We start from the raw sequence: 110,765 nt of genomic DNA on the forward strand, positions 1-110,765 counted from the left end.
CTCGCACCCGCTGTCCTGGCGGGCCATCCGGGCGAATTCTTCGGAACCGTCCAGGCCGACCGCGACATGGCCCATGCCGGTGAACGTACGCAAATCCCGCCCCGGACCGCAGCCGAAGTCGAGGATATGAAACGGCGCCTGGCCCTGGATGTGGCGCAGCAACGCATCGATGTTCTGGCTGACATCATGATCGCGGGTGCCTTCGCGAAAATTCTCGGCCACGGCGTTGTAATGACCCAGGGTCGTGGCGGTGATGACGTGCAGGTCTTCGGCAGTGTGTTTCATGATCGCGGGCTTTGCTGGGGAGTGTTTGACGACTATACCGCAAGCCCGCCGGCCGCCAATCGCGAGCTGGCTCGCTCCCACAATGAGTCGCGCTTCAGCGTTTGTTCAGGCCGCGCGCCAGACGATCGCCCCCCAACTGGATCACCGCGACCAGCGCCACCAGCAGCACGATAACCGTGAGCATGATCTGGCTGTCGAACCGCTGGTAGCCGTAACGGTAGGCGATGTCACCCAGGCCACCGGCGCCGATCGCCCCGGCCATGGCCGAGGAATTGATCATGGTCACCAAAGTGATGGTAAAACCGCCGACGATGCCTGGCAGCGCCTCCGGCAGCAATACGTGCCAGACGATATGCCAGCGCCGGCAACCCATGGCCTGGGCCGCTTCGATCAGGCCGTGGTCGACTTCCCGCAGGCTGACTTCGGCGATGCGGGCAAAAAACGGCGTCGCGGCGATGGTCAGCGGCACCACCGCAGCCCACACGCCGTAGGTCGTGCCGACAATCAGCCGAGTGAACGGAATCAGCGCCACCATCAGGATCAGGAACGGGATCGAGCGAAACAGGTTCACGAACGCGCCCAAGGCACGGTTAAGCGCCGGTGCCTCGTAAATGCCGCCCTTGCCGCTGGTGACCAGGATAACCGCCAGCGGAATGCCCGCCAGCAACGCGATCAATGACGACACACCGACCATGAGGAACGTGTCGATGAAGCCCTGCAATAAGCGATCAAGCCACATAACCCAGCACCTCCACCCGTTGCGCCCATGCACCTGCCCGCTGACGCAACTCCTCGGCGCCCAGTGAGGAGCCGCTCACGGCCAGCAGTAATTGTCCCAGCCCATGTCCCTGGATCCGTTCGATGCCGCCGTGCAACAGTCGCACCCGGCCACCGAGGGCGCCGAACAGGGCTGCGAGGTCCGGTTCATCACGGGCGGTACCGGTGAATTGCAGGCGCAGCACCGTGGCTGCGTCCGTCGAGGCCGGTTGCGGCTGCAAACGGTTCTGCAGTTCTTCAGGCAGCGCGTGCTGCAACGGCGCCAGCAGCGTCCGGCTGACCTCATGTTGCGGGTTGCCGAAGACTTCCCAGACCGGCCCCTGCTCAACGATCCGCCCTTGCTCCAGCACCACTACCCGGTCGCAGACTTCGCGGATCACCGCCATCTCGTGGGTAATCAGCACGATCGTCAGGCCCAGCCGGTGGTTGATCTCCCGCAGCAGGCGGAGGATCGACTGAGTGGTCTCCGGATCCAGCGCCGAAGTCGCCTCGTCACACAGCAGGATCTGCGGATCGTGGACCAGCGCCCGGGCGATGCCGACCCGCTGCTTCTGCCCGCCTGAGAGTTGTGCCGGATAGGCCTTGTGCTTGCCATCCAGACCCACCAGTTCGAGCAGCTCGCGGACCTTGCGCTGGCGTTGCTCCTTGGGCACCCCGGCGACTTTCAGCGGCAGCTCGACGTTCTGCCAGACGGTCTTGGCCGACATCAGGTTGAAATGCTGGAAGATCATGCCGATGCGCCGGCGCAGCTCGACCAGGCGATCCTCATCGAACTCGCCGATATCCACCTGATCGATCAGCACCCGACCGCTGGTGGGTTGCTCGAGGCGGTTGATGGTACGGATCAGCGATGACTTGCCGGCGCCGCTGCGGCCGATGATGCCGAACACCTCGCCGCGCTGGATCGCCAGGTCGATGCCGTGCAGCGCGTTCACCGGTCCTTGGGCGCCCAGGTAGGTTTTGCCCAGTCCGACAAAACGCACGTGGGCCCGGTTGAGCTGTGGGTGCAGCTCGGTGCTTTCGGCGCTTCGGCGCGTGGGCGTTTGCTGTTCAAGCAAAGCGTTGACGGCATTCATATCAGCTTTCCCAGCCGGCTTGATAAAGCTTCCCATGAGCCTTGTCCAAGGCTGCGCGCACGGCCGGGGAGTGCTGATAGATATCGACGAACTTGATCAGCCGCGGGTCGCTTTTGCTCTTGGGCTGGATCACGAACTGGATGACGTATTCCTTGTGATCGAGGCCGTCGAACAGCAACGCGGACGTCGCGTCGAAGGTGTTCGCCAGGCGGATATAGGCCGGGTAGCCCTGCACCAGATCGGCGTCTTCATAGGCGCGCACCAGTTGCACGGCTTCGACCTGCAGGATCTTGATCTTCTTCGGATTGGCGACAATGTCGTCTTCGGTGGCCTTGTAGCCGACGCCCGGCTTGAGCTGGATCAGCCCGGCCTTGGCCAGCAGTTGCAAGCCGCGACCGCTGTTGATCGGGTCGTTGGCTATGGCGACGCTCGCGCCTTCGGGCAGCTCGTCGAAGCTTTTGTATTTTTTCGAGTAGAGGCCGACATTGTTGATGATTCCCGGCGCGAACGGCACCAGGTCGAACCCAGCGGCTGCCTTGGCGTTTTCCAGGAAGGGAATGTGCTGGAAATAATTCACGTCAATGTCACCCGAAGCGAGGCTGACGTTAGGCGCGATCCAGTCACTGAATTCCACCAGCTCAACCTTCAGGCCTTGTTTGCCGGCCTCTTCGACAGCGGCCTCCAGAGGAATGGCGAAGGCGGCGGTGGTGCCGATTTTCAACGGCGCGTCGGCGGCGAACAGCGCTGAGCTGAACAGGCCGAGGGCCAGGGCCAGTGCTTTGACTGGCAGGGTCAGGAGTTGCTTGGTCATGTCGGTTGTTCCAGTCATTAATGAGTCATGTGCTTTCGTGGCGAGGGAGCTTGCTCCCGCTGGGCTACGAAGTAGCCCGAGCTTTTTTGGGCGGGCTTCGCCCACCAGCGGGAGCAAGCTCCCTCGCCACGGTCATCGCCGGTAGTTCGAGCCAGTGTGTTGGCCGGGTAGTCGCGCTTGCGCGTGAAACAGCTTTTCCCGCAACGTCCCCCCGTCGTATTCGGTCTTGTACGACCCGCGGCGCTGCAGCTCGGGAATCACCAGGTCGATGAAATCCACGTAGCTTTGTGGCGTGACGATGCGGGTCAGGTTGAAGCCGTCGAGGCCGGTCTCGGCGATCCACGATTCCAGCTCGTCGGCGACCTGTTCGGGCGAGCCGACAACGGTGATGTAGCGACCGCCCAAGGCGTGTTGCTCCAGAAGCTTGCGTCGGGTCCAGTCGTTGTTCTGCAAGGTCTTGGTCGCGGACTGGATGGCGTTGCTCTTCACGTACTGGATCGGTTCGTCCAGTTCGTACTCGGAAAAATCGATGCCCGTCGACGCGGAGAAATGCGCCACGCCGGCCTCGGCGCTGGCATACCCCAGGTACTCGGCATGCTTGGCCCAGGCCGCTGCTTCGGTCTCGCCGACAATCACGTTCAAGCCCATGAACACCTTGATGTCCTCGGCATTGCGTCCGGCCGCGACGGCGCTGGCGCGGACCTTGTCCACCTGGGCCCTGGTCGCCGGCTTGTTCTGGCCGCTGATGAACACGCACTCGGCATGGCGCCCGGCGAACAGCAGCCCGCGCTCGGAGCTGCCAGCCTGGAACAGCACCGGTGTGCGTTGGGGCGATGGCTCGCAGAGGTGATAACCCTCGACCTGATAAAACTCGCCCTGGTGCCTGACCTTGTGCACTTTTTCTGGCTGGGCGTAGATCCGTTGCTGGCGATCGTTGAGCACCGCATCGTCTTCCCAGCTGCCCTCCCAGAGTTTGTAGAGCACCTCCAGGTACTCGTCGGCCTGGTCATAACGGCGGTCGTGCTCGACCTGCGCGCCAAGGCCCATGGCTTTCGCGGCGCTGTCCAGGTAGCCGGTGACAATGTTCCAGCCAACCCGGCCGCGGCTCAGGTGATCCAGCGTGCTCATGCGTCGGGCGAACAGGTACGGCGGCTCATAGGTGAGGTTGGCGGTGAGGCCGAAGCCGAGGTTGCGGGTGACGGCAGCCATTGCCGAGACCAGCAGCAATGGGTCGTTGACCGGCAGCTGGATCGACTCTTTCAGCGTGACCTCCACCGATTGCTGGTAAACGTCATAGACCCCGACGATATCGGCAATGAACAACCCGTCGAACAGGCCGCGCTCCAGTAGCTGGGCCAGACCGGTCCAGTATTCGAGCGTGTTGTACTGGGTCGAGGTGTCCTGCGGATGCGTCCACAAGCCGTGGTTGATATGACCGATGCAGTTCATGTTGAACGCGTTGAGGAGGATTTTTTTCTTGTCGAGGGCCATCAGATGGTCCCTCGTAATGGTGGTTTTTCGTCGTTGAGGTAGAAATTGCCGACCGCGTGATATTTCCAGCGCACCGGGTCATGCAGCGTATGCACCCGGGCGTTGCGCCAGTGACGATCCAGGCCATGTTCGGCCAGGGTCGCCTGGCTGCCGGCCAGTTCGAACAGCGTGCTGCCGGCGGCCAGGGAGATTTCGGTGCTGATGGCCCGGGCTTCGGCCACGGCAATCGAGGCCGCCGCCACCGTTTCGGCGTTGCTGTCCGCCTGGGCGCGGTCGAGGAATTCGCCTGCGCGTTCCAGCAGGGCTTCGGCGGCGTGCAGGCGAATGTTCAAATGGCCGAAGCTCTTGAGCGTATGCGGATCCTGGGTGGCGACATCGCTGGTGGCGTCGATCCACGGCCGGGTTTTGCTGCGGACAAAATGCAACGCATCTTCATAGGCGGCGCGGGCAATGCCGGTGTCGATGGCGGCATGGAGAATCTGCGCCAACGGGCCCACCGGAGTAGGGCGCTCGAAGGCGCTCTGGAACGGCACGATGTCTTCGGCAGCGACATGCACGGCTTCGAACACCACCGAGCCGCTGCCCGTGGTGCGCTGGCCGAAACCGCTCCAGTCGTCGATAACCGTCAGGCCCTGGCTGTTGCGCGGAACGAACGCCAACTGCTGCACGCCGTTCTCGTCCACCACCGAAGTAGGGATGCGCTGGGCATAGATCGCCCCGGTGGCGTAAAACTTGCGGCCGTTGATGCGGTACCCGTCGCCATCGCGAAGCAGTTGGGTGGTGCGCTCGTGAGCAGTCCTGGTTCCCAGCTCCGCCAGGGCATTGCCGAACCGCTGACCGGCCAGCACTTCGGCATACAGCCGTTGCTTCTGCGCTTCGCTACCGTTTACCCGCAGCACTTCCAGGGCGTAGTAGTGGTTCTGGGGGATTTGCCCGAGCGAGCCATCGGCCTGGGCGATCAGCGCCACGACCTTCGCCAGCGTGACGTTGGAAACGCCGGCGCCGCCGTAGGCCTTGGGCACGCTGATGCCCCACAGGCCGGAGCGGGTGAAGGCTTCCAGCTCCGGGTGCGGCAGGCGCCGTTCGCGATCGCGCAGGGCGCTGTCGCGCTTGAAGTCATCGGCCAGGTCGCTGGCGACAATCAGGGCTTGTTCATCGCTGGTGATCACCGCGACGTGTTGGGAAAGCGTCATGTGCTGCTCCAGTGGTCGGGTCGTCAGATCCAGGAATGTCGGGCGGGCAAGGTCCCGTTCAGGTGGTAGTCGCCGATTGCGTGGTATTTCCAGCGCACCGGGTCGTGCAGGGTGTGGACCCGCGCGTTGCGCCAGTGGCGGTCGAGGTTGAACTCGGCAAGGGTGGCGCGGCTGCCGGCCAGCTCGAAGAGTTTTTCGCTGGCTTGCAGGGCGATTTCGGTGGTCAGCACCTTGGCTTCGGCGACGGCTATCGAAGCGCGGGCGGCGGACTGTGCAGTGATCGGCGCGGCGTTAACCTGGTCCAGTACGTGCCCCGCCTTGCGCAACAAAGCCTCGGCGGCATGCAGTTCGATTTTCAGCTTGCCGACGTCGGCGATTACGTACAGATCGTCGCTGGCCCGCTCGACCTTGGCATCGATCCAGGGCCGGGCGCGTTCGCGAACGAAGGCGATCGCGTCATCGATAGCGCCGCGGGCGATTCCCAGGTCAATCGCCGCCTGGATCAGCTGCGAGAAGGCGCCTTGCACGTTTGGCGTTTCGTTGATGCGCCAGTTGTCCAGGACCAGTTCGGCGTCGACCCGCACATTGTTCAGCAGCACGGTGCCGCTGGCCGTGGTGCGCTGGCCGAAGCCCGACCAGTCGTCGACGATGCGCAGGCCCGGGGTGCCGCGCCGGACGAACGCCAGCACCTGGCGACCTTCGTCGTTCAATGCCTTCACGGCAACCCAATGGGCGAACAGGGCGCCGGTGGAGTAGAACTTCTGTCCATTGATGACGAAGCCATCGCCATCGGCGGTGATCCGCGCCTTGAGGTCCAGGGTGTTGCGGGTGCCGCGCTCCGGCCCGGCGTTGCCGATGCGCCAGCCTTCGAGCACGCTCTGGAGGAGAATTTTCTTTTGCCGTTCGGTGCCCGTGGCGAGAATCAGCTGGAGCACGCCGAACTGGTTCTGCGGGATCTGCCCGAGGGCCGGATCGGCTGCGGAAATGATCGCGAACACTTCGGCGATGGTAACTGAAGAGACTTGCGGGCCGCCGTACTCACGAGGAACGGCAATGCTGCCAAGCCCGCTGCGGGTGAATTGCTCGATTTCCGCCCAGGGCAGCTTGCGCTGCTGATCGCGGCGCGCGGCCTGCTGGCGAGCAACCTGTGCGAGTTCATGCGCGGCCTTGATTGCCTCGGCATCGGTGCGCAGCACCTGTGCCGGCAATAACAATGGAGCCACATCCAGGTCGCTATGGACCTTTGCTTGCGCCAGATCGGACATTACAGCCACTCCGTGGCTGCGTGCAGTGCCTTGGCGCCCTGCACTGGGGCGTTTGTGTTCCGTACCATACCCACCTCACATCTCAAGAAAACACCGCGATGAATGCGGTGGCGAAAATCAAGAATGTCCGGTGGTCCGGTCGATATACCCTAAACGCGTATAAAATGTTTTTGAACTATCTTTTAGGAATATCGATAGGCTGGATTTAAATTCAAGGAGCCCGCATGGGCGAAACGGCTCTTGTGGTGAGGGAGCAGATCCCTGTCACAAAAACCGATTATTTTTGCCAAGGCATTTCAACGACCATCAACAACGCTTTTGGCGGGGCTCTTCAGATTCGCATTCGCGCAACCGATCTTCAATGTCCGCGGCGGTGCCCAATGGGAGGTGTTGCCTACACGATCAAGGATGCAATAGGTCACTTCCAGGCGCAGGTCTTCGCCGGCTTCGGTGATTATTTCCGGTGGCACCCAGACATGGATCGGCTGGCCCACCTCGCAAGGTTTGATCCGAGGCAAGTCCATCCGTACATCGCCCCAGCGCACGGTGATCGCATCGTCGGCGGCCATGTTCAGGTAGGGCTCGATGGTCAGCGGTACGCCACGCTTGATCTGATTCGGATTGACGCCCTGGCGACGGATGGCCTGGGGGATACGCACCGGTGCCAGGCTCTGGTTTTCATCGCCGATCAAGGTCGAAGGCCGACCTCCGGGGCAGTCGAGTTTGACTTGCACCTGTTGCGGAGCCGACAGCGCCGGCCCCCGCCCGACCCGCATGACGCGGTAATGGATGCATGAAGTCCCGTTGACGACGAAGCTTTCGGGTATCCGCAGCGTGATGCCGCCATGGGTATCCGCCTCGGCTACCTGGCGGGAGCCGACGTAGCAGTTATCCCAGAACAGTTCGATCAGATCGCCCGCGTCCATGCCGGAATAAGGTGTGATGAGCACTTCCAGCCGAGCGGCGCTGGTGATGTTGATACCGGTATGCAGGGCATTGGCCAGCGCGGGCGCGGCCAGTTCGAGGATCGGTGACGTACATGTCATGGTGTTCTCCTTGGTGTCCATATCGAACTGTTTCATAAAGGTCAAAGGCACGGATAAACGCGGCATTGTTTATTGCTTTGCAATAAACTCATGAACTTTCAGTGCAAGACTGAGGGGAATTAAAAATAAGGCGCGTCGCTTGTTGGCTTCTAGATAAGGGTTGGGCAGTTACAGTGTCAATAGAAGGGCGGGATTAATGCTTGATTGGCCAACTCTTCAGAAGTTTCCTACGCGATGCAGTTAGTAATACTTGCTGTCAGACGCCACTTTCCTTGCCCCGGCGTCTGTCGTATTGCTTACGGTAGCTGAAGGCGCGAGACAACGGGCGAGGGGGGCGACATAAGTGTTACGCAAGGTATACGCATGTCGTGCTGAAAAGTTTCTCAACTGAGGTCGGGGCTGTAAGTTGTTTCGTAGCGGTCAAGAGTATGACATTCAAGTTATCCACTTCCTTCCATGGAAGTGTGCCGGATAACTTATTGCGCGGCGTGTGCGGAGAGGAACTTACTGAGGAATTGTCGAGTACGCTCTTCTTTAGGGGCCGCGAACAAAGCCTTGGCTTCCCCTTGCTCGACGATCACACCTTTATCGAAGAACACCACGCGATTGGCCACGTCCCGGGCGAAGCCCATTTCGTGGGTGACGATCACCATGGTGCGTTTTTCTTCGGCCAGGCCGCGAATGGTCGCCAGTACCTCGCCCACCAGTTCGGGGTCGAGGGCCGAGGTCGGCTCGTCGAACAGGATCACCGCCGGCTCCATCGCCAGCGCCCGGGCAATTGCCACGCGCTGCTGCTGGCCGCCGGACAGGCGCCGTGGGTAGGCGTCTTCCTTGCCGGCCAGCCCGACCTTGGCCAGGAGCTTGCGCCCCAGGGCTTCGGCTTCGGCACGGGGAATTTTTTTCACCACCTGGGGACCTTCGGTGACATTTTCCAATGCGGTGCGATGGGGAAATAGGTTGAAGTTCTGGAATACGAACCCTACCTGCTGACGCAAACGCCTGACCAGGCCCTGTTGCTGGTTCAGCGGGCGGCTGCCATCGATCTCGATGTCGCCGACCTTGATCCGGCCACTGCTGGGCTCTTCGAGAAAGTTCAGGCAGCGCAGGAAGGTGGTCTTGCCCGAGCCGCTGGGGCCGATGATCGCTACCACTTCGCCTTCTTCGATCTTCAGGTCGATGCCGTTGAGCACTACCTGACCCTTGAACTGCTTTGTCAGTTTTTCCACGACAATCATCGGTCAGGACTCCTGGTCATGCCGATTGACCCGGGCTTCCAAGACGTTCTGCAAGTGCGAAAGCACGGTGGCAAGAACCCAATAGATCAGCGCGGCGGCAAGGTACATGGTGAAGATTTCGAAGGTTCTGGCGGTGATCAGCTGCGCCTGGCGGAACAGCTCCGGTACCTGGATGGTCGCCGCCAATGCAGTGTCCTTGACCAGGGATATGAAGCTGTTGCCCAACGGTGGCAGGGCTGTGCGTGCGGCTTGCGGCAGGATGGCCCGACGCAGGGTCTGCGCGCGGGTCATGCCGATACTGGCCGCCGCTTCCCACTGGCCGCGTTCGATGGAGCTGATCGCGGCCCGCAGGATTTCGCAGGCGTAGGCCGCCATGTTCAGCGAAAAACCGATCAGTGCCGCCGGCAGTGGGTCCAGCTCGATGCCCAGTTGCGGCAAGCCGTAATAGATCACGAACAACTGCACCAGCAACGGCGTGCCGCGAAAGAACGACACGTAGATGCGGGCAATCCAGTTCACCGGTTTGAAGCGCGACAAACGCATCAGCGCCAGGCCAAACCCGAGCAGCAAGCCGAAGAACATGCCGCCCAGGCTGAGTATGACCGTGTAATACGCGCCCTTGAGCAAAAAGGGCGCGGAGTCCAGCGCGAGTTGAAGAGCTGCTTCCATTATTGAGTGACGTCAGCGCTGAAGTATTTTTCCGAGAGCTTTTTCAGCGTGCCGTCGGCGCGCAGTTTTTCAATGGCCTTGTTCACGGCTGCCAGCAGCTCGGGCTCGCCTTTGCGCAGGGCAATGCCAGACTCCTGGCGAGAAAAGGCTTCGCTGGTGACGGTGGTGTCCTTGGCTTTCTTGGCGTATTCCAGCGCGGCCAGGCGGTCAATCAGAATGGTATCGATGCGGCCGACACGCAGGTCCTGGAACTTGGTTGGATCATCGTCGTAGGTCTTGACCTGGGCGCCCGGTACTTCTGCCTTGACCCACTGCTCATAGTTGGTGCCCAGGCCCACGCCGACTTTTTTGCCGTCCAGGTCAGCGGCCTTCTTGATGTTCAGTTCGTCGGCTTTTTTGGTCAGTACCAGCGCCTGGATCCCGGAAACAGTGTACGGCTCGGAGAAGTCGTACTTTTTCTTGCGCTCTTCGGAGATGGTCACCTGGTTCACCACGGCGTCAAGACGCTTGGATTCCAGGGCGGCGAGGATACCGGCCCATGGGGTCGTCTGCAGCTTGACCTTGACCCCCAGTTCCTTGGCCAGGGCTTCGGAAAATTCCACTTCGAAGCCAGTCAGTTTGCCGCTGTCATCAACAAAACTGAATGGTGGATAAGTGCCTTCCAGGCCGATCTTGATCTCACCAGCGTCCTTGATTTTTTGCAGCTGCTCACCGGCAACCGCTTGTCCCATCAGCCCGGCGCTCAATGCCAGGCCCAGCGAACCCACCAGCAGGTTGCGACGTAATGCGGAAAAATTCATGACAAGCCCCTGTATTTTTATGATGACGTTTATCTGGAAGAGAAAGGCGTAGCCGCGATCCGAAAGAATTGCCACATCCTGCCCTAAAAGCAGGCTTTGCGTCTCGTGGCAAATACGCCTGCGGCGCGACTATAGGTTGGGTCGTATAGATTGGAAAATAATATTAAATCACGACCATATTCCAATATGTAATCAACATCTTGTAGGAGCGAGCCTGCTCGCTCCACAACGACATTTACCGAGCCTGGAACACCGAGTCATAGGCAAACAGCGCCGGTGCACCGCCGGTATGCAGGAAGATGATCGGGCCGTTTTCAAAGCGGTCGCGACCGATGCCGTCGAGCAGCCCGGCCATGGCCTTGCCGGTATAGACCGGATCGAGCAGCAGGCCTTCCTGGCTCGCCAGCAACTTGACCGCCGCCAGCGTACCGGCGTTGGGCTCGCCGTAGCGGGGGGCGAAGTACTCGTCCCACAGGTTCACCTTGAAGGCCGGCGGCAGGGCCATTTCCAGCAACTGCGCCGTACGTTCGGCGAGCCCCTGGACTTTCGGAAACTGGTCCTCCTCGCTGCGTGAAACCGTCACCCCGATCACGGGAAGGTCCGGCAGGGTTTCGCTCAATGCCAGCGCCAGGCCGCCATGCGTGCCGGCACTGCCAGAGGCCAGCACCACGGCGGCGAATTCAAGTCCGGTGTCCTTGATCTGCTCGGCCAACTCCAGGCCTGCGCGCACATAACCCAAGGCACCCAGGGCATTCGAACCGCCAATCGGCACCAGGTAAGGTTTTTTCCCGTTGCTACGCAGGCGGCCGGCAAGGGCCTGCAACTGTTCGTCGGCGTTGTCCAGGTTTTCAACAAGTTCGACCTTGGCGTCGAACAGCTCCAGCAACAGCCGATTACCGTTGCCCAGGTAATTGCTTTCCTCGGTACCGATGGGGTTTTCCAGCAACGCCACACAACCCAGGCCCAGCTTCGCGGCCAGGGCAGCGGTCTGACGGACATGGTTGGACTGGATCGCGCCGGCAGTGACGAGCGTGTCGGCGCCTTGGGCCAGGGCGTCGGCGGCAAGGTATTCAAGCTTGCGCAACTTATTGCCGCCCAGTGCCAGAGGCGTCAGGTCGTCGCGCTTGACGTAGATGTCGCGGCCGAGCCAGGCGGAGAGACGGTCGAGTTTTTCCAGAGGCGTCGGATGGCTGAGCAGGTCGAGACGATGGAAGCGAGACAACTGTTCTTTGATCATGAGTCCGTACTGGCTGTAGGCGATATCCGGACTATAGGCAGCTGAGTATTCACGGGCAACCGGCATGTGGGCGTTGAGGATGACACTTAATAAGGCAATCAACGGACCCGTGGCGAGGGAGCTTGCTCCCGCTGGGCCGCGCAGCGGCCCCAAAACCTGCCAGATGCGGAGCGTCAGACCCACCGCACTCGCCGGGTTACGACTGCTTCGCAGCCGAGCGGGAGCAAGCTCCCTCGCCACAGGCGCATCATTCTCTCAACTGAACCGCTCCCACAGGATTTGCGTCACCACTGAACGAATGATCTGCGAACTGCGTCATACCCACCCATGGGCTAGTGTAGGAAACGTGCCATTGAGCCCTGCGATTAGTCCTTGGCAGCCTATTCATGTTTAACTTGAACGTTCATTCAAGTTAAACCATTGGTTTGCTGCCCGCTCACAACAGGAGGCTTGCCTTTGCCGAGTCCGTTTGCGCACGTCATGATTTCGCTTTGCGAGGTGCTCCATCGATGAGTACTTCGTCCCTCCCATCCAGCGGCCTGGTCCGCATGAATCCGCCGGTGTTTTATTTCGCCGCGACCTTCATCCTGCTGTTCGGCCTGGTCGTCATTGCCGTGCCGGAGCAGGCCGGCGCCTGGTTGCTGGCCGCGCAGAACTGGGCGGCCAATACGGTCGGCTGGTATTACATGCTGGCGATGACCCTGTACCTGGTCTTCGTGGTGGTCACCGCCTTGTCCGGCTACGGCAAGATCAAGCTCGGTGCCGACCACGACGAGCCCGAATTCAGCTACCTGTCCTGGGCCGGCATGTTGTTTGCCGCCGGGATCAGCATCACCTTGTTTTTCTTCTGCGTTTCCGAGCCCCTGACCCATCTGGTCCAGCCGCCCCAGGGCGAAGCCGGCACCGCCGATGCGGCGCGCCAGGCGATGCAGATCCTGTTCCTGCACTGGGGTTTGCACGGCTGGGGTGTGTTCGCTTTTGTTGGCATGGCCCTGGCGTACTTCGCCTACCGGCATAACCTGCCGCTGGCCTTGCGGTCGGCGTTGTACCCGCTGATCGGCAAGCGCATCAACGGGCCGATCGGTTATGCGGTGGACGGTTTCGGCATCATCGCGACCGTGTTCGGCCTTGGCGCGGATATGGGCTTTGGCGTGCTGCACCTCAATTCCGGTCTGGATTACCTCTTCGGCATTGCTCACACCCAGTGGATCCAGGTCGGGCTGATCGTGCTGATGATGGGCGCGGCAATCATTGTCGCCGTGGCTGGCGTCGACAAGGGCGTGCGCGTCATGTCCGATATCAACATGCTGCTGGCGTGCGCGCTGTTGCTGTTTGTGCTGTTCGCCGGACCGACCCAGCATCTGCTCAATACGCTTATCCAGAATCTCGGCGATTACCTCGGCGCCCTGCCGATGAAGAGTTTCGACCTGTATGCCTACAACGAGCCCAGCGACTGGCTGGGCGGTTGGACAGTGTTCTATTGGGCATGGTGGATCGCGTGGTCACCGTTCGTGGGGCTGTTTATCGCACGGATATCCCGTGGCCGGACGATCCGTGAATTCGTGTTCGGCGTGCTGCTGATCCCCTTGGGTTTCACCCTGGCGTGGATGTCGATTTTCGGTAACAGCGCCATCGATCAGGTCCTGAACCATGGCATGAGCGCCCTGGGCATGTCGGCCCTGGACAACCCGTCGATGAGCCTTTACCTGCTGCTGGAAACCTACCCGTGGAGCAAGACGGTAATTGCGGTCACGGTGTTCATCAGCTTCGTGTTTTTTGTCACGTCCGCTGACTCCGGCACCGTGGTGCTGTCGACATTGTCGGCCAAGGGCGGCAGCCCCGATGAGGACGGGCCGAAATGGCTGCGGGTGTTCTGGGGCGCGATGACTGCCCTGGTGACCAGTGCCTTGCTGTTCTCCGGCAGCATCGATGCCTTGAAGTCGGCCGTGGTGCTGACGTCCTTGCCGTTCTCGCTGATTCTGCTGCTGATGATGTGGGGCCTGCACAAGGCGTTCTACCTGGAGTCGCAGAAGCAGATCGCGCAGTTGCATTCCCTCGCGCCGGTGTCGGGCTCCCGGCGGGGCACTGGCGGTTGGCGTCAGCGCTTGAGCCAGGCGGTGCATTTTCCTTCCCGCGACGAGGTGTATCGCTTCCTCGATACCACGGTGCGCCCGGCCATCGAGGAGGTGAAGGCGGTATTCGCCGAAAAGGGCCTGACAGTGGTGACCCAGCCAGACCCGGCCAACGACAGCGTCAGCCTGGAAATCGGCCACGGCGAACAGCATCCGTTCATCTACCAGGTGCAGATGCGGGGTTACTTCACGCCGTCCTTCGCCCGGGGTGGCATGGGCTCCAAACAGATCAACAATCGTCGCTACTACCGCGCCGAAGTACACCTGAGCGAGGGCAGCCAGGACTACGACCTGGTGGGGTATTCCAAGGAGCAGGTCATCAACGACATCCTCGACCAGTACGAGCGGCACATGCAGTTTCTGCATCTGGTGCGCTGAAAAAATAATTGGCATCGCACCGACGCCATCGCGAGCAAGCTCGCTCCCACAGGGTAATGGGATAACCTTTGTGGGAGCGAGCTTGCTCGCGATGGCGGTTTCAGTGGCTGCGCAAAGCCAAGCCTCAGACCAGCCCTCCGTTAGCCCGCAGGATCTGGCCGTTCACCCAACCAGCGGCCGGGCTTACCAGGAATGACACGATGCTGGCGATGTCTTCCGGCTGGCCGAGGCGTTCCAGGGGCGGCATCCTGGCATAGTGCTGGACCTGCTCTTCGCTTTTGCCTTGCATGAACAGCTCGGTGGCGACCGGCCCCGGGGCCACGGCGTTGACGGTGATCTGGCGACCGCGCAGTTCCTTGGCAAATACTTGGGTCAGGGATTCCACCGCGGCCTTGCTGGCGATGTACACCGAGTAGCCCGGCAGGTTCATGCCCACGGTACTGCTGGAAAAATTCACGATGCGGCCGCCATCGTTCAGCCGGGTCGCGGCCTCGCGCAAGGTGTTGAAGGTGCCACGGGTGTTGATGGCGAACGTGCGGTCGAACAGCTCGTCGCTGTGCTGCGCCAACGGCATGACCTGGAGGATGCCGGCGTTGTTGATCAACACATCGACCCTGCCCAGTTGCGCTTCGACTTCATCGAACATCCGGCTGACGTCGGCGGCAACCGACACGTCGGCCTTCACCGCTATGGCCGGGTGCCCGGCCTGACGCAACTGCACCGCCAGCTGCGAGGCCTCGGTGGCGCTGCTGGCGAAGTTGATGGCGACGGCAAACCCGTCGCTCGCCAATTGCCTGGCTATCTGCGCGCCGATCCCACGGGAGGCACCGGTGACGATGGCGACTTTGGCGTTTTGAGCAGTCATGGCAAGGATCTCCTTGAGATTTGTGATGGGTTGAAGCCAGATTCACATGTTTACGTGCAGCGATAAATGCAGGAGAGTTGCCTTGACTGTTCAACATTTCTCAACAATCAGGGCTTCAGATGGACCAGGTCAAGGCGATGAAGGTGTTTGTCCGTATCTACGAGCGCAGCAGCTTCACCCTGGCTGCCGAAGACCTGAACATGCCCCGGGCCACGCTGACCCACACGCTCAATCAATTCGAAGCCTGGCTGGGTGTCCGTCTGCTGGAGCGCAGCACGCGCAGGGTGCGTCCGACCCTCGATGGCGAGGCCTACTACCCGCGTTGCGTGCAATTGCTGGCGGAACTCGAAGAAGCCGAGCTGGCGTTTCGCGGGGTCGCGCCCAAAGGCAAGTTGAGAGTGGACCTGCATGGAACCCAGGCGCGGTATTTCGTGATCCCCGCGTTGCCCCAATTCATGGCCCGTTACCCGGATATTGAATTGTTCATCAGTGAAGCGGACCGCTTCGTCGACCTGATCGCCGAGGGCGTCGATTGCGTCGTGCGCTCCGGTACGTTGGCGGATTCGTCGTTGATCGGCCGGCGTGTCGCCAATCTTCGCCAGATCACCTGTGCCAGCCCCGCTTACCTGCGCCAATACGGTGAACCGAAAAGCCTGGAGGATCTCAAGCAGCACAAAGCGGTGAACTACGTCTCGCGCACCACCGCCAAGCTTTATCCATTCGAATTCATGGTCGACGGCGAGCTCAGGGAGGTTTCGATCGGGGGCACGTTGTCGGTGTCCGGGGCAGAAATCTATGCGGCGTCGGCGATCGCCGGCATGGGCCTGATCCAATGCCCGTATTACCGAATGGAGGAGCCGATCCGCCAAGGCCTGATCCGCGAAGTGCTCGCCGCGACACCTCCGCCGTCCATGCCGGTGTCGGTGGTTTATCCACACAACCGACACATGTCACCGCGGGTACGGGTGTTTGTGGATTGGGTGGCGGAGGTGTTTGCGCAGGCGCGCTAGCTGACCCTTATATTATTAGCGTTTCCCTTGTGGGAGCGAGCCTGCTCGCGAAGGCGGCAATACATCCAATATCGCTGCCTACTGACCCACCGCTTTCGCGAGCAAGCCCACAGGGTTTTGCGAACTTTCGACCTGACTGGTGCGTCTGTGAAATGTTAGCTTCTGCCACCAGCCGTCCGAACAGAGAGCTTTTTCGATGACCTACACCGCTGCGCAAAACCGCTACGAATCCATCCCTTACCGCCGCGTCGGGCGCAGCGGGCTGGTACTGCCGGCCTTGTCACTCGGCTTGTGGCACAACTTCGGCGACAGCACGCCGATCGACACTCAGCGGGCCTTGTTGCGCACGGCGTTCGACCTGGGTATCAACCACTTCGACCTGGCCAACAACTACGGCCCGCCCTACGGCAGCGCCGAAATCAATTTCGGCCGGTTGCTGCGGGAAGATTTCAAGCAATACCGTGATGAACTGATCATCTCCAGCAAGGCCGGCTGGGACATGTGGCCAGGCCCTTATGGCCAGGGCGGCGGTTCGCGCAAATACGTGCTGGCCAGCCTTGACCAGAGCCTTCAGCGCCTCGGTCTGGATTACGTGGACATCTTCTACTCCCACCGTTTCGATCCCGACACGCCATTGGAAGAAACCGCCAGCGCCCTGGCCACCGCCGTGCAGCAGGGCAAGGCCCTGTACATTGGCATTTCTTCCTATTCGGGGGTGAAGACCCGAGAAATGGCGGCGCTGCTTCAGGAATGGAAGGTGCCGCTGTTGATCCATCAGCCGGCCTACAACCTGCTCAACCGTTGGGTCGAGAAGGACTTGCTGGACGCCACCGAGGAACTGGGCACCGGCGTGATCGCCTTCACGCCGCTGGCGCAGGGCCTGCTGACCGACAAATACCTCAAGGGCATTCCCGCCGATGCGCGGGTCAATCGCCCGGGCGGCGGTTCGTTGCAGGCCTCGCATCTGTCAGATGAAAACATCGCCCACGTACGCGCCCTCAACGAGATCGCCCAGCGTCGCGGCCAGAGCCTGGCGCAAATGGCCCTGGCCTGGACATTGCGCGATCCGCGGGTCACCTCGGCCCTGATCGGCGCCAGCCGACCGGAGCAGATCGTCGAGAACGTCGGGGCGCTGCAAAATCTCGAGTTCAGCGCCGAAGAACTGGCCGAGATCGACCGGTTTGCCCAAGAGGGCGGGATCAACCTGTGGGAGAAACCTTCTACAGCTGAGTAATTCCAGCCGGTTTATCAGGTTGAACGCAGGACCCGTGGCGAGGGAGCTTGCTCCCGCTGGGTCGCGAAGCGGCCCCCAGTTCATGTTGCTTGCGCATGATGAACTGATCCGAGATTTTGGGACTGCTACGCAGCCCAGCGGGAGCAAGCTCCCTCGCCACGGGGATATGGGTCGTTTGGAAGATTCAGGCAGGGCTCACCTGAAAAACGGCACATCCCCCAGCACCGTCGCCCGGTGCATCACCCGCCGGTTGGGACGGTAGTCGTCCACGGCGAAATGCTGGGTCACGCGGTTGTCCCAGAACGCCACGTCGTTGGCCTGCCAGCGCCAGCGCACGGTGAACTCCGGACGCGTCGCGTGGGCAAACAGCAATTTCAGGATCGCCTCGCTTTCGGTTTCCGACAGCTCGTTGATGCGCGTAGTGAAGCCTTCGTTGACGAACAGTGCGCGGCGGCCGCTCACCGGATGAGTGCGAATCACCGGATGCGACAGCGGTGGATTCTTGCGCCGTGCTTCTTCCCAACGTAGCCGATCTTCCGCCGTGTTGCCAAAGCGTTCCAGCGGGAACGAACGGGTAAAGTCGTGGGTCGCCGTCAGGCCCTCCAACAGGCTTTTCAATGGTGCCGACAAGGCTTCGTAGGCCGCGATGCCGCTGGCCCACAACGTATCGCCGCCGAATGCCGGCAGCAGCTTGGCGCTGAGTACCGCGCCCATGGCCGGGGTCGGCAGGAAGGTCACGTCGGTGTGCCACACCGCGTTGTCGCGCACATCGGTGATGGCGGTGTCGAGCACCAGCACTTCGGGCTGCTCCGGCACGTTGGGGTAGATCGGGTGAATGTGCAGGTCGCCAAAGTACGCGGCGAAACGGGCCTGTTGTGCGGGTTCGATCGGCTGGTCGCGGAAGAACAGCACCTGATATTCGAGCAGTGCCTGCTCGATGGTGTCACGGTCTTCCGGGGCCAGTGGCTGGCTGATATCGATCCCGCTGATCTGCGCGCCGAGGGCAACGCTCAGAGGGGTAACGGTCGGACGGCTCATCGTCGTTCTCTCGGATCGGCGCCGAATGGTCGGCGTGGTCAATAAAGGTTCAGTGGGCCTGGCCGTGCCACGGCACCAGTTTGCGTTGCAGGGCGCGCAGGCCCATTTCCATGGCAAAGGCGATCAGCGCAATCACCAGGATCCCCAGCACCACGACATCGGTGACCAGGAACTGCGCTGCCGACTGCACCATGAACCCCAGGCCGCTGGTGGCCGCGATCAGTTCGGCGGCGACCAGCGTCGACCAGCCCACGCCCAGGCCGATGCGGATACCGGTGAGGATGTCGGGCAGGGCGCTGGGTACGATCACATGGCGAATCAGTTGCGCCCGCGTGGCCCCCAGCGATTGGGCCGCGCGCAGTTTGGCCGGGTCGACGGTGCGCACGCCGGTTGCAGTGGCGATGGCGATCGGGGCGAAAATCGCCAGGTAGATCAGCAGGACTTTCGACAGCTCACCGATGCCGCACCAGATCACGATCAGCGGCAGGTAAGCCAGGGGTGGAATCGGCCGGTAGAACTCGATCAGCGGATCGAGTACGCCGCGGGCAATACGGTTGGCGCCGATGGCGATACCCACCGGCACCGCCGTCAACACCGCGAACAGCAGGCCCAGGCCAATCCGCCCGAGGCTTGCGCCGAGGTGCTGCCAGAGCGTGGAGTCCATGTAGCCGCTGGTAGCCAGCAGCCAGCCTTTTTGCAGCACGGCGGAGGGCGGCGGCAGGAAGAGCGGTTCGATCACGCCGCTGGCGGTTACGGCCCACCAGAGCAACAGCAGCGCCACCAGCGTCAGGCCGCTGATCCATCGCGTGCTCAGGGTACGGCGCGCGAGGACTGGCGGGCGGGCGGCCACGGCGTCGCTGGCCACGGCTGGAACTTCATAGCTGCTCATGCGCGCTCCTGTTGCCGAGTGGCGCTGCGTTGGGAGAACACTTTCGCCAGCACATGCTCGCGGGTTTCGATGAAGCGCGGGTCGGACTTGATCGACCGCGCCGCTTCCCCCGCGCCGTAGCGGCGCCCGAAATCCAGGCTGAGGCGCTCGACGATTTGCCCCGGATCGGGGGCCAGCAGGATCAGGTCGGTGGCAAGGAATACCGCTTCTTCAATGTCATGGGTAATCAGGAACACCGGCTTGGCGGTACGTTGCCAGACTTGCAGCAGCAGTTCCTGCATCTGTTCACGGGTGAACGCGTCCAGGGCGCCGAAAGGTTCGTCCATCAGCAACACCCGTGGATCGGCCGCCAGCGCGCGGGCCAGCCCGACGCGTTGCTTCTGACCGCCCGACAGCTGCCAGGCACGGCGCTTTTCGAAACCGGCCAGGTCCACCAGGGCGAGCATTTCCCGAGCGCGAGCCTCGCGCTTCTCCCTGGCAACTCCCGCCAGTTCCAGGCCGAATCCGACGTTCGCCAACACGTCTTGCCAGGGCAACAGCGCATCGTCCTGGAACACTACGCCGCGCTCGGCACCCGGGCCCCTGACGGGAATGCCGTCCAGGGTGATCTGTCCGGCGCTGGGTTCCACAAACCCGGCAATCAGGTTGAGCAGCGAAGTCTTGCCACTGCCGGAGGGGCCGAGGGCAACCAGCAACTGCTGCGGGCCCAAGGTCAACGAAATATCCGCCAGTACCGGTTTCGTTGCGCCGGGGTACTGTGCGCTGATGCGCTCCAGCTGTAGCAAGGCCATCTCGACGTCTCCTGTCTTGATCAGCGGGTGATGTATTTGGCGCTGACGTATGGCGCGTAGTCCGGCAGCACGGCTTCGACCTTGCCTTGCTCCTTGAGGAACGCGGCGGTGTTGGTGATGGCCTGGGTGGTTGGGGCACCGAGGCTGACCACCTGGTCGGCGGCCAACGGGAATACGTTGCCTTGCAACAGCAATGGAATGTCGCTGGCCTTGGCGCCGGAGAGTTTCACCAGCTTGTCGATGTTCGATGCGTCGGCCAGCCAGGCTTGCGGGTCCTTGCGGTACTGGGCGTAGGCGTCCAGGGTGACCTTGGCAAAAGCCGTGACGATCTCCGGATGCTTCTGGGCAAAATCCTTGCGCACGATCCAGGCGTCGAAGGTTGGCGCGCCGAACTGGGCCAGTTCAGCGGAGGTGATCAGCACCTTGCCGTTTTCCTTGGCCACGCCCAGGGCCGGGTCCCAGACGTAGGTGGCGTCGATATCGCCGCGCTTCCAGGCGGCGATGATGGCCGGTGGCGCGAGGTTGAGCACGGTGACTTTCGACGGGTCGATGTTCCAGTGTTTCAGCGCGGCGAGCAGGCTGTAATGGCCGGTGGAAACAAACGGCACGGCGATTTTCTTGCCAATCAGGTCCTGCGGGGTCTTGATGCCGGAGCCATCACGGGCGACCAAGGCTTCGGCGGCGCCGATCTGGGTGGCGATGAGGAAGGTTTCCACCGGAACCTTGCGGGTGATGGCGGCGGTCAGCGGGCTGGAACCCAGGTAGCCGATCTGCACGTCGCCCGAGGCGATGGCGGCGATGATGTCGGCGCCATTGTCGAATTTTCGCCAGTTGATCCTGGCCTGGGTGGCTTTCTCATAAGCGCCATCGGCCTGGGCGACTTTGGCCGGGTCGACGGTGGTCTGATAGGCCACGGTCAGGTCGGCCGCCTGGGCGAAAAGACTCGCCGCGGCCAGGGAAGCGGCCGCGAGAAGGCGAAGGGAGAAACGCAAAGACATGGGGAAGCTCCTCAACAGGCCGCCGGAGAGTCGGCGTTGGAGGAGACTAAATGATCTAAGAATGAGTAAATAAATAACTTTTTCGAATGAGCTTATCTGCGAAAAAGTCTATCAGGAAGGTACGAAACCCCTGTGGCGAGGGAGCTTGCTCCCGCTGGACTGCGCAGCAGGCCCATCTTTACGGCTGCTGCGCAGCCGAGCGGGAGCAAGCTCCCTCGCCACAAAAGTATTCTTGCCAGCGGCGATTCAGTTACTGATCGCCAGAATGCTCGCCTGATACGAACCCACGAACACGTCGAAATCCCCCACCTCGTTCTGCTCCAGCTCGGTTTGCTGGACCAAGGACTGGCGAGCGGTTTCCTCGAACGCGACTTGCTCTTCGGTCGACAACGGTTCGGCGCGGAAGAACTCGGCGTGGGCCTTGCTCTGGCGCAGGGAGAACTGGGCGAAGCTTTCCTGGTGCTCGGCCATGGCGGCCAAGACCTTGGCGGATGGCGTCAACGACGGGTCGCGGACTTTTGCCTGTTGCGCGTCGAGAGCCTGGCGATGGGCATCACCGCCTTGGCTCTGGTCAAGCAGGGCGGCCAGCGGAGCAATCTTTTCCAGCAACTCCATGGCCCAGGTTTGCATGTCCACCGATTGACCCTGGCGCTGCAATTGCAGGCCAGGCTTGCGGCCTTCCTTGACCACGGTCAGGAAGTTGCTCGTGGCGTTGCTGCACTCATTGTTTTCCAGTTGCGGGCTGTCGTTGAGGCCGCAGTACAGCAGGAACGCATCGAGGAAGCGCGACTCGGTCAGGTCGATGCCCATCGGCAGGAACGGGTTGATGTCCAGGCAGCGCACTTCGACGTACTGGATCCCTCGGGCCATCAGCGCCTGGATCGGCCGCTCGCCGGTGTAGGTCACGCGCTTGGGGCGGATGTTGGAGTAGTACTCGTTTTCGATCTGCAGGATGTTGGTGTTGAGCTGCACCCATTCGCCGTTCTGGTGAGTACCGACGTCGACATAAGGCGCATAGGGCGTTGCCACGGCTTTGCGCAGGCTGTCGGTGTAGCTCGCCAGGTCGTTATAGCAAGGTGTCAGGCCGGCTTGGGCGTTGCTCTGGTAACCCAGGTCGCTCATGCGCAGACTGGTGGCGTAGGGCAGGTACAAGGTGTCCGGGTCCAGTTGCTCCAACTGGTGCGGACGACCACGCAGGAAACCTGCGTCCAGGGCCGGCGAGGCGCCGAACAGGTACATCAGCAACCAGCTGTAGCGGCGGAAATTACGGATCAGCGCGATGTAGGCCGAGGACTGGAAGTCGCGGTCGCTCACGTCGCTGGCTTCGTCCTGGCGCAGCAGGGGCCAGAGCTTTTCCGGGAGAGAGAAATTGTAGTGGATCCCGGCGATGCATTGCATGGTCTTGCCGTAGCGCAGGGCCAGGCCCTGGCGGTAGACATACTTGAGTCGACCGATATTCGAGGTGCCGTAGTAGGCGATCGGAATGTCTTCCTCGGCCGGCAGCGGACACGGCATCGAAGGGCTCCACAGGTACTCGTCGCCGAGCTTGCTGTAGACAAACCGGTGGATCCTGTCGAGGCTGTGCAGGGTGTCGGCCGGGTTGGCCAGGGCCGGGGTGATGAACTCAAGCAGCGACTCGGAATAGTCAGTAGTGATCTGTTCGTTGGTCAGCGCCGAGCCCAGGGATTCGGGATGCGGGGTCTGCGCCAGGCGCCCGTCGCCCGTGACGCGCAGGCATTCACGTTCGATACCGTGCAGGCACTGCTCGAGCAGGGAGAGGTTGGCGCGCTCGCCGAGCAGGGCCAGGCGGCGGTTTAAAAGGTCGCTCAAGTTGAATTCCTTCACGCGTCAGTCGCCCCAATATGGGGGTGGGCAAGACGGTCTACAAGGGTGAAGTTGAAACTGGCGTTTTCGCCTGGTTTTTGTGCTGCCAAAGACAGATCGTCGCAGCCCCTGTGGGAGCGAGCCTGCTCGCGATGGCGGTATGTCCGTCAATTTTATATTGACTGGTCCATCGCTATCGCGAGCAGGCTCGCTCCCACAATAGAGGTCGGCACGGCATTCATGGCGTCGAAATTACCCTAAATCGATGACAGCGAGCTATAGGACAGCGAACGTGCCTTGCGCTTTTGCGACCAGCTTGTCGCCCTGCATCACCTCGGCCTCGACCACCAGCGTGCGCCGGCCCGGGTGGATGACCCGGGCGGTGCACAGCACTTCGCCGTCGGACACGGCGCGAATGTAGTTGATCTTGCACTCGATGGTTGCGCTCTGCTGATCGAAGCCATGGACGCTGGAGCAGGCCAGCCCCATGGCAATGTCCACCAGGCTGAACAGCGCGCCGCCGTGCAGCTTGCCCCCGCGGTTGCGCAATGGCGGCTCAAGGCTCAGGGCGACTTGCGCCACCCCGTCCCCGAGGCTCTGCAGACGGCAGCCGAGCAGCTTGAAAAACGCGCTCTCCACCAACCCGGCCGGCGCCTCCATCAGCGTTTCTTCAGCTGCTTGGCGTTGGCGAACAGCGAGGCCATGGCGTTATTCGCCGGGGCCGCGGTGGCAGTTTCCTTACGCGGCGCGGTGTTCTGCGACTGGCGTGGCGCGGCGCCTGGACGGGCACCGCGGGCGCCGTCGATTTTCTCGCCCGGCGTGTCGCTCATGCGCATCGACAGGCCCACGCGTTTACGCGGGATGTCGACTTCCATGACCTTCACTTTCACCACGTCACCGGCCTTCACGGCTTCGCGCGGGTCCTTGATGAATTTCTCCGACAAGGCGGAAATATGCACCAGGCCGTCCTGGTGCACGCCGATGTCGACGAACGCGCCGAAGTTGGTGACGTTGGTCACCACGCCTTCGAGGATCATGCCCGGTTGCAGGTCCTTGAGGTCTTCGACGCCTTCCTGGAATTCAGCGGTCTTGAACTCTGGACGTGGGTCGCGGCCCGGTTTCTCCAGCTCTTGGAGGATGTCGGTCACGGTGGGCAGGCCGAAGGTTTCGTCAGTGAATTTCTTCGGGTCCAGGCGCTTGAGAAACGCCGCGTCGCCGATCAGCGAGCGAATGTCGCGGTCGGTCTGGGCGGCGATGCGTTGCACCAGTGGATAGGCTTCCGGGTGAACTGCCGAGGAGTCGAGCGGGTTGTCACCATTCATGACGCGCAGGAAGCCGGCGGCCTGTTCGAAGGTTTTTTCGCCCAGGCGCGGGACTTTTTTCAATGCGGCGCGGGTCTTGAACGCGCCGTGTTCGTCGCGGTGGGTGACGATGTTCTGCGCCAGCGTGGCGTTCAGGCCGGAGATGCGCGCCAGCAATGCTACCGAAGCGGTGTTCACGTCCACGCCCACGGCGTTCACGCAGTCCTCCACCACGGCGTCCAGGCCACGGGCCAGCTTCAATTGCGATACGTCATGCTGGTACTGGCCGACACCGATGGATTTCGGGTCGATCTTCACCAGTTCCGCCAGTGGGTCCTGCAGGCGACGGGCGATGGACACCGCGCCACGGATCGACACGTCCAGGTCCGGGAATTCCTTCGAGGCCAGTTCCGACGCCGAATAAACCGAAGCGCCGGCCTCGGAGACCATGACCTTGGTCATTTTCATGGCCGGGTATTTCTTGATCAGCTCGGCGGCCAACTTGTCGGTCTCACGGCTGGCGGTGCCGTTGCCGATGGCGATCAGGTCCACCGAGTGCTTGGCGCACAGGGCGGCAAGGATAGCGATGGTCTGGTCCCACTTGTTATGCGGCACATGCGGGTAGACCGTGGCGTGGTCCAGCAGCTTGCCGGTGGAATCGACCACGGCCACCTTGCAGCCAGTGCGCAGGCCCGGGTCCAGGCCCAGCGTGGCACGCGGCCCGGCCGGTGCGGCCAGCAGCAGGTCGTGCAGGTTGTGGGCGAACACGTTGATCGCCTCGGTCTCGGCGTTGTCGCGCAGTTCGCCCAGCAGGTCGGTTTCCAGGTGGGTGTAGAGCTTGACCTTCCAGGTCCAGCGCACCACTTCGGCCAGCCACTTGTCGGCGGCGCGGTTCTGGTTCTGGATGCCGAACTGCTGGCCGATCATGCCTTCGCACGGGTGCATGGTGCCGGGCAATTCTTCGCCGACTTTCAGCGATGAGCTGAGGATGCCTTCGTTGCGACCGCGAAAAATTGCCAGGGCCCGGTGCGACGGTACGCTCTTGAGGGGCTCGTCGTGTTCGAAGTAATCGCGGAACTTGGCGCCTTCCTCTTCTTTGCCGGCGATGACGCGAGCACTCAGGATCGCCTCCTGCTTGAGGTAGTTGCGCAGTTTTTCCAGCAGGTTCGCGTCTTCGGCGAAGCGCTCCATGAGGATGTACTTGGCGCCTTCCAGCGCAGCCTTGATGTCCGCCACGCCTTTTTCGGCATCGACGAAACGTGCGGCTTCGGCTTCCGGCGCCAAGGTGGGGTCGTTGAACAAGCCGTCGGCCAGTTCGCCGAGGCCGGCTTCCAGGGCAATCTGGCCCTTGGTGCGGCGTTTCTGCTTGTAGGGCAGGTACAAGTCTTCCAGGCGGGTCTTTGTATCGGCCAGCTTGATGTCGCGTTCCAGTTGCGGGGTCAGCTTGCCCTGCTCCTGGATGCTCGCCAGGATGCTGATGCGCCGTTCGTCGAGTTCTCGCAGGTAGCGCAGGCGCTCTTCCAGATGACGCAGCTGGGTGTCATCGAGGCTGCCGGTCACTTCTTTCCGGTAACGGGCGATGAAAGGCACCGTGGAACCTTCATCGAGTAGCGCGACGGCCGCTTCGACCTGTTGCGGGCGTACGCCGAGTTCCTCGGCGATGCGGCTGTTGATGCTGTCCATAAAACCACCTGACAAATTGTGAAATCAGGCCCGCCGCCACAGTAACAGGGCGCGGCGAGGCTGGTTGAGCGGCCTGGCTTGCGTCGCTGCCGGGGCAGGGGACGGCCAGTGACCCGCTGAATTCAAAAAGTGCTGCCTGGCCAGGGAGAACGGTGCGCCGGTATAACGATCCGGCATCCCCTGGCGCAAAAGGCCGCGCATTATAACCAGCGTTCCGCTGTTCGGGGGGTGTCGTGACCTGCGGGATGGATGGGTGAGCTACTGAAGATAGAGGAAAAATCTGCTAACAATGCACTCGGTGCGTATAACGGCAGCTAAGCCATAATGCGCGCCAAGATCAAAGGAGCTTCCTATGAGCAGCACCGCACAAACTGCTGAAGGCGAAAAAATTCTGATTGTTGACGACGATCCGGGGCTGAGCAGCCTGCTGGAGCGCTTTTTCGTCAGCAAGGGCTATCGCGCCCGCACCGTACCGAACACCGAGCAAATGGACCGGCTGCTGGCCCGTGAGGTTTTCAATCTGGTGGTCCTCGACCTGATGTTGCCTGGCGAGGACGGCTTGACCGCTTGCCGTCGTCTGCGGGGCGCGAACAACCAGATCCCGATCATCATGCTCACTGCCAAGGGCGACGAGCTGAGCCGTATCAAGGGGCTGGAACTGGGCGCCGACGATTACCTGGCCAAGCCGTTCAACCCGGACGAGCTGATGGCCCGGGTCAAGGCTGTCCTGCGTCGCCAGTCGGCGCCGGTGCCGGGTGCACCGGGCAGCGAAGACGAGAGCGTGACCTTCGGCGACTATGAACTGTCGCTGGCCACTCGCGAGCTCAAGCGCGGCGATGAGATCCACATGCTCACCACTGGCGAGTTCGCCGTGCTCAAGGCCCTGGTGATGAACGCCCGCCAGCCGCTGACCCGGGACAAGCTGATGAACCTGGCCCGTGGCCGCGAATGGGATGCGCTGGAGCGCTCCATCGACGTGCAGATTTCCCGTTTGCGCCGGATGATCGAACCCGATCCTTCCAAGCCGCGTTATATCCAGACGGTCTGGGGCGTTGGCTACGTGTTCGTGCCGGATGGCGCTGCCGGCAAGTGATCGGCGATTTGTAGGAGCGCGCGGCCTGGCGGGTGGAAATCTTTCCAGGCGACTCGCGGTCCGTCATTGTGCGAGCATCGCTCGCTCCTGCAAGTATGTAGCGGTTACTCATGAAGACCCCCGTCTGGTTCCCCCAGAGCTTTTTCTCCCGCACCCTCTGGCTGGTGCTGATCGTCGTGCTGTTTTCCAAGGCGCTGACGCTGGTTTACCTGCTGATGAACGAAGACGTGCTGGTGGACCGCCAATACAGTCACGGCGTTGCCTTGACCCTGCGCGCCTATTGGGCAGCGGACGAAACCAATCGAGTCAAAATCGCCGAGGCGGCGACTTTGATCCGGGTGGTCGGCGCCGGTGTGCCTGAAGGTGAGCAGCATTGGCCATACAGCGAGATCTACCAGCGGCAGATGCAGGCCGAACTGGGCGCCGATACCGAAGTGCGGCTGCGCATGCATTCGCCGCCGGCCTTGTGGGTGCGCGCCCCGAGCCTTGGCGATGGGTGGCTGAAGGTTCCGCTGTACCCCCATCCGCTGCGCGGCCAGAAAATCTGGAACGTGCTGGGCTGGTTCCTGGCGATCGGCCTGTTGTCGACGGCTTCGGCGTGGATTTTCGTCAGCCAGCTCAACCAGCCACTCAAGCGCCTGGTCTATGCAGCCCGGCAACTGGGCCAGGGCCGCAGCGTGCGGTTGCCCGTCAGCGATACGCCCAGCGAGATGACCGAGGTGTACCGCGCCTTCAACCAGATGGCCGAGGATGTCGAGCAGGCCGGACGCGAACGTGAGCTGATGCTCGCCGGCGTCTCCCATGACCTGCGCACGCCGCTGACGCGGTTGCGGCTGTCGCTGGAATTGATGGGCGAGCACACCGACCTGACCGACGAAATGGTCCGCGATATCGAAGACATGGACGCGATTCTCGATCAGTTCCTGGCGTTCATTCGCGACGGTCGTGACGAATCGGTAGAGGAGGTGGACCTCAGCGAGCTGGTACGGGAGGTGGCTGCGCCCTACAACCAGAACGAAGAGAAGGTCCACTTGCGCCTGGAGCCCATCCAGCCGTTTCCGCTACGCCGCGTGTCGATGAAGCGCCTGTTGAACAACCTGATCGGTAACGCCCTCAACCATGCCGGCACGGGCGTTGAAGTCGCCGCCTATGTTTCCGGCGACACCAGCGCGCCTTATGTCGTCCTGAGCGTCATGGACCGCGGCGCCGGCATCGACCCAGCGGAGCTGGAAGCCATTTTCAACCCGTTCACCCGCGGTGATCGGGCTCGGGGAGGGAAGGGTACCGGGCTGGGCCTGGCCATCGTCAAGCGCATCGCCTCGATGCATGGCGGCAACGTCGAACTGCGCAATCGAGCTGGCGGCGGATTGGAGGCCCGGGTGCGGCTGCCGTTGGGCTTGATGCTGCCGCGGGATGCGGTATAGAAGCAGCTACGAGTTATAAGCTACAAGCTGCAAGCTGAAGCAGTTCGGCTTGCAGCTTGCGGCTCGCAGCTGCTTTTTTAGCCTTTGCCCTTGGTCCGGGTCATGTTCGGCCCGCCATTTTTTTCCAGGTGTTCGATGATGATCCCCGCCACGTTCTTGCTGGTGGTGGTCTCGATTCCTTCCAGGCCTGGCGAAGAATTGACTTCCATCACCAGCGGTCCGTGATTGGAGCGCAGGATATCCACGCCGGCCACCGCCAATCCCATGACCTTGGCCGCGCGCAGGGCTGTCATGCGTTCTTCCGGGGTGATCTTGATCAAGCTCGCGCTGCCGCCGCGATGCAGGTTGGAGCGAAACTCACCGGGTTTGGCCTGGCGTTTCATCGAGGCGATCACTTTATCGCCGACCACGAAGCAACGAATGTCCGCGCCACCGGCCTCCTTGATGTATTCCTGGACCATGATGTTCTGCTTGAGGCCCATGAACGCCTCGATCACCGATTCCGCCGCGGTTGCGGTCTCGCACAACACGACACCGATCCCCTGGGTGCCCTCAAGCACCTTGATCACCAGCGGCGCGCCGTTGACCATCGCGATCAGGTCGGGAATGTCATCGGGAGAGTGGGCGAACCCGGTTACCGGCAAGCCGATGCCGCGTCGGGAGAGCAATTGCAATGAGCGCAGCTTGTCTCGGGAGCGAGCGATAGCGACAGACTCATTGAGCGGGAACACCCCCATCATCTCGAACTGGCGCAGCACTGCGCAGCCATAAAAAGTCACCGATGCGCCGATACGCGGGATCACCGCATCAAACCCTTCCAGCGGTTTGCCGCGGTAGTGGATCTGCGGCTTGTGGCTGGCGATGTTCATGTAGGCGCGCAGGGTATCGATCACCACCATTTCATGGCCACGTTCCGTCCCTGCTTCAACCAGGCGACGAGTGGAATACAGGCGCGGATTGCGCGACAGCACAGCGATCTTCATGCAACACCTGTGGCAGAGGTAGTGGACACCGGAAATACCGGTTTGTCTTGAACGTATTTGATGCCTGGATTGACGACCAGCTGGCCGTCGATCAAGGCTTTGGAACCCAACAACAGGCGATACCGCATGGATTTACGACAGGCCAGGGTGAACTCCACCCGCCAGAACCGATCACCCAGCGCCAGCGTGGTGCTGATCACGTAGCGGACCTGGGCGTGGCCGTTGGAGCTCTTGATGGTTTTGCGCGCCACCAGCGGGGCTTCGCAGCGGCGGTGGCGCAGTTGCACCACCGTCCCCAGGTGTGCGGTGAAACGCACCCACTTCTCGCCGTCGCGCTCGAATGGCTCGATATCGGTGGCGTGCAGGCTGGAGGTGCTGGCGCCGGTGTCGATTTTTGCCCGCAGGCCTGCGACTCCCAGATCCGGGAGCGCCACCCATTCGCGCAGACCGACGACGGTCAGATGGTCAAAAGTCTTCAATAAAAACAACCTGAAATTGGCGCATCGGATAGCGGGCTCCGCAATCGCGGTATTCACGCAGAATAATCACAAAATGGCGACAGTTATCTACGTACTTGTTTACAGGTGTAACCGATACCGGCGCATGCCAATGCAAGCGAGCGGTTCGGCGGGCATTCTATCCGTCGGAGCGGATTCGTGCGCCCGACAAAAACGGTAGTACAGTTCTGGCTATTGGTTGAAAAGAGGAATTGCAGTGACACAAAAAAGCGAAGAGGACGACAAGGTCCGTCTCGATAAATGGTTGTGGGCAGCGCGATTTTATAAGACCCGTGCCCTGGCCAAGGCCGCCATCGAAAGCGGCAAGGTTCACCATCGCGGTGAACGTTGCAAGCCTGGCAAAGAGCCACGTATCGGCGACGAATACGTCATTCGCGCCGGGTTCGATGAAAAAACCGTGGTGGTCGAAGCCCTGTCGATTGTGCGGCGCGGCGCGCCAGAAGCGCAGACACTCTATCGCGAGACCGACGCCAGCATCGCCAAGCGCGAAGCTGCGGCCGCACAACGCAAGGCCGGGGCCCTGGGCGTCAGCACCGATGGCAAGCCGAGCAAGAAGCAGCGTCGCGACCTGTTCAGGTTTCATGGCAGCAATAGCGAATAAAACATCGGCACATCTAGCCCGTGGCGAGGGAGCTTGCTCCCGCTGGGCTGCCCAGCGGCCCCAAAATCTTGCGGTCGCTACGCAACCGAGCGGGAGCAAGCTCCCTCGCCACAACAGCGCTGCACGTGCAGATAGATGCTCAGTCTTCCCACCAGGCAAAGTCATGCCTTGCTTGGAACCCACCCTGAATGCCCATAAAATGCCTGTCATCATTTGTCATCACCGCAGATACCAGACCCTATGACTGATTTACCGGATACCGACTACACCCAGCGTTTCATCTTCGATGACAACGACGCCCGTGGCGAGATGGTGGCGTTGGAGCGTAGCTATGCCGAAGTCCTTGCCAAGCACCCCTATCCGGAGCCGGTCGCGCAACTGCTAGGCGAACTGATGGCGGCGGCGGCATTGCTAGTGGGCACCTTGAAGTTCGATGGCTTGCTGATTCTCCAGGCGCGCTCCGACGGTCCGGTCCCCTTGCTGATGATCGAATGCTCCAGCGAGCGTGAGATTCGTGGCCTGGCCCGGTACCACGCCGAGCAGATCGGCGCCGACGCGACGCTGGCCGACATGATGCCCAACGGCGTGCTGGCCCTGACGGTCGATCCAAGTCATGGCAAGCGTTATCAGGGCATTGTCGATCTCGACGGCGCGACGCTGGCCGAATGCTTCACCAATTACTTCGTCATGTCCCAGCAGACCAACACCCGCTTCTGGCTGTACGCCGACGGGCGGCGCGCCCGTGGCCTGCTGTTGCAACAATTGCCCGCCGATCGCATTCGCGATTCGGAAGAGCGTGACGCCAGCTGGCAGCACGTCACCGCTCTGGCCAGCACCTTGAGCGCCGACGAGTTGCTGGGCCTGGACAACGAAACCATCCTGCATCGCCTCTACCACGAAGAGCAGGTGCGCCTGTTCGAGGGTCAGCCGTTGCGCTTCCAATGCAGTTGCTCCCGTGAACGATCCGGCAATGCGCTGGTCAGTCTGGGTCTGGAAGATGCGCAGCAACTGGTGATCGAGCATGGCGGCGCCATCGAGATCGATTGCCAGTTTTGCAATGAGCGTTACCTGTTCGACGCGGCGGACATCGCACAATTGTTCGCCGGTGCGGGTGTCGACACACCGTCAGATACTCGTCACTAAAACGGTTCAGCGCAGGTAAATCTCCTGGCAAACGCCGGATTTACGCCGTACTGACGGGAGGGCCCTACTCTTTTTGGGCTTTTCTGGCATAATCCGGCCCACTTTTTTCGGGTAGTAGTGCGCGACTTCCTACTACAAAACGTTTGGAGCACTCGGCCACGGGCCGACGGGGAATCTCATGACGCAAGCCAATAACGCCGTGTATACCGATCTGAGTGTCGATGATCTGGTCAAAGAAGCCCTGAATCGCGGTGAAGGCGAGCTTGCCGATACTGGCGCGCTGGTTGTTCGTACCGGTCATCGTACCGGTCGCTCGCCAGTCGACCGTTTCATCGTGGAAGAGCCGACTACCCAGGACGCCATCGCCTGGGGGCCGATCAACCGCAAGTTCCCGGCCGACAAGTTCGATGCCCTGTGGAACCGCGTCGAGGCCTACCTGGGTGAGCGCGAGCGTTTTGTTTCCCACGTGCATGTAGGTTCCGATCCTGCGCACTACCTGCCGGTCAAGATGACCACCGAGACGGCCTGGCACAACCTGTTCGGTCGTTGCCTGTTCATCAATCCCGAGCAGTACAACGCCGGCGGCAAGGACGAGTGGCAGATCCTCAATGCGCCGAACTTCGTCTGCGAGCCTGAGCGCGACGGCACCAATTCCGACGGCACCGTAATCATCAACTTTGCTGCCAAGAAAGTGCTGATCGCTGGCATGCGCTACGCCGGCGAAATGAAAAAAGCCCTGTTCTCCGTGCAGAACTTCCTGCTCCCAGCGGTCGACGTGCTGCCGATGCACTGCGCCGCCAACATGGGCGAAGAAGGCGACGTGACCTTGTTCTTCGGTCTGTCGGGCACTGGCAAGACCACCCTGTCCGCCGACGAAAGCCGTTACCTGATCGGTGACGACGAGCACGGCTGGGGCGTGGGTGTGGTCTTCAACATCGAAGGCGGCTGCTACGCCAAGTGCATCGACCTGTCCGAGAAGAACGAGCCGGTCATCTGGAAAGCCATCCAGCACGGCGCCGTCCTGGAAAACGTGGTCCTGGACCCGGTCACCAAGAAAGCCGACTACGCCGACGACAGCCTGACCCAGAACAGCCGAGCCGCCTATCCGCGCGAGCTGATCGAAAAACGCGCGCCGAAAAACCTCGGTGGCGAGCCAAACGCCGTGATCTTCCTGACCTGCGACCTGACCGGCGTGCTGCCACCGGTGTCGATCCTCAGCGAAGAACAAGCCGCCTACCACTTCCTGTCCGGCTACACCGCACTGGTGGGTTCGACCGAAATGGGCTCGGGCAGCGGCATCAAGTCGACCTTCTCCACCTGCTTCGGCGCGCCGTTCTTCCCGCGCCCGGCCGGTGAATATGCAGAGCTGCTGATCAAGCGTATCCGTGGTTTCGGCTCCAAGGTCTACCTGGTCAACACCGGCTGGACTGGCGGCGGCTACGGCGTCGGCAAACGCTTCAACATCCCGACCACCCGTGCGGTGATCGCGGCGATCCAGAGCGGCGCGCTGATCGGTGCTGAAACCGAACACCTGGATATCATCAACCTGGACGTGCCGCTGGCTGTCCCAGGCGTTGAAACCGGCCTGCTGAACCCGCGCAACACCTGGGCCGACAAGGCTGCCTACGACGAAGCCGCCAAGGCACTGGCCGGTCTGTTCATTGAGAACTTCAAGAAGTTCGACGTGAGCGACGCGATCAAGGCGGCGGGTCCGCAGCTGTAAGGCTTGGTGATTGAATGAAAAAGCCGCCCTTTGAAGGCGGCTTTTTTGTGGGCGACTATTTTTTCTCCACTTCTTGCGTATCCCATCGTTGCGCCTTGATCGCTTTGTAAAGCATGCCGATGGTCAGCGGCAGCTTGTCTCCCCGGCCCTTGGCCCTGCGTTTTTGAAACACATCAAAGCCTTCCGGTTGGAAGTAACGATAGGCGTCGTAGTCGACAAGGTCGATGACGAACCGCTCCTCCAGCGCTTCCATCAGGTGCCGGGCATCCGCGCCATCGCAGCCCAGATCGAAATTGACCGCAGTGTCCAGGCGAATGGTCTTGCGTTCCGGCAGGCCGAGTTCTTCGTGGAGTAATTCCATGAGCTGACGCATGGCGAGGTCGTCAGGAAAGTCTGGGGCGAGGTGCATGTTAGAGAGTCCGAAGGACAGGTGAAGAGGGCGTGTCTGACCCAGGAAGTTTAGTGCATTAAAAAAGAGAAAGATCTCACGGCGGTTTCGGAAACGTCCTGTACGCGCTGCTTTTTGCTGCCGGGTAAGGTTCGTCGCGCCCTGTCAGTGAGGCAGCGGCGAGCGAACAAGGACGAAGCATGACGAAAGGAAAAGCCGGTGTCCCGCAGGTCTGGGAGCTCCGCGGTGGCGACAGAGGCTACAGGGTCCTGCGGGACATGACCTCTGCCGAAATGGCGAAAAGAGACGCCGACCTCAAGGCTTACAAAGACATGCTCGCCCGGCAGGAAGCGTATATGGAGCCAACGCCAGGCCCAGGTACGTGAAAGGAAAGTACCGGACATCAAGGGCTGCGTGTTTGCCAAGTCCTGCGAACTGACCGATGCGATCATCGACTACCACAATCCAACCGGCTATATCCCGACGGAACTGCTGAGTGCTTATGGCGCATTCACGCTGCTGGGCGGTCGTGAGGTTAACGAGTCAGGCTGCGTACCGCTGGAAAAAATCAGCGGCACGCTACCGGCGAGCATTGGCACGTTGGCACTGGGGGGGACGGCGCTGGCTTCGTTGAGTGCCGGCGCGGCGGTCACTGCGCCGTTGGCGGCGGGTGCGCTGGCAGGGTTGGTGGGGCTGCTGATGCCTTCGAACCTGGCAGACGGTTCTTTGTATACCGAAGAGCAGCTGCGCTCCCTTGAGCAGGCGCGTACCCGGGTTCGGTTGCATGTCGAAACCCAGGCCGACGGGACGCTCAAAAGAAACAACGGGTTGAAGTCCTCCAACCACATTTTCGACATGCCTTGGATCTGTCGAAGCATGACTATCAGATATCTTTTGATTATCAGAACGCTTGATGGCGTCTGAGCAAAAAGGTGGGATAAAAGCGAGGGAGGCAGAATCATGAGTTTTGCTGTGTTGGGGTTTTATCCGGACAAGGACGAATTGGTAATTGAGCAGAGCATCAGCTTGTCGGTAGAGGACTTGGCTCCCGTGATGGAATGGAAGAGCAACATCGATCATATCGGCGCGAATTTTAGGCTTTCAGCGAAACAAATTCTTGAAATCCAGCGCTTGGCGTCGCTGGCCTTACGTGAAGATCTTGATCTGTACCTGACATCAGACGAATAACCCGCACACCTGTGAGCTGCATCCATCCGCTGAATGCCCGGCATCACACGAATAAATTTCAAAAATATCCGCCGGCTGACTAAGGTGAACGCTGTCTTTGGATCACCAACAAGAGAGCAAACATGAGCCAGACATCCTTTGATATCCAGCGCGCCGCGGTGGTCGGGGCGGGCACCATGGGGCGAGGCATCGTGATGTGCCTGGCCAATGCCGGCGTTACGGTGCAGTGGGTCGACAATAATCCGCAAATGCTTGAGCAGGCGCTGGCGGCGGTGGCCGACACCTATGCCCATAACGTGCGCCAGGGACGTATCGACCAAGGCGAAGCCGATGCGCGCATCGCCCGAATAGCTCGGGCGGACGACTACGCGGCAATCCGCAACGTGGATCTGGTCATCGAAGCGGTCTACGAGAACCTTGAACTCAAGCAGAAGATCTTTCGCGAGCTGGACGGCATGCTCAAGCCCGAGGCAATCCTGGCAAGCAACACCTCGGCGCTGGACATCGATGCGATTGCCGCCGCCACGCGCCGGCCGGCTCAAGTGCTGGGCCTGCATTTCTTCAGTCCGGCGCACATCATGAAATTGCTCGAAATCGTTCGTGGCGCGCAAACCTCCAGGGCGGCGCTGGATGCCGCCCTGGCGCTGGGCAAACGCATGGGCAAGGTGAGCGTGGTGTCGGGCAATTGCCACGGGTTTATCGGCAACCGGATGCTTCATCCCTATGTGCTGGAGGCGCGCAAGATGCTGCTGGAGGGAGCGTTTCCCCATCAGGTCGATGCCGCGCTGCAAGGTTTCGGCTTTGCCATGGGGCCGTTCCGCATGTACGACGTGGTTGGGATCGACCTGGAATGGCGCGCGCGCGAGCTGGCGGGTAAAGGTCAGGATGCGCCCGAAGTGCAAGTGGACAACCGCCTGTGCGAGATGGGGCGGTTCGGCCAAAAGAGTGGTAACGGGTACTACCACTATGAGCCGGGCAGCCGCCAGGCTGAGCAGGATATGGAGGTCGATGCGCTGGTGCTGCGGGTCAGTGAGGAGCTAGGGTTTCAGCGCCGCGAAATAGCTGCCGAGGAGATTCTGGAGCGCTGCTTGCTGGCATTGGTCAACGAAGGTGCGAAGATCCTCCAGGAGGGCATTGCCGAGTCTTCCCGCGACATCGACCTGGTTTATCTCAATGGCTATGGCTTCCCGGCGGACAAGGGCGGTCCGATGGCCTGGGCGGATCAGCAGGGCCTCGAAGACATCCACGCACGGTTGCTGGAGCTCGAGACGAAGCAAGGGGACCAATGGAAGCCTGCCCGTCTGATCGGCGAGCTGGCTGCGCAAGGCAAGAGCTTCTCGCAGCGGTAGTATCTGCACCCTGCACAACGCCTCAAATAGCCTGACCAAGGACAAGTGATGCCCCAACGCGCCGAGTATCTGCATTTCCAGCCAGTGACCACACGCTGGCATGACAACGATGTGTACGGTCACGTCAATAACGTCACCTACTACAGCTTTTTCGATACAGCGGTGAATACCTATCTGATCGAGACCGGCGGCCTGGATATCCATGATGGGGAGGTGGTGGGCTTCGTCGTGAGTTCAGCCTGCGATTATTTTGCCTCGATCGCTTTCCCGGACCGGGTCGAAATCGGCCTGCGAGTCGGGAAGCTGGGCAACAGTTCGGTGCAATATGAGCTGGCGGTGTTCAAGGCGGGCGAGGACGAGGCCTGTGCGGCGGGGCGTTTCGTGCATGTGTTCGTAGATCGGACGTCGAATCGGCCAGTGGCGATTCCGGATCAGCTACGCGGGGCGTTGGAGCGGTTGGTGGCCTGAAAACGAAAATCGCAGCCTTTGGTCAGTCTCTGCGAGAAGGGCCGAAGGCTGCGATCATTCAACGGTCTGGATCAAGCCAGCCGTCAATCGTCGTGATAGCGATGTTTGTGCTTATGCTTGCGATGGCCGTAGGCATGGCCGCGACCCGGGTGGCCGTCACGGTAGTAGCGGCGATCACCACGGCGACCTTCATAACGGTCGTCATCGTCGTCCTTGCCCATGTAGTTACCCAGTGCGCCACCGGCGCCACCGCCCGCTGCGGCACCGATCAGGCTACCCGTGCTGCCGCCCACGCTGCGGCCAACCACGTTGCCGCCGGCTGCGCCCAGCGCGCCGCCGATAGCCGCTTCGCCGCGGCTGCGTTTATCGGCACCGACCGCACTGCCACCTGCGCCGCCCAGGGCCGCGCCGATAGTGGAGCCGGTGTTGCCGCCCAGGGACTGGCCGACGACCGAACCCAAAACCCCGCCCAATGCGCCGCCTACACCTGCTTCGGCGGTACCGCCGGCAGATGCGACGCCACTGATCAGGCCAAGGGACAACAAGAGAATGGAGGAGAACTTCATAGAGGAGCCTCAAAGGGATGACGGCGCGATCCTGAGGCTGGCTTCGCTTGGTTACAATCGAAATCCGACGAGTAACACGACTTGTGCACAATTCTCTAAGTTACTGTTTTTTGGGCGGAACTTAACGTTATTTCGCCGGTCTTTAGCTACTTCGGACAGGCCGTTTTTTTGAAAAACGGCCTTTTTTGTGCCCGTTGGAAAAGTGCCCGAGGGGCCAGAAGCGCCCCTCGGAATTGCTTCAGGCCGACTTGGCCATGATCAACCCGTTCTCGCTTGCGGCTTCCAGACGGATAGCCACGAACTTCGAGGTCGGGGTGTGGCTGCCGTCGCCGGTGCTTTCCAGCGGCACCAGCGGGTTCACTTCAGGGTAATAGGCGGCAGCCTGTCCGGCCGGGATATCAAAGGCCAACAGGGTAAAGCCCTTGACCCGGCGCTCGCGGCCGTCATCCCAGAGCGAGACGATGTCTGCCTTCTGCCCTGGCTTGAAGCCCAGGCGGATGATGTCCGCTTCGTTGACGAACAACACGTCACGTTGGCCCTTCACGCCACGATAGCGATCATCGAGGCCATAAATCGTGGTGTTGTACTGGTCATGCGAGCGCATGGATTGCAGGATCAGGTCCGGCAACTGGCCTGTAGCCCGGGTGCGTTCGTGGATCAGGTCGGTCGGCAACAGGTTGGGCTTGAAGTTGGCGCGGCCCGAAGGCGTGTTCCAGCGACGTGCCCCCGCGCTGTTACCCAGGTAGAAGCCGCCGGGGTTCTTGAGTTTTTCGTTGAAATCCTTGAAGCCAGGGATGGTCTCGGCGATCAGGTCGCGGATGCGGCTGTAATCGGCCACCAGCCAGTTCCAATCCACCGGGCGGCTGCCCAGGGTGGCGGCGGCGATGCCGGCAATGATCCACGGCTCGGAGCGCATCTGGTCCGACAGTGGCTGCAATTGGCCGTTCGAGGCGTGGACCATGCTGAAGGAGTCCTCCACGGTCACCGCCTGCGGGCCATCGGCTTGCAGGTCGATGTCAGTCCGGCCCAGGCACGGCAGGATCAACGCTTCCTTGCCATGGGCCAGGTGGCTGCGGTTGAGCTTGGTACTGATCTGGACCGTCAGGTCGCAATTGCCCAGGGCTTCGAAGGTCCGGTGGCTGTCTGGCGTAGCCTGGGCGAAGTTGCCGCCCAGAGCGATGAACACCTTGGCCCGGCCTTCGGCCATGGCGTGGATCGCCTCGACCACGTTGTGGCCGTTTTCACGCGGTACCTTGAACTGGAAGCGCCGTTCCAGAGCGTCGAGGAATGCAACGGGCGGGCGCTCGTTGATTCCCATGGTCCGGTCGCCCTGCACGTTGCTGTGGCCACGCACCGGGCACAGGCCGGCGCCTGGCTTGCCAATGTTGCCACGCAGCATCATCAGGTTGGCGATTTCCTGGATCGTCGCCACCGAATGGCGGTGCTGGGTGATACCCATCGCCCAGCACATGATCACGTTCTTGGCCTTGGCGTACATGCGCGCCGCTTGTTCGATTTCGGCGAGCGTCAACCCGGATTGCTCGGCGATCTGCTCCCAGGGGGTGTCGTCGACCACCGCCAGGTAATCCAGGACGTTGGCGCTGTGCTCGTTGAGGAACGCATGATCGAATACCGCAGGGGCGCCGCTGTTCTGCGCGTCACGTTCCCATTGCAGCAGGAACTTCGCCATGCCCCGCAGCACGGCCATGTCGCCGCCCAGAGCTGGGCGGAAATACGCGGTGTTGGTGGGTTTGTCGCCGTTGGTAAGCATTTCCAGCGGGTGTTGCGGATGTTGGAAACGCTCCAGGCCACGCTCTTTCAGCGGGTTGATACACACCACCTGGGCGCCGCGCTTCACGGCTTCGCGCAGCGGTTCGAGCATCCGCGGGTGGTTGGTGCCGGGGTTCTGGCCCCAGACGAAAATCGCATCGGCATGCTCGAAGTCGTCAAAGGTTACCGTGCCCTTTCCCACCCCGACACTTTGAGACAGGGCCACGCCGCTGGCCTCATGGCACATGTTCGAGCAGTCGGGGAAATTGTTGGTGCCGTAGGCGCGCACGAATAGCTGGTATAGATATGCCGCTTCATTGCTCGCGCGGCCCGAGGTATAGAATTCGGCCTGGCTCGGGCTGGACAGCCCTTGCAAGTGTTTGCCGATCATAGCGAACGCGGCTTCCCAGCTGATGGGCTTGTAGCGGTCGGTTTGCGCGTCGTAGCTCATCGGCTCCGTCAGGCGGCCCTGGTATTCAAGCCAGTAGTCGCTCTGCTCCAGCAACGAGGTCACGCTGTGCTTGGCGAAAAAAGCCGCGTCGACACGACGCTTGGTCGCTTCCCAGTTCACCGCCTTGGCGCCGTTCTCGCAGAACTTGACCATGCCGCTTTCCGGCGAGTCACCCCAGGCGCAGCCAGGGCAGTCGAAACCGCCGTTCTGGTTGGTCTTGAGCATCATGCGAATGTTTTTCAGCGCGTTATCGCTGGTCAGCCAGGCCTGGGCGACGCTGATCAGCGCGCCCCAACCGCCGGCCGGGCCCTTGTAAGGCTTGTAGCGCGGTGCGGGTTTCTGGTTGGCTTGTTGATGATTGCTCACGCTTGATTCTCCATCGCAGGGCTGTAGACCCGCGGCGCACTTTTTTGCGGCAGGTGGATGAGGTTGAGGTTGTGTTGGCGAGCCCACTGCACGGCGAGGCCCGTGGGCGACGACAGGCTGACCAGCGTCTGGATGCCCGCACGCAATACTTTTTGAATCAATTCGAGGCTGCAGCGGCTGGTGACGATCGCGAGACCCCCGGCTATCGGGATCTGCTGTCGGATCAGCGCACCGATCAATTTGTCGAGGGCGTTGTGGCGACCGATGTCTTCGCGGCCCAGCAGCAGTTCACCCTGGTCATTCATGAACAGCGCCGCGTGTACCGCGCCGCAGTGCTGGCCCAGGGGTTGGAACTGGCCGATGCGCTGGCGCAGGCCGTCAAGCCATTGCGCCGGTGGCAGCGGTGCGCCCGGCAGCGTCTTGAGGTTGGGCAGCGCCTGCTCCACCGCCTCCACCCCGCACAGCCCGCAACCGCTGGTGCCGGCCAGTTGCCGGCGTTGTTGCTTGAGGTTCCAGAAGGCGCGGTTGGCAATGGTGACCTGGGCATATTGCGCGGAACCGGCTCCGCTCAGTTGCAGGTCGTAGATATCCGCCGGGTCTTCGATGATGCCGCTGCCGAGGCTGAAGCCGACGATAAAATCTTCCAGGTCAGTGGGCGTGACCAACATTACCGCTTGGCTGATGCCGTTATAGGCAATCGCCAACGCCACTTCCTCGGCCAGCGCGGCGCTGTCCGATTGCGAGTGGTCCAGGTTGCAGTAGCGATAGCTCTGGCTGGCGGCTGGCTTGGAGGCTTCCAAGGCAGGCGCAGGACAGACCGGAGGCTTGTCGTTCATGGGCATCACTGAGAGTAGGAATAGTCCTAAGACTAAATGCGGCAATCTGCCACGTCTAATCGCTATTACTGATCTTTCAATAGATGACGTCGATCAAGGAATGGTTACTGATTGCTGATAAAGGGCGAAACAGGCCTCCGCCAATGCCGAGCGTGGGGCACCGCGCCGCATGATCAGCCCCAGCGGGACCAGCGTCTGGGCGCTGTCGATGGGCTGGATTCGCAGGTCTTCGGTGAGCTTCAGCCCGCTTTCCAGCGGTACCACGGCGCAACACAGTCCGCCGTGCACAGCTTGTAACAATTGGTGCACCGCGTCGGTTTGCAGCAGCGGTTGGGGTGTCAGCCCCCGGCTGTGGAAGTGATGGTCGATGGATTGGCGAAAATGCATGCCGCTGGTGAGCATACCCAAGGGCAACTCCACCAGCGCTTCCCAGCTCAGCGGTTCTTCGCCAAAAAAGAAAAACCGTTGATCGTATAGCAGGCCCATGCGGGTATGGGCGAAGGGCAGGGCTTCAAAACGCTCGTTGTCCAGACGTTCCAGGTAGGAAATGCCCAGGTCGATCCGGTTGTTCGCCAATTGTTCGAGAATGCGTTCGGAGCTCAGGGACGACAATTCGAAACGCAGGCTGGGGTGGTCGGTGTGCAGGCGCTGCATCATCGCCAGCGGGTCGAAATCCGACAGCGGAACCACGCCCAGGCGCAGCGTGCCCACCAGGTTGCCGCGACAGGCCGCCGCTTCGGCCTGTAGTCCGTCGTAAGCCGCCAACACCGTGCGCGCCCAGGCCAGCACCCGCTCACCCGGTGCGGTAAAACCCTCGAAGCGCTGGCCGCGATTGACCAGTGGCAAACCCAGCTCCTCCTCCAGGCTGCGCAGGCGCATCGACAAGGTGGGCTGGGTAATGTGACAGCGGGCGGCAGCCTGGCCGAAGTGGCGGGTTTCTTCGAGCGCGATAAGAAATTTCAGCTGCTTGATGTCCATCTTCGCTCCTGGGCGCGGGAAGATTCGGATTCTAGCGCCTTGACGGTGGCGAGGTCATTGGTCGGTTGGGAAACGGGGTCGGTTGGCTTGGTCTAGTCTTTTGCGTCTGGATACCTGAACCCATGGAGTGAATACGATGAGTCTTTTCAGTTTCTTGAAAGATGCCGGTGAAAAAATCCTCGATGCGCTGACGCCCGACAAGGCAGAAGCCAACAGCGAAGCGTTGACCAAGCATGTACAGGAGGCCCTGACAGGGATCGATACTTCAAAGATTCAGGTCAAGGTCGAAGGTGAGAAAGTCATCGCCACGGGTGAAGCCGCAACTCAGGAAGAAAAGGAAAAGATTCTCCTGGCGCTGGGCAACGTGGCCGGTATCAGCGGTGTCGATGACCAGATCACCGTGACCGGCCCGGTCGCGACGCAGGCCAAATTCGTCACCGTGGAAAAAGGCGACACCTTGAGCGCCATTTCCAAGCGGGTTTACGGCGACCCGAACAAGTACAACAAGATTTTCGAAGCCAACAAACCGATGCTCAAGCACCCGGACAAGATCTACCCAGGGCAGTCACTGCGTATTCCTGAATAGGATTTGAGCCCGGCGGTGTCCTTATCGCGAGCAGGCTCGCTCCCACAGAGATTACTGGTTCGCCGCGAGCCAAGGTGGGAGCGAGCCTGCACGCGATGAGGACGGTGCGGTTCAAAGCCCGGCAATCAAATCCCGATAATCTCTGACGGCATCGAACTCCCCCGTATCCTTCGGCCCCTTGCGACTGTCCGGCTCGCTGACCGCCAGCAAATGTGCGATGCCAAAATCCCGGGCGCTGCGCAATACCGGCAGGGTATCGTCGATGAACAGGCTGCGGGCCGGGTCGAAGTCAAGGTCGGCTTGCAGGGCGTCCCAGAACTGCGGGCTTTCCTTGGGAAAACCGTAGTCGTGGGAGCTGATCAAACGCTCGAAATACCGAGCCAGTTCGATGCGTTCCAGCTTCAGGGACAACGAGTCGCGATGGGCGTTGGTGATCATCACGACCCGTTTGCCGGCCTGTTGGATGGCTGCCAGAAATGTATCGGCGTCCGGGCGCAGGGCGATCAGGTGGGCGGTTTCCAGCTTCAGTTCGCGCACCGGCAGCTTCAGCTCGGCACTCCAGAAATCCAGGCAGTACCACTGCAACTGGCCGGCGTTGCGCTCGAACAGCGGCTGCAGTTCCATCTCTGCCATGGCCCGGCTGACGCCATGCAGTTCGGCATAGCGCTGGGGCAGGTGCTCCAGCCAGAAGTGATTATCGTAATGCAGGTCCAGCAGGGTGCCGTCCATGTCCAGCAGAACCGTATCGATCTCGTGCCAGGGCAACAACGCCATAAAAAACTTCTCCAGCGGTAATCAGATATCCGACGCAAACAATCAGGATAGGCCGGGTATAGTAGCCTGCTATCGCCCAGGGAGCCGTTTATGCGCCAGACACCCACCATACTCGACCGACGGATCGTCGCCACCAGCCGCCTGTTTTGCGTGGAAGAACTGAAACTGCGTTTTTCCAACGGTGTGGAACGCACCTACGAACGCCTGGCGGGCAAGGGCGCAGGTTACGGTGCGGTGATGATCGTGGCGATGCTCGACGCCGACCATGCGGTGCTGGTGGAAGAGTATTGCGGCGGTACCGAGGCCTACGAATGGTCCCTGCCCAAGGGCCTGATCGAGCCAGGTGAAGATGTGCTGGCGGCGGCCGAGCGCGAGCTCAAGGAGGAAGCCGGTTTTGGCGCCCGTCAACTGGAACACCTGACTGAGTTGTCATTGTCTCCCGGCTACATGAGCCAGAAGATCCAGGTGGTGCTGGCGACCGATCTATACGAGGAGCGTCTGGAAGGCGACGAGCCCGAGCCAATGCGTGTGGACAAGGTTAACCTGGGCGAGCTGTCGGCCCTGGCGCAGAACCCTCAATTCACCGAGGGCCGGGCGTTGGCGGCGTTGTACCTGGCCCGCGATCTGCTGACTCAGCGCGGAGCCTACCTGCCATGAATTTTCCGCATCCCCTGATGGCCCCGGTTATCGAGCTGGCGCTCACGGCTGGCGACGCGATCCTGCCCTTCTGGCGGGCCGATGTGGAGGTCGTGCGCAAGGCCGACGAATCGCCGGTGACCGCCGCCGACATGGCAGCTCATCATGTGATCGTGGCCGGGCTCAAAGCCCTGGCGCCGGATATCCCGATCCTTTCCGAAGAGGATGCCGATATTGCGCAAAGCGTCCGCGCCGGCTGGCAACGCTGGTGGCTGGTGGATCCGCTGGACGGCACCAAGGAGTTCATTTCCGGCAGCGAGGAATTTACCGTCAATATCGCCCTGATCGAGGGCGGGCGAGTGGTGTTCGGTGTAGTGTCGATGCCCACCAACGGTCGTTATTATGCCGGCGGTGCAGGCCTGGGTGCCTGGCGCGGCGACAGGAATGCCGAGCCTGCGGCCATTGTGGTGCGTAACGTGCTGGCGCGCGGTGAAACCTTTACGGTGGTCGCGAGCCGCCGTCATACCAGCCCGGAGCAGGAACGCCTGTTGGGCGGTTTGAGCGAAAGCCTGGGGGCGCTGCAATTGACCAATATCGGCAGTTCGCTGAAGTTCTGCCTTTTGGCTGAAGGTGCGGCGGATTGCTACCCGCGTCTGGCGCCGACGTCGCAGTGGGACACCGCCGCTGCCCAGGGCGTGCTGGAGGGCGCGGGTGGCGAGGTACTCGACCTGCAGGGCCAGCCGTTCTGCTATCCGGCACGCGAGTCGTTATTGAATACGTCTTTCCTGGCGCTTCCGGCGAAAGCGCCGTGGCGTGGGAAGTTGCTGGAGCTGGCTCGTTCTTAAAATCTGATCTTTTAGCCCAGAAGCTTTTGTGGCGAGGGAGCTTGCTCCCGCTGGGCCGGTCCGACGCTTCGGACGAAGCGGCCCCAAAGCGTCTGCTGCGCAGCCGAGCGGGAGCAAGCTCCCTCGCCACGGGTCTATGCGCCAATCAGCGATGCAGCACGTACTGCCCTTCAAACTGCACCGCCAGGTCCTCGCTATCCACATTTACCACCTGCGTCTGCAAGGTCAGCCTTGCCCGTCCGTAGCGACGATAAGTGGCCAGGAAACGCGTCCAGGTCTTTTCATCGGGCGCCTCACAGATGACGGTCGCGTCGCGGGTAACCGGTAGCGGATAACTGATCTGCCCTTCCTGGATCACAATGTGCCCGTCTTCGATGCCTTCCTCGCGCAGCGCCAGGTGCAGCCAGCCCCAGCCACCGAGCACGGCGCCGCAATACAGGCTGCCGCCGAACATGGTGCTCTTGTGATTGACGTTGGCCGCGATCGGCAGGAACAAGCGTAGCTGCCGGGCTTGCCAGCCGAGCACCTTCAGTCCCATGTCCTGCGTCAGCGGGATGTCCCGGTGCAGGATCGTTTCCAGGTAGTGGCTGTCGCGGTTCATACAGGCCCTCTTGGCTGAAAGTGAAAGGGTGGAGCTCAATCCGACTCTTCGGTCGGGCCATGGCTGCTGTCGCCGAAGTTCAGCCCGTGTTTACGCAACTTGTCGTGCAGCGTCTTGCGCGGAATGCCCAAGGCTTCGGCGAGGCTGCGTACGGAGCTGTGGGAACGGGCCAGTTCGGCAGCGATCAGGGTTTTTTCAAAGTTCTCCACCTGCTCGCTCAGGCCGCCGCTGATCACATCCACCGCAGCGGGGCTGCTGTCCGGCGCGCTGTTGTCCAGTGCCAGTTCCAGGCCCAGGGCAAAACGTTCGGCGGCGTTCTGCAATTCGCGCACGTTACCCGGCCAGCTGTGGCGTAACAGCAGCGCCCGGTGGGGCGGCTGCAGTTCGTGCGGCGGCAGGCCATGGCGGGTGCTGGCTTCGTTGGCAAAGTGCTGGAACAGCATCAGCACATCTTCGCCGCGTTCGCGCAACGGCGGAATACGCAGCGGCGCGACGTTCAGACGGTAATACAGGTCGGCGCGAAAACGGCCCTGGTCGGCGGCCTGGCGCAGGTCTTCCTTGGTGGCGGCGATGACGCGGATATCCAGCGGGATCTGCTGGTTGCCCCCCAGCCGTTCCACTACGCGCTCTTGCAGCAGGCGCAGCAGTTTGACCTGTACGTCCATACTCATGCTTTCGATTTCATCGAGGAATAATGTGCCGCCATTGGCGAATTCGAACTTGCCGATACGGCGTTTTTGCGCGCCGGTGAAGGCGCCGGGCTCGTGGCCGAACAGTTCGCTTTCCACCACTGACTCAGCCAGGGCGCCGGCGTTGATCGCCACGAAGGGCCCGTTGCGCCGGCTTGAGAGGTCGTGCAGTGCGCGCGCGACCACTTCCTTGCCGGCCCCGGTTTCACCGAGGATCAACACGTCGGCGCGGGTCGCCGCCAAGGCGCCGATCTGCTCGCGCAGGCGCAGCATGGGCGCCGATTGGCCAACCAGGCGGGCGCTGAGTTCATGCCGGTCACTAAGGGCCAGGCGCAGGCTGCGGTTGTCCAGGACCAGGCGACGCAAGGCCAGGGCTCGGCGAACGCTGTCGAGCAGATGATCGCTGGCGAAGGGCTTCTCCAGGAAGTCATAGGCCCCGGCGCGCATTGCCTGGACCGCCAGCGGTACATCGCCGTGGCCGGTAATCAACAGGACCGGCAGCTCCGGATCCTGTGCGTGCAGCTGGTTCAGCAGTTCAAGGCCGTCCATGCCGGGCATGCGAATGTCGCTGACAACCACGCCGGGCCAGTCTCGCGGCAATTGCCCGGCCAAGCCATTGGCCTCGCCCAGGGGCAGGATCTTCAGGCCGGCCAGGTCGAGGGTCTGGCTCAAGGCCTGACGCAGGTGGGGATCGTCGTCGATCAGCACCACCTCAATCTGGTTATCGATGGTCATACACTACGGTCCTCGGACGGTTGCAGGCTCACCCCGGGCGCGCCCGCGCGCAGCTTCAGGGTAATCAGGGCGCCGCCTTCCTTGTGATTGGCAAACAACAGCTCGCCGCCGAAGGCGCGCATCAGGGTGTCGCAGATCGCCAGCCCCAGGCCAAGACCCTGGGTGCGGGTCTTGGTGGTATAGAAAGGCTCGCCGGCCCGGCCCAGGGCTTCCATGCAGAACCCCGGGCCGTTATCGCGTATGTACAGGTTGACGCCGGTTTCCGTTGCCTGGGCACTGAGCCAGAGTCTGCGCGGCGGGCCCTTTTCGGTCAGGGCATCAAGGGCGTTTGCCAGCAGGTTGCCCAGCACCTGGCGCAAGCGTGTCTCGCCGGCCTCGACCCACAAGGTGGCGGCCGGCAGGTCACGGATCAGTTCCACTTCCATGCTGCGCCGACGTTTGGCGAGCAGCGCCAAGGCATCGTCCAACGCCGGTTGCAGGGCGACGCTTTCCGGCGCGTGGCGGTCGCGGCGGGCAAAAGCGCGCAAATGGGCGATGATCGAGGCCATGCGCCCGGTCAGTTCGCTGATCAGCTTGAGATTGCCCCGGGCGTCGTCGGTGCGCTGGTGATCGAGCAGGATCCCGGCGTTTTCCGCGTAGCTTCGAATGGCCGCCAGCGGCTGGTTGAGTTCATGGCTGATGCTCGCCGACATGGTGCCAAGGGCCGACAGCTTGCCGGCCTGCACCAGGTCGTCCTGGGCGCGGACCAGCTCCTGCTGGGCCTGCTCGCGCTCCAGAACTTCCTGGCGCAGGCGCCGGTTGAGGCCTTCCAGGTCACTGGTGCGTTCCGCCACCCGACCTTCCAGCTCATGCCGGGCCTTGGCTTCGAAGGCGATCCGTTCCAGGTAATGGCGCCGGCGCTGCATCATCAACCCGAGCAGCAACATCAAGACCAGCAACGCCGAGCCACCAATGACCACCACCGTGCGCACCGGACGATCGATCAGCGTTCGCGGGGCCAGGATGCTCACGTTCCAGCCTGTCTCTTCGATGACCTGGGTCTGGGTCAGCCAGGCATTGGCGTCCAGATGAAGCGGCTTCGGATCGCGGGTCGGGTAGGGTTGGACCGCGCTGATCGCCTTGCTCTCTTCGATGCTCAAAGGGCGGGTTGCGCGAAACCGCCACTCCTGGCGTGAAGTCAGGATTACCACGCCATTATGGTCGGTCACCAGCAATTGCTCAGGGGTCTTGCCCCACAGGCTTTCGGTGTGGTCCAGGTCGACCTTGACGACCAGTACGCCAATGACTTTTTCGCGATCACGTACGGCGGCGGCAAAGAAGTAACCGCGCTTGCCCGACGTGGTGCCCAGGCCGAAGAAGCGTCCAAGACGCCCGGCCATGGCTTCGATGTAGTACGGGCGGAAAGCAAAATTGCGCCCGACGAAACTGTCGTGCTTGTCCCAGTTCGATGCCGCCAGGGTCTTGCCAGTGGCGTCCATCAAGTACATGACTTCAGCGCCAGTCTGGGCGCTGATGTTCTTCAGCAATCGATTGGCATTGCCCTGGGTAACGCCATCATCCGGCGCAGACAGGACTGCGCGCAGGGGCGGCAGCTCGCCAAGAATCTGCGGCAGCACTTCATAGCGGTGCAGGGTTCCCAACAGGTTGGCGACGTAGAGATCGAGCGTCTGGCGATTCTGCCCGGCCAGCTCGCTGCGGTAGTAACGCTCCGCCAGGTGCTCCAGCGGCCACAGCAACGGCGCCAGGCACAGGGCCAGCAGTGCCAGGCTGCGCCAACGGGGTCTGCGGGGGAGAGTGGAATTCATGAGCATGATGCGCCTGTGGGGACAGGCGCATTATGCCTAGGACGCACGCCAGCGTCTTCGATCAGGCGAAGACGTCCGCATGCTCCAGGGTCGAAGCCGCCAGGTCCTTGCCGGACAGTTGCGGCTGGATATCTCCCAATTGCCAGTCGATGTTCAGTGTGGGGTCGTTCCACAACAGGCTGCGTTCGGATGTCGGGTCGTAGTAGTTGGTGGTCTTGTAGAGGAATTCCGCGAATTCACTCAAGACCACAAAGCCGTGGGCGAACCCTGGTGGCACCCAGAGTTGACGGTGATTGTCGGCGCTGAGGCGTACCGCAACCCATTTGCCGAAATTCGGCGAGCTGCGGCGGATGTCCACGGCCACATCAAGCACTTCACCGGCGGTGACACGCACGAGTTTGCCCTGGGTGTTCTGCAATTGGTAATGCAGGCCGCGCAGCACGCCTTTCAGCGAGCGAGAATGGTTGTCCTGCACGAATTGAGTGTCGATGCCGGTCGCGTCCTTGAATGCCTTGGCGTTGAAGCTTTCATAAAAAAAACCGCGCTCGTCACCAAATACCTTGGGTTCGATGATCAGGACACCGGGCAGGTCGGTGGCGATTACATTCATTGGGTGTCTCCATGGGAATGGCAGCAACAAAGATGTCCATTCTTGCCCAAAGCAGTGGTCGGCGCGAGCCCCGAGTCAAAGAGGGGGTTGCTTATCCAACGACTCGATGGCGAGATAGGCATCCAGACAAAACCACCCCAGGGGTCGTTGTATGCCACTCGCCACGTTGGTTCACCGTGCCAGTTTGCCAAGCCCACAGATCAGCGCCGAACAGGCACTGGTACTGCTGCGCTCGAATTACGGACTCAGCGGTGACCTGCGACCCCTTGGCAGTCATCAGGACCTCAACTACCGCGTCGACAGCGAACGCGGGCGGTTCGTGCTGAAAATCTGCCATGGCGACTACGCCGTCCAGGAGCTCCAGGCCCAACATGCCGCGCTCAAGCAGTTGGCCGGGCACGGCGCGGTGAAGGTGCCGCGGGTGATCGAGGCTGCCAATGGCCAGGACCTGCTGACGCTAGAAGTCGACGGGCAAGCGATACACATGCGCCTGCTCGAGTACATCGACGGCCAGTCCCTCACCCAACTCAAGCACCTCACGCCTGACCTGGTGACTGGGCTGGGCCGCCTGTGCGCCGACATGGACCTGGCCTTGGCCACGTTCGACCACCCGGGCCTGGAGCGAACCCTGCAATGGGACGCGCGCCACGCGCCAGCCTTGATCGATCACCTGTTGCCTGTCATCGACGATGACCAGCGGCGCCAGTTGATCGCCGACGTCGCACAGCAGGCCGAACGGCGCTTGCAGCCGCTCAAGGCCAGCCTGCCGATGCAGGCGATCCACATGGACATCACCGATGACAACGTGGTCTGGCAACGCGATGCACAGCGCCAATGGCAACTGCAGGGCGTCATCGATTTCGGCGACCTGATCCGTACCTGGCGTGTCACCGATCTGTCGGTCACCTGCGCGGCGCTGTTACATCATGCCGATGCAGATCCGTTTTTCATCCTGCCGGCGATCAAGGCCTACCACGCGGTCAATCCATTGCAGCGTGAAGAGCTCCAGGCGCTTTGGCCGTTGATCGTGGCCCGCGCCGCTGTGCTGGTACTTAGCGGAGAGCAACAGGTCGCTGTCGATCCGGATAACCAATATGCTCGCGACAATCTCAGGCATGAATGGGAAATCTTCAACGTCGCCCATTCCGTGCCGCTTGAGTTGATGGAAGCGGCGATCCTTGCCGCCGTGGGCCATAGCCTGCCGCCCCTCGCCAACGAGGGTTTCGCACCGCTGTTGCCGACTTTGGTGGGGCGTGATTTCGCCCTGATCGACCTGGGTGTGCTCAGCCCGCATTTCGAGGCGGGCAATTGGGAGCAGCCGGGGATCGATCAGCGCCTGCTGAGCGAAGCGGCCGCCGTGCATGGATTGGCGGCCAGCCGTTACGGGCAGTATCGGTTGTCCCGCACCCGGCCGGACAGTGCCGAAGAGCCCGATACTTATCCGCTCCATGTGGAACTGCACATTCCTCACGGTAGGCCGCTGGAATCGCCCTTCGCCGGGGTGTTGCACAGGGACGCTGACGGCTTGCTGCGGCTCGATGGCCCGCAACTGAGCGTGCGTTTGTGGGGCGTTTCCTCGTCGCTGCAACCCGGGGCCGCGCTGGCAAAGGGTCAGGTAGTGGGCGAGGTGGCTGGCCCATTGCTGGTCCAGCTGTGCCGGGGCGCGCATCTGGCCCCGCCGTTGTTCTGCACACCGTCCCGGGCGCAGGCCTGGCAAGCGCTCTGCCCATCACCCGCGGTGCTGTTGGGGCTGGCTTGCGATGCCGAGCCGGAAATCGATCCGCAGGCGCTGCTGGCCCGTCGCGATGCCAGTTTTGCCCGTTCGCAGAAGCACTACTACGTCGACCCGCCGCGCATCGAGCGTGGCTGGCGCAACCACCTGATCGACATGCAGGGCCGCTCGTACCTCGACATGCTCAACAATGTCGCGGTGCTGGGCCATGGCCATCCGCGCATGGCGGCGGTCGCGGCCAGGCAGTGGTCGCTGCTTAACACCAACTCGCGTTTCCACTACGCGGCGATCGCCGAGTTTTCCGAACGCCTGCTGGCGCTGGCGCCGTCGAACATGGACCGGGTGTTCCTGGTCAACAGCGGCACCGAAGCCAACGACCTGGCGATCCGCCTGGCCTGGGCCTACAGCGGCGGACGCGACATGCTCAGCGTGCTGGAGGCCTATCACGGCTGGTCGGTGGCGGCCGATGCGGTCTCGACGTCCATCGCCGACAATCCCCAGGCCCTCAGCAGCCGTCCGGACTGGGTGCACCCGGTGACGGCGCCGAACACCTATCGTGGTGAATTCCGCGGTGTCGACAGTGCGCCGGACTACGTGCTCAGCGTCGAGCACAACCTGGCAAAAATCGCCGAACAGAAACGTCAGCTCGCCGGCTTCATCTGCGAGCCGGTATATGGCAATGCCGGCGGCATCGCGCTGCCACCGGGGTACCTGAAACAGGTCTACGCCTTGGTGCGCGAGCGCGGTGGTGTCTGTATCGCCGACGAGGTGCAAGTCGGCTACGGGCGCATGGGCGAGTTTTTCTGGGGCTTCGAGGAGCAAGGCGTGGTGCCGGACATCATCACCATGGCCAAGGGCATGGGCAACGGCCAGCCGCTGGGAGCCGTCATCACCCGCCGGGAAATCGCCGAGGCGCTGGAAGCCGAGGGATATTTTTTCTCTTCCGCCGGCGGCAGCCCGGTCAGTTGCCAGATCGGCATGGCCGTGCTGGACGTCATGGAGGAAGAAAACCTGTGGGAAAACGCCCGGATCGTTGGCGGACATTTCAAGGCCCGCCTGGAAGCGCTGATCGACCAGTATCCATTGGTCGGAGCGGTGCATGGCTCCGGGTTCTACCTGGGCGTGGAGCTGATCCGCAATCGCGACACCCTCGAACCGGCCACCGAGGAAACCACCGCGCTGTGCAATCGCCTGCGGGAGTTGGGCATCTTCATGCAGCCGACTGGTGATTACCTGAACATCCTCAAGATCAAGCCACCGATGGTCACCAATCGCCAGAGCGTGGACTTCTTCGTCGACATGCTGGCGAAAGCCCTGGAGGAGGGGTTGTAGTTTATCCGGCACATCACGCTGTTTTTCCTGTGGGAGCGAGCCTGCTCGCGAAAGCGGTGGATCAGTCAACGTCAATGTTGAATGTTCCCCCCTCTTCGCGAGCAGGCTCGCTCCCACAGGTTTATTGGGTGTAAATTCGATTTTTGTCGGTGTTTTGATGGAAAATTACCAGATTTATGGTTCTTCATGCTTCAAATACCGATTTTTATCGGCTATAAAGGCGCTACTGTCCATCGCCTGGGAGATGATTCATGAGTCGTATCGTTACCGTAGCCGCCACGCAAATGGCCTGTTCCTGGGATCTCGAAGCCAACATAGAGACCGCTGAAAAGCTGGTCCGCCAGGCCGCTGCACAAGGCGCGCAGGTCATCCTTATCCAGGAATTGTTCGAGACGCCGTACTTCTGCCAGAAGCCGAACCCGGATTATTTGCAGTTGGCGACTCCGGTTGACGAGAACGTCGCCATCAAGCACTTCCAGAAAATCGCCGAAGAACTGCAGGTCGTGCTGCCGATCAGTTTTTTTGAACGGGCCGGGCGTGCGCGTTTCAACAGCATTGCGATCATCGACGCCGACGGTCGCAACCTGGGCATCTACCGCAAGAGCCACATCCCGGACGGTCCTGGCTACCATGAGAAGTATTATTTCAACCCTGGCGATACCGGCTTCAAGGTGTGGAATACCCGCTATGCGAAAATCGGCGTAGGCATCTGCTGGGACCAATGGTTTCCGGAGTGCGCCCGCAGCATGGCGTTGCAAGGTGCGGAAATTCTGTTTTACCCGACCGCCATCGGCAGCGAACCGCACGACAAGACCATTTCATCGCGCGATCATTGGCAGCATGTACAACAGGGCCATGCCGGCGCCAACCTGATGCCGCTGGTCGCCAGCAATCGCATCGGCAACGAAGAGCAGGATGGCTATGACATCACGTTCTACGGCTCCTCGTTCATCGCCAATCAGTTCGGTGAAAAAGTCCAGGAATTGAACGAGACCGAAGAAGGCGTGCTGGTACACAGCTTCGACCTCGACGAACTGGAACACATTCGCAGTGCCTGGGGCACTTTCCGTGATCGGCGCCCGAACCTGTACGGCGCGATCAAAACCCTCGACGGCTCACTGGAGTCCTGAATCATGACAACTTTGCACAGCACTCCGCGCGCGGACGGTTTTTACATGCCTGCCGAGTGGGCGCCCCAGACCCAGGTCTGGATGATCTGGCCCGAGCGCCCGGATAACTGGCGCCTGGGCGGCAAGCCCGCGCAGGCCGCCCATGTGGTGGTTGCCAAGGCCATCGCCCGTTTCGAGCCGGTCACCGTGGCGGTATCCGCCGCCCAATACGAAAACGCTCGGGCGCGGCTCGATGTGCCGAATATCCGCCTGGTGGAAATGTCCAGCGACGACGCCTGGGTCCGGGACACAGGCCCGACGTTGGTGATCAACAACAACGGCGAAGTGCGCGGTGTCGATTGGGACTTCAATTCCTGGGGCGGCTTCGAGGGTGGCTTGTATTCCCCATGGAACCGGGACTCGCTGGTGGCCGGCAAGATTCTCGAAATCGAGCGCAGCCCGCGCTACCGCACCGAGGGCTTCGTCCTCGAAGGTGGTTCGATCCATGTCGATGGCGAAGGCACTTTGATCACCACCGAGGAATGCCTGCTCAACCACAATCGCAACCCGCACCTGAACCGCCAGGAAATCGAGGCGGTGCTCAGTGCCCAATTGGCGGTGGACAAGATCATCTGGCTGCCCGATGGCCTGTTCAATGACGAAACCGACGGCCATGTGGATAACTTCTGCTGCTACGTACGCCCTGGTGAAGTGCTGCTGGCCTGGACCGACGACCCGCAGGACCCGAACTATGCCCGCTGCCACGCGGCGATGGATGTGCTGCAAAACAGCACCGACGCCAAGGGCCGCTCGTTCACGGTGCATAAAATGCCGATTCCCGGGCCGCTGTATGCCACCGAAGAAGAATGCGCCGGTGTGGACGTGGTGCACGGCTCACAGGAGCGAAAACCTGGCGAGCGTCTGGCCGGCTCTTATGTAAACTTCCTGATCGTCAATGGCGGCATCATCGCCCCGAGTTTCGACGATCCACTGGACAGCACGGCCAGGCAAATCCTGCAGGACCTGTTTCCCCAGCACGAAGTCATCATGGTGCCTGGGCGAGAGCTGTTACTGGGGGGCGGAAATATCCATTGTCTTACCCAACAGCAACCTGCCGCGCACACAAAATGAGTGGGGATGTAACAGCTCGGTGACGGGAGTCGCAGCAGCTCTATACCGGTGCTTTTGGATCCATCCTGGCAAGCCCGCGCTCCCATTGGGGCGCGGGCTTTTTTGTGCGCGGTTCGTCGGCGAGCCGTTTACCTTGGCATAGCTCTTGTATCGACATCCGTGCAGTTCTGGGGAGTGGAGCTGCGTTGTATTGTCACAAACCTTGGATAAATTGGCCGCTCATCAACCAGGAGAGGGCGCTGGAATGAATATGATAAGCGAGCGCACATGCCATCCCTTGGCCGTAAATGGTGAGTCGCTTCAAGCGTTGGCGCAATGGTTGAAGTCCAATGGCACGCGTCAGATCAGAGAACCTGATCCGCGCCGGATGATCATCGAGCGCTACCCCGTTGGCCTGTTCAGCGAGGCGGAGCTGGAAGCGTTGTGGGATGTCATGCAGGGATAGAATTCGAAGGATTGATAAAAAGCGCTGGCCGAAAGGCTGGCGCTTTTTTTATGGGCGTGCTTTTCGCCTGATTACCGAAGATTCACGAAATTGACACGGACTTCAGGGCGCGACTAGGATTCGCCCCACGCCTGTGGCCAACAGCCATGACTCTTAAATAATAAAAAGGCCCGACACGCTCAATCCGTGGCCGGGCCTTTTCATTATTTCCAGGAGCAAGAGTCCGAAAAAGAGCGCAAAGCGCCATTTCGGTTGCCGGTTACGGTGCGTATCAACCCGTACAAGGAAAATAATCATGTTGAACAAACGCTTTACTTTGCTAGCACTGGGGATTTTGAGCACAACACACGCCATGGCCAGCGATCAATCCGAGTCCAAGGGGTTCGTCGAAGACAGCAGCCTGAAAGTCCTGTTGCGCAACGCCTACATCAACCGCGACTACAAGGACGGCAACAAGGACAAGGCCGAATGGGGCCAGGCCGCCATCGGTACATTCTCGTCCGGCTTCACCCAAGGCACCGTGGGCGTAGGCGTGGATGCGTTCGGCTTGTATGCGCTGCGTCTGGACGGCGGCAAGGGGCGCACCGGTGCACAAGGCATCGATTTCTTCAAGAAAGGCGACAGCGGCAACGCGGCCGATGATCTCTCCAAATTCGGCGCCGCGGTGAAATTCCGTGTCTCCAACACGGTGCTGGCCTACGGCGACCAGATGCCGACTCTGCCGGTGTTGAACTACGACAATTCGCGCCTGCTGCCAGAAAGCTACACCGGCACGCTGATCACCTCCAAGGAGATCAAAGGGCTCGAACTGAACGCCGGCCGTTTCACCGCCGAGTCCCGTAAAAGCGCTGAAGGCCGTGACAGTGGTGGCTTGAAATCGATCAACGTATTGGGCGGTAGCTACCAGTTCACCGAGCAATTCAAGGCTTCGCTCTACGCATCCGATGTCGAAGACGTATTGAAGAAGCAATACGTGAACGCCAATTACGTGTTCCCGTTGGCCAAGGACCAATCCCTGACCCTGGACTTCAACGGCTATCGCACCAAGCTGGACGACAGCTATGTTCGCGAAAACGGCGTCACTGGTGACGACAACAAAATCTGGAGCCTGGCGGCAACTTTCGCCACCGGCCCGCACAGCTTCACGCTCGCCCACCAGCGCAGCACCGGCGACAGCAACCTGGGCTACGCCTACGGCGGCTATCAACGTGATCAGAATCGTGTCGGCGACGGTGGTAACACCATCTATCTGGCTAACTCCTACTGGTCCGACTTCAACGCCGAAGACGAACGCAGTTGGCAGCTGGGCTACGGCCTGGACTTCACCACCTTCGGTGTACCGGGGCTGACCTACAACGTGGCCTATGTGCGTGGCGACAACATCACCACTTCCACCAGCGAAGGCGGCACCGAACGCGAGATCTTCAACCAGTTCAAATACGTGGTCCAGAGCGGCCCGGCCAAGGACCTGAGCGTACGCTTGCGCAGCTCGGTCCTGCGCGTGTCGCAGAAATCCAGTGAATACAACGTCAGCGGTAATGAGCTGCGGGTGTTTGTGGATTATCCGATTAATGTTTTTTGATGGTTGATCGGGTTTAGGAAAACTTTATGAGATCCTCGGCCTGACTATCAGGCCGGGGACTTTTTAGATCTTTTAGATTTTGGGGACTGGTGGTAGTGGAACGATGTGGCTTTCTTCGGGCCTTCGTCTTTGCGCAGAGTGAGGAGGCGGAAGGCTCCCAGGTCTGTTTTTTGATGTTTGATCGGGCTGCCACAGTTTAATACGCCCGATCTTCGGATTGAGGACAGGTCGACGCATTTTCTCAAGAGCTTTTTTATGGAACTCTCGGCATGACCTCATTCAATTACGTTTCTATAGGCTGAGGGTCCACATAGCAGCAAGTGTTTGGTTTCTAGTTCTATAAGCGAGGTTTCGTTAGATGCTCGAATTAGAAGGCTCTCTTTTTGTTGTGTTATCTGAACAGTTAGTTTGTTGTTTGTTGGTATGTTGATGATTTTTAGGTTTTTTGGTGTTCCGCAATTTAGACCTATTCGGCATATGTTAAATCCTGATTGCTTCCATTTCTGCGGGGGGGCATCGGGGTATTCTGCAATGTCGAATTCAAAAATGAGTGTCGGAATATCGTTGTCTATAATTAATGACGCCAAGTCGATTTTGCCGATAGGTACCGGGGATGAAAAAATCTTATTAAAAAAAATACTTCCTTCAAGATCATTCCAGAAAATCATGGCTTACTCCGTGAAATAATAATGTTCTTTTGCGATTTTTCCTGTTCTTCTTTGTTCTAAGGGGCGCAAATTAAAATGTGCTTTCTGGTCGCCTCTATTGTCTGGTTGATTAAATTGATGCCCCGCAGAGTGGTCTTGGATTATCACTTTAGAACCGTCGTGTCGTGTAAATTGATATTCTCTAGCCGAAATTGGTTTTCCTTTGCTGTTCAGTACACTCTCGCCGGATCTCTCCGTCATTCTTGCATAGCTGTATTGCTGTGTTTTCCCCGTGGTGGCGTCGTAAACAAGGTCCGGTTGCTGGGTCTTTGGTATGCCAGCGTCTGTTTTTGCATGCCTAAATGCGCCGTGGCGAGAAGGTTGGGGTAGTTGAGGCTCGCTTTTTTGCTGGCCTTCAGCTGGTTTATCTTTGTTCCCCGGACAATCCACCAACCCCAACGGATCCACCCACCCCGTCGGGTTCAGGGTGTACCGATACCCATTGAGCCCACCCGCCAGCTTGCTCGGATCCGCTGTCAGGTACCGCCCCGTGTCCGGATTGTAGTAGCGATGCCGGTTGTAGTGCAGGCCGCTTTCCAGGTCGTGGTATTGGCCTTGGAAACGCAGCGGTTGGGTCAGTCGCTTGCCGGCGCCGTGGGCCAGTTTGGTGAGTTTGCCGTAGCCGGTGTAGCGCGCCGCCCAGACGATTTCGCCTTGGTGACTGGTCAGTTCCTGGGGTGTGCCCAGGTGGTCGTTGTGGTAGTAGAAGGGCGTGGCGTTTTTTGGGCCTTGGCCTTCGAGCAGGGCGAGGGGGCGGAAAGTGCCGGGCTCGTAGACGTAGCTTTGATAATGGTGGTCGCTGCTTTCGGCGATGAGCTGGTCGCCTTGCCAGATGAATTCGGTGGTCTGGCCGTCCACGGTCTTTTCGATGCGTCGGCCGAAGGCGTCGTAGCGGTAGGAGGTTTCGTTGCCGTCCGGGCTGGTGAGGCCGATGAGGCGGTGCTGGCTGTCGTAGCGGTATTCGGTGATCAAGCACTGGGCTTTGCCGCGGCGTTCGGTGACCAGGTTGCCGTAGGCGTCGTAGTCGTAGTGGCGATCGCCCTCCATCAGCAGGCGGTTGCCCTTGAGGGTGGTCGGGCCGGGGCGGTCGTGCAGCAGCAGGTTGCCGGCCGGATCGTGGGAAAACTGCTCGGGGGGCTGGCTGTGGGCGTAGTCGATTCGCAGCAGGCGATCTTGCGGGTCGTAGTGGTAGGCGCGTCGGTTTCGGGTGTCGGAAAGCGTGGCGAGGTTGCCGTTGGCGCTGTAGGAATAGTCGCGCCAGAACAATTGCTTCTGCTGGGTCTGCCATACGGTCTGGGCCTTGAGGCGGCCCTGTTCGTCGTAGCTGTAGTCGCTGAGCAGCAGGCCTTGCTGGCGCTGGCGTTCGCGGGTGCCGGTGAAACGGTGTTCGGTCAGGCACTGGCCGTTGAGGTCGATGGCCAGCAGCGCGCCGCCGTAGAGGTGGCGGTAGTTGAGGGTGCTGCGGTCGGGCAGGCGGCAGTAGGTCAGCCGGCCGGCCTCGTCGTAGCGATAGTGCAGGGTGGCCCAGCCCTGGTGTTCGGCGACGAGGCGGTCCTGGTTGTCGTATTCGTAGGCCAGCGGCCAGTGGCCGTCGTCGACGCTGACCAGCCGGCCGAGGGCGTCGTAGCGGTACTCGACCGGTTTGCCGTCGGGCAAGGTCTTGCGCAACAGGCGGCCAGCGCTGTCGCGCTGGTAAGCGGTGAGCCGCTGGCTGCCATCGGAACCGAACTCGGTCTTTTCCAGCAGGTGGCCGTTGAGGTCGTAGGCGTAGCCGGTGCGCTGGCCGTCGAAGCCGGTTTCCTGTCGGATCAATCCGTTGGGCGTGTAGGCCAGCTGATATTTTTCGCCGGATTCGTTCTCGACTTCGGTGAGCAACAGCCGCGCCGAGTCGTAGCGATACTTCAGTTCGCTGCCATCGGGATTGAGCCGCCGGCTGATCAGGTGCAGGTCGTCGGCGTATTCGTAGCGGGTGATGCGCCCCAGTTCGTCGCGTTCGGCGGTGACCTTGCCGTAGGCGTTGTAGCTCCAGGCGCGGGTGGCGCCGGTGGGCAGGGTGGTTTGCAGCAGTCGGCCGACGGCGTCCCATTGGTAATGGGTGACGGCGCCATGTTCGTCTTGGCGGCTGATCTGCCGGCCCAGCGCATCGTAGGTATATCGAAGCACGCTATCGTCGGGCAGGCATTCTTCCACCAATTGGCCGAGAGTGTTCCAGGCCAATGAATGGGAGCTACGGTCGGGGTGGGTAATGTGTGTCAGGCGACCTTGGTCGCTGTAGTGGTAGTGCGTGATGTTTCCGTCTGGATCGGTCTGCCGGGTAATGTCGCCTTGCCGATTGCGGCGGTATTTCCAACTGGCTTTACCGCGATGGACATCGCTGACGAACCCGTTGATGTGTTCGTAAACCACCGGTTCTTCTTCCGGCGGGATGATGGCAGTCAGCAAACCATCTTCGTCGTAGCGGTATTCGGTCACGGCTCCCAGTAGGTCTTTCTCTGCGACCAGCCGGCCTTTTTTGTCATAGGCCTTGTGATGTTGCGCGCCGTCCGGATCGGTCTTGCTGATGAGCCGGGCCTTGTCGTCGTGGGTATAGACCTCCTCGCTACCGTCGACATTGGTTACGGTGACGCTGCCGTTATCGTCCCAGGCATATCGTGCCTGCATTTGCGAGAAACTGGCCCAATGCCGGATACAGCGGGCCAGCTTGCCTTCGTTCTCCCACTCCCAGAAAAAACTGGTGCCACCGGCCAGCTGTCGCTCGACGATGACATGCTGTTCGTCATAGCGATAACGCTCGGTTTCTCCAGCGGCATTTGTCACCTCGACCAGTCGATGCAGGGCGTCATAGTGGTAAGTGACCAGCGTTTGGGCAGTCGTCCAGCATTGCTCATACGTTTGCGCCACTTGAAATCGCTGATAGTCGACCGCGATGATGTGACTGTCGCGGTAACGCAAGAACAGCCCACGTCCCGCGCCGTTGTCCAGGCGTTGGATTTTTCCGACGACGTCGCGAGTAATGCGCAACCGATTGCCATAACTGTCGCTGATGGCAATCAAAGTCGCGTCATCGTTTTGAAGGTGAAAGTGATAGAACGAAGGACGCTGACCCGCTTGAGCCACGATCAGCTCGTTGGGCGCGTCACCCAGGTAGATAGCCGCACGGGACAGGCTGTTGGTAATCGTCGGACGCTGCTTGCTCGGACGCGGGAAGGGGATCGACCGATTTTCATGATCGGTCCAGACGACTTCATTGCCGATGATTTCGAGCCGATGGGCCAGCGCATGGCTCCAGCCGTAGCCCAGGCCGCAGTCGATTTCCACTGCGCTGGTCCGGTACAGGCGTGTCCACTCGAATCGCAACAGTCCGTCGAGTTGGCCATCGTTCAGCGTCAACAACTCTTCGCCGGTCACCATCGATACCGGGCATTTATCGGTGCAGGTACGGGCGGCGGGTTCGGCACTCTTGCCGGTGGGCGTGGTCGCCTGCCTGGACGCATCGTCGCCTGTCTTGCCAGCGACCAGCCTGGCGTTTCTCCTGCCGTCAATGCGTAGCTCGACCGCACCTTTTTTCATCGGCGCAGCCAGGCCCCGCACCGCTACGGGAATGTACTTGGCGACATACCCCATGAAGCCATTGATGATGGCGAATATGGACTCTACGAAACCGGTCACCGCCTTGAGGATGATTTCTCCGTATTTTTTCAACCGTGCCGCTAGATAGATGATCCCGGTACCCTCGGCAACGACCGTAAGGACAATCGCCAGCACGATGTCGATTACGATTCCCATGACCGCGGCGGTGGTCATCCTTGCGGTATCGCCGGCCGTTTGCATCGGCGGCAGGCTTGCCAGCCAGATCAGTGCGCAACGCATCATCAGGAAGAGTGCGGCCTCGTCGCTGGCCAGCAGCATGGCTTTCTTCATGATATCGGGGGTTTTCCTGGCGACTTCGATGAGCCGATCGGCTCCTTCACCCAGCTCTTCTACGAACTTCGCCGGGTTTTGCAGCATCTCAAGTGCCAGGCGGATTCCATCCCACACCCCCCTTATGGCTTCCCAGCCGCCTTCGAGAACGCCGCTGCCCACTGCCAGGGCGGTGCCGGAGACAGACAGGCTCGACCATTGGTGCCGGTAACCCGCTGGGCTCTCCCATTTATTGCGCAGGAATTTTTCCAGCTCGCCTGTCAGCCCTTCATAGGCATTGAACAGCTCATTGATCTGAGTCGGTGTGACCTCGCTGTGCACGCGTATCTGGTAGTACTTGCCGGGAACACCTTTGGTCCAGCGGGCCTTCCCCTGCGCATCCAGCCTTACGGTGCTGACCGACCCGGTGTCCACATCGACGATTTCAACGTCGATATCGCCGATCGGGATGTCGTAGACCGACTCGAACTTGCTCTCGATCAGCAAAGGCCCTTTGCGTGGGCACCTGGCCACATTCGAGTTAAAATCGCTGTCAGTCATTCCCACCGTTTTTTGATTGTCACCGACCTTGATGACGCGTTCCATGCCCGTCAGCGAAGGCAGGTCCCTGAGCCGGCTCACATCGTCGGCACGTTGTGCATACCAGGCTTGGGTCTGCTCCTGATAACGCTTCAAACCGTCTTTGAATGTCGCCAGTTCCTCATCGACGAACGCGATGTGATTATTCGCGGACATCAACCTTGCTCCAGCATCAGATCGTCCAGCAGCGTTTTCCGAAGATTGTCCCGAGATCTCGCGTGGCGTACGTAGTGGCTGACTTTCAGTTTCAGAATGCTTTCTGGCCAAGCGGTATAAACGTCAAGGCGCTCTTCTTCGAGCCAATGCATCAGGCTGTCTACTGATGCCGATGGGCTCTCCAGCGCGTCCAACAGCTTTTCTGACATTTCCCACCACGGCCAGTCTTTCGCCGCAGGCACTTTCGTAGAGACTGTTTCCAGGGACTTGCCATTGATCAGGTATCGCTCGAAGACCGGTAAAAGAGTGCCGGCGTTGCCACCCAGTTCTTCCAGGATCAGATAAATGAACCGCCCATCCCAGAACCGGAAAAACACCGGGTTCCCGTCCGGCATCCGCACTTGCGTCAAGCTGCGCAGATGCGTCAGTACCTCGCCGGGTTCGCAGTGGGACACGGCCAGCCAGCCCCAATCGAGGGCATCGTTCCCAGCGATCCACGTCAGGAACGCCGAGTCGGGCTCAAGCTTGGTGACATAGGGCATCACCGCTTGCCAGGCAGCGTAGGGGGTGTCGCTCCAGATGGGCAGCAATGGATGAGCGAGAACTGAAGTGCGAAGGGCTTGCAACGCACCGGCTTCGCTCGCTGCGCTGATGATCAGGTACAGGTGTTCGTTTTCCTGCAACGGCTGTTGCGCCAGCCATGTCCTGGGATCGAGGGGCGTGAACGCCGATGGCGCCATGAGGCTCTCCTTGCCGAAAGGTGGTGTCGGAACCGGGATTTGTCCCGGGGCCCCACGTCTATCAAGGAATGAGCCAGGTAATTGGGAACGCCCGCGAGCCGGCGGGTCCAGGGTTTTTCAGGAATGCTTCAGGCGGGCTGGGCCGGTTCTTTCACAGAAAAATGCCTAACAGGTGGCGTGGTGCTGCGTCGGTTTTTGCGCATTCAGGGCAGCGGCAATGTTTTCACCAGCGCTTGCTTTAAAAAGGACCTCTTGAGCGTGATCTCCATGGCAAAAAGTCGCACTGACGAAGTTTTTTGCACCGTTTCAAGCGCGGCTTGAAATGCCTCAAATACTTTCTCATGGACGGAAATCCTGCACCTAATAGATTAGTCCGCTCATTGCAGTGGAGACCTGAGAAAAATGATCGTACTGAACAGGGAAGTGGGCGAAGCGCTAAGGCGTGACAAATACGTCAACGTCCGCGGTGGTGACTTCAATCTCTACGGTCATTTCGGCGACTTTGTCCGGCTGACCAAAAGCTGGGAAAACATGGAGCCCGACAGCTATTACGGTCAGGCCGAGTCCGGCATGCGTTTCCGTCGCTATAGCGATTTCGAATACAACCCCGCAACCCGTGAGCTCAAGCAACTCGAGCACCGGGCCTATGTCCAGTCCAAGGCCAACAACAGCTATGTCGGCGGGCTGGAGCGGCACTTCCAGGATTTCTCCAACGAAGTGATCAATTCGCCGGTCATGCGCAGCCTGATCGACACGGACTTCGAGGTGTACAAGAACGTCCTCCCGCAGGAATTGCACGATGAGATCTGGCAGTGCCAGATCCACCAGATCCGCATCGAGATCAAGCCGGGCAAGCAATTGGAAATCACCCCCGAGGGCATCCATTGCGATGGGTATCCGTTCAGCGGCGTGCACTTCTGGGGCCGCAACAATGTGGCGGGCGCTGAAAGCCGCCTCTACAGCCCCCAGGAAGAGCAACTGGCGGCGACCACCTACGAGGACATCCTCGACACGACGTTCTTCCTTGATCGCGACATGCGCCATTACGTGACCCCTGCCCGCAACACCCATAGCCATGAAATGGCCTTCAGGCAGATTCTGGCGATTTCCTTTTCGCGGCCCGGGACCGCTTTCGACATTGTTCGCTGAACAGCTCGAACCCATGGATGAGTCGGCGCAGCAGGTCCTGCTGCGCCGGGCCATGGTCAGGGACGCCGAACGACTGGAGCAGTTTTTTCGCGGTTTTGCCGAAGTGTCATTTTGCGAATGGCAGGATGCCCGCTTCCTGCGTGGGGTGTTGCTGCAGGAAACCACCACTGCCTACCTGGCCTTCGATGCGACGGGTGACGTCGTCGGCGCGGTCATCGGCGGTATGCTTGGCACTCGCGGCACCATCAATCACCTGGCCGTCAGCCCAAGGCATCGCACTCAAGGCCTGGGCCAGCGGCTGGTGGAGGCGGCATCGGCCGACATGAAGCAGGTTGGCGTGCTGCGCATGTTTCTGTTCGTCGACGAAGCCAATCTGGCCGGCAAGCGTTTCTGGGCGGCCCAAGGGTTTTGCGAACCCCGGGGTGAAATCACTTTCGAGAGGGATTTATGAACAAGACTTCCAGCCAGCCGCTGGCGGTCGAACCACAAGCCTCGCGAACCTTTGCTGAAGCCAGTCCGGTGGTAGCGGGTTATTTCACGGTTTCGTTTGTGTTCGGTCTGATGGCGGTCAACGCCGGCTTGCCTTTGTGGCTGCCAGTTGCGATGTGCCTGTTCGTGTACGCGGGAGCCTCACAATTCGCCGCGCTGGCGTTGATTTCCAGCGGGGCCTCCTTGACCACCATCGTTCTGACGACATTCCTGATCAATGCCCGTCACATGCTGATGTCTGTGTATATGGCCAAGGCTTTGCGAGCACTGGGGCTTAGCCGCTTCGAGCGCTGGTGCTACGCGTCGGGGCTCACCGACGAGTCGTTCGCTTTCCACAGCGTCAAGCTCGGCAGCGGGGCGCCGGTAAGCGTGCGCTACCTGATCGGTTTCAACCTCTTCTGCCACACATCCTGGGTGCTGGGTGGTTTGCTGGGTGCGGTCTGTGCGCAATACGCCGCGCACCTGATCAAGTATCAGCTCGATTACGCCCTGACCGCGATGATGCTCTATGTGCTGGTTTCGCTGTGCAACACCCGTAACAAACTGATCGCGGCGCTGGCGGCCGTGGCCTGCATGGGCGCGCTGAGCCTGCTGGGCAGCTCGCCGTTCAACGTATTCATTGCCACGTTTTTTGGCTGCGGGGTGGGCGTATGCCTGACCAAACGTTCCTGATCCTGGTTGTGGTCCTGATGATGGCCGTGACGTTCCTGCCCCGGGCCTTGCCGCTGCAGGTCAACACCGAAAACTGGCCGCCCTTCGTTGCCCGTGCACTGGAATACCTGCCGGTGGCGATCGTCGCTGCGATCACCCTGACGCCGTTGTTGATCAAGGACCAGCAGATACAGCTCGACCGTCCAGAGTTCTACGCCGCGATTCCGACCCTGCTATGTGCGTATTTCAGCCGCAACCTGTTTCTCAGTGTGGCGGTGGGCACGGCGGCGTATATCGCGCTCGGTTCTTTCCTGTAGCGTCAGGTCCACCACATCATGCAGCGCCTGGTCGGAAAGCTCAGGGTTGTTTACCGCCAGGCGTACCTCCAGGAAGTCCTCGAAATCCGGGAAGATAGCCAAGCCGTTGCGCCGCGCCGCGTCCCGGGAGACAAGGCCCAAACCGTCGAGCTGGGTAATCAACGACAGCGTCAGGGTTTCGCTGCAGGAATAGACCATTCGCTGGCTCGGCCCGTATTCACCGAGACCGGCATCGAGGAAGCGCAGGAAACTGCGCGAATAAGGACATTCCTCGGCCGGACGCACCTGGAACCGGTCAACCAGCAGGCCAAGGGAATCATCTTCTTCGCCACAATGAGCGCCGACCACGCGTACCTGGACATCCGGCATCGGAATGCTGGTAAATCCGCTCGGCTGTCCGACCAGGATCGCCAGGTCAAAATGCTCGTTCTTGAGCTTGCTCAGGTTCTCCATCGATTCGGCGTAGCTGAACTCCAACTGATACTGGGGGAAAACGGCGATCAGGCGTTCGATCATCCGTCGATTGAATTCCACCGGCAGCGTCGTGTTGAGCGCTACCTTAAGGGTACGTCGCCTGGGCGCCTTGAGCGCCGCGACTTTTTCCTCCAGCTGCCGGGTGGCCGCGAGGACCTGGTCCATGAAGGGCGTCAGTTCCGAGCCCTGGCTGGTCAATGCGAGGCCTTTGTTCGAGCGGCGGAACAACCGAAACCCGAATTGTTCCTCGACCTTGTTCAATTGTGCCGCCAATGCCTGCACCGTCAGGCACGACTGCTCCGCCGCAGCCGACAACGAGCCGGTCTGCACGATGCGCATGAGGTTGCGTAAGGTTCTGCTATCCATGGGGTAATGCCCTCTGCTTAAGTGGGCTCGCTGTTATTTGGCACCTGGCCAGGGTCTGGCGGTGCGATGCTGGCTATCATCAAGCACCTTGCCACGGTTGTCGCGGTTTTGTGGCGAAAAGCTCCGGCAGGCGATGATTGGAGCTTATGCGCGATTCTGATTTTTTGCTGGTGCTGTGTATAGGCCGAAACATCTGCGGGTAAATCCAGACTTCCTGGTCCTTAATCTATTCGCTTGCGAATTAAAACTTAATTTTTATCCGTCTATGTATTAGTCTTTACGCAACAGTCCGTAATACAGGAGCCCAAACCTCATGGCGACTTCCTCCATCACGCTCAACGCACAGCAACAATTGGATTCCCCGGACGCGGGTCGAATCGCGTTGAAGTTCTTCTTCAACCTCATGGAGTTGTGGGGCTGCAGCGTCGAGCAGCAGCGCACGCTGTTGGGCAAGGTAGGGAACACGACTTTCTACAAGTACAAACAATTACCCGACAACGTAAGGCTGCCGCGCGATACCCTCGAGCGAATCTCTTACCTAATGGGTATTCATAAAGCCCTGAGCATCATCTTCAGCAACAGCCGGGACCGCGTGTATCAATGGGTCAGCAGTCCCAATAACGCGGCGCCATTTAACGGCCAGTCGGCGCTTTCCTACATGCTGACCGGGCGAGTGGTGGACATCGCCGATGTGCGGCGATACCTCGACGGAGTGCGCGGCTGATGACGCCACCACTGGCGGACCCGCAATGGAAACGGGCCTATCGGATCGTCAACAGCAGCTTTCCGCCGATCACGCTGTTCGAAGACGTGCTTGATCCCGAAGACCTGCCCACCGCCTACGCCCTCGAAGCGCTGACCAATGACCGGCTCATGGAAGAGGCCGGCGTGCTGTCCCGGGTACGCCCCGAAGACCGGGTTTCCGGCCCGGGCTCGTCGCCGGTGATGGCGGCATTCACCCACATCGGCAAGCGCAGCCGCTTCAGCGACGGCACATTCGGCGTCTACTACGCTGCCAGCAGCCAGGAGGCCGCGATTGCCGAGACCTGCTACCACCAGGCACGCTTCCTTGGCGCGACCAACGAGCCGGACCTGGAGTTGACCATGCGCACCTACGTCAACAAGATCGTCAAACCCCTGCACGACATCCGCCACGATTATCCCCATCTGCATAACCCGGACCCTGACGCGTACGGCCCGTCCCAGGTATTTGCCCGGGAGCTGCGTGAAACCTTGTCGTGGGGGTTGCTGTACAACAGCGTCCGCTTGCCCGGCCACGAATGCGTGGCCGCCTTTCGCCCGCCGGCGGTGTCGATTCCGGTGCAGGGCAAGCATATTCGTTACGTGTGGAGTGCCCAGAAACGGGAGATTTCGTTCGTGTTTGAGGTCAGCCAAGTGTGAAGGAGCTGCCGTGCGGCCAGCGGGCAAGCTCCTTTACCCCACGTACAGGCGGGCGTGGTTGATCAAATCTTGAACTGCTGCACCGAAGCCTGCATCGAGCCCGCGGCGTCGTTCAGATGGTCAGCCGTTTTTGTCAGATCGTGAATCGAGCGGGTGTTTTCCCGAGACTGCTCGGCTATTGCTTCTACCCGCTGGGCCATTTCGTCGCTGGCTTTTGATTGCTCGGCAATGGTCTGGGAGATTTCCTCCACCACTTCGGCAGCATGTCGTGCGCCCGTGCGGATTTCGCTGATCGACACGCCGGCCTGCTGGGCCAGGTTGACGCCTTCGTCCACGCGGCTGACGCAGGCCTGCATGTTCGCCACCGCATCCCGGGCGCTGGACTGGATGCGCTCGATCATCGCGGTGATCTCCTGGGTGGACTGAGTGGTGCGCGCCGCCAGATTGCGCACCTCATCGGCCACCACCGCAAAACCGCGGCCCGCCTCGCCGGCTCGAGCAGCTTCGATAGCGGCGTTGAGGGCCAGCAGATTGGTCTGTTCGGCGATGCTCTTGATCACCTGGATGATCGAATGGATATCCTCGGACGACGCATCCAGAGCGGTGATCTTGCTGGAAGACTGGTTGACCACCTCGGCAATCCGGTTCATGCCTTCCACCACCCCCAGAATCACTTGCCCACCGCTACTCGCCAGTTGTTCGGACTGCGCCGAAATCGTCCGCGCGCTGTCGGCGTGCTGATGGATCTGGCTGATGTTCGCCATCATCTGCTCCATGCTCGCCGCCATGCTGGTAGCGCTCTGGGCTTGCTGGTCGGCGCTGGACACAATCTGCCGCGCCGTATCGCCCAGATTGCGGGACGTGCCATGCAACTCGTCGCTCTGGCTACGGATCGTCGCGATCATCTGCCGCAAGTTTGCCTGCATCTGTTCGATCACCGCCTGTAACTGGCCCAGCTCATCATCGCCATGGGGGCCCATCGAGCGCAGCAAATCGCCTTGAGAAATCGCCTGAGTATTGAGAATGATCTTGTTCAGCGGCGTGAGCACTGCCTTGAGCAGGCTCCACGACAGCAATGCAAGCGCCACGCAGGTGGCCAGCAACGTGATGATCAACCAGCGTTCCGAGGTATGAATGCTGTGGTCCTGATGTTCGCGAGAAACCTGCGCCTGGCTCTCGATCAATTCACTGACCGCTTCGTTACGCTCTTCCAGCGCCGAAAACGCTTTATCGAACTCGGTACGCAACGCCCGGCCATCCTGAGCCCCGCTCAACGCCTTGCCAATCACTTGCTTCGCCGAGGCGATATACGCCTCGGCCTGAGGCTTCAGCTCGGCAATGGTCTGTGAAATCGTACCCGGCAACCGAGCCTCGGCGTTCTCCGCGATAACCTTGCGCATCCGCTGCGAATGCTCGTCGAACGCCTCGGTGACTTCCTTCGCGCCCTCGGCATCTCCCGGTGCAACCAGCAAGGCAGCCAACACATCGCCACGAATGGCGTCGTGCATCATGTCCGCCTCCATGTGCTTGCGCATCGCCGAGATACTGGTCTCGTTCTGCGCCAGGGCCTCGGTCATGGCGTGGTAGCCCCACAGCCCGATACCGCCCAGCAACAGCGCAAAAAACAGGCTGACCAACCCCGAACCTACAACCTTGGTGCGGATTTTCATCGCTTGTTGCTCCTGGAGCGGGGGATATCGGGCAAGTGTAGATGAGCGCTCGCCGAGCCTTGGAAAGGCATGCTCTTGATTGAGGCTATCGGCGGGGAAAATAAATAGATGAATGCTCCACTAATCTCGTGGCGAGGGAGCTTGCTCCCGCTGGGCTGCGAAGCGGCCCCTCTTTGCTACAGACGAAACCCAATGCTGCCCCCGCACAAGGAGCAGCATCGCATCACTACCCCTTAAGCAGGATTACTCCCCGGCGCCTCCAGTACCTTCACCACGTCGTCGATGACGGCTTTGCTCATCTCCTGCAAATAACACGACGCCCAAGCATAACGATCCGTACCCCGAACCATCGCCGCATCATCGGCCAGACGCATGGCGATGTGGAGAAGATCGGATGCATGGGAGAGGGCTACGCCGATGGGGATGCCGCTGTTGACGCGGAACAGGGGGCGGTCGGAATGGTAGGAGAAGGGGGTTAGGCCTGGGGTTTTGAGGTCTCGCGGGTTTGGCATGGTCTGGCTCCTTGACTATGAGAGCTGCCACCGACCTTCTCACGGGTTGGGGTGGCAGCCGTGCGCGGGGTGAGAATCCGGCAATCAAGGCAACCGGTAGACCCGAAGGTCTCCCACGCACAGCCGCCATAAAACGACAACGCAGACGAAAAAAAAACGCCACGATGGATTATGGGCGCTTTTGCGCCTTGATTGCTTCGGGTTCTCACGCCCGGTCGCTGAATTGGCAGCGACGGTTGGAGAGTAGCGGGCGATTGGGTAGGGTGCAATCGTGGCGCGATGCTGGCGGGTGAGGTTCAGGTAATTTTATGGTGCAGTCGGAAAGATACTCATCGTAGGTAATCGTAAAAGCAGTGCTTGCTCATTCGTCGCTCTGCAATCAAGCGCAGAAAGCGTGCCGGCCCGAAACTTCATCATTGAGGTAGTCATGACCGAAATAACTCTAAACCTGCCGGAACATCCTTCGAGCTCTCCTGCTGACCTGCCTAGGATGGACGGAGTTAACGATCACATCCTTCGCGACTGTGCCGAAGATGACAAGGCTTTGGCTGCGCAGATTGAAATGGCGGTAGACGAGGCCGATCGAGGGAGATTCGCCTCCACTGATCTGGTTGCTGCGATGCGCGCCCGACGCTGGGGATGAATGGCTAGAGCGAGTGGTTTGGGAGGAAGTGCGTCGGGCTCAGGCGCAGTCTCTTCTACCGCTAGAAACAACAAAGCCCTCGCGTTTCTGCAAGGGCTTCGTTTTGTATGGTGCGGCAACAGGAGTCGGACCTCATTACTATTAGATTAAAAATCAATGGCTTAAGGGGGTAGCCTTTGAGGCGCTACCTCTATTTATACCCTGATCGTGGATCAAATAATGGAGGGTGTTCGTTATTTATACGAGCAACTATTCGTGATCTGAAAGAGGAATGAGCTAAAAATCCTTAAATTTCGCGTATGGCATATTGACAGCCTCAATGCCGTTTGGGATATTCGCCCCGTTCTTTACGCGTACAAGCGCGGTCTTGGTACCGATGCTTAGTCGGGCGATTAGCCAGACTCTAGAAAATTGCTTGGATTTATTCCGCAGAGAATATCTGCGGCCCTCCAATCGCGGGCTCATTACGGTCCACAGATATTCTCTGCGGCTGTTTCTTGGTAAAGAACCTCTTCTAAATGACAGATCCTCGACTTGCTGCTCTATCATCGATAAAAATAGAGTCATCAAGAGTCGAGTACTGTAAGTCTCACATCGTTCTTCTGTGTGGTGGCCGGTCGCCTGAAAAGGGGCATCCGGACGATCCCACCCCTTCGGTACAGTCGCTACGTCACGCGCTTGAGACAGACCTCAATAATAGAATTGAGTTCTTCAAGCCTGAGGATGTAACTAATTGGCAAGTTGACGCTATCTTTAGAAATCTGATTGATCTCGAGGTGGAGTTGGCTGCAATGTGCTCTCTGGTGGTTATCATACTAGAGAGTCCCGGAGCAATAGCGGAGCTTGGTGCGTTTTCTCAGTTGAAGGAGTTCAACGACAAAATTGTTGCTGTTTGCTCGGAAGGTCACTTTCAGAATGACTCATTCATAAAATTAGGAATTTTTCGACATATCTCAAACGATAAGCGAACTGCAGTAAAAAGCTATCCATTTGAAGTAGGATATCCACTTACTATAACTGCTGAGATCATAGAGGATGTCGTAGTTGATGTTCAATATGAGTTGGACGAACTGCCGAAATCGCAAATTCTTAAAGTATCCAACAGCTCCCATGTTTTTGTTCTCTTGTATGAGCTTATAAAGCTTTTTGTTGCCGTTAAAGAGAGCGAGCTATTGGATTATCTCTCCAAGCTAGGAGTTGACGCTGGCAGGGATCAACTAAGGGGTAAGCTTTTTCTGCTTCAGCGATTCAGGCTCATTAGTCTTGAGGTTTACAGTGATTCCCAATTTTACGTCGCAAGGAACTCTGAGTTCCACAGGGTTAATTTTTCTGCGAACTCTTCTGTACCGATAGATAAGCTACGTATTTCTACAGAGTGTAAAGAGTTCTATAATACTTCGGGAAAAAACAATCACCGGCTTAGAGTTATTCGTCGGCTTTTTGGGGGTGGGAAGTGATCGCCCATAAAACGCTTGAGAAAATATTGGCTGATTTGTCATTGTCAAGCGAACAGTTAGTACGTGTGGTTTCGAGGGCTCCTTATTCTTATAAAACTTATAGTATTCCAAAAAAGAATGGCGGGGTACGGATAATCTCTCAACCTGCCAGGGAAACAAAGTATGTTCAACATTGGTTGATCCATAACGTTTTTCATCTGTTGCCAATTCATGGGGCGGCATCGGCATATGTAAAAGGTGCAAGCATTAAAAAGAATGCCGAGGCGCACAGAACAAATGAATACATGGTTAAACTGGATTTTAAAGACTTCTTTCCGTCTATTAAAATTGATGACCTGATAGCGCATTTTCAGAAAAGTTTACCGTTTCTTGATTTGCTAGAAACTAGATATATTGCAAGACTGTCATGTATTAATAGAGGGAATGGTGGTGCTCTGAGTATCGGTTCTCCAGCTTCACCAATATTATCGAATTCCATCATGTATGAGTTTGATAGCCTAGTAGCTGACTGGGCATCTCAAAACAAAATTGTTTATACTCGCTATGCTGACGATTTAACATTTTCCACGGCGTTACCTTACGCTACTGAAACAGTCGTGCCTGTAATAGAAAGTCTGTTGTCTAGTTTGAAATACCCACGCTTAAGCTTGAATGTTGATAAGACGATACATTTGTCTAAGCGAGGAAGTCGCAGGATTACCGGATTAGTAATCACAAACGATGATAAAGTTTCGCTTGGTCGTGATAGAAAACGAGAAATTAGCGCTCTTGTCCATAAGTATGGTCTGGGACTGCTTGAACAAAAAGACGTGTTTAGGCTTCAGGGATTGCTCGGTTTCGCTGCTGATGTAGAACCGTTGTTTTTATCGCGTTTAGGTAAAAAATATGGGATGAAAACTATATTGAATCTTCTGAGAAAGCGCCAGTGAGAATCGCGGGCATTATCAGTCAATCCCCGTGAAAGCGATTCACGGTCTTTCTATTTTGGCGGCGGCTGATATTTTTACTGAGTAACCTCGCTGAGAGAGACTATCATATGCCCTAACAAGGTTCACTTTACTGAAGAAGGGCAGATTGCTTTTCACGTTTGCGACAGAGTCGCCCAATATTAGAAAAATCACTTCATATTCTGCGCTTCGAAAGTTGTCGAGTGGAATGATTTCGCGTGCAGCGTTACTGAAAGTACCCAATACCTTTCTGGCTGACTTTCTAAATTCTCGGTCTCCGAGCAATATCTCTGCGGCGACGCTCCCTTGTGCGAAAAGATGGCTTAGTCCAGCAGATCCCCCTTTGCGATGTTTGACGTGTATGAATTGCTTCTCAGTTGAAAGAAGATCGCACAGTTCAACTGAACTAGTCGATTTGTTGCTTTTGATCAGCCTCTTGTCTAATAGGTGATATCCGTGCATCTGAGAGGCCCTAATATTGTAATCACCTTCAGCCTCTATTTTTGCCTTCTCACCTTCTTGCCACACGTAGACCCCTGGAAATTGAAGATCAGAAACACCTATATTTGCTAAGCTAGAATTGATTCTCCCTATGAATGAGTTGTCAATTTCATACCAGGTTCCTCCAAATATTATGTTGGTTTTGTTCGCGTTTATTATTTCATAATAAATGCATTTGTATATTGAGTGATCAAATTCGTTTTCATGTATATCGAAAACATACAAATGATCTCTTTTAACCGACTCGATAGATATCTTTGCATCGTCAATCGTAGATAGATATTTTTCCGACGATACAGTCGGTGATCGATCACCTTTGGCTCGGGTAAAGCTGAAGCCGGTTATCGAGTCCCATTTTTCTATTTCTGGTAGTGTTATAACTATACCCGGATCACGGTCTTTGATTGCTTCAAGCAGAACCCGGTCTAACTGCTCTATATGTGATTTTTCCTTGATTCTTCTGACATTGTCTACCCATAGAAAGTCTGTTTTATAGTCATCTTTTAGGTAATGGGTTTTCAAATTTTTAGTTATGGTTGGTAAATCGCTGATCTTCATTTCAATACCAAATGAAAACATTGCGTCACCGCCAGAGATATTTTTGAAGTCTATACCTGGTTTAGGTGTTCCAGTCACAGCTCTCAATATATCTCTAGATATGTCAATGCCAAACACACTTATTTCTGAATCGCGCGCGGCCTGTGATCTTTTTTGAACCGGCTGGTCTTCTAATGTGTGAATATCTACGCTTCTTAAACTTTCGTGATTGAGAGTATTTAAGGCGGTTTTTAGCCCGAAGTCTTGAGCGAAGTTGGCAAGATTTACTAAGTGTCGGCCATAACCAAAAGTTATTGCGAATATGTCGGTATTTGTTTTTATGAATAATACCGCAGAGCTTGATTTGTTTCCGATCTGTATTACGTTGGTTCCGGTAATTGTGTCAACCAATTCGCTCCAACTCGGCTTTTTTTCAACTGTGCGCTTTACATATAAAACTCCTTCTAAGTCAAAATTCGCATCGAGTTCATATGGGACTACGTCCTTATCCAAAACTAGCAGATCCGAGAAACTGTTGATAACAGTATCTGGTTTCATCATGAATACATTTAAGTGACGATATTTCATTCCTGGTATCCTCCCTTCCCTAGATGATCTCTCGTGCATGGCATAACGCTACTCCACCTCTCTGGAAATTGCTATAGTTGAAAAGAGCTTAGCAATTGTTTTGGGAGGCTGAGTTTTCAGGTGTGGAGAAGGTCCATGGTCGTTGAGAGCTGGCTCATTAATGATAGGTGTTCGCGTCTGATGGCGCGGGATTTTTCGATCGGTCACGCCGCTGTGTTCGGCATTACGTATTAAGGAAAAAGATGAATAAGCCAGATGTTGCACTAATCTACGAAGAGGGCCTGCCAGGTGAGTTGTATGTTGATTTCGAGAAGGCGTTGCACAATCCAAATATCCGAATAGCGATCGAGTCTAGGCCCCCTAGTGGACCTCAGGCATGTCTTGAGTGGTTTATTTTTCCGATTGTCGCGGCTTACATAGCAAAACCTTACTTTAAGGCACTTTTTGGGGAGATGGGTAAGGACCATTACTTGCTTCTGAAGGAAACGCTTTCCGAAACAGCAGGCAAGGTGATGTCTCAGCCTAAAATAGAGCCAGTCCTCCTAGGATCAGCAGGTAAGCTGAGCACGGAAAATCCGTACTCCCTCGCTTTCTCCATATATGCGGAGGCAAATGATGGCAAACGATTTAAACTACTTCTCCCAAAGAAATCGTCGGTAGAAAATGACTACAACGAAATAGTTAATGTTTTCTTGGATTTCCTATCTGAGTATCATGCAGGAATAAAACAGCTTGACGAAATTGGTTTTGCCTCTAACTCCAATCCGCCGAGTGGGCTTATATTTGTGCGCGTTGATCCAATAACTAAGAGCATCGAATGGCTAGATCACAGGCGCAATGGATAATGTAGGGAGGGCGAGCCCGCAAAAAAGATCGGCCATCGTCAAAAATGCCTTCGAGCCTCCGACAGGCGAGTTTATTTTTGCGATTGCTATGACAAAGATTAGACCTTTTAAAGGTTTGGCAACCAGCTATCGAATTGAATTTTAAAGACTTATTCGTACAAAATTTTTATTCTTTATCGGAGTAGCTCGATATGTTTGAGATATTTAACTCTTTAATCGGTCAAGTTGGTGGTGCGGCAATCGTCATTACCGGACTTTCGGCTTGGCTGGGGAGTATCTGGAAGGATCGCATCAGCTTGAGAGAGAAGGCGACTTTTGAAGTTCTTATAGAAAAACTCAAATCAGAGCACTCTCGCCAGACACAGAATCTGGAAAGTGCATTGCAAACCGAGCGTCACCTGGTTCAATTGGGGCATGCAAATCTGATCGAAAAAAGAGCTGTATTTATCGACGAAAGCTACAAGCTTCTCGTTGATCTGCACGAAGCGATATATGAAACTATTCGACCCGATTATTTTGGGAGACAACGACCTTCAATCGCGCAGGCATATGAATCGGCATTACCAAAATTCGACGCCTTCGTTGAGGCTTATGAGAAAAATAAAATTTATTTTTCTAAGGCAACGTCAGAAAGAATTTCAGACTTCTATGTTTCGGCTGCTCAGACATTGGATCAGGCTAGAGTAGCCATGCGGTCAGGGGAGGCGCTGGGGCACGGTGAGACGCCTCACCTTCAAAAATTGTTCGAGAAAGTGAATTACGAAATGTATGAGACTCGGACGGCCGTCGAACAGGAATTTAGACAACTAATGCACGTGCAATGAGTAATATCTATTTTTATAGAGCTGTTTAATGTTGGGCTTGGATTTATGTCAGTCTTTTACAACTCTACGGATTGAAAACTTCCAGCCAGAAATGTCAGGATGTGACCGTTGGTCAGTCGGCGACTTTTGGCCGATTCTGTTGAAAGAGTCGGCTTCGATTTCCACGGTAGAAAAGTACGCGTCTGAGATTGAAATCCGTGTGTTTAGCAGAAGGTTCAGGGCTCAGATTTCACAAAGCAACATGCAAAAACGGCGTTGTCACCGGTCAATGTTTGGCTGGCCAAGCCGGATCGACTTTTTCAACACAATCGGTCGATTGCTGACCTTCGCCTAACGCTTGAACTGCCAGGATTTCCCTAAACGAAGAGTGAGCAAATGGATGGTCAGGAGATAGTAATAGCGCGTCGATTCTGCGTGCCGATTCAGGTGGTAATTTAGAAACCAGTCGAGATGCTTTTGCTGCCAGGTCCATGGATTGTCACGGTGCCAGCGATTAGACATCGCCGCTTGAATGGCCTTTGCTTGGCGTAGGTGACGCTCGCGTGTGGCATGCGACCCGGTCAGTACGCTTGCCAGGAACAGCTCCATATCGAATGGCTTGCTCATGCTCGTCCCCCGATATACGCAGATTACTACGTCGATACGACCGTGCCCGAGTTCATCGCTGATTTGGTCTCGGACCGTTTGATCGAGGCGTCGGTCGAGCTGGTAGCAACTGCCACCGTTGATGGGCGCAGGATGCTGGGTGATTTGCTCATAGCGTTCGCACGCATAGGCTGCCCGCAGTTCGTGGAAGCCTTTTAGGTTGTGCGCATGAAGGATGTCCCGGGCTGGACGGACGATTCGCTTTTGGAAATCGAGGTAGCTTCCGTTAGGTGCAAGCAGGTTGCGGCTGCCGCTGGGCGAGACCTGATCGGCAAACTTCAGCGCGTCACGAATATGATCATCTACCGTAATCCAACGAGGAGCTGATGCGCCCGAGCGGCCACCTTTGGTGCCGTCCTGAATGTTGATCTTACCGAATTGCTTGGCTTCACGATTTAGACGGGGTAGGTCCGCCAAAATGGCCTCACGTAAGCGCATGCCGGTGGCTCGCGCCAACTGGGCGATGGCCGCCGCGCGCGGCATTTGGGGTTCGCAGAGCACGTTGACGATCCGCTTCACGTGTTCGCGGTCTTGGCCTTGCGGCACCGAGCGACGTACACTGTTCCGCCGCATTCCCAGCGTCTTGCTCGGACTCGGCACTTTCACATACTGATCACCGCGAAGTGCGGCCATGGTGCGGTTTACGCTGGACAACCGGTTTTGCGCGGTGGCGATGCTGATAGCGCCTTGTTCAACTTGGTGACGCAGATGACCGGCGTAGTCCAGCAAGGTCCGCCAATCAATTTGCCTCGCATCGTTAAACCCGGGCCCATCCTCAGACCGACACCATCGTACAAATGCCAGCCAACGATCACTGTGCGCTTTGACCGTCCCGTAATGCCCATCGCCAAACAGATCTTTCAGCGCTTGCGGCCCCGCATAACTCAGTTGCCGTCCATAGCCAAAATTGCGCCCATCCCGTCTACCGACCAATGCCATGATCGAACTCCTCTCGAAGCCAAAACTTTTAAAACCTTCCCCACGTCATCCCGCCAAGAATGTTGAGTGTTATCAGGGATCAAGGCCCCTGCGACCTGTGAGGGTTGTCCACTAACGCGGGACTGACGGCTCTTTACGACCGGGAGCTTGGGCATCTCATGATCTGGCCTCCTGAACACTTCCGCAGAAGTGGGCGGGTGGAGGGCTACACTGGCTGACGAGACCCGTGCCGCGAGATCCTGAGTTGGGTGAAGGCAGTGATGCGATGACCCGGGCGTGCCTGACTGTCAGTCAGGTGCAGTCCATTCCGTAGGCTGCGGCACCATCATCTGCATCGCTGTTGCTGGTGACGTCGGTGTTTGTCACGCCGATTGTCACGAGGGGGAATGCCGCAAAGCCTTGTACGAGTTGGGCTGCAGCAGCGGTAGGAGCGCCCGTCTCTTTCCAGAAGAAAGAGACGGGCGCAGGTTGGCGCAAGGAAATGGCCAAGCGGATAGGTTGCTGCAAGGCAGCTACGAAGGAGTGTGAATTGCCGCAGTGGGCACTCTGGTAGAAGTAGGCATCCATCACATCGCTGTGACCGTGCGAGCCGCCGGACGCTAATCGCACTTTGGGAGAACCACCACGGTGTGGCGTAGCCTTAAAGGTTCGGGCTACCTGGGTTGCTGTCAATGACAGCGCTTTGCCCGATCTTTTCTACGCCTGTGGATAATATGGGTTAAGGCTCTAATTTTCGGGAGTTCTCCGGCTGTGGATGAAATTATCCAAGTGGAAATCTGTGGTTTTCCCTAGACAATTGCGAGAGCTTTAGATTTTTTAAGTGAGTTCCACCCAAGCAGTGCGGCTTTGCAGCCCTGTTTGGATTGACCCGCGTGGCAGAGCAGATTGCGAGAGTCTTACGGATGTACGCTCGCTTTACTGCGGCTCTTTAAAAGCCAAAGCAGTGTTAGCACCGTCGGCCAAAACAATGTGTTGAGAACGTCGTGAGCGCTTGCCTGCCAGCGCCAGTATTCGAAGCTTCCAATATCGTCTCGCCGGTCTACCCACTCGCCAGCACACGCAATGATGAGAACAACCAGCCAGCCAAGGTATGGCCTGAATCGTCGGGTGCCGACGATCAACGTTAGATAGATCGCCATGCCCGAATAGATATGCAACGCGTCTTTTGACAGGCCAGTTGCCGACGCGATGGCGAGCTTGATGCTTTGTGCGGTTGAGATATCCATATCAATTCTCCTCTCTGCGCCAACGCCAGACTTACGCTAGGCGCCATTGCTGTTGATCTTTCCAATGATCTGGAAATCCCATGAGTCTCAAATGATCCACTTCCTGCTGATCCATGACTTCGGCCAGGCGGAGCTTCCACTGGCTGTCTGGGCTGATCAAGTCGGTTAGGTAGGCCAGCATCGTCAATACAACGTATAGCCGCTGCTTGGGCTGAGGCCGGTCGGCGGAAGCCGTTGGGATGACCCATTCTTTGGGTAAGGATGGTCGAATCGAGAGCTCCCGGTTCCATAGCCGCGAGTGGTGGGCACAGCAGTTTCGAATGAAGGTCAGCGTGTGTAGCCAGGAGGCCAATACTTCGAAGGGCAGGCTGAATCGGGTGGCGATAGCTTTTTTATCTGCGCTTCTGCCTATGGCATTGAAGAGGGTAGACACCGTACCAAGGCTGAGTTCTTCCAGGACCGCCCAGGCGGGCGGCAGCTCGGGGTGGGCATAGGTTGCGCCGTAATATCGGAAATAATTGTCGCGCATGCGGTTTTCGATCCGCTGTTGCTGGAGCCCATCGGCCTGTCGGCCCTTTTTTATGCGGTCGATATCACGTCTGAGTTTGCTGTTCCTTGTTCAATTGCTCCCGCAACGGACGCAACAGATCAGGGTGTGAGTATGACGAGGAGAAGATTGATGCGTCGGCTATCCAGTCAGGTCCGTACTTAGGGCACATATGGTTGCTGATAGTCGCTCGTATGGCGACCTCGACACGTTCGATGGCATCCATGGTGATGCGCCGCAAAGAACCATCGAAGCGGTAGATGTCGACGATTGCCTTCAGTGTGCTACCGGGCTTGAAAGTATGTTCAGGGTCTGGCTCCTGAAAGGGGCGCATGTAGGGACTCAGGCGAAACAGCGTGACTACTTCGAGAAAACGCATGGCCCGATCATCATTGGCGATGTGTAAGCCTCGTCGCTTTAGCAGTTCCAATTGCTGTTCTACGCTGAGGGCCGGTTTGTCGAAGGGCCTCATGTAGTTTTCTCCAGGCAAAAAAAACCCGCACGATTTGAGCTTGCTGACTGGGTCAACCTAGGCTTGGCGGGTGTGTTGGAGTGCATTATAGGTAGGTGTAAGAGACCGTCAACGTTGGTTTGACGTGAAATTGTAACGAGTAGGGGTTTGAGCAAAGCGTGGTCTGCTGATGCCGATAAGGTCGTGCTGGCCCCTTCGGTTTAAACCTTCCAGAAACAACAAAGCCCTCGCATTTCTGCGAGGGCTTCGTTTTGTATGGTGCCGGCACCAGGAGTCGAACCCGGGACCTACTGATTACAAGTCAGTTGCTCTACCAACTGAGCTATACCGGCGTGTGGGCGACGATTATAGCGATTGGACGGGTTCTGTAAACCCCTGAATTCTGACTATTTTTATGCAGGCCTTGGCTCGGTGGCGCGGCGGCGGTGGTGTGCGGGTATGAATCGATGCACAGCCAGCAAAAATCTGCTCCTACTGCCTTAAAAAACCACCGTTATGTCGGTTTGTTTTAGCGCTTATGCACAATGGGAAGGAAGCGCCAAACGGAATCTTTCCTTTTTGTGACACTTTTCTCGTTTGCCCGCAAATCCCTGTTTTCATGGTTTTTTATCCATATGAACAAAAAATGAACAGCTTGGAGGCGCTCAGAAAATCACGACTTACTTGGATCCACGCTTATTTCATCAACAGAGTTATCCACAGGCTGTCGCGTGTGGCTGACGCTCTGCCAGCAGTAATAGATTTCTTGGCGTAAGAGGTGCTTCGCAGAAGATACCAAGGCGCACTTCGTAACCCTTTTGGCTGAGGAAAAGTGCCCGGTCCAGCACCAGCCAAAGCTCCAACGGCCGTCGGAAAAGGCCTCGCACCAGTTCCAGGTTGCGCACCTCGGCCAGGCGCTGATAACCCGCAGCCTCCAGTTGATCCCAATCGGGGGAACCGACTATGGATAATTTCTTCAGGGCCGCCAGGTCGGTGCAGTATTGGGCGAACGGTTTTTCCAGCCAGGCGCTGGGTAATGACGGCGTGGGCAGGTAGTCGTCGCTGCGGCGGATTTGCCTTTGCAGCAGGTCGAAGGCCAGGCGTCGGGCCATGGATTTGTCCCGTTGCCGTCGGACGCGCGCGCCGGCGGTGACGGTTTCGCTCAGTGGCAGGCCGAGGTCGTCCAACGACAGTTGCAGGCTGGATTGGCTGGCCGCATCGGACAGCGGCTGATACTGCGCCGTGCTGATGCGGTTGTAGCAGCACGGCGCGATAGCCATTTGTGCGCAGCCGGCGGCACTCGCCAGGTGCATGAGCCGCACATGCAAGTCGCCGCAGGCGTGGAGGGCTACCGGGGTGTGTCCCGGTTGGATCGTCTGGGCCGCGTCCGTCGCCATTACATCTTGCTGCAAGTGAAGGGCGGGCAGGTTGTGGTGCTTGCTCAGTTGCTGGCCGGCGGCGACCAGCATGGGGTCGTATTCCAGGCAGGTCAGTTGCTGATCGTCGTGCAGTAGCCGTCGACCCAGGTGGCCTTTGCCGGCGCACCAGTCGAGCCAGCGGGTCGGTTTGGTGGTGAAGTTCAGGCGGCTGGCGAAGGCTTCGATCTGCTGCCATTTGCGCCCGGGTACGTCGACGTTGAGGCGATGAGTTGACGCTTTCAGCAGGCTGGCGGGCAGCTCGGCGACAGCGCTCAATGCGCGGGCGGTAGCGGCCCATTGCGCAAACGGCGCGGGCGCGTCTTCAATCAACCACGGCTGGTGATGGTCGTTTTCCGCCGCTTGCAGCGAACGCGGGCGTAGCCATTGGGCCAGTTCGGGGTGGGAAGTTTCCCAAGGTAGCTGCAGAAGAGTGAAAGGGCGGGGCTTCCATAGCGCCTGGTGCTCTGTGAGAAAGGCATCCAGAGCCATGAAACGGGCGAGCAATGTTTCGCCCGTCAGCACCTCGCTCTCAGCGCCCTTGGCAGGCATCGACGCGCAACCAGCGTTCCAGTTGCTTGAAGCCTTGTACCAGGACGAAGGACATCAGCAGGTAGAACATGCCGGCCGCGAAGAAGATCTCTACCGGCAGGTAGGTCCGGGCGATGATCGTACGGGCCATGCCGGTAAGTTCCAGCAGGGTCACGGTGCTCGCGAGGGCACTGGCCTTGAGCATCAGGATCACTTCGTTGCTGTAGGCCGGCAGGCCGATGCGCGCGGCGCGGGGCAGCATGATGTACAGCAGCGCCTTGGGGCGAGACATGCCCAGGGCCCGCGCGGCTTCAATTTCGCCACGGGGAATGGCCTGGATCGCGCCGCGCAGGATCTCGGCGATGTAGGCGGCGGTGTGCAGGGTCATGGTGGCGGTGGCGCACCAGAACGGGTCCCGCAGATAAGGCCACAAGGCGCTGCTGCGCACGGCGTCGAACTGCGCCAGGCCGTAATACACCAGGAACAGCTGAACCAGCAGCGGAGTGCCGCGGAAAAAGAAGATGTAGGCGTAGGGCAACGCCCGCACGTACCACAGGCGCGATGAACGGGCGATGCCCAGCGGAATCGCCAGCAACAGGCCGGCGATCACGGCGATGGCCACCAGCTCCAGGGTCAGTGTCGCGCCCTGGGCCAGTTTCGGCAGCCACTTGATGATGACTTCCCAGTTCATTGGGTGCTCCTGGTGAAACCACGGGCCGCGCGTTGTTCAAGCAGGTGCATGCCGATCATGGCGAGTACTGTCAGCCCCAAGTACATGAGCGCGGCGACCAGATAGAAGGTGAACGGCTGTTTGGAAATGGTTACGCCGATTTGCGCGTGTCGCATGATTTCTTCCAGGCCGATCACCGAGACCAGCGCGGTGTCCTTCATCAGGATCATGAACAGGTTGCCCAGGCCGGGCAGGGCGATGCGCCACATTTGCGGCATGATCAATCGGGTAAAGATCCGCCATTTCGACAGGCCCAAAGCGACGCCGGCTTCACGGTGGCCCTTGGGGATCGCCAGGATTGCGCCGCGAAACACTTCAGTAGCGTAGGCGCCAAAGCACAGGCCGAGTGCGATGACGCCGGCGGCGAAGGCGTTGAGAGCAAGGTCGGGATTGCCGAAGTACTCACCCAAGGCGCGCATCAGGTTAACGGTGCCGAAATAGATCAACAGCACCCAGAGCAGTTCCGGGATGCCGCGAACCAGCGTTGAATAAGTGCCACCAAGCCATTGCAACGGCTTGTATGACGAGGTCTTGGCCAGGGCACCGAGCAGGCCGAGTACCAGCCCCAGGCATAAGGCAGAAAGGGCCAACTGGACGGTCATCAGCGCGCCGGCGGCTAGCGCCGGGCCGAATCCGTAGAGGTCAATCATCATGGGTATGTGTTCATATCGCGGCAGGCTTTGCTAAGGACCGGCGCCGTACAACAGCGGCGCCGGTCAGGCACGTCAGGATCAATAGATGCTGAACGGGAAGTACTTGTCGTTGATCTTTTTATAGGTGCCGTCGGCAACGATCTCTTTTAATGCGGCGTTCAGCTTGTTGCGCAATTCATTGTCACCCTTGCGCACGGCGATGGCGATTTTGTCGCCGTCTACCACCGCGTCACCTTTGAATTCGTAAGCCCGGCCAGCGTCGGTTTTCAGCCAGTCGTAGTTCGCGTATTTGTCTGCCAGGATCCCGTCGAGACGACCGGAGGTCAGGTCCAGGTAGGCGTTTTCCTGGGTGTCGTAGAGTTTCAGTTCGACACCTTCCATGTTTTCTTCCATCCAGGTGCCGGCGAGCGTGGAGCGCTGTGTCCCGATGACCTTACCCTGAAGAGACTCTTTATCGATTTTGAAATCGACGTTTTTCGGCGCGATGAATTGCAGTTTGTTGGTGTAGTACGGGTCGGTGAAATCCACCGCTTGCTTGCGCTCTTCATTGATCGAAAGCGAAGAGATCAGGAAATCGAACTTCTTCGCCATCAAGGCCGGAATGATCCCGTCCCAGTCGGAAGTGACCACTTCGCACTCGACTTTCATCTTGGCGCACAGGGCGTCGCCGATGTCTTTGTCGAAACCCACGACCTGGCCGCTGGCGTCCTTGTTATTGAACGGAGGGTAGGCTGCTTCGATGCCCATTTTCAGTTTGCCGTCCGCCATGGCGTTGGCCGAAAGGACCAGGCTGGCCGCAGCGGCCAAGAGGATTTTCCTGTAGGTCTGCATAGGTACTGCTCCGTTAGCGGTTGCTGGACATGAATTGTTTGCAGCGCGCCGAAAGCGGGCTTTCGAAAACCTGCTGTGGCGTTCCTTGTTCTTCGACCAGGCCCTGATGAAGAAATACCACTTCGCTGGAAACCTGGCGGGCAAAGCCCATTTCGTGGGTAACCAGCAGCATGGTGCGGCCTTCCTCGGCCAGGGCGCGGATCACACTAAGTACTTCCTGGACCATTTCCGGGTCAAGGGCAGAGGTGGGTTCGTCGAACAGAATCACCTTGGGCTGCATCGCCAGCGTACGGGCAATGGCGGCGCGTTGCTGCTGGCCGCCGGACAGTTCGGCCGGGTAGGCGTGGCGCTTGTCGGCGATACCGACCTTGGCCAGCAAGGCTTCGGCGACTTCGACGGCTTCGGCCTTGCTCTGGCCGAGCACCCGGCGCGGAGCCTCGATGATGTTGTCGAGCACGCTCATGTGCGGCCAGAGGTTGAAGTTCTGGAAGACAAAACCGATCTCGCTGCGTATGCGGTTGATCTGTTTGCCGTCGGCGGCTACCAGTTCGCCGTTTTTCGCCGCCTTGAGCTTTAGCTCTTCGCCAGCCACCAGGATCTGCCCCTGGTTGGGGTTCTCCAGCAGGTTGATACAACGCAGGAACGTGGACTTGCCGGATCCGGAAGAGCCGAGGATCGAGATCACGTCGCCGTCGCGAGCGGTCAGCGAGACGCCCTTGAGCACCTCCAGCTGGCCGTAGCGTTTGTGCAGGTTGCGGATTTCAAGCGCGGGCGTGGCCTGGGCCATGTGCGTTCCTCATGATATGTGCTCCCTTGCTGTCGGCAGCCTTCCTGGCGAGGCGGCCAAGCTAGCATGCGTCCGGATGGCCGCCAACAGCGCTACGACCGGTAAACCGGCGACTTGCGGCAGCTTGTCGCATCGGCGCAGCAGACTGTCGCGCCGTCAACAACCGAACGGCTGTTTGAACCTGCCTGTCAGCGAATTGCCTGGGGAGTCGCGTAAAAAAAGGCGCGATGGTGCCAGCTTTGGGCGGGGGTGGGAAGGGTTAACCGGATGAGCGTTGATGGATTAAAAATCTATTGGGTCATTCGGGGCCGGGCTCGATATGTCCCGATATTCAGAGAGCCTTGAGGCAGACTCGTTTCACGGCTGTGGAGCCAGGGTTGCCCAATCCTCGATGCGTAGCCCGGGGACTCTTTCGAATTCTTTCAGATTGTTGGTGACTACGATCAGGCCGAGGGAACGGGCATGGCCGGCAATCATCTGGTCGTAAGGCCCGATTGGCCGGCCTATCTTTGCCAGCTCCGCCCGTATCATTCCGGTATGTGCTGCTGCTTCAAAACCAAAAGGTAAAACCTCAAGTCGGGCACAAAACCCTTCAATGACCCCAAGATTTTTTTCTGGGGCAGATGATTTTTCCGCGCCGTAGATCAGCTCCATCAGTGTGACGGCGCTAATACAGAGCTGGCCGTGGTGAAGGTTGAATGCTTCTCTAACTGCCTGGGGCTTGTTCTTGATGGTGAAAATACAGATGTTGGTATCGAGCATGAATTTGATCATCAGAACGACTCGCGCTCCTGATCGGCAGGTTGCTCCCGATCTGTCATAAAGTCAGCTGTCGCGCTATCGCCATCGAACCAGCTATCCCATGCTTCGCCGGCCGGCGTGATGATGCGGGCTCTGCCTACCGCAATCACATCCACGCGCTTTACATCGCTTGGCATCGCCACTGCTTTAGGTAGCCGAACTGCTTGGCTGCGGTTGCTCATGAAGAGGGTAGTTTGTTCCACGTAGGGTCCTCCGCTGGATTGCGTTGAAAGGATAGGATAACGACGGGATATGTCAATGGGATATACGCGGCGCGAAATTATTCCCGTCTCTAATCAATAGTTCCAATCGTTCTAAACCCAAACGCTTGATCGTGCTCCAAAAGGAAGCGTGCAAGTTGTTTCAGAACCTGGAGTTCTCGCCATGAAGCTTATTCGCTATCTTCTGTTGCCCTTCACCGCCTTCGGCGTTCTGCTACTCCCTATCGCCCTCAACGCCACCAACCTCGCGCCCATCGACAACACAGGCGTCCAGATCCAACCCATGCAGCAGAACGGCATTACTTATCTGTCCGGCGGCATCGGCGAAGACGAAGCCCGGGCCATCGGGCAGGCCAAGGGGTACAACCTGCACATGACTTTTGCGATCGGTCCGGAGAACAAATACGTTCCGGATGTGGACGTGACTGTGCTGAACGCATCAGGACAAACATTACTGACGCTCAGCGATGCGGGCCCGCTGGTGTATGTGCAACTGCCGCCGGGCAAGTACAGCGTGGTGGCGACGCGCAACGGGGAGGAGCGCCGCGACACCGCCGATTTGGGCAGCGGAGCCGCGCGCAAGCTGGTGTTCCACTGGAACAGCAGCGAATAGCCAGCCCGCTTATTCGCCGGCGGGCTCTTCCATCGACTGGCGATAACGGTCCAGCGCCTCGCTGAAGTCCTTGATGAACTCCGGCGTGCTGAGCCAGCGCTGGGCCGCCTCGCGGTCCATGTCATCGACCCACATGCGGTAGTCCACCAGCATGTCGGCAGCCAGGTTGGTGGCGGCCATGCTCTCGTTTTCGGCGTTCTTCAGATCCAGCAGGCCTGGGCGCTCGATGATCATTTCGCTGACGTTGGCCAGCAATGTGTCGAGCATTTCGCTGCGGCTGACGGCCTCGGCGTCGCGCAGCTTGACGAACAACTCCTGTACGTAAACCGGTGGCTGGGCGGTTGCATGGGCCGGATCGCCATACATCGGGATGGATTTTCGCCCGGTCATGCGGATCTGCTTGGCTTTGTCTTTGGCACGCTTGGCGCGTTTTTGCTGTTTGTTCAGTGAGGCCATTGGGCTTCGGTTTCCAATTCGTTAGGGGGCGGTGCCCGGCTCAGTCGATTTTCGGCACGGTAAAGCGAAATTCGCTGCCCTGGCCTGGCTGGCTTTCGGCGTGCAGTTTACCGCCATGAGCCTGGACAATCCCCTTGGATATATACAACCCAAGTCCGGTGCCATTCGGGTTGCCTTCCTTGGTTGTCCAGTAGCGGTCAAAAACATGCGGCAGCTGTTCAGGGGCGATGCCTTCGCCGGTATCGCGGACGCTGAACACGATCTCATCGCCCACCGACATCGCGCTGATGCCCACGGTCCCTTGCTGCGGCGTGAATTTGATGGCATTGCCGATCAGGTTGGACAGCACTTGGAACAGCCGCTCGGGATCTGCGTTGATCTTGAGGTTGGGCTCGGCATGGAAAGAAATATCGATTGCCTTGGCGGAGGCCAGCGGCGTGAGCAGCGAACAGGCGTCTTCGAATATCTGGCTGACGTCCATCGGCTGAGGGTTGATAGTGTAGCGCCCGGCGTCGATGCGCGAGGTGTCGAGCAGGTCTTCCAGCAGTGCATTCATGCGACTGGCGGCTTGTTGCATGGTGTCGATGGCCGAGGCAATTCGCTTCGAGCTGTGTGAGCCGTCGGAGCTGAAGGCCTTTTGCATCATGCCGCAGAGCATGGAAATGACCGTCATCGGGTTGCGCAAATCATGGGACACGACTGCCACCAGTTCATCGCGTGCTTGCACCGCCTGGCGCTCCTTGCGCACCTGTCGGGCCAGATCATTTTCCAGGGCCGAGCGGCGCAGGTCGTTGGCGGCGAACAAGTCGCCATGGCCCCACTTGGCGCTGATACCGTCCATCTCGACTTTCCAGATTTCAAACGAGGTGCGCGGCCGCAGGCGCAATCCGGTCTCGCTGTCTTCCAGGTCGAGGGGTTTTTGCGGGTCGCCGCTCCAATTGATGGTTTGCTTCACTTCGGGACGGAACCACAGCACGCCGTTTTCCACAGGCTTGGGCAGATGAATCGCCAGCACCCCGCTCGCTACATCCTGAAAAGCCCTGGCCGGGGCGAAAACGCTGCCCAGGTTATGGTGAGAGAAAACCGGCTGACCTGTTGCCAATATCCACTTGTGCAATTCGCGGATTTGCTCCGGTTCGGGGCACTGACCGTGGCGATGCAGTTTGTTGTCCTCGAAGATCGCAACGCCGCTGGCCCCGGTGAGGTCCATCAGACGTTGTGGCTCGCGGCACAGGCCATCGAAGACGTTTTCGCTGGATTCGGCCATGGCGGCGGCAAGCGTCTGCAGGTCCTCCAGCTTGGCGTCCCGTTGCCGAGTCAGCTCAAGGGTTTCCATGGCGCTGATCTGCAGTGACAGGATCTGGCCGATGGTCTGGCAGGCCATGCGCATTTCATGGGGCACTAGCAGAGGCTGGCGATTGCCGCAGCTGATCAAGCCCCACAGCTGTTCGCCTTTCATCAACGAGATGCTCATCGACGACAGCACGCCCATGTTCTTCATGTATTGACGGTGGATCGGCGAGACGCTGCGCAGCGTGGAAAAACTCAGATCCAGCGGCGCCTGGGTATCGGGACGCAGCTCGGGCACCAGGGGTATCGGCATATAGTCGGCGTTGGGGATGATGCGCAACCAGTTGGTGCGATACAGCTCACGGGCCTGCTCGGGAATATCCGAGGCTGGAAAAAACAGTCCCTTGTAAAGCTCCATCGATGGCGCGCTGGCTTCGGCGATGACCTGCCCGTGGCCTTCTTCCTCAAAGCGATAGATCAGCACGCGGTCGTAGCCGGTCATGGCTTGGATTTCCCGCACGCTGATTTCGTACAGCGTCTGAAGGTCTTTTGCGCTTTGCAGGCGCTGGAGCATGCGGCCCAGGTTGGCCTCGCCGCTGACGCCTTCGGGGCGATAGTCGCTCAGGTGTTGTTCCAGCTCGATGATCAGGGCGCCCTGATGGCGATGCACCAAGGCGTCAAAACGCTGCTGGTTCACGACGATGGCTACGGGCGCGTTGTCGCTTCCCGGGGCCGCGTGACAGGCAATTAGGATGGCTTGCGCCTGCTCCAGTCCCACCAGTGCATCAAGCGTCTGGTCCAGCAATCTGTTGGGATCTTGTCCCATCAGCTGCAATACGTTGGCGCTGACCTGACGGATCAGAAAGTCGGGCTCGGACAGCATCAGCAGCACGCCATGAGGTTGGATGGCACCGGGGAAGCGAATCGGTTCGTCTGCGCAATTAGCCAGCAGTTCTTCGAAGGCTTCCTGGTTTTCCGGGTTCATAGCAGTACCTTTTGGCTGTCCAGCCAGTGTTCAAAATGAGTAAACGTCGACCTGGCGGCGCGTGTGACTTCGAGCGTCTGGGGTTCGCCAAGGTTCCTGTCGTCCAGGTATTGGAGGAAATCCTTCCAGCGGCGGCCGGTGAGTTCACCATACACATTGAGAAAGGCAGCGCCGCTGGAGGCATCCAGGCCAAGCTGCTCCGCCACCCTGCGTCGCAGAATCTGTCCGCCGAGGGTCGCCCCCTCCAATACGTAGGAAACCCCGAGGGCGGCCGCGCGGGAGTCGATCTGCGGCAGTTGCTGGCAAACGGGCAACGCTTCGATAGCGGCTGCATCCATGCCCAGCGCCGTGAGATCGGCCCGCAATACCGGAAGCTTGATGCGCAGGGATTGGTCCAGCCCGGACGGAATCAATGCCAATACCTGAAGCCGTTGTTCCAATGGCTGGTAAAAACCGTAATAGGCCGCCATCAGGCGCCGGTACAGATCCAGATCCAGCCGTTCCGAAAAAAACGGCAGGCGTTTTTCCAAGGCGACATGCAACTCGGCGGTTTCAGTCCGCAATGCCTGGATCAAAGAGGGGTGGGTTGCGGCCGGTGACATGCAGAATGAAGCTCGTTGGCTGGAGCGTTGCTGAAAAAAAACGCATCAATGTTACATCGGTTTTTTGAGTATGCGTTTATCGATAACGGCTTCATTTCTTCAGGTCGCTGCGTCCGGGGGGGACTCCTCAAGTCGCGCCCGTTCGCAATCCAGCGCCTTGCGCAGTTCTTCTTCGGTGGGGAGCACCAGTTGATACTGGCTGGCAAACAGCTGTTCATGGCCTTGCAACACGGAATAACGCACCACCGACTCGTCTTTTTGTGCACAAAGAATGATGCCGACGGTGGGTTTATCATCAGGGCCGCGCCTGAGCTCATCGTAGAGTCGCACATACATATCCATCTGGCCGATGTCCTGGTGGCTCAGCTCGCCTCGCTTGAGATCGACGATCACAAAGCATTTGAGCAGATAGTTGTAGAAAACCAGGTCGAGGTAGAAATCCTTGCTTTCGGTGCTGATGCGCTGCTGGCGTGCGATGAAAGCGAAGCCCTTACCCAGTTCGAGCAGGAAGCCCTGCAGTTGGTTGATCAGGGCTTGTTCGAGATCGGTTTCCAGCAGCCTGCCGGTGTTTGGCATTCCAAGAAACTCAAGGACTACCGGATCCCTGACAATGTCCCTGGGCCCGAACGCTAGTTGCTCAAGATGGGTTGCTGCTTCCTGCTCTACCGCAGGTCGATCGCGGCTTGCCAGGAGGCGTTCGTAATAGAACGTGCCGATCTGACGCTCCAAGGCGCGGGTGGACCAGTTCTGGGTGGCGGCTTCGTTCATGTACCAACTGCGTGCATTCTTTTTTTCGACACGCAGCAGCGTTCGATAGTGAGTCCAGCTCAATTCGTGACGCAGTGCGTCACAGATTGGGAATGCCTGATAAAAAAGTCGCATGTAACGCAGGTTTGAGGCATCAAACCCTTTCCCAAACCGCACCGTCAGCACCTTGGCCAACGAGGCTAGCAACCTTGCGCCATAAGCCGCGCGTTCGGCGCCTCCTTGCTCGAACTCGATGATGTGCCGGCCGATCTGCCAGCAGGTCTGTACCTGGAGAGTGTCAACGGCACGCAACACTTTCTGGCGTGCCTGGCGAATCAGCTCGCCTAGTTCGTTGATCAAGGGCGCGAGCTGTGGATCGTCTTGGGGCAGTATCGGCTTCATCGAAGTGTCCAGCCATTGGAAGGGGCGGACCAGAAGAATGCTCCCATGAAAGCTTCGATGATGTCAGACGGAGCTGATTGCTTTGGAGGAAAAATAGCTGATTGATGCAGGACGGGTATGACGCAGCCCACGCTGGTGGAGCTTGGTCTGTAGGAGCCGTCCCACCAGCGTATGATCCATCGTCAGTCGCTGACTGAAGTCAGCCTTGGCCTTGCGTCAGCGCCTGGGATGCGGCCACATAATCAGCCTGGAATTGCTTGCTTTCCACCCAATCCAGGGCAGTCTGCTCATCGACGCCCGTGGTCAGGCGACGGTATTCGATCAAGGCGGTGATGATGAAGTCGGTCGCTTCTTCTTCACCTTCCTGTTCCAGCACGAGCGCCAGCAGTGGATGGCCCAGGAACGCTTCGCACATGGCTTTCTGACTGACCTTCTCGGCGAGGCTCATGATGCGGAACAGGTCCGACAGGTCCACGGTTTCCAGGTCGATGCGCTCGTCGTTCGGGTCCAGGAAGTCGTTCGGCGCAGCGGTACGCTGAATGCGATTCTTCTTGGCTTTCTCCTTGGCGCGCTGGCTGCGTTTTTGCTGTTTGTTCGCCGATGACATGGTCGGATTCCTGATAAATAAGGCCATCTATCCTACAGCTTCGACGCGAACGCTTCGAATCTCAATCCACCACGAACAGCGTCGCCCCTGATGGAGTGGAGGAGCGATGAGGCTCGGCCTGGTCGGCCACCTGGTAGCTCATGCCGGGCTTGAGCAGGAATTGCCGGCCGTCTTCGAGTTCGGTGTTCAGCTCGCCTTTGAGACAAAGCAGGATATGGCCCTTGGTGCACCAATGGTCGGCCAGGTAGCCGGCCGTGTATTCCACCATCCGTACCCGAACGCTGCCGAAATGCTGCGTGCGCCAGTAAGCGGTTCCGGTAATGCCTTTGTGTTCGGTGGGTTCGATGGTGGACCAGTCGGTGGTGCCGAAGGGGATGCCGGTGATATCCATGTCGACTCGCATGCAGGAGGAGGGGAGCGGACGAATGTAGCTGAGTCGACAGGATGCAGGAAGGAAATCCCGGACAATAAAAAACCCCGATCAATTTCTTGATCGGGGTTTTCGGTATTTGGTGCCCAGAGACGGAATCGAACCGCCGACACGGGGATTTTCAATCCCCTGCTCTACCGACTGAGCTATCTGGGCAACGGGGCGCATTAAACGGGTTTTTCAGGGGGGCGTCAAGCAAGTTATCAAAAAATATTTAACTATTACCGTCGCTTACGATTCGCCCCCGCTCCGGGCAGCTTATTCGGAGGGCGGCACGTAGCCCTCGGCCTTGGCGTAATCTTCGCCGGAAAAGAACTTGTCCATCTCCCCTTGAAGATATTTGCGATCTTCGGCATTCATCATGTTCAGGCGTTTTTCGTTGATCAGCAGCGTCTGGTGTTTTTGCCAGTCGCCCCAGGCCTTGGCTGATACGTTGTCGTAGATGTCCTGGCCCTTGGCGCCGGGAAACGGTGCGCGCTCCAGGCCTTCCAGCTGTTCTTTGTACTTGCGGCACATGATGGTGCGGGTCATTGCAACTCTCCTGCGTTCAATACAGCGGCCGCGCGTTCGAGCAATGTCTTGACCGGGGCGGCTAGGCCCAGGCGCGGCGGGGTGGCGAGGTTATACCAGAGCCAGTCGGCCTCGGCCACGTGATGGCCGGTTTCGCGGACCCGGACCAGCCAGGGTTCGATTGCCAACTGGAAGTGGCTGAAAGTGTGTACCAGGCTTGGCATTGCCTGTTGCTGACCCAGCTCCAGCGAATGTTGCAGGGCCAGGTGTTGCAGGTCGTCGAGGTCGTCGAGTTCCGGCAGGCTCCACAGACCGCCCCACAAACCGGTGGATGGGCGGCGGTAAAGCAAGATGGCGCCTTCGCGGTTAGCCAGCATGGGCATCAAGGTGCGTTTCTTGGGCACTTCCTTGCGCGGCTTGGGAATCGGATAGCGGGTTTCCAGGCCCAGCATGTGGGCTTCGCAGCCTTTTTCCAGCGGGCAGAGCAGGCAACTGGGTCTGCTGCGGGTACAGAGCGTGGCGCCCAGGTCCATCATCGCCTGGGTATAGGCGTTGACCCGATCCTGAGGGGTAAAGCGTTCGGCAGTGGCCCAGAGCTGTTTCGCAACCTTTGGCTCGCCTGGGTAGCCTTCCTGGGCAGTAAAGCGCGCCAGCACCCGCTTGACGTTTCCATCGAGAATCGGCGCCCGCAGGCCCATGCTGATGCTGGCAATCGCGCCAGCGGTGGATAGGCCGATTCCCGGCAGTTCCGTGAGCTTCTCCACATCCCGGGGAAATTCGCCGCCATATTGCTCGACGACGATTTTCGCGGTTTTCTGCAGATTACGAGCGCGGGTGTAGTAGCCCAACCCGGTCCACAGGTGCAGCACTTCATCCTCCGGCGCGGCGGCCAGGGCCTGGACGGTAGGCAGGGCGGCCATGAACCGGTCGAAGTAATTGAGCACCGTGCTGACCTGGGTCTGCTGCAGCATGATCTCCGAGACCCATACCCGATACGGGGAGATGTCTTGCTGCCAGGGCAGGTCATGGCGCCCGTGGCGGTCGAACCAATCCAATACGGCGCTGGAAAACTGCTCGGATGTCATCGCTTGAACAGCCCCTTCAGCGCATCTTTGAGCTCGGGGCTGACCTTGTCGCCGAGCTTCTCGTCGATCTTGTCGCCGAGGCGGTCGCCGGCTAGTTTCGCCGCAACCTTGCCCAGCCCGTCGTTGTCCAGGCGGCAGGCTTTCGCGCCCAGCTCCAGCGGGCCTCGGCAGCGTAACGGCCACTCGACATCGACATAACGCTCGTTGACCTGGCAGGCCGGGTCGGGCATGTCGCTCTTGTCGCCTTCAACGATGACGCCGACGCGGTAGTCCATGCCCAATACCCGCAGGTCGATGTCACCGTTGCCATTGACCGTCATGCCGGGGATGCGCACTTTGAGGTCCGGATTGCTGGCCACGCCATTATGGAAGGTAAGGTTGCCGTCGAGTTGCTGGAACGGTGTGTCCTTGCCGCGCGGTTCACCGCTGAGACTCTTGCGGTTCAGCGTGGCGATGCCTTTGCACAGCTGCTGTTCGAGGTTGGCATTGAGCAGCACGCCATCATTGATGACGAACCCGGCATTGCCGTTCAGGCTGTCGATCAGGGCCTTCTGGCTGTTGCCACTGGCGGTGACGGCGCTGTTGAGCGTCACCAGGCCTTTGACGGGCGGATTCTTGCCCTGGCTTTCGATGATCTTGTCGGCCGGCACCCGGTTGATGCGGGTTTGCAGGCTCAACTGCGGCGTGGGCTGGCGCACGTCCAGCGTGCCCTTGGCTTCGAAGTTGCCGTTATACAAGTCGCCCCGCAGGTTTTCCAGCGTCAACAGGCCGCCGAGCCCGGTGGCTTTCAGCGCGGCATTCTGGATGGGCAGCTTGTCGAGGGTCAGCTGGCCGAAGCTCAGGTCGGCATCGACATCGAGCTTGCTCAGGCGCTCCACCGGGAACAATCGATCGTTGCTCCACGCGCCCTGGGTCGGGGCGCTTGGTAGCGGTGAGCTGCCGGCACTGGCCATGGCGCTGGCCTCGGTGTTGCTGACTTCGGCCTCGCGGGCAGCCTTGGCGCTGTTGGCTTCGGCGGACTTTGGCGGCAGGTAGCGATCAACATTGAAGGTGTCGGCCTTGAGCTGGGCACGCAGTGACTGCTTGGCGATATCTTCCACGGCGATGCGACCACTGAAATTGCTCTCATCGATTTTCAGGTTGATGTCGTTGAGCTCGACGCTAGTCGGTGTGGCTGCAATGCGGCTCGCCAGCTCGACCTTGCTCAGGCTGCCATCGGCCATCGCCGGCAGTTTCTGGCCGATGCTGTCGATGAAGCTGGCCAGGTCGAATGAAGCAATCGACACGCCGCCATTCAGCTGCGGCGTTTTGTCGAGATCGTTGACCTTCAGCTCGCCCAGGGCGCGAAGCTGGTTCAAGGAAAGCTTGATACCGGTCCATTCGGCAACGTTGGCTGCCTTGTCGAGGAACAGTTGCCCTTGCGCCGCAAAGCTCACGGTCTTGCCTTGCAACGGATCGCCGGTGGCTTCACCGGACAGCTTCAGGTCTTCGAACTTGTAGCGTTGCAGTGCGCGTTCGAAGCGCAGCTCGCCAGTCACCTCGGTGCGCACCCGAACAGCCGGCTGGTTGCTGGACAGGAAAGCCGTGAGGGTAACCGGGATATTGGTGGAATCATGGATCGGGCCGGTGCTCAACTGGATGCTTTCAGCGGTAAACAGCTTGCCGGTCTGCTCGTCGCTGTATTCGACCCGGGCGTTGTTCACGGTCAGGCTGTCGATGTCCAGGCGAGTGGGTTGGGCCGGTTTCTCTGTCGGAGCGTTGGCCGGCGGGGCGGACTGTTCGGTTGGCGCCGGCGCCTTCGTAGCGGTCGTGGAGGCGGGCGCCTTGCCGATGTCTTCCCAGTTGCCATGACCGTTCTTGTCGCGGTTGAGCCGCAGGTTCAGGCCTTCGACCCGTACATCGCTCATCTGCACTTCACGGCGCAACAGCGGCATCACCCGGACTGAAAGCCCAAGCATCTGCAAGTCGGCAAAGGGTTGGGTCGGATTGGCCAGGGTCGCAACGCTGGCTTCGTGCAGTTCAAGACCCAGCCATGGAAACAGGCTCCAGCCGATATCGCCATTGAGGGTCAGCTCGATGTGGGCCTTGTCGCGGGCTATCTGGCGGATCTCTTCCTTATAGTCGTTGGGATCGAAGAGGTGGGTCAGGGCAAAGCCCAGGGCCACAATGATCAGCAACAGCCCGAGAAGTACCAGACCCAGGATTTTGCCGAACGCTTTCATGGGCGAATCCTTGTAGGTTGAGTTCAAATTTTACCGGAGAGTATAACGTCCCGGGTTGGTGGAGCGTTGGGTCATCGTTTTTCGATCCTCCACTGGTGGAACGGCAGGCGCGGTTCACCGTGGCGAGGGAGCTTGCTCCCGCTGGACTGCGAAGCAGTCCCAAACCAGGCGAATCAGGACGCCTGGCACACCGTGGAGACAGCTTTAGGGGGCGCTGCGCTCCCCAGCGGGAGCAAGCTCCCTCGCCACGGGATACGTCCGGTCACCGTCAGCTTTCATTCAGCGGTATCTTCAGCTTTGCCGCCAAGGCCTGCACCTCCAGATGCCCGGCCGGTGCCTCGAGCCGGAGCCCGGCGTCTTCCTGACGAGCCATCCTCCGTGCTTCGCTCACCAAGCGCTCAGCTACGCCCCGGCGGCGGGTAACCTTTCTTACGCACAGGTGAGACAAGTACCAAGCGTCCTGGTGCCGTTGCAGGCGTGCGGCGCCGATCAGCCGGTCGTTGAACCGTGCCGCAATCAGCGTACCTTCCGTCAGGCAACTGTTGACCAACTGCCCGGCATCGCTGAACGGCTCGAACAGCCAGGCCGGGGCGTCCTGGTAGATTTTCTGCAGGTCCTGATGATCCTGATGAGTGGCTTCATTCAGACGCTCGACAACGATGGGCATGGAAATTCCTGAAAAATAAACGAATAACGCCCTACAGAAAGTGAGAAGAGGCGCGATAAGACGAATGACAGAAAAAAGGTGATAGCACTTTGGTTTTTCTGTCACGAGCAAATGGTAACCTTTGTCAGTTCGCCCGTCCTTCTGCGACGTGATGTCGCACCAAAATGGAGCTTCACCGCAAAATACAGTCATGCCTGCGTGCAAATGAAGACTGAGGGTGATGCGTGGCTGGCGAACCTATTCCAATAACTGGGGGATACACAATGAGCACGAGCATTACGGCGGACGGCATTGCCGACCAGCCTGCGTTCCTCTCCAAGGAACGCATTATCGCCAAGCCCGGCTTCAATCGCTGGCTGGTGCCACCGGCCGCGCTGGCCATTCACCTGTGCATCGGCATGGCCTACGGCTTTTCGGTGTTCTGGTTGCCGCTGTCCAAGGCCTTGGGCATCACCAAGCCGGTAGCCTGCGCGCCGGACATGAGCTTCATCTCGCAAGTCTTTTCGTCCCAATGTGACTGGCCGATCTCGATGCTCGGCTGGATCTACACCCTGTTCTTCATTTTCCTGGGTTGCTCGGCAGCCATCTGGGGCGGCTGGCTGGAACATGCCGGTCCGCGCAAGGCTGGCGTGGTATCGGCCCTGTGCTGGTGCGGTGGCCTGCTGATTTCGGCGCTGGGTATCTATACCCATCAGATCTGGCTGATGTGGGTCGGCTCCGGTGTCATCGGTGGTATCGGCCTGGGCCTGGGCTACATCTCCCCGGTCTCGACGCTGATCAAGTGGTTCCCGGACAAGCGCGGCATGGCGACCGGCATGGCGATCATGGGCTTTGGCGGTGGCGCGATGGTGGGTGCCCCGTTGGCTGCAGCGCTGATGAGCCATTTCGCTACGCCAACCGACGTGGGCGTATGGCAGAGCTTCCTGGTGATGGCCGCGATCTACTTCGTGTTCATGATCGGTGGCGCCCTGTCGTATCGCGTTCCGCCGACCGGCTGGAAGCCTGAGGGCTGGAACCCTGCACCGAAAAAAGCCGCGAACGCAATGATCACCCATCGCCACGTTCACGTGAACGTTGCCTGGAAAACCCCGCAGTTCCGTCTGGTCTGGCTGGTGCTGTGCCTGAACGTATCCGCCGGTATCGGCATCCTGGGCATGGCTTCGCCATTGCTGCAGGAAGTGTTCGGCGGCAAATTGCTCGGAAACGACCTGCCGTTCGGTCAGCTGGACGCCGCGCAACTGGGCCAGATCGCTGCCATTGCAGCCGGTTTCACCGGTCTGCTGAGCCTGTTCAACATCGGTGGCCGGTTCTTCTGGGCCTCCTTCTCGGACTACCTGGGTCGCAAAAACACCTACTTCGTGTTCTTTGCCCTGGGCGTGGCCTTGTATGCCCTGATCCCGAGCCTGGGCCACCTGGGCAGCGTCGCGCTGTTCGTGGCGGCGTTCTGCATCATCCTGTCGATGTACGGCGGCGGTTTCGCCACCGTGCCGGCCTACCTGGCGGACCTGTTCGGTACGCAAATGGTCGGTGCGATCCACGGTCGTCTGTTGACCGCCTGGGCGGCAGCCGGTGTACTGGGTCCGGTACTGGTGAACTACTTGCGTGAATATCAACTGAGCATCGGCGTTGAACGCGCCGCGGCCTATGACATCACCCTGTACATCCTCGCCGGCCTGCTGGTGCTGGGCTTCCTGTGCAACCTGATGGTTCGCCCGGTCGCCGACAAGTACTTCATGACCGACGCCGAACTGGCCGCAGAGCAAGCGCTGGGCCACGACAAGGGCGCCGACAGCACCACTTCCCTGGAGTGGAAAGCCGCACCGGGCACCAAGCCCCTGGCGATCGCCGCCTGGCTGGTGGTGGGCATTCCGCTGGCGTGGGGTGTGTGGGTGACCCTGCAGAAGACGGCGGTGTTGTTCCGCTAAAACCGTTGCCCTGGCCAGCGGGTCAGGGCAATCCTTGTGGGAGCGAGCCTGCTCGCGAATGGGGCGTGTCAGTCGACAACAGTGTCTTCTGACGCACCGCTTTCGCGAGCAGGCTCGCTCCCACATTTGTTTTTATGAGTCCTGGAAGACTTGTACGGACATGTCTAACGCCGCCGCATCGGTTTCAGCCCGTCAGCGGTGTCACCTCTTTTGTTTCTGTTTGCCGCTCGCGCCCCTATAATGGCTGCCTTTTTCGCCCAATGATTTTGCGGAGCTGGTGATGGCCGAACGTAAGGCGTCTGTCGAGCGCGACACTCTGGAAACCCAGATCAAAGCCTCGATCAACCTGGATGGCACCGGAAAGGCCCGGTTTGATATCGGCGTGCCTTTTCTTGAGCACATGCTCGACCAGATCGCCCGTCACGGGCTGATCGACCTGGACATCGTCAGCAAGGGCGACCTGCATATCGACGACCATCACACCGTCGAAGATGTCGGTATCACGCTGGGCCAGGCTTTCACCAAAGCCATCGGCGACAAGAAGGGCATCCGTCGCTACGGCCATGCCTACGTGCCGCTCGATGAAGCGCTGTCGCGCGTGGTCATCGACTTCTCGGGCCGCCCTGGCCTGCAGATGCATGTGCCGTACACCCGCGCCACCGTCGGCGGCTTCGACGTCGACCTGTTCCAGGAGTTCTTCCAGGGCTTCGTCAACCACGCCAACGTGACCCTGCACATCGACAACCTGCGTGGGCACAACACCCACCACCAGATCGAAACCGTGTTCAAGGCGTTCGGCCGCGCGCTGCGCATGGCTGTCGAGCTCGATGACCGCATGGCCGGCCAGATGCCTTCCACCAAAGGCGTCCTGTAATGCAGACGGTTGCGGTTATCGATTACGGCATGGGCAACCTGCACTCGGTGGCCAAGGCCCTCGAGCACGTAGGCGCCGGCAAGGTATTGATCACCAGCGATGCCGACGTGATTCGCGAAGCCGACCGGGTGGTGTTTCCCGGTGTCGGCGCGATTCGCGACTGCATGGCCGAGATTCGGCGCCTGGGCTTCGACAAGCTGGTGCACGAAGTCAGCCAGGATCGCCCGTTCCTCGGCATCTGCGTGGGCATGCAGGCTTTGCTCGACCGCAGTGAAGAGAACGACGGGGTCGATTGCATCTCGCTGTTCCCGGGCCAGGTCAAGTTCTTTGGGAAGGACCTGCATGAAGACGGCGAGCACTTGAAAGTGCCGCACATGGGCTGGAACGAAGTGCGGCAAACAGTGGACCACCCGCTGTGGCACGATATTCCGGACCTTGCGCGTTTCTACTTCGTGCACAGCTACTACATCGCCGCCGGCAATGCCCGGCAGGTGGTGGGCAGCGGTCACTATGGTGTCGATTTCGCCGCGGCCCTGGCCGATGGCTCGCGCTTCGCCGTGCAGTTTCACCCGGAGAAGAGCCATACCCATGGCCTGCAACTGCTGCAGAACTTCGCGGCGTGGGACGGGCGCTGGTAATGGCCCGCAAGAAACCGCCGATCCTCACCCTCACGCCTGAGCAGGAAAGTGAGGCGAACCGCAAGATCCAGCGGTTCATGGAGGAGCGTTTCGAGCTGGACCTTGGCTCGTTCGAAGCGGCGGAAATTCTTGATCTGTTTACCCGCGAAATTGCTCCGCACTATTACAACAGGGCGATTTTCGATGTGCAGGCGCACCTTAAGGAAAGGTTCGAAAGCATCGAAAGCGACTTGTGGGCGCTCGAGAAAAACTGATTTTCGAGCCAAGCTGAATTTTCGTATTTGAAGGTTTGCCAGATGCTGATTATCCCCGCTATCGATCTCAAGGACGGCGCTTGTGTCCGTCTGCGCCAGGGCCGCATGGAAGACTCCACGGTGTTTTCCGACGACCCGGTGAGCATGGCCGCCAAGTGGGTGGAGGGCGGTTGCCGTCGCCTGCATCTGGTTGACCTGAACGGTGCGTTCGAAGGCCAGCCGGTCAACGGTGAAGTGGTCACGGCCATCGCCAAACGGTACCCGAACCTGCCGATCCAGATCGGTGGCGGCATTCGTTCGCTGGAGACCATCGAGCACTACGTCAAGGCCGGCGTGAGCTACGTGATCATCGGCACCAAGGCCGTCAAGGAGCCTGAATTCGTCGCCGAAGCCTGCCGTGCCTTTCCGGGCAAGGTCATCGTTGGCCTCGACGCCAAGGACGGGTTTGTCGCCACCGACGGCTGGGCTGAAGTGAGTACCGTGCAAGTGATCGACCTGGCCAAGCGTTTCGAAGCTGACGGCGTGTCCGCCATCGTCTACACCGACATTGCCAAGGACGGCATGATGCAGGGCTGCAACGTTCCGTTCACCGCTGCCCTGGCCGCCGCCACGAAGATCCCGGTGATCGCCTCCGGCGGCATCCACAACCTGGGCGACATCAAGGCACTGCTCGACGCCAGGGCGCCGGGCATCATCGGTGCGATCACCGGTCGCGCAATCTATGAAGGTACCCTGGACGTCGCCGAGGCGCAGGCCTTCTGCGATTTCTATAAAGGCTGAGGACTCATCATGGCGCTGGCCAAACGCATCATCCCTTGCCTGGACGTGGATAACGGCCGGGTGGTCAAGGGCGTCAAGTTCGAGAACATCCGTGACGCTGGCGACCCGGTGGAAATCGCCCGTCGTTATGACGAGCAGGGTGCGGACGAGATTACTTTCCTGGATATCACGGCCAGCGTCGACGGCCGCGATACCACGCTGCACACCGTCGAGCGCATGGCCAGCCAGGTGTTCATTCCGCTGACCGTGGGCGGTGGCGTGCGCAGCGTGCAGGACATCCGCAACCTGCTCAATGCCGGCGCGGACAAGGTGTCCATCAACACCGCGGCGGTGTTCAACCCGGAATTCGTCGGCGAGGCGGCCGAGCATTTCGGCTCGCAGTGCATCGTCGTGGCAATCGACGCGAAGAAAGTCTCCGGCCCGGGCGAAACCCCGCGCTGGGAAATCTTCACCCATGGCGGGCGCAAGCCAACCGGGCTGGACGCCGTTGAATGGGCAAAGAAGATGGAGGGCCTGGGCGCCGGAGAAATCCTGCTGACCAGCATGGACCAGGACGGCATGAAGAACGGCTTCGATCTCGGCGTCACCCGTGCCATCAGCGATGCCTTGGGCATTCCGGTGATCGCTTCCGGTGGTGTCGGCAACCTGCAGCACTTGGCCGATGGCATTCTGGAAGGCCATGCCAGCGCGGTATTGGCGGCGAGCATTTTCCACTTTGGCGAATACACCGTGCCGGAAGCCAAGGCCTACATGGCCCAGCGCGGTATCTGCGTCAGATAAGCCGAGAGTCCGGCAGGCGAGCCGAGGGCGAATCAGGGCGAGTCCTGGATATCCTTGAGCGGGGTAGGCTTCAGGATGTCCATTCTTGGCTCGGATGCTTGTCTGGATATGTCATAGGCAATGGTGCAGAGCTTTCCAGGCAAATCCGAATTTTCCAGCCACGCGTATATATATTCGCTGGTGCTGTAATCGGTTTTGTCTGAACAGTCAGTCGTCCCTGTCGGGCCGAACTTGTAGGCGTAGGTTCGATGTGGCAGTTCATTCGCAGTTGTCGACACTTGCACGCCTGTAGTGAAACTCAGCTCAGGCTGAGCTGTTGGAGCGTTGTCCAGAATTTCGACTGGAAGGGACAACACGTTGTTGATGAGCCCCTCTGAGGGTCGTTGATCAGCGGAGTCGACACCCAGGATGCACAGGAAGTGCATGCCCACCTGGTCGCCTATCCCGGTGTTTATGAAAGCATCCTGCGCACTTATTACTCCGCTGTAGTCTTGCGGCTTTTCGCAATCCATTGCGGTTCGAACGGTCTTATGACGATAGAACGGCGTGTTGATTGTGAAGGGGTAGTTCCAGGTCGGGATATCTGCGCTGCCGTCGTCTTTCTTCCCAATCCTTACGTACCTTTGCGGGCTGTCCGCTGCGGCGCTGACGGAAAAGACCGGATACAGCGGGCAAGACGAATTCACATCTTGAACGAGAAGGCCCTCTACAAAGCAGCGGCTGAGAAAGTCCGTAGGATTCCCATAAACATCGTCCGGTATAGCTTTATAGCTGTCGCCAACTGGAGTGCAAGGAGCGTGCTGCTCGCAGGGGTGGGCCTGGATGGTCAGGTTGCCAGTGCCTATCACGCCAATGATCTTATTGGTACGGCGGTCCAGTAGCGGGCTGCCGGAGCCACCACCTTCCATATCCTTGCAGCGGGTCATCAGCGTATTACGCCAGACCCAGCGTCCCTCCACGATCTCCTGGGCCGGTTGCAAGGTACAGGCAGCCAGCCGCAGCGTGTTCTGATCGTGGATTGGCGCGCCTACGATCAGGACATCCGTCCCGTCGACGGGGCGCTCAGTGGCCAAGCCCAATGGCTGTATCCCGTCCTGGAGCAAGGTTTGCAGGCTGACGTCCAGTTCAATGATTGCCATATCTACGCCCTGGATGCTTCTCCACGCGATTTTTTTCATCGGGTAAGTCAGGTAGGGGGCGGTATCGGCGAAGTAGTTGAACTGCATGACGCCGAGGATTGGCTTGTTGGTCACGATGCTTGCGTTGGTCAGCTCGGTGCAATGTCCCGAGGTCAACACGTAGGCGGGCGTGGGCATTGTCCCGGAAGGGTCATGGGTATCGAGAAGTGTCGCAGTACAATCCCCGTTCATCGTAGAGAAGCGTCCAATACCCTGCCAATAGTCATGTGAGCCATCTTTGTTGTTCAGGATTTTTGAGTCGGCGAAGTTCTGAATCCCTTCGCCATAGTCTTTTCCTTGCGCAACGCTTAGTGCGCTGGACAGGCAAAGCAAACCGCCCAGTAACAAGTAGATCGTTTTCATGAGTTATGCCTTTGATTAATGGGAACCGGTCTTGACCCGGTCTCGCTAATTAATCAGCCTCGGCGTGATGGAAGGTGGTAACTAATTACCGCCGCCAAGGTTGCGTTTGCGCGCATCCTGTTTGGTTAGGTATTCGAGTGAAACGACAGTGGACATGCCGACAGGCCCAAGGCACTCTGGAATGCGCCATGGATCCGGGTAATCAGATATGTTCAAACGTGTTCTTGTTGTTTTCACCAGCACTTTCCTGCTGTTCATGAGCGGGGCGCAGGCCGGGGACGGCCGCGATGCTGGCCTGGTATTGCTGACGGAGAACTTTCCGCCCTACAACATGGCGAAGAACGGCAAGAACTTCGCCCAGGACGAAAACATCCATGGCATTGCGGTGGACATCGTCCGCGAGATATTCAAACGCGCCGATATTTCCTACAGCCTGACGCTGCGTTTTCCCTGGGAACGAATCTACAAGCTTGCCTTGGAAAAACCCGGTTATGGGGTGTTTGTAACGGCTCGGCTGCCTGAGCGCGAAAAGCTCTTCAAATGGGTTGGCCCCATCGGCCCGGACGATTGGATCATGCTCGCCAAGGCCGACAGCAAGATTGCCCTCGACTCGTTGGAGCAGGCACGTCAGTACAGGATTGGCGCCTACAAGGGCGATGCAATTGCCGAAACATTGGCCAAACAGGGGCTCAAGCCCATTGTCGTGTTGCGCGATCAGGACAACGCCAGGAAACTCGTCAACGGCCAGATAGACCTATGGGCCACCGGCGACCCGGCAGGGCGTTATCTGGCGCGTCAGGAGGGGGTGAGCGATCTCAAGACCGTACTGCGATTCAACAGTGCCGAGCTCTACCTGGCCTTGAACAAGGACGTGCCGGACGAGGTAGTGGCCCGGCTGCAAAAGGCTCTGGATGAGCTGCGCAAGGAAGGCGAAGTGGACGCGATCATGGCGCGCTATCTCTGAGACGCCAAGCCTAACGATAAACCCCATCCTTCCCGTGCCCGGCCATCGCTCGGTTGCTGCGCAGGCTGATCATCGACTTGATGTCGATCCACTCGATGCCCTGGGCCTTGAGGTTGGGCAGTTCGCGCTCGAGCACGGCGAGGGTCTGCGGATAGGGATGGCCGATCATCACGGCCGAGCCCTGCCGCCGAGCCAGATCGATGGCGACCTGAAGCTGGCCGGCGATAGCCGCTTCGGTGCGCTCGTCATCAAGAAATACATCCCGCGACACGCTGGCCAGGCCGATCTTTTGTGCTTCGGCAGCGGCGACCGTCTGCGCGCTGGTGCGGCTGTCGACGAAAAACTTGTGACGCTGTTGCAGGTTCGCCATCAGCCATGCCATCGCCTGGGGTTGCGCGGTCATGCGGCTGCCCATGTGGTTGTTGATACCGCTGGTGTAGGGCACGGCGGCAAACGCGGCGTCCAGGCGCTTGCCCAGTTCTTCGATGGACAGTTCCGGATGCCAGGCGAACGGCCCGGTGGCCGGATCCATGGGCATGTGCAGCATGACGAGTTTGCCGGCGCGATGAGCCTCGCGGGCGATTTCGGCGGCGTGGGGGGTGTCGGGCATGATTGCCGCGGTGACCGGACCGGACAGGGCCAGTACACGGCGATCCCGGGGCAGATTCTGCCCAAGGTCATCGATGATCAGGCTCAGGTAAGCCTTCTGCGGCGGGGATTGTGTGGCGGGAGCCGCGTTGACGGCTCCCGCCAGCAGGCACAGCAGGACGAAAATGAAACGCAGGCCCATCTCAGCGGCCGGACGTGATGTTCAACCCTTTGAGCAGGCTCAAGGCCTGGGCCAACTGATAGTCGTCATCCTGCGGCATCGGCTTGGCCTTGGCGCCGGAGCCGGTCGGTTTGTCCGCGCCGCCGTTGCCATTGCCCAAGTGACCCTGCAGGTCGGCTTCCTTGAAGTACTCGCTGTCCGCCTCGCTGGTGATCTTGGCCTTGCGCACCTCGATGTCCGGGACAATGCCCTGGGCCTGGATGGAGCGGCCGTTGGGCGTGAAGTACAGCGCGGTGGTGATCTTCAGGGCGCGGTCGTTGTTCAGCGGCAACACGGTCTGCACCGAGCCCTTGCCGAAACTGGTGGTGCCCATGACAACGCCACGTTTCTGGTCTTGCAGAGCACCGGCGACGATCTCCGATGCCGAAGCGCTGCCGCCGTTGATCAGCACGACCAGTGGCACGGCTTCGCTGAGGTCGTTGCCTGTGGCCGAGAAGCGTAGTTCGGAATTGGCGATGCGGCCCTTGGTGTAGACGATCAGGCCCTTGGTGATGAAATGGTCCACCACTTCCACGGCCGATTGCAGGACGCCGCCGGGGTTGTTGCGCAAGTCCAGGACCAGGCCGTTGAGTTTCTTGCCGTTGTCCTTGCGCATCTTGGCCAGGGCCTTGGCGACTTCCTCGCCGGTCTTGACCTGGAACTGGGTGATGCGGATGTAGCCGTAGCCGGACTCCAGCAATTGGCTCTTCACGCTCTTGACCTGGATGACCGCCCGGGTCAGGGTCACGTCGAATGGCGTGCCGCCGTCGCGCACCAGGGTCAGGGTGATTTTTTCGCCGATCTTGCCGCGCATCTTGTCCACGGCTTCGGTCATGCTCTGGCCGCGGGTCGGCTGGCCGTTGATCTTGACGATGAAGTCACCGGCCTGGATGCCAGCCTTGGAGGCGGGCGTATCGTCGATCGGCGAGACCACCTTGACGAAACCGTCTTCGCTGCCGACCTCGATGCCCAGGCCGCCGAATTCTCCGCTGGTGCTTTCCTGCAGCTCGGCAAAATCCTCAGGGCCCAGGTAGGCCGAATGCGGGTCAAGGTTGCTGAGCATGCCTTTGATGGCGTTCTCCAGCAGCATCTTGTCGTCCACCGGTTCCACGTACGCGGCTTTGATCCGGTCCATGACTTCGGCAAAGGTGCGCAGTTCATCCAACGGCAGCGGGGCCTTGGTGGTGGCGGCCGTAGCGGCGGTCGACGCCGGCGCGGGTTGCGCGGCGAAAGCCAGGGGCGCGCCGATCACGAGGGCGATCGTCAGGGCCAGCGAGGTGAGGCGGGACAAATGCAGCATGTCGAACGAACTCCTGAGTTGGATGGGCGCGCTTATCCTTGCGCACGACACCATTGTGCCGGGTCACTGGGGCGACCCTGCTGGCGAATAGCAAAATACAGTGCTGGCGTGTCCTGCCCGCCACTGTTGCCGACCGTGGAGATGGACTCGCCGGCCTTGACCACATCACCCGCCGATTTGAGCAGCGTCTGGTTGTGGCCGTAAAGGCTCAGGTATCCGTTGCCGTGATCGAGGATCACCAGCAGGCCGGCACCGCGCAGCCAGTCGGCAAACACCACGCGCCCGCCATGTACGGCGTGCACCTGGCTGCCGGCGGAAGCACTGATCATCACGCCGTCCCACTTGGTGCGGGTATCGTCGCCACGGGTTTCACCGAAGCGTGCAAGTAATCGACCATTGACCGGCCATGGAAGTTTGCCCCGGGCTGAAGCAAAAGCGCCGCCGAAGGTTTCGCCATCGCTGGAAACCACTGCGCCGGGGCTGGATTTAGCCGGCTTGCGCGGGGCTTCGCCGGCATCGGCGTCGGCCTGGGCTTCACGCAAACGCTTTTTTTCGGCTTCCTGCTGGGCGATCAGCGCTTTCTGCCGCGCTTCTTCCGCCTCCCGAGCCTGGCGAGCCAGGGTTTCCTCGATGGTTTTCAAGACATTTGCCAGTTCGGCCTGGTCCTGTTCGCGGGCCTTGAGTTTGCTGTCGCGAGCCTTCACGTCGTCATTGAGCTTGGCCAGTGCCACCTGGCGCTCCTTGCGAACCTTCTCGAGTTCTTCACGCTGGGTGTCGAGACTGCTTTTCTGCACGAGCAACTGGGCTTGCTGCAGCTCGATGTCTTTCTCGACATTGGCCAGCTGGCGCAGGGTTTCATTGAAGCTCTTCAGCTGCTCCAGGCGGGCCTGGCTCAGGTAGTCGTAATAGGTGAGGGTGCGGGCGAATTTCTCGGGATTCTGCTGGTTGAGCAGCAGTTTGAGGTATTCCTGGCGACCGTTCTGGTAGGCCGCCCGAGCCTGGATGGCGATCAGCTTTTGCTGTTCAGTGCGCGCGCTCTGGAGTTTTTTTTTCTCTCCATCGAGGCGCTGCAACTCGGATTCGCTTTTCTTCAGCTCTTTCTGCAGAGCGTCGACCTGCTTCTCCAGCTTGCCCATCTCGGTTTCGGTGCCGCGCAGGTCTTTCTGCACGCTGGATTTTTCTTCCTGCAACTTGTTCAGCAGCTTCTTCAGCTCGGCGATGTCCTGGCGCGTGGCTTCCAACTGTTGTTGGGTTTGCGCGCGCTCGTCCGCGAAGGCCGGTTGGAGCAGGCAGGTCAGAGCAAGGGCTATCAGGACGCGGAGCATAGAGGCGGGTGGCACCAGGGAAAGGGACGGCCTAGTATGCCCGCCCCACGCTGCAAAAAAAACGCCCATTTGGGGCTGTGTGATAACTGGCCGAAAAAACACCAAGCACCATTGTGGGAGCGAGCCTGCTGTGGCGAGGGAGCTTGCTCCCGCTGGGCTGCGAAGCAGCCCCTCGACAATAGATCAAGCCAGAAGGCTCTGCGATGGCTGCGCCATCGAACGGGAGCAAGCTCCCTCGCCACACAAACAGTGCTCAATGCTGCGACGTCAGGCCAGAATCGAAGTCCCGGTCATCTCCGCCGGCTGTTCCATGCCCAGCAGCATCAGCATGGTCGGTGCGACGTCGGCCAATACGCCGCCGTCGCGGACCTTGAAGTCACGCTTGCCGACATAAATGAATGGCACCGGCTCAGTGGTGTGGGCCGTATGGGCCTGGCCGGTGGACTCGTCGGACATTTGCTCGACGTTGCCGTGGTCGGCGGTGATCAGCGCTTCGCCGCCGACTTTTTCCAGCGCCTCGACGATGCGGCCGACGCAGGTGTCCAGGCATTCAACCGCCTTGACCGCTGCGTCGAACACGCCGCTGTGACCGACCATGTCACCGTTGGCGTAGTTGACCACGATCACGTCGTAACGCTGGTTCTCGATGGCGTCGACGATGCGGTCGGTCACTTCCGGCGCGCTCATTTCCGGTTGCAGATCGTAGGTGGCGACCTTCGGCGACGGGATCAGGATGCGCTCTTCGCCCGGGAAGGGCTCTTCGCGGCCGCCGGAGAAGAAGAACGTCACATGGGCGTACTTCTCGGTTTCCGCGATGCGCAGCTGGGTCTTGCCGTTTTTCGCCAGGTAGTCACCCAGCACGTTTTCCAGCCTGCCGGCGGCGAAGGCCGATGGCGCGGGAATGCTGGCGGCGTATTGGGTCAGCATCACGAAACCGGCCAGCTTCGGCTGGCGGGTGCGCTCGAATTCCTTGAAATCGTCTTCGACGAATACGCCAGTCAGTTCGCGGGCACGGTCGGCGCGGAAGTTCATGAACACCACGGCGTCGCCGTCTTCGACTTTTACCGGCTCGCCGATGGTTGTTGCCTTGACGAACTCGTCGCTTTCACCACGTTCGTAGGCAGCTTGCAGGCCTTCTTGCGCGGTGGCGGCGTGGAATTCTGAATTGCCGTCGACGATCAGGTTGTAGGCCTGGGCGACGCGGTCCCAGCGGTTGTCACGGTCCATGGCGAAGTAACGGCCGATCAGGCTGGCGATCCGGCCCTTGCCGAGGGTCTTGAACGTGTCGTCCAGCAATTTGATCGACGATTCGGCGCTCTTCGGCGGCGTGTCGCGGCCATCCAGGAAGGCGTGAAGGTAGATGTTTTCAGCGCCGCGCCTGGCGGCCAGCTCGGCCATGGCGATCAGGTGGTCCTGATGGCTGTGCACGCCACCGTCGGACAGCAGGCCCATGAAGTGCACGGCCTTGCCGGCAGCCACGGCTTTATCCACGGCAGCGCAGATGGTCGGGTTTTCGAAAAATTCGCCGTCGCGGATCGATTTGGTTACGCGGGTGAAGTCCTGATACACCACGCGGCCGGCGCCGAGGTTCATGTGGCCGACTTCGGAGTTGCCCATCTGCCCGTCGGGCAGGCCGACGTCCATGCCGCTGCCGGAGATCAAGCCGTTCGGCACGGTGGCCCACAGGCGATCCAGCACAGGCTTCCTGGCCGCGTAGACGGCGTTGGATTCGTGGCTGTCACTGTGACCGAAGCCGTCCAGAATCATCAGGACCAAAGGTTTAGGCGTGGTAGTCATGGAATCCACTCGTGGCTGGTTAAAAGAAGACGATGGAAAAGGGACGGGCAGTTTAAAGGTAAGTTCCGGTGCCGTCACCGCCGGGCGGGGTTTGGCCGGCCTTGCGTGCTGTGTATACTGGCCGACATTTTAACGCCCTGGAACCTCCTTCGATGGTTGCTCACCTGATTGAATTTGCCACTAACCACTACATTCTCGTCGGTATCTTCGTCGTACTGCTGGCGTTGCTGGTTGCCCACACGATGCAGGGCGGGGGACGCAGCCTGAGCACCGGCGAGCTGACCGCGCTGGTCAACAAGGACGCCGGCGTAGTGGTCGACATCCGTCCGACCAAGGATTACGCCGCCGGTCACATCGTCGGCGCGCTGAATATTCCTCAGGACAAACTGATCGCTCGTGTGGCCGAACTGGAAAAACACAAGGCCAAGACGCTGATCCTGGTCGACGCCCAAGGCCAGCAGGCCGGTACCCTTGCCCGCGAACTGATGAAGTCCGGCTTCACCGCCGCCAAACTGTCTGGTGGCGTTGCGAGCTGGAAAGCCGACAATCTGCCCCTGGTGAAGTGACATGCCCCACGTAGTTGTCTATTCCAGCGATTACTGCCCCTATTGCTCCCGAGCCAAGATGCTGCTCAAGAACAAGGGCGTAGCCTTCGAAGAGATCAAGGTCGACGGCAAGCCGCAACTGCGCGCCGAAATGACCCAGAAGGCCCGGCGTACCTCCGTGCCACAGATCTGGATCGGCGACACCCACGTGGGCGGTTGCGATGACCTGTTCGCCCTGGAGCGCGCCGGCAAGCTCGACGCGCTGCTCAAGGCCTGAATTCCCAATTAAATAGAACCTGAAAGTAAGAAGGATCTGCGATGACTGACCAACAGAACACAGCTGCCACTGAAGAAGAAGCCGCACCGCAATTCTCCTTGCAGCGCATTTACGTTCGCGACCTGTCCTTCGAAGCCCCGAAAAGCCCGGCGATCTTTCGCCAGCAGTGGGAGCCGAGCGTGGCCCTGGACTTGAACACCCGCCAGAAAGCCCTGGAAGAAGATTTCCACGAAGTGGTGCTGACCCTGTCGGTGACCGTGAAGAATGGCGACGAAGTCGCGTTCATCGCCGAAGTCCAGCAGGCCGGTATCTTCCTGATCAAGAATCTCGATGCCGCTTCGATGAGCCACACCCTGGGCGCGTTCTGCCCGAACATTCTGTTCCCGTACGCTCGCGAAACCCTGGACAGCCTGGTGACCCGCGGCTCGTTCCCGGCCCTGATGCTGGCCCCGGTGAACTTCGATGCCCTGTACGCGCAAGAGCTGCAGCGCATGCAACAAGAAGGCGGCGCGACCGTCCAATAAACGGCGCTTTCAGCCGAGTATCAAACCTGTGGGAGCGAGCCTGCTCGCGAAAGCGGTATATCAGTCAATCAAGTACCGACT

110 protein-coding genes, 2 tRNA genes and 1 pseudogene (1 of these 113 only partly in view) are annotated in these 110,765 nt (G+C 59.4%); 44 read left to right on the forward strand and 69 right to left on the reverse strand.

The genetic code is table 11. The features are described from left to right. The 12 genes from J3P91_RS01125 to J3P91_RS01180 form a co-directional block, all read right to left on the reverse strand. Positions 1-285 carry the start of a class I SAM-dependent methyltransferase gene (locus J3P91_RS01125; RefSeq protein ID WP_434570385.1) on the reverse strand. It extends 342 nt beyond the left edge of the window, so only the first 285 of its 627 coding nucleotides appear in the window; it begins with the start codon at positions 283-285; its stop codon lies beyond the left edge, outside the window. 94 nt (positions 286-379) lie between these two features. Continuing rightward, a complete protein-coding gene (locus J3P91_RS01130; RefSeq protein ID WP_368556486.1) occupies positions 380-1,024 on the reverse strand; it encodes a methionine ABC transporter permease in 645 nt (214 codons plus the stop codon). Next, positions 1,014-2,138 (reverse strand): methionine ABC transporter ATP-binding protein, encoded by a 1,125-nt coding sequence (locus tag J3P91_RS01135; protein WP_434602490.1) that lies wholly within the window; start codon positions 2,136-2,138, stop codon positions 1,014-1,016. The genes J3P91_RS01130 and J3P91_RS01135 overlap by 11 nt, the downstream gene beginning before the upstream one ends. Before the next feature lies 1 nt (position 2,139). Next, the gene (locus J3P91_RS01140) at positions 2,140-2,949 is read right to left on the reverse strand and encodes a MetQ/NlpA family ABC transporter substrate-binding protein (RefSeq protein ID WP_434602491.1); all 810 of its coding nucleotides are present in this window, start codon (positions 2,947-2,949) and stop codon (positions 2,140-2,142) included. A gap of 132 nt (positions 2,950-3,081) precedes the next feature. Then, complete coding sequence (locus J3P91_RS01145; protein WP_434602492.1) at positions 3,082-4,440, reverse strand: LLM class flavin-dependent oxidoreductase; 1,359 nt, start codon at positions 4,438-4,440, stop codon at positions 3,082-3,084. Further along, positions 4,440-5,633: an SfnB family sulfur acquisition oxidoreductase gene (locus tag J3P91_RS01150; protein ID WP_434602493.1), complete on the reverse strand. Its 1,194-nt coding sequence runs from the start codon at positions 5,631-5,633 to the stop codon at positions 4,440-4,442. Before J3P91_RS01150 ends, J3P91_RS01145 begins: the two co-directional genes overlap by 1 nt. A gap of 23 nt (positions 5,634-5,656) precedes the next feature. Then, on the reverse strand, positions 5,657-6,898 hold the full coding sequence (locus tag J3P91_RS01155; protein WP_305497547.1) for an SfnB family sulfur acquisition oxidoreductase: 1,242 nt from the start codon (positions 6,896-6,898) through the stop codon (positions 5,657-5,659). 296 nt (positions 6,899-7,194) lie between these two features. Then, positions 7,195-7,944 (reverse strand): hypothetical protein, encoded by a 750-nt coding sequence (locus tag J3P91_RS01160; protein WP_434602494.1) that lies wholly within the window; start codon positions 7,942-7,944, stop codon positions 7,195-7,197. 476 nt (positions 7,945-8,420) lie between these two features. Beyond that, positions 8,421-9,179 carry an L-cystine ABC transporter ATP-binding protein TcyN gene (gene tcyN / locus J3P91_RS01165; RefSeq protein WP_305497545.1) on the reverse strand — a complete coding sequence of 253 codons (759 nt, stop codon included), beginning with the start codon at positions 9,177-9,179 and terminating at the stop codon, positions 8,421-8,423. Positions 9,180-9,182: 3 nt separating this feature from the next. Then, the gene (tcyL, locus tag J3P91_RS01170) at positions 9,183-9,848 is read right to left on the reverse strand and encodes a cystine ABC transporter permease (RefSeq protein ID WP_305497544.1); all 666 of its coding nucleotides are present in this window, start codon (positions 9,846-9,848) and stop codon (positions 9,183-9,185) included. Continuing rightward, the gene (gene tcyJ / locus J3P91_RS01175; protein WP_434570369.1) at positions 9,848-10,648 is read right to left on the reverse strand and encodes a cystine ABC transporter substrate-binding protein; all 801 of its coding nucleotides are present in this window, start codon (positions 10,646-10,648) and stop codon (positions 9,848-9,850) included. The genes tcyL and tcyJ overlap by 1 nt, the downstream gene beginning before the upstream one ends. 235 nt (positions 10,649-10,883) lie before the next feature. Next, the gene (locus J3P91_RS01180) at positions 10,884-11,885 is read right to left on the reverse strand and encodes a D-cysteine desulfhydrase (protein WP_434604959.1); all 1,002 of its coding nucleotides are present in this window, start codon (positions 11,883-11,885) and stop codon (positions 10,884-10,886) included. 548 nt (positions 11,886-12,433) lie between these two features. Here J3P91_RS01180 and betT point away from each other — a divergent pair. Then, positions 12,434-14,395, forward strand: a complete 1,962-nt coding sequence (gene betT, locus J3P91_RS01185) for a choline transporter BetT (RefSeq protein ID WP_434604961.1) — start codon at positions 12,434-12,436, stop codon at positions 14,393-14,395. A 124-nt stretch (positions 14,396-14,519) separates the two neighbouring features. Here the strand turns inward: betT and J3P91_RS01190 are convergent, their stop codons facing one another. Beyond that, on the reverse strand, positions 14,520-15,260 hold the full coding sequence (locus J3P91_RS01190) for an SDR family oxidoreductase (protein WP_434602495.1): 741 nt from the start codon (positions 15,258-15,260) through the stop codon (positions 14,520-14,522). A gap of 119 nt (positions 15,261-15,379) precedes the next feature. On the opposite strand from J3P91_RS01190, the gene J3P91_RS01195 reads away from it, so the two are divergent. Both J3P91_RS01195 and mgrA read left to right on the forward strand, forming a co-directional pair. Next, the gene (locus J3P91_RS01195; protein WP_434602496.1) at positions 15,380-16,270 is read left to right on the forward strand and encodes a LysR family transcriptional regulator; all 891 of its coding nucleotides are present in this window, start codon (positions 15,380-15,382) and stop codon (positions 16,268-16,270) included. A 196-nt stretch (positions 16,271-16,466) separates the two neighbouring features. Continuing rightward, a complete protein-coding gene (gene mgrA / locus J3P91_RS01200) occupies positions 16,467-17,504 on the forward strand; it encodes an L-glyceraldehyde 3-phosphate reductase (protein ID WP_434602497.1) in 1,038 nt (345 codons plus the stop codon). 195 nt (positions 17,505-17,699) lie between these two features. On the opposite strand, the gene tauD is transcribed toward mgrA, so the two are convergent. The 7 genes from tauD to J3P91_RS01235 form a co-directional block, all read right to left on the reverse strand. After that, positions 17,700-18,542: a taurine dioxygenase gene (gene tauD / locus J3P91_RS01205; protein ID WP_434602498.1), complete on the reverse strand. Its 843-nt coding sequence runs from the start codon at positions 18,540-18,542 to the stop codon at positions 17,700-17,702. Between the two features lie 49 nt (positions 18,543-18,591). Further along, complete coding sequence (tauC, locus tag J3P91_RS01210) at positions 18,592-19,431, reverse strand: taurine ABC transporter permease TauC (RefSeq protein WP_434602499.1); 840 nt, start codon at positions 19,429-19,431, stop codon at positions 18,592-18,594. Beyond that, positions 19,428-20,222 carry a taurine ABC transporter ATP-binding subunit gene (gene tauB, locus J3P91_RS01215; protein WP_434602500.1) on the reverse strand — a complete coding sequence of 265 codons (795 nt, stop codon included), beginning with the start codon at positions 20,220-20,222 and terminating at the stop codon, positions 19,428-19,430. Before tauB ends, tauC begins: the two co-directional genes overlap by 4 nt. A gap of 20 nt (positions 20,223-20,242) precedes the next feature. After that, positions 20,243-21,220, reverse strand: a complete 978-nt coding sequence (tauA, locus tag J3P91_RS01220; RefSeq protein WP_434602501.1) for a taurine ABC transporter substrate-binding protein — start codon at positions 21,218-21,220, stop codon at positions 20,243-20,245. A 246-nt stretch (positions 21,221-21,466) separates the two neighbouring features. Next, the gene (gshA, locus tag J3P91_RS01225; RefSeq protein ID WP_434602502.1) at positions 21,467-23,050 is read right to left on the reverse strand and encodes a glutamate--cysteine ligase; all 1,584 of its coding nucleotides are present in this window, start codon (positions 23,048-23,050) and stop codon (positions 21,467-21,469) included. A 270-nt stretch (positions 23,051-23,320) separates the two neighbouring features. Continuing rightward, positions 23,321-23,704: a PaaI family thioesterase gene (locus J3P91_RS01230; protein ID WP_305497532.1), complete on the reverse strand. Its 384-nt coding sequence runs from the start codon at positions 23,702-23,704 to the stop codon at positions 23,321-23,323. Next, positions 23,704-26,028, reverse strand: a complete 2,325-nt coding sequence (locus tag J3P91_RS01235; protein ID WP_434570350.1) for a Tex family protein — start codon at positions 26,026-26,028, stop codon at positions 23,704-23,706. Before J3P91_RS01235 ends, J3P91_RS01230 begins: the two co-directional genes overlap by 1 nt. 352 nt (positions 26,029-26,380) lie before the next feature. Between J3P91_RS01235 and ompR the strand changes: the two genes are divergently transcribed. Next, positions 26,381-27,121, forward strand: a complete 741-nt coding sequence (gene ompR, locus J3P91_RS01240; protein WP_039592639.1) for an osmolarity response regulator transcription factor OmpR — start codon at positions 26,381-26,383, stop codon at positions 27,119-27,121. 110 nt (positions 27,122-27,231) lie between these two features. Beyond that, complete coding sequence (locus J3P91_RS01245) at positions 27,232-28,545, forward strand: ATP-binding protein (protein WP_434570347.1); 1,314 nt, start codon at positions 27,232-27,234, stop codon at positions 28,543-28,545. A 77-nt stretch (positions 28,546-28,622) separates the two neighbouring features. Here the strand turns inward: J3P91_RS01245 and rimK are convergent, their stop codons facing one another. Both rimK and J3P91_RS01255 read right to left on the reverse strand, forming a co-directional pair. Further along, positions 28,623-29,528: a 30S ribosomal protein S6--L-glutamate ligase gene (gene rimK / locus J3P91_RS01250; protein ID WP_003196697.1), complete on the reverse strand. Its 906-nt coding sequence runs from the start codon at positions 29,526-29,528 to the stop codon at positions 28,623-28,625. Further along, positions 29,525-29,947: an ATP-dependent zinc protease family protein gene (locus J3P91_RS01255; RefSeq protein WP_305501394.1), complete on the reverse strand. Its 423-nt coding sequence runs from the start codon at positions 29,945-29,947 to the stop codon at positions 29,525-29,527. The genes rimK and J3P91_RS01255 overlap by 4 nt, the downstream gene beginning before the upstream one ends. 295 nt (positions 29,948-30,242) lie before the next feature. On the opposite strand from J3P91_RS01255, the gene J3P91_RS01260 reads away from it, so the two are divergent. The 3 genes from J3P91_RS01260 (at position 30,243) to J3P91_RS01270 (ending at position 33,513) form a co-directional block, all read left to right on the forward strand. After that, positions 30,243-30,647, forward strand: a complete 405-nt coding sequence (locus J3P91_RS01260; protein WP_434570345.1) for an RNA-binding S4 domain-containing protein — start codon at positions 30,243-30,245, stop codon at positions 30,645-30,647. 240 nt (positions 30,648-30,887) lie between these two features. Continuing rightward, positions 30,888-31,790 carry an Hsp33 family molecular chaperone HslO gene (gene hslO / locus J3P91_RS01265; protein WP_434570343.1) on the forward strand — a complete coding sequence of 301 codons (903 nt, stop codon included), beginning with the start codon at positions 30,888-30,890 and terminating at the stop codon, positions 31,788-31,790. 178 nt (positions 31,791-31,968) lie between these two features. Then, positions 31,969-33,513 carry a phosphoenolpyruvate carboxykinase gene (locus J3P91_RS01270; protein WP_092253286.1) on the forward strand — a complete coding sequence of 515 codons (1,545 nt, stop codon included), beginning with the start codon at positions 31,969-31,971 and terminating at the stop codon, positions 33,511-33,513. Positions 33,514-33,568: 55 nt separating this feature from the next. Here J3P91_RS01270 and J3P91_RS01275 read toward each other — a convergent pair whose 3' ends face one another. After that, on the reverse strand, positions 33,569-33,922 hold the full coding sequence (locus J3P91_RS01275) for a DUF1493 family protein (RefSeq protein ID WP_434602503.1): 354 nt from the start codon (positions 33,920-33,922) through the stop codon (positions 33,569-33,571). A 179-nt stretch (positions 33,923-34,101) separates the two neighbouring features. Here J3P91_RS01275 and J3P91_RS01280 point away from each other — a divergent pair, with 179 nt between their 5' ends. From J3P91_RS01280 to J3P91_RS01300, 5 genes are all read left to right on the forward strand, one after another. Further along, positions 34,102-34,287, forward strand: a complete 186-nt coding sequence (locus tag J3P91_RS01280; protein WP_434602504.1) for a hypothetical protein — start codon at positions 34,102-34,104, stop codon at positions 34,285-34,287. A gap of 28 nt (positions 34,288-34,315) precedes the next feature. Continuing rightward, on the forward strand, positions 34,316-34,825 hold the full coding sequence (locus tag J3P91_RS01285; RefSeq protein ID WP_434602505.1) for a hypothetical protein: 510 nt from the start codon (positions 34,316-34,318) through the stop codon (positions 34,823-34,825). 36 nt (positions 34,826-34,861) lie between these two features. After that, positions 34,862-35,089 (forward strand): hypothetical protein, encoded by a 228-nt coding sequence (locus tag J3P91_RS01290; RefSeq protein ID WP_434602506.1) that lies wholly within the window; start codon positions 34,862-34,864, stop codon positions 35,087-35,089. 122 nt (positions 35,090-35,211) lie between these two features. Then, a complete protein-coding gene (locus tag J3P91_RS01295; protein ID WP_434602507.1) occupies positions 35,212-36,438 on the forward strand; it encodes a 3-hydroxyacyl-CoA dehydrogenase NAD-binding domain-containing protein in 1,227 nt (408 codons plus the stop codon). Positions 36,439-36,486: 48 nt separating this feature from the next. Further along, positions 36,487-36,906: an acyl-CoA thioesterase gene (locus J3P91_RS01300; protein ID WP_434602508.1), complete on the forward strand. Its 420-nt coding sequence runs from the start codon at positions 36,487-36,489 to the stop codon at positions 36,904-36,906. An 83-nt stretch (positions 36,907-36,989) separates the two neighbouring features. Here the strand turns inward: J3P91_RS01300 and J3P91_RS01305 are convergent, their stop codons facing one another. The 4 genes from J3P91_RS01305 to J3P91_RS01320 form a co-directional block, all read right to left on the reverse strand. After that, on the reverse strand, positions 36,990-37,472 hold the full coding sequence (locus J3P91_RS01305) for a glycine zipper domain-containing protein (RefSeq protein ID WP_305497521.1): 483 nt from the start codon (positions 37,470-37,472) through the stop codon (positions 36,990-36,992). Positions 37,473-37,710: 238 nt separating this feature from the next. Then, a complete protein-coding gene (locus tag J3P91_RS01310; RefSeq protein WP_434602509.1) occupies positions 37,711-40,059 on the reverse strand; it encodes an FdhF/YdeP family oxidoreductase in 2,349 nt (782 codons plus the stop codon). After that, positions 40,056-40,895, reverse strand: coding sequence for a formate dehydrogenase accessory sulfurtransferase FdhD (fdhD, locus tag J3P91_RS01315; RefSeq protein WP_434570333.1), 840 nt, complete (start codon positions 40,893-40,895; stop codon positions 40,056-40,058). Before fdhD ends, J3P91_RS01310 begins: the two co-directional genes overlap by 4 nt. A 93-nt stretch (positions 40,896-40,988) precedes the next feature. Continuing rightward, the gene (locus J3P91_RS01320) at positions 40,989-41,873 is read right to left on the reverse strand and encodes a LysR family transcriptional regulator (protein WP_305497518.1); all 885 of its coding nucleotides are present in this window, start codon (positions 41,871-41,873) and stop codon (positions 40,989-40,991) included. Positions 41,874-42,009: 136 nt separating this feature from the next. Between J3P91_RS01320 and lysM the strand changes: the two genes are divergently transcribed. Then, positions 42,010-42,459, forward strand: a complete 450-nt coding sequence (gene lysM, locus J3P91_RS01325) for a peptidoglycan-binding protein LysM (protein ID WP_434570328.1) — start codon at positions 42,010-42,012, stop codon at positions 42,457-42,459. 111 nt (positions 42,460-42,570) lie between these two features. On the opposite strand, the gene yrfG is transcribed toward lysM, so the two are convergent. Further along, positions 42,571-43,233 (reverse strand): GMP/IMP nucleotidase, encoded by a 663-nt coding sequence (gene yrfG / locus J3P91_RS01330; protein ID WP_434570326.1) that lies wholly within the window; start codon positions 43,231-43,233, stop codon positions 42,571-42,573. A gap of 90 nt (positions 43,234-43,323) precedes the next feature. On the opposite strand from yrfG, the gene nudE reads away from it, so the two are divergent. After that, positions 43,324-43,890, forward strand: coding sequence for an ADP compounds hydrolase NudE (gene nudE / locus J3P91_RS01335; protein WP_305497515.1), 567 nt, complete (start codon positions 43,324-43,326; stop codon positions 43,888-43,890). After that, complete coding sequence (cysQ, locus tag J3P91_RS01340; protein WP_434602510.1) at positions 43,887-44,714, forward strand: 3'(2'),5'-bisphosphate nucleotidase CysQ; 828 nt, start codon at positions 43,887-43,889, stop codon at positions 44,712-44,714. Before nudE ends, cysQ begins: the two co-directional genes overlap by 4 nt. A 145-nt stretch (positions 44,715-44,859) precedes the next feature. On the opposite strand, the gene J3P91_RS01345 is transcribed toward cysQ, so the two are convergent. The 4 genes from J3P91_RS01345 to rfbC all read right to left on the reverse strand — a co-directional run bounded on the left by J3P91_RS01345 (position 44,860) and on the right by rfbC (position 49,154). Next, complete coding sequence (locus tag J3P91_RS01345; RefSeq protein ID WP_434602511.1) at positions 44,860-45,315, reverse strand: YiiD C-terminal domain-containing protein; 456 nt, start codon at positions 45,313-45,315, stop codon at positions 44,860-44,862. A gap of 35 nt (positions 45,316-45,350) precedes the next feature. Beyond that, the gene (locus J3P91_RS01350; RefSeq protein ID WP_434602512.1) at positions 45,351-46,739 is read right to left on the reverse strand and encodes a sigma-54-dependent transcriptional regulator; all 1,389 of its coding nucleotides are present in this window, start codon (positions 46,737-46,739) and stop codon (positions 45,351-45,353) included. Next, a complete protein-coding gene (locus J3P91_RS01355; RefSeq protein ID WP_434602513.1) occupies positions 46,736-48,544 on the reverse strand; it encodes a sensor histidine kinase in 1,809 nt (602 codons plus the stop codon). Before J3P91_RS01355 ends, J3P91_RS01350 begins: the two co-directional genes overlap by 4 nt. Before the next feature lie 61 nt (positions 48,545-48,605). Next, the gene (gene rfbC, locus J3P91_RS01360; protein ID WP_434570316.1) at positions 48,606-49,154 is read right to left on the reverse strand and encodes a dTDP-4-dehydrorhamnose 3,5-epimerase; all 549 of its coding nucleotides are present in this window, start codon (positions 49,152-49,154) and stop codon (positions 48,606-48,608) included. A 151-nt stretch (positions 49,155-49,305) separates the two neighbouring features. Between rfbC and J3P91_RS01365 the strand changes: the two genes are divergently transcribed. The 5 genes from J3P91_RS01365 (at position 49,306) to J3P91_RS01385 (ending at position 56,485) form a co-directional block, all read left to right on the forward strand. Continuing rightward, the gene (locus J3P91_RS01365) at positions 49,306-52,218 is read left to right on the forward strand and encodes an aminotransferase (RefSeq protein ID WP_434602514.1); all 2,913 of its coding nucleotides are present in this window, start codon (positions 49,306-49,308) and stop codon (positions 52,216-52,218) included. Positions 52,219-52,469: 251 nt separating this feature from the next. Then, positions 52,470-53,348: an N-carbamoylputrescine amidase gene (aguB, locus tag J3P91_RS01370; protein ID WP_434602515.1), complete on the forward strand. Its 879-nt coding sequence runs from the start codon at positions 52,470-52,472 to the stop codon at positions 53,346-53,348. A gap of 3 nt (positions 53,349-53,351) precedes the next feature. Further along, positions 53,352-54,458, forward strand: coding sequence for an agmatine deiminase (gene aguA / locus J3P91_RS01375; RefSeq protein WP_434602516.1), 1,107 nt, complete (start codon positions 53,352-53,354; stop codon positions 54,456-54,458). Positions 54,459-54,702: 244 nt separating this feature from the next. Continuing rightward, on the forward strand, positions 54,703-54,903 hold the full coding sequence (locus J3P91_RS01380) for a hypothetical protein (protein WP_305497506.1): 201 nt from the start codon (positions 54,703-54,705) through the stop codon (positions 54,901-54,903). Positions 54,904-55,198: 295 nt separating this feature from the next. Continuing rightward, positions 55,199-56,485 (forward strand): OprD family porin, encoded by a 1,287-nt coding sequence (locus J3P91_RS01385; RefSeq protein WP_434602517.1) that lies wholly within the window; start codon positions 55,199-55,201, stop codon positions 56,483-56,485. Positions 56,486-56,760: 275 nt separating this feature from the next. Here J3P91_RS01385 and J3P91_RS01390 read toward each other — a convergent pair whose 3' ends face one another. Genes J3P91_RS01390 through J3P91_RS01400 form a run of 3 tightly spaced genes read right to left on the reverse strand, consistent with a single transcriptional unit; the run spans position 56,761 to position 62,588 of the window. Further along, complete coding sequence (locus tag J3P91_RS01390; protein WP_434602518.1) at positions 56,761-57,153, reverse strand: Imm50 family immunity protein; 393 nt, start codon at positions 57,151-57,153, stop codon at positions 56,761-56,763. A gap of 3 nt (positions 57,154-57,156) precedes the next feature. Next, positions 57,157-61,848: an RHS repeat-associated core domain-containing protein gene (locus J3P91_RS01395; protein ID WP_434602519.1), complete on the reverse strand. Its 4,692-nt coding sequence runs from the start codon at positions 61,846-61,848 to the stop codon at positions 57,157-57,159. Continuing rightward, positions 61,848-62,588 (reverse strand): DUF4123 domain-containing protein, encoded by a 741-nt coding sequence (locus tag J3P91_RS01400; RefSeq protein WP_434602520.1) that lies wholly within the window; start codon positions 62,586-62,588, stop codon positions 61,848-61,850. Before J3P91_RS01400 ends, J3P91_RS01395 begins: the two co-directional genes overlap by 1 nt. 123 nt (positions 62,589-62,711) lie before the next feature. On the opposite strand from J3P91_RS01400, the gene J3P91_RS01405 reads away from it, so the two are divergent. The 5 genes from J3P91_RS01405 to J3P91_RS01425 all read left to right on the forward strand — a co-directional run bounded on the left by J3P91_RS01405 (position 62,712) and on the right by J3P91_RS01425 (position 65,194). Continuing rightward, entirely contained in the window at positions 62,712-62,909 is a 198-nt protein-coding gene (locus tag J3P91_RS01405; RefSeq protein ID WP_434602521.1) for a hypothetical protein, read from the forward strand. 81 nt (positions 62,910-62,990) lie between these two features. Continuing rightward, the gene (locus tag J3P91_RS01410) at positions 62,991-63,737 is read left to right on the forward strand and encodes a 2OG-Fe dioxygenase family protein (protein WP_305497502.1); all 747 of its coding nucleotides are present in this window, start codon (positions 62,991-62,993) and stop codon (positions 63,735-63,737) included. Between the two features lie 13 nt (positions 63,738-63,750). Continuing rightward, positions 63,751-64,188, forward strand: a complete 438-nt coding sequence (locus J3P91_RS01415; protein ID WP_434604963.1) for a GNAT family N-acetyltransferase — start codon at positions 63,751-63,753, stop codon at positions 64,186-64,188. Further along, positions 64,185-64,898 (forward strand): AzlC family ABC transporter permease, encoded by a 714-nt coding sequence (locus J3P91_RS01420; RefSeq protein ID WP_305497501.1) that lies wholly within the window; start codon positions 64,185-64,187, stop codon positions 64,896-64,898. Before J3P91_RS01415 ends, J3P91_RS01420 begins: the two co-directional genes overlap by 4 nt. Continuing rightward, a complete protein-coding gene (locus tag J3P91_RS01425) occupies positions 64,877-65,194 on the forward strand; it encodes an AzlD domain-containing protein (protein WP_305497500.1) in 318 nt (105 codons plus the stop codon). The genes J3P91_RS01420 and J3P91_RS01425 overlap by 22 nt, the downstream gene beginning before the upstream one ends. On the opposite strand, the gene J3P91_RS01430 is transcribed toward J3P91_RS01425, so the two are convergent. Next, complete coding sequence (locus J3P91_RS01430; protein ID WP_434602522.1) at positions 65,111-66,034, reverse strand: LysR family transcriptional regulator; 924 nt, start codon at positions 66,032-66,034, stop codon at positions 65,111-65,113. The genes J3P91_RS01425 and J3P91_RS01430 overlap by 84 nt on opposite strands. 313 nt (positions 66,035-66,347) lie before the next feature. Here J3P91_RS01430 and J3P91_RS01435 point away from each other — a divergent pair, with 313 nt between their 5' ends. Both J3P91_RS01435 and J3P91_RS01440 read left to right on the forward strand, forming a co-directional pair. Then, complete coding sequence (locus J3P91_RS01435; protein WP_434570298.1) at positions 66,348-66,758, forward strand: MbcA/ParS/Xre antitoxin family protein; 411 nt, start codon at positions 66,348-66,350, stop codon at positions 66,756-66,758. After that, entirely contained in the window at positions 66,758-67,435 is a 678-nt protein-coding gene (locus J3P91_RS01440; RefSeq protein WP_434570296.1) for an RES family NAD+ phosphorylase, read from the forward strand. Before J3P91_RS01435 ends, J3P91_RS01440 begins: the two co-directional genes overlap by 1 nt. A gap of 62 nt (positions 67,436-67,497) precedes the next feature. Here the strand turns inward: J3P91_RS01440 and J3P91_RS01445 are convergent, their stop codons facing one another. After that, the gene (locus J3P91_RS01445; protein WP_434602523.1) at positions 67,498-69,105 is read right to left on the reverse strand and encodes a methyl-accepting chemotaxis protein; all 1,608 of its coding nucleotides are present in this window, start codon (positions 69,103-69,105) and stop codon (positions 67,498-67,500) included. A gap of 233 nt (positions 69,106-69,338) precedes the next feature. Next, positions 69,339-69,617, reverse strand: coding sequence for a DUF3077 domain-containing protein (locus tag J3P91_RS01450; RefSeq protein WP_434602524.1), 279 nt, complete (start codon positions 69,615-69,617; stop codon positions 69,339-69,341). Between the two features lie 427 nt (positions 69,618-70,044). Here J3P91_RS01450 and J3P91_RS01455 point away from each other — a divergent pair, with 427 nt between their 5' ends. The 3 genes from J3P91_RS01455 to J3P91_RS01465 all read left to right on the forward strand — a co-directional run bounded on the left by J3P91_RS01455 (position 70,045) and on the right by J3P91_RS01465 (position 72,646). Further along, on the forward strand, positions 70,045-70,260 hold the full coding sequence (locus J3P91_RS01455; RefSeq protein ID WP_434602525.1) for a CopG family transcriptional regulator: 216 nt from the start codon (positions 70,045-70,047) through the stop codon (positions 70,258-70,260). Positions 70,261-70,778: 518 nt separating this feature from the next. Continuing rightward, on the forward strand, positions 70,779-71,717 hold the full coding sequence (locus J3P91_RS01460) for a retron St85 family effector protein (RefSeq protein ID WP_434602526.1): 939 nt from the start codon (positions 70,779-70,781) through the stop codon (positions 71,715-71,717). Next, complete coding sequence (locus J3P91_RS01465) at positions 71,714-72,646, forward strand: retron St85 family RNA-directed DNA polymerase (RefSeq protein ID WP_434602527.1); 933 nt, start codon at positions 71,714-71,716, stop codon at positions 72,644-72,646. The genes J3P91_RS01460 and J3P91_RS01465 overlap by 4 nt, the downstream gene beginning before the upstream one ends. Positions 72,647-72,685: 39 nt before the next feature. Here the strand turns inward: J3P91_RS01465 and J3P91_RS01470 are convergent, their stop codons facing one another. Then, positions 72,686-74,290, reverse strand: coding sequence for a DUF6119 family protein (locus tag J3P91_RS01470; protein ID WP_434602528.1), 1,605 nt, complete (start codon positions 74,288-74,290; stop codon positions 72,686-72,688). Positions 74,291-74,532: 242 nt separating this feature from the next. Between J3P91_RS01470 and J3P91_RS01475 the strand changes: the two genes are divergently transcribed. Together J3P91_RS01475 and J3P91_RS01480 are read left to right on the forward strand one after the other, a co-directional pair. Next, positions 74,533-75,135, forward strand: coding sequence for a hypothetical protein (locus J3P91_RS01475; RefSeq protein WP_434602529.1), 603 nt, complete (start codon positions 74,533-74,535; stop codon positions 75,133-75,135). A gap of 191 nt (positions 75,136-75,326) precedes the next feature. After that, positions 75,327-75,959, forward strand: a complete 633-nt coding sequence (locus tag J3P91_RS01480; RefSeq protein ID WP_434602530.1) for a hypothetical protein — start codon at positions 75,327-75,329, stop codon at positions 75,957-75,959. Positions 75,960-76,289: 330 nt separating this feature from the next. Here the strand turns inward: J3P91_RS01480 and J3P91_RS01485 are convergent, their stop codons facing one another. The 14 genes and pseudogenes from J3P91_RS01485 to vapB form a co-directional block, all read right to left on the reverse strand. Beyond that, entirely contained in the window at positions 76,290-76,565 is a 276-nt protein-coding gene (locus J3P91_RS01485; protein WP_434602531.1) for a hypothetical protein, read from the reverse strand. After that, positions 76,562-77,543: pseudogene (locus J3P91_RS01490) on the reverse strand (integrase domain-containing protein). The gene J3P91_RS01485 and the pseudogene J3P91_RS01490 overlap by 4 nt, the downstream one beginning before the upstream one ends. Positions 77,544-77,834: 291 nt before the next feature. After that, the gene (locus J3P91_RS01495) at positions 77,835-78,110 is read right to left on the reverse strand and encodes a hypothetical protein (RefSeq protein ID WP_434602532.1); all 276 of its coding nucleotides are present in this window, start codon (positions 78,108-78,110) and stop codon (positions 77,835-77,837) included. Positions 78,111-78,439: 329 nt separating this feature from the next. Next, positions 78,440-78,769, reverse strand: coding sequence for a hypothetical protein (locus tag J3P91_RS01500; protein WP_434602533.1), 330 nt, complete (start codon positions 78,767-78,769; stop codon positions 78,440-78,442). Between the two features lie 31 nt (positions 78,770-78,800). Next, positions 78,801-79,298, reverse strand: a complete 498-nt coding sequence (locus J3P91_RS01505; protein WP_434602534.1) for an Abi family protein — start codon at positions 79,296-79,298, stop codon at positions 78,801-78,803. Positions 79,299-79,362: 64 nt separating this feature from the next. Beyond that, positions 79,363-79,788, reverse strand: coding sequence for an Abi family protein (locus J3P91_RS01510; RefSeq protein ID WP_434602535.1), 426 nt, complete (start codon positions 79,786-79,788; stop codon positions 79,363-79,365). A 256-nt stretch (positions 79,789-80,044) separates the two neighbouring features. Continuing rightward, positions 80,045-80,120, reverse strand: a tRNA-Thr gene (locus J3P91_RS01515). Positions 80,121-80,480: 360 nt separating this feature from the next. Next, the gene (locus J3P91_RS01520; protein ID WP_434602536.1) at positions 80,481-81,734 is read right to left on the reverse strand and encodes a methyltransferase; all 1,254 of its coding nucleotides are present in this window, start codon (positions 81,732-81,734) and stop codon (positions 80,481-80,483) included. Next, positions 81,715-82,404, reverse strand: a complete 690-nt coding sequence (locus tag J3P91_RS01525) for an ABC transporter permease (protein WP_434570279.1) — start codon at positions 82,402-82,404, stop codon at positions 81,715-81,717. The genes J3P91_RS01520 and J3P91_RS01525 overlap by 20 nt, the downstream gene beginning before the upstream one ends. Continuing rightward, entirely contained in the window at positions 82,401-83,096 is a 696-nt protein-coding gene (locus J3P91_RS01530) for an ABC transporter permease (RefSeq protein WP_434570277.1), read from the reverse strand. Before J3P91_RS01530 ends, J3P91_RS01525 begins: the two co-directional genes overlap by 4 nt. 78 nt (positions 83,097-83,174) lie before the next feature. After that, positions 83,175-83,927 (reverse strand): ABC transporter substrate-binding protein, encoded by a 753-nt coding sequence (locus tag J3P91_RS01535; protein ID WP_434602537.1) that lies wholly within the window; start codon positions 83,925-83,927, stop codon positions 83,175-83,177. A 13-nt stretch (positions 83,928-83,940) separates the two neighbouring features. Then, complete coding sequence (locus J3P91_RS01540) at positions 83,941-84,714, reverse strand: ABC transporter ATP-binding protein (protein WP_434602538.1); 774 nt, start codon at positions 84,712-84,714, stop codon at positions 83,941-83,943. 357 nt (positions 84,715-85,071) lie between these two features. After that, entirely contained in the window at positions 85,072-85,488 is a 417-nt protein-coding gene (vapC, locus tag J3P91_RS01545) for a type II toxin-antitoxin system tRNA(fMet)-specific endonuclease VapC (protein WP_434602539.1), read from the reverse strand. After that, entirely contained in the window at positions 85,488-85,697 is a 210-nt protein-coding gene (gene vapB / locus J3P91_RS01550; protein ID WP_434604965.1) for a type II toxin-antitoxin system VapB family antitoxin, read from the reverse strand. The genes vapC and vapB overlap by 1 nt, the downstream gene beginning before the upstream one ends. A 202-nt stretch (positions 85,698-85,899) precedes the next feature. Here vapB and J3P91_RS01555 point away from each other — a divergent pair, with 202 nt between their 5' ends. Next, positions 85,900-86,349 (forward strand): carboxypeptidase regulatory-like domain-containing protein, encoded by a 450-nt coding sequence (locus J3P91_RS01555; RefSeq protein ID WP_434602540.1) that lies wholly within the window; start codon positions 85,900-85,902, stop codon positions 86,347-86,349. A gap of 9 nt (positions 86,350-86,358) precedes the next feature. Here the strand turns inward: J3P91_RS01555 and J3P91_RS01560 are convergent, their stop codons facing one another. The 11 genes from J3P91_RS01560 to panM all read right to left on the reverse strand — a co-directional run bounded on the left by J3P91_RS01560 (position 86,359) and on the right by panM (position 96,352). Further along, positions 86,359-86,805, reverse strand: a complete 447-nt coding sequence (locus J3P91_RS01560) for a hypothetical protein (RefSeq protein ID WP_434602541.1) — start codon at positions 86,803-86,805, stop codon at positions 86,359-86,361. Positions 86,806-86,845: 40 nt separating this feature from the next. Continuing rightward, complete coding sequence (locus J3P91_RS01565; RefSeq protein ID WP_434602542.1) at positions 86,846-89,080, reverse strand: ATP-binding protein; 2,235 nt, start codon at positions 89,078-89,080, stop codon at positions 86,846-86,848. Then, entirely contained in the window at positions 89,077-89,682 is a 606-nt protein-coding gene (locus J3P91_RS01570; protein WP_434602543.1) for a biliverdin-producing heme oxygenase, read from the reverse strand. The genes J3P91_RS01565 and J3P91_RS01570 overlap by 4 nt, the downstream gene beginning before the upstream one ends. Before the next feature lie 99 nt (positions 89,683-89,781). Beyond that, positions 89,782-90,831 carry a PDDEXK nuclease domain-containing protein gene (locus J3P91_RS01575; protein ID WP_434602544.1) on the reverse strand — a complete coding sequence of 350 codons (1,050 nt, stop codon included), beginning with the start codon at positions 90,829-90,831 and terminating at the stop codon, positions 89,782-89,784. 199 nt (positions 90,832-91,030) lie between these two features. Then, on the reverse strand, positions 91,031-91,438 hold the full coding sequence (locus J3P91_RS01580) for a hypothetical protein (RefSeq protein ID WP_434602545.1): 408 nt from the start codon (positions 91,436-91,438) through the stop codon (positions 91,031-91,033). A 61-nt stretch (positions 91,439-91,499) separates the two neighbouring features. Continuing rightward, entirely contained in the window at positions 91,500-91,829 is a 330-nt protein-coding gene (locus J3P91_RS01585; protein WP_434570261.1) for a DHCW motif cupin fold protein, read from the reverse strand. Positions 91,830-91,948: 119 nt separating this feature from the next. Further along, positions 91,949-92,024: transfer RNA gene (locus J3P91_RS01590), tRNA-Phe, on the reverse strand. A gap of 102 nt (positions 92,025-92,126) precedes the next feature. After that, the gene (locus tag J3P91_RS01595; RefSeq protein ID WP_207963103.1) at positions 92,127-92,399 is read right to left on the reverse strand and encodes an oxidative damage protection protein; all 273 of its coding nucleotides are present in this window, start codon (positions 92,397-92,399) and stop codon (positions 92,127-92,129) included. Then, on the reverse strand, positions 92,396-93,463 hold the full coding sequence (mutY, locus tag J3P91_RS01600) for an A/G-specific adenine glycosylase (protein ID WP_434570258.1): 1,068 nt from the start codon (positions 93,461-93,463) through the stop codon (positions 92,396-92,398). Before mutY ends, J3P91_RS01595 begins: the two co-directional genes overlap by 4 nt. Then, complete coding sequence (locus J3P91_RS01605; protein WP_434602546.1) at positions 93,460-95,685, reverse strand: AsmA family protein; 2,226 nt, start codon at positions 95,683-95,685, stop codon at positions 93,460-93,462. The genes mutY and J3P91_RS01605 overlap by 4 nt, the downstream gene beginning before the upstream one ends. A 268-nt stretch (positions 95,686-95,953) precedes the next feature. Beyond that, positions 95,954-96,352, reverse strand: a complete 399-nt coding sequence (gene panM, locus J3P91_RS01610) for an aspartate 1-decarboxylase autocleavage activator PanM (protein WP_434602547.1) — start codon at positions 96,350-96,352, stop codon at positions 95,954-95,956. 263 nt (positions 96,353-96,615) lie between these two features. Between panM and J3P91_RS01615 the strand changes: the two genes are divergently transcribed. The 6 genes from J3P91_RS01615 (at position 96,616) to hisF (ending at position 101,603) form a co-directional block, all read left to right on the forward strand. Further along, the gene (locus tag J3P91_RS01615) at positions 96,616-98,277 is read left to right on the forward strand and encodes an OFA family MFS transporter (protein ID WP_434602548.1); all 1,662 of its coding nucleotides are present in this window, start codon (positions 96,616-96,618) and stop codon (positions 98,275-98,277) included. A gap of 280 nt (positions 98,278-98,557) precedes the next feature. Beyond that, the gene (gene hisB, locus J3P91_RS01620) at positions 98,558-99,151 is read left to right on the forward strand and encodes an imidazoleglycerol-phosphate dehydratase HisB (RefSeq protein ID WP_003186751.1); all 594 of its coding nucleotides are present in this window, start codon (positions 98,558-98,560) and stop codon (positions 99,149-99,151) included. Continuing rightward, complete coding sequence (gene hisH / locus J3P91_RS01625; protein ID WP_434602549.1) at positions 99,151-99,789, forward strand: imidazole glycerol phosphate synthase subunit HisH; 639 nt, start codon at positions 99,151-99,153, stop codon at positions 99,787-99,789. The genes hisB and hisH overlap by 1 nt, the downstream gene beginning before the upstream one ends. Beyond that, positions 99,789-100,043 (forward strand): DUF2164 domain-containing protein, encoded by a 255-nt coding sequence (locus tag J3P91_RS01630; protein ID WP_030141479.1) that lies wholly within the window; start codon positions 99,789-99,791, stop codon positions 100,041-100,043. Before hisH ends, J3P91_RS01630 begins: the two co-directional genes overlap by 1 nt. A gap of 42 nt (positions 100,044-100,085) precedes the next feature. Beyond that, entirely contained in the window at positions 100,086-100,823 is a 738-nt protein-coding gene (hisA, locus tag J3P91_RS01635; RefSeq protein WP_434602550.1) for a 1-(5-phosphoribosyl)-5-[(5-phosphoribosylamino)methylideneamino]imidazole-4-carboxamide isomerase, read from the forward strand. A 9-nt stretch (positions 100,824-100,832) separates the two neighbouring features. Next, positions 100,833-101,603: an imidazole glycerol phosphate synthase subunit HisF gene (gene hisF / locus J3P91_RS01640; RefSeq protein ID WP_305497440.1), complete on the forward strand. Its 771-nt coding sequence runs from the start codon at positions 100,833-100,835 to the stop codon at positions 101,601-101,603. 32 nt (positions 101,604-101,635) lie between these two features. Here the strand turns inward: hisF and J3P91_RS01645 are convergent, their stop codons facing one another. Then, a complete protein-coding gene (locus tag J3P91_RS01645) occupies positions 101,636-103,144 on the reverse strand; it encodes a trypsin-like serine peptidase (protein ID WP_434602551.1) in 1,509 nt (502 codons plus the stop codon). A gap of 208 nt (positions 103,145-103,352) precedes the next feature. Between J3P91_RS01645 and J3P91_RS01650 the strand changes: the two genes are divergently transcribed. Then, positions 103,353-104,108 (forward strand): substrate-binding periplasmic protein, encoded by a 756-nt coding sequence (locus tag J3P91_RS01650; protein ID WP_434602552.1) that lies wholly within the window; start codon positions 103,353-103,355, stop codon positions 104,106-104,108. Positions 104,109-104,118: 10 nt separating this feature from the next. Here J3P91_RS01650 and J3P91_RS01655 read toward each other — a convergent pair whose 3' ends face one another. From J3P91_RS01655 to gpmI, 4 genes are all read right to left on the reverse strand, one after another. Further along, positions 104,119-104,898 carry a divergent polysaccharide deacetylase family protein gene (locus tag J3P91_RS01655; RefSeq protein ID WP_434602553.1) on the reverse strand — a complete coding sequence of 260 codons (780 nt, stop codon included), beginning with the start codon at positions 104,896-104,898 and terminating at the stop codon, positions 104,119-104,121. Between the two features lies 1 nt (position 104,899). Beyond that, on the reverse strand, positions 104,900-106,216 hold the full coding sequence (locus tag J3P91_RS01660; RefSeq protein ID WP_434602554.1) for a S41 family peptidase: 1,317 nt from the start codon (positions 106,214-106,216) through the stop codon (positions 104,900-104,902). A gap of 32 nt (positions 106,217-106,248) precedes the next feature. Then, entirely contained in the window at positions 106,249-107,541 is a 1,293-nt protein-coding gene (locus J3P91_RS01665) for a murein hydrolase activator EnvC family protein (RefSeq protein ID WP_305497433.1), read from the reverse strand. 267 nt (positions 107,542-107,808) lie between these two features. Continuing rightward, positions 107,809-109,338, reverse strand: a complete 1,530-nt coding sequence (gpmI, locus tag J3P91_RS01670; protein ID WP_434602555.1) for a 2,3-bisphosphoglycerate-independent phosphoglycerate mutase — start codon at positions 109,336-109,338, stop codon at positions 107,809-107,811. Positions 109,339-109,490: 152 nt separating this feature from the next. Here gpmI and J3P91_RS01675 point away from each other — a divergent pair, with 152 nt between their 5' ends. The 3 genes from J3P91_RS01675 to secB are packed head-to-tail and all read left to right on the forward strand — an operon-like array spanning position 109,491 to position 110,684. Beyond that, complete coding sequence (locus J3P91_RS01675; protein WP_305497431.1) at positions 109,491-109,904, forward strand: rhodanese-like domain-containing protein; 414 nt, start codon at positions 109,491-109,493, stop codon at positions 109,902-109,904. 1 nt (position 109,905) lies between these two features. Further along, positions 109,906-110,160 (forward strand): glutaredoxin 3, encoded by a 255-nt coding sequence (gene grxC, locus J3P91_RS01680; RefSeq protein WP_305497430.1) that lies wholly within the window; start codon positions 109,906-109,908, stop codon positions 110,158-110,160. A 41-nt stretch (positions 110,161-110,201) separates the two neighbouring features. Next, positions 110,202-110,684 (forward strand): protein-export chaperone SecB, encoded by a 483-nt coding sequence (secB, locus tag J3P91_RS01685; RefSeq protein ID WP_305497429.1) that lies wholly within the window; start codon positions 110,202-110,204, stop codon positions 110,682-110,684. The last annotated feature ends 81 nt before the right edge of the window (positions 110,685-110,765 follow it).

Origin of the sequence: Pseudomonas sp. Z4-7 (genome assembly GCF_051131965.1) — a bacterium.
Lineage (GTDB): Bacteria > Pseudomonadota > Gammaproteobacteria > Pseudomonadales > Pseudomonadaceae > Aquipseudomonas.

Coding starts and splice junctions, on each gene's coding strand:
- hisF (WP_305497440.1), top strand. CDS start 100,833: ATGGCGCTGGCCAAACGCATCATCCCTTGCCTGGACGTGGATAACGGC.
- tauC (WP_434602499.1), bottom strand. CDS start 19,431: ATGAGCAGCTATGAAGTTCCAGCCGTGGCCAGCGACGCCGTGGCCGCC.
- J3P91_RS01155 (WP_305497547.1), bottom strand. CDS start 6,898: ATGTCCGATCTGGCGCAAGCAAAGGTCCATAGCGACCTGGATGTGGCT.
- J3P91_RS01405 (WP_434602521.1), top strand. CDS start 62,712: ATGCTTCAGGCGGGCTGGGCCGGTTCTTTCACAGAAAAATGCCTAACA.
- J3P91_RS01140 (WP_434602491.1), bottom strand. CDS start 2,949: ATGACCAAGCAACTCCTGACCCTGCCAGTCAAAGCACTGGCCCTGGCC.
- J3P91_RS01235 (WP_434570350.1), bottom strand. CDS start 26,028: ATGGACAGCATCAACAGCCGCATCGCCGAGGAACTCGGCGTACGCCCG.
- tauD (WP_434602498.1), bottom strand. CDS start 18,542: ATGAGCCGTCCGACCGTTACCCCTCTGAGCGTTGCCCTCGGCGCGCAG.
- J3P91_RS01135 (WP_434602490.1), bottom strand. CDS start 2,138: ATGAATGCCGTCAACGCTTTGCTTGAACAGCAAACGCCCACGCGCCGA.
- J3P91_RS01525 (WP_434570279.1), bottom strand. CDS start 82,404: ATGAACTGGGAAGTCATCATCAAGTGGCTGCCGAAACTGGCCCAGGGC.
- nudE (WP_305497515.1), top strand. CDS start 43,324: ATGCGCCAGACACCCACCATACTCGACCGACGGATCGTCGCCACCAGC.
- J3P91_RS01460 (WP_434602526.1), top strand. CDS start 70,779: ATGACAGATCCTCGACTTGCTGCTCTATCATCGATAAAAATAGAGTCA.
- J3P91_RS01480 (WP_434602530.1), top strand. CDS start 75,327: ATGTTTGAGATATTTAACTCTTTAATCGGTCAAGTTGGTGGTGCGGCA.
- J3P91_RS01350 (WP_434602512.1), bottom strand. CDS start 46,739: ATGACCATCGATAACCAGATTGAGGTGGTGCTGATCGACGACGATCCC.
- J3P91_RS01455 (WP_434602525.1), top strand. CDS start 70,045: ATGACCGAAATAACTCTAAACCTGCCGGAACATCCTTCGAGCTCTCCT.
- J3P91_RS01410 (WP_305497502.1), top strand. CDS start 62,991: ATGATCGTACTGAACAGGGAAGTGGGCGAAGCGCTAAGGCGTGACAAA.
- J3P91_RS01435 (WP_434570298.1), top strand. CDS start 66,348: ATGGCGACTTCCTCCATCACGCTCAACGCACAGCAACAATTGGATTCC.
- J3P91_RS01650 (WP_434602552.1), top strand. CDS start 103,353: ATGTTCAAACGTGTTCTTGTTGTTTTCACCAGCACTTTCCTGCTGTTC.
- J3P91_RS01430 (WP_434602522.1), bottom strand. CDS start 66,034: ATGGATAGCAGAACCTTACGCAACCTCATGCGCATCGTGCAGACCGGC.
- rfbC (WP_434570316.1), bottom strand. CDS start 49,154: ATGAATGTAATCGCCACCGACCTGCCCGGTGTCCTGATCATCGAACCC.
- panM (WP_434602547.1), bottom strand. CDS start 96,352: ATGCCCATCGTTGTCGAGCGTCTGAATGAAGCCACTCATCAGGATCAT.
- J3P91_RS01380 (WP_305497506.1), top strand. CDS start 54,703: ATGAATATGATAAGCGAGCGCACATGCCATCCCTTGGCCGTAAATGGT.
- mgrA (WP_434602497.1), top strand. CDS start 16,467: ATGACCTACACCGCTGCGCAAAACCGCTACGAATCCATCCCTTACCGC.
- J3P91_RS01190 (WP_434602495.1), bottom strand. CDS start 15,260: ATGACTGCTCAAAACGCCAAAGTCGCCATCGTCACCGGTGCCTCCCGT.
- J3P91_RS01605 (WP_434602546.1), bottom strand. CDS start 95,685: ATGAAAGCGTTCGGCAAAATCCTGGGTCTGGTACTTCTCGGGCTGTTG.
- aguA (WP_434602516.1), top strand. CDS start 53,352: ATGACAACTTTGCACAGCACTCCGCGCGCGGACGGTTTTTACATGCCT.
- J3P91_RS01560 (WP_434602541.1), bottom strand. CDS start 86,805: ATGGCCTCACTGAACAAACAGCAAAAACGCGCCAAGCGTGCCAAAGAC.
- tcyL (WP_305497544.1), bottom strand. CDS start 9,848: ATGGAAGCAGCTCTTCAACTCGCGCTGGACTCCGCGCCCTTTTTGCTC.
- J3P91_RS01575 (WP_434602544.1), bottom strand. CDS start 90,831: ATGAAGCCGATACTGCCCCAAGACGATCCACAGCTCGCGCCCTTGATC.
- aguB (WP_434602515.1), top strand. CDS start 52,470: ATGAGTCGTATCGTTACCGTAGCCGCCACGCAAATGGCCTGTTCCTGG.
- J3P91_RS01390 (WP_434602518.1), bottom strand. CDS start 57,153: ATGATTTTCTGGAATGATCTTGAAGGAAGTATTTTTTTTAATAAGATT.
- J3P91_RS01415 (WP_434604963.1), top strand. CDS start 63,751: ATGGATGAGTCGGCGCAGCAGGTCCTGCTGCGCCGGGCCATGGTCAGG.
- J3P91_RS01540 (WP_434602538.1), bottom strand. CDS start 84,714: ATGGCCCAGGCCACGCCCGCGCTTGAAATCCGCAACCTGCACAAACGC.
- J3P91_RS01470 (WP_434602528.1), bottom strand. CDS start 74,290: ATGAAATATCGTCACTTAAATGTATTCATGATGAAACCAGATACTGTT.
- tcyJ (WP_434570369.1), bottom strand. CDS start 10,648: ATGAATTTTTCCGCATTACGTCGCAACCTGCTGGTGGGTTCGCTGGGC.
- J3P91_RS01645 (WP_434602551.1), bottom strand. CDS start 103,144: ATGAAAACGATCTACTTGTTACTGGGCGGTTTGCTTTGCCTGTCCAGC.
- J3P91_RS01365 (WP_434602514.1), top strand. CDS start 49,306: ATGCCACTCGCCACGTTGGTTCACCGTGCCAGTTTGCCAAGCCCACAG.
- hisB (WP_003186751.1), top strand. CDS start 98,558: ATGGCCGAACGTAAGGCGTCTGTCGAGCGCGACACTCTGGAAACCCAG.
- tcyN (WP_305497545.1), bottom strand. CDS start 9,179: ATGATTGTCGTGGAAAAACTGACAAAGCAGTTCAAGGGTCAGGTAGTG.
- J3P91_RS01425 (WP_305497500.1), top strand. CDS start 64,877: ATGCCTGACCAAACGTTCCTGATCCTGGTTGTGGTCCTGATGATGGCC.
- hisA (WP_434602550.1), top strand. CDS start 100,086: ATGCTGATTATCCCCGCTATCGATCTCAAGGACGGCGCTTGTGTCCGT.
- J3P91_RS01495 (WP_434602532.1), bottom strand. CDS start 78,110: ATGGATGCCTACTTCTACCAGAGTGCCCACTGCGGCAATTCACACTCC.
- J3P91_RS01565 (WP_434602542.1), bottom strand. CDS start 89,080: ATGAACCCGGAAAACCAGGAAGCCTTCGAAGAACTGCTGGCTAATTGC.
- vapC (WP_434602539.1), bottom strand. CDS start 85,488: ATGATCAAATTCATGCTCGATACCAACATCTGTATTTTCACCATCAAG.
- J3P91_RS01520 (WP_434602536.1), bottom strand. CDS start 81,734: ATGCCTGCCAAGGGCGCTGAGAGCGAGGTGCTGACGGGCGAAACATTG.
- gpmI (WP_434602555.1), bottom strand. CDS start 109,338: ATGACTACCACGCCTAAACCTTTGGTCCTGATGATTCTGGACGGCTTC.
- tauB (WP_434602500.1), bottom strand. CDS start 20,222: ATGGCCTTGCTACAGCTGGAGCGCATCAGCGCACAGTACCCCGGCGCA.
- J3P91_RS01660 (WP_434602554.1), bottom strand. CDS start 106,216: ATGCTGCATTTGTCCCGCCTCACCTCGCTGGCCCTGACGATCGCCCTC.
- J3P91_RS01585 (WP_434570261.1), bottom strand. CDS start 91,829: ATGGATATCACCGGCATCCCCTTCGGCACCACCGACTGGTCCACCATC.
- J3P91_RS01570 (WP_434602543.1), bottom strand. CDS start 89,682: ATGTCACCGGCCGCAACCCACCCCTCTTTGATCCAGGCATTGCGGACT.
- J3P91_RS01395 (WP_434602519.1), bottom strand. CDS start 61,848: ATGTCCGCGAATAATCACATCGCGTTCGTCGATGAGGAACTGGCGACA.
- J3P91_RS01245 (WP_434570347.1), top strand. CDS start 27,232: ATGAAGACCCCCGTCTGGTTCCCCCAGAGCTTTTTCTCCCGCACCCTC.
- J3P91_RS01420 (WP_305497501.1), top strand. CDS start 64,185: ATGAACAAGACTTCCAGCCAGCCGCTGGCGGTCGAACCACAAGCCTCG.
- J3P91_RS01445 (WP_434602523.1), bottom strand. CDS start 69,105: ATGAAAATCCGCACCAAGGTTGTAGGTTCGGGGTTGGTCAGCCTGTTT.
- grxC (WP_305497430.1), top strand. CDS start 109,906: ATGCCCCACGTAGTTGTCTATTCCAGCGATTACTGCCCCTATTGCTCC.
- J3P91_RS01615 (WP_434602548.1), top strand. CDS start 96,616: ATGAGCACGAGCATTACGGCGGACGGCATTGCCGACCAGCCTGCGTTC.
- rimK (WP_003196697.1), bottom strand. CDS start 29,528: ATGAAGATCGCTGTGCTGTCGCGCAATCCGCGCCTGTATTCCACTCGT.
- J3P91_RS01630 (WP_030141479.1), top strand. CDS start 99,789: ATGGCCCGCAAGAAACCGCCGATCCTCACCCTCACGCCTGAGCAGGAA.
- J3P91_RS01290 (WP_434602506.1), top strand. CDS start 34,862: ATGAGTTTTGCTGTGTTGGGGTTTTATCCGGACAAGGACGAATTGGTA.
- J3P91_RS01595 (WP_207963103.1), bottom strand. CDS start 92,399: ATGACCCGCACCATCATGTGCCGCAAGTACAAAGAACAGCTGGAAGGC.
- J3P91_RS01230 (WP_305497532.1), bottom strand. CDS start 23,704: ATGGAGGCGCCGGCCGGGTTGGTGGAGAGCGCGTTTTTCAAGCTGCTC.
- J3P91_RS01580 (WP_434602545.1), bottom strand. CDS start 91,438: ATGTCATCGGCGAACAAACAGCAAAAACGCAGCCAGCGCGCCAAGGAG.
- J3P91_RS01150 (WP_434602493.1), bottom strand. CDS start 5,633: ATGACGCTTTCCCAACACGTCGCGGTGATCACCAGCGATGAACAAGCC.
- lysM (WP_434570328.1), top strand. CDS start 42,010: ATGAGTCTTTTCAGTTTCTTGAAAGATGCCGGTGAAAAAATCCTCGAT.
- tauA (WP_434602501.1), bottom strand. CDS start 21,220: ATGTCTTTGCGTTTCTCCCTTCGCCTTCTCGCGGCCGCTTCCCTGGCC.
- J3P91_RS01320 (WP_305497518.1), bottom strand. CDS start 41,873: ATGGACATCAAGCAGCTGAAATTTCTTATCGCGCTCGAAGAAACCCGC.
- J3P91_RS01280 (WP_434602504.1), top strand. CDS start 34,102: ATGACGAAAGGAAAAGCCGGTGTCCCGCAGGTCTGGGAGCTCCGCGGT.
- vapB (WP_434604965.1), bottom strand. CDS start 85,697: ATGAGCAACCGCAGCCAAGCAGTTCGGCTACCTAAAGCAGTGGCGATG.
- J3P91_RS01450 (WP_434602524.1), bottom strand. CDS start 69,617: ATGCCAAACCCGCGAGACCTCAAAACCCCAGGCCTAACCCCCTTCTCC.
- secB (WP_305497429.1), top strand. CDS start 110,202: ATGACTGACCAACAGAACACAGCTGCCACTGAAGAAGAAGCCGCACCG.
- J3P91_RS01500 (WP_434602533.1), bottom strand. CDS start 78,769: ATGGATATCTCAACCGCACAAAGCATCAAGCTCGCCATCGCGTCGGCA.
- J3P91_RS01275 (WP_434602503.1), bottom strand. CDS start 33,922: ATGCACCTCGCCCCAGACTTTCCTGACGACCTCGCCATGCGTCAGCTC.
- J3P91_RS01180 (WP_434604959.1), bottom strand. CDS start 11,885: ATGATCAAAGAACAGTTGTCTCGCTTCCATCGTCTCGACCTGCTCAGC.
- fdhD (WP_434570333.1), bottom strand. CDS start 40,895: ATGAACGACAAGCCTCCGGTCTGTCCTGCGCCTGCCTTGGAAGCCTCC.
- J3P91_RS01345 (WP_434602511.1), bottom strand. CDS start 45,315: ATGAACCGCGACAGCCACTACCTGGAAACGATCCTGCACCGGGACATC.
- J3P91_RS01355 (WP_434602513.1), bottom strand. CDS start 48,544: ATGAATTCCACTCTCCCCCGCAGACCCCGTTGGCGCAGCCTGGCACTG.
- yrfG (WP_434570326.1), bottom strand. CDS start 43,233: ATGGCGTTGTTGCCCTGGCACGAGATCGATACGGTTCTGCTGGACATG.
- hslO (WP_434570343.1), top strand. CDS start 30,888: ATGACTGATTTACCGGATACCGACTACACCCAGCGTTTCATCTTCGAT.
- J3P91_RS01555 (WP_434602540.1), top strand. CDS start 85,900: ATGAAGCTTATTCGCTATCTTCTGTTGCCCTTCACCGCCTTCGGCGTT.
- J3P91_RS01300 (WP_434602508.1), top strand. CDS start 36,487: ATGCCCCAACGCGCCGAGTATCTGCATTTCCAGCCAGTGACCACACGC.
- J3P91_RS01160 (WP_434602494.1), bottom strand. CDS start 7,944: ATGACATGTACGTCACCGATCCTCGAACTGGCCGCGCCCGCGCTGGCC.
- cysQ (WP_434602510.1), top strand. CDS start 43,887: ATGAATTTTCCGCATCCCCTGATGGCCCCGGTTATCGAGCTGGCGCTC.
- J3P91_RS01295 (WP_434602507.1), top strand. CDS start 35,212: ATGAGCCAGACATCCTTTGATATCCAGCGCGCCGCGGTGGTCGGGGCG.
- ompR (WP_039592639.1), top strand. CDS start 26,381: ATGAGCAGCACCGCACAAACTGCTGAAGGCGAAAAAATTCTGATTGTT.
- J3P91_RS01675 (WP_305497431.1), top strand. CDS start 109,491: ATGGTTGCTCACCTGATTGAATTTGCCACTAACCACTACATTCTCGTC.
- J3P91_RS01145 (WP_434602492.1), bottom strand. CDS start 4,440: ATGGCCCTCGACAAGAAAAAAATCCTCCTCAACGCGTTCAACATGAAC.
- J3P91_RS01305 (WP_305497521.1), bottom strand. CDS start 37,472: ATGAAGTTCTCCTCCATTCTCTTGTTGTCCCTTGGCCTGATCAGTGGC.
- J3P91_RS01130 (WP_368556486.1), bottom strand. CDS start 1,024: ATGTGGCTTGATCGCTTATTGCAGGGCTTCATCGACACGTTCCTCATG.
- J3P91_RS01505 (WP_434602534.1), bottom strand. CDS start 79,298: ATGCGCGACAATTATTTCCGATATTACGGCGCAACCTATGCCCACCCC.
- J3P91_RS01535 (WP_434602537.1), bottom strand. CDS start 83,927: ATGCAGACCTACAGGAAAATCCTCTTGGCCGCTGCGGCCAGCCTGGTC.
- J3P91_RS01385 (WP_434602517.1), top strand. CDS start 55,199: ATGTTGAACAAACGCTTTACTTTGCTAGCACTGGGGATTTTGAGCACA.
- J3P91_RS01440 (WP_434570296.1), top strand. CDS start 66,758: ATGACGCCACCACTGGCGGACCCGCAATGGAAACGGGCCTATCGGATC.
- mutY (WP_434570258.1), bottom strand. CDS start 93,463: ATGACATCCGAGCAGTTTTCCAGCGCCGTATTGGATTGGTTCGACCGC.
- J3P91_RS01400 (WP_434602520.1), bottom strand. CDS start 62,588: ATGGCGCCATCGGCGTTCACGCCCCTCGATCCCAGGACATGGCTGGCG.
- betT (WP_434604961.1), top strand. CDS start 12,434: ATGAATCCGCCGGTGTTTTATTTCGCCGCGACCTTCATCCTGCTGTTC.
- J3P91_RS01510 (WP_434602535.1), bottom strand. CDS start 79,788: ATGAGGCCCTTCGACAAACCGGCCCTCAGCGTAGAACAGCAATTGGAA.
- J3P91_RS01195 (WP_434602496.1), top strand. CDS start 15,380: ATGGACCAGGTCAAGGCGATGAAGGTGTTTGTCCGTATCTACGAGCGC.
- J3P91_RS01665 (WP_305497433.1), bottom strand. CDS start 107,541: ATGCTCCGCGTCCTGATAGCCCTTGCTCTGACCTGCCTGCTCCAACCG.
- J3P91_RS01655 (WP_434602553.1), bottom strand. CDS start 104,898: ATGGGCCTGCGTTTCATTTTCGTCCTGCTGTGCCTGCTGGCGGGAGCC.
- J3P91_RS01530 (WP_434570277.1), bottom strand. CDS start 83,096: ATGATGATTGACCTCTACGGATTCGGCCCGGCGCTAGCCGCCGGCGCG.
- J3P91_RS01485 (WP_434602531.1), bottom strand. CDS start 76,565: ATGAGCAAGCCATTCGATATGGAGCTGTTCCTGGCAAGCGTACTGACC.
- hisH (WP_434602549.1), top strand. CDS start 99,151: ATGCAGACGGTTGCGGTTATCGATTACGGCATGGGCAACCTGCACTCG.
- J3P91_RS01270 (WP_092253286.1), top strand. CDS start 31,969: ATGACGCAAGCCAATAACGCCGTGTATACCGATCTGAGTGTCGATGAT.
- J3P91_RS01475 (WP_434602529.1), top strand. CDS start 74,533: ATGAATAAGCCAGATGTTGCACTAATCTACGAAGAGGGCCTGCCAGGT.